The 115,343-nt window shown below is 47.4% G+C and carries 95 protein-coding genes and 2 riboswitches (2 of these 97 cut by a window edge); of the genes, 71 read left to right on the forward strand and 24 right to left on the reverse strand.

Annotation, left to right across the window (positions count from 1 at the left end):
• From DWX61_RS02100 to DWX61_RS02175, 16 genes are all read right to left on the reverse strand, one after another.
• Window positions 1-2,977, reverse strand: the 5' portion of a protein-coding gene (locus DWX61_RS02100) for a YodL domain-containing protein (protein WP_118623530.1). Its footprint begins 218 nt before the window's first position; 2,977 of the gene's 3,195 nt are visible here — the first part of the coding sequence; the start codon lies at window positions 2,975-2,977; the stop codon falls past the left edge of the window.
• 94 nt (window positions 2,978-3,071) lie between these two features.
• Complete coding sequence (locus tag DWX61_RS02105; RefSeq protein WP_118623532.1) at window positions 3,072-5,150, reverse strand: DNA topoisomerase 3; 2,079 nt, start codon at window positions 5,148-5,150, stop codon at window positions 3,072-3,074.
• Window positions 5,147-5,866 (reverse strand): DUF4366 domain-containing protein, encoded by a 720-nt coding sequence (locus DWX61_RS02110; RefSeq protein WP_118623534.1) that lies wholly within the window; start codon window positions 5,864-5,866, stop codon window positions 5,147-5,149. The genes DWX61_RS02105 and DWX61_RS02110 overlap by 4 nt, the downstream gene beginning before the upstream one ends.
• Window positions 5,856-6,107 (reverse strand): DUF4315 family protein, encoded by a 252-nt coding sequence (locus DWX61_RS02115; RefSeq protein WP_118623536.1) that lies wholly within the window; start codon window positions 6,105-6,107, stop codon window positions 5,856-5,858. The genes DWX61_RS02110 and DWX61_RS02115 overlap by 11 nt, the downstream gene beginning before the upstream one ends.
• An 18-nt stretch (window positions 6,108-6,125) precedes the next feature.
• On the reverse strand, window positions 6,126-8,111 hold the full coding sequence (locus tag DWX61_RS02120) for a C40 family peptidase (protein ID WP_118623538.1): 1,986 nt from the start codon (window positions 8,109-8,111) through the stop codon (window positions 6,126-6,128).
• Window positions 8,108-9,004, reverse strand: coding sequence for a DNA cytosine methyltransferase (locus DWX61_RS02125; RefSeq protein ID WP_118623540.1), 897 nt, complete (start codon window positions 9,002-9,004; stop codon window positions 8,108-8,110). Before DWX61_RS02125 ends, DWX61_RS02120 begins: the two co-directional genes overlap by 4 nt.
• Complete coding sequence (locus DWX61_RS02130; RefSeq protein ID WP_118623542.1) at window positions 9,001-11,403, reverse strand: VirB4-like conjugal transfer ATPase, CD1110 family; 2,403 nt, start codon at window positions 11,401-11,403, stop codon at window positions 9,001-9,003. The genes DWX61_RS02125 and DWX61_RS02130 overlap by 4 nt, the downstream gene beginning before the upstream one ends.
• Window positions 11,330-11,755 (reverse strand): PrgI family protein, encoded by a 426-nt coding sequence (locus DWX61_RS02135; RefSeq protein WP_078784923.1) that lies wholly within the window; start codon window positions 11,753-11,755, stop codon window positions 11,330-11,332. Before DWX61_RS02135 ends, DWX61_RS02130 begins: the two co-directional genes overlap by 74 nt.
• A 20-nt stretch (window positions 11,756-11,775) precedes the next feature.
• Window positions 11,776-12,639 (reverse strand): VirB6/TrbL-like conjugal transfer protein, CD1112 family, encoded by an 864-nt coding sequence (locus DWX61_RS02140; protein ID WP_005927770.1) that lies wholly within the window; start codon window positions 12,637-12,639, stop codon window positions 11,776-11,778.
• Window positions 12,640-12,725: 86 nt separating this feature from the next.
• Window positions 12,726-12,941, reverse strand: coding sequence for a Maff2 family mobile element protein (locus DWX61_RS02145; RefSeq protein WP_005922889.1), 216 nt, complete (start codon window positions 12,939-12,941; stop codon window positions 12,726-12,728).
• 64 nt (window positions 12,942-13,005) lie between these two features.
• Complete coding sequence (locus DWX61_RS02150) at window positions 13,006-14,814, reverse strand: VirD4-like conjugal transfer protein, CD1115 family (protein WP_118623544.1); 1,809 nt, start codon at window positions 14,812-14,814, stop codon at window positions 13,006-13,008.
• The gene (locus DWX61_RS02155; RefSeq protein ID WP_118623546.1) at window positions 14,811-15,281 is read right to left on the reverse strand and encodes a PcfB family protein; all 471 of its coding nucleotides are present in this window, start codon (window positions 15,279-15,281) and stop codon (window positions 14,811-14,813) included. The genes DWX61_RS02150 and DWX61_RS02155 overlap by 4 nt, the downstream gene beginning before the upstream one ends.
• A 100-nt stretch (window positions 15,282-15,381) precedes the next feature.
• Window positions 15,382-16,296, reverse strand: coding sequence for a DUF6017 domain-containing protein (locus DWX61_RS02160; RefSeq protein WP_118623548.1), 915 nt, complete (start codon window positions 16,294-16,296; stop codon window positions 15,382-15,384).
• Window positions 16,297-16,699: 403 nt separating this feature from the next.
• Window positions 16,700-17,692 carry a transglutaminase domain-containing protein gene (locus DWX61_RS02165; protein ID WP_330637544.1) on the reverse strand — a complete coding sequence of 331 codons (993 nt, stop codon included), beginning with the start codon at window positions 17,690-17,692 and terminating at the stop codon, window positions 16,700-16,702.
• A gap of 201 nt (window positions 17,693-17,893) precedes the next feature.
• Complete coding sequence (locus DWX61_RS02170; RefSeq protein WP_118623666.1) at window positions 17,894-19,780, reverse strand: ABC transporter ATP-binding protein; 1,887 nt, start codon at window positions 19,778-19,780, stop codon at window positions 17,894-17,896.
• A gap of 11 nt (window positions 19,781-19,791) precedes the next feature.
• Window positions 19,792-21,543 (reverse strand): ABC transporter ATP-binding protein, encoded by a 1,752-nt coding sequence (locus DWX61_RS02175; RefSeq protein ID WP_118623552.1) that lies wholly within the window; start codon window positions 21,541-21,543, stop codon window positions 19,792-19,794.
• Window positions 21,544-21,806: 263 nt separating this feature from the next.
• Here DWX61_RS02175 and DWX61_RS02180 point away from each other — a divergent pair, with 263 nt between their 5' ends.
• Complete coding sequence (locus DWX61_RS02180; protein ID WP_118513198.1) at window positions 21,807-22,196, forward strand: metal-dependent transcriptional regulator; 390 nt, start codon at window positions 21,807-21,809, stop codon at window positions 22,194-22,196.
• 58 nt (window positions 22,197-22,254) lie between these two features.
• On the opposite strand, the gene DWX61_RS02185 is transcribed toward DWX61_RS02180, so the two are convergent.
• Window positions 22,255-23,208, reverse strand: coding sequence for a DMT family transporter (locus tag DWX61_RS02185; protein ID WP_182433927.1), 954 nt, complete (start codon window positions 23,206-23,208; stop codon window positions 22,255-22,257).
• Between the two features lie 141 nt (window positions 23,209-23,349).
• Window positions 23,350-24,582, reverse strand: coding sequence for an argininosuccinate synthase (locus DWX61_RS02190; RefSeq protein ID WP_015526007.1), 1,233 nt, complete (start codon window positions 24,580-24,582; stop codon window positions 23,350-23,352).
• Window positions 24,583-25,110: 528 nt separating this feature from the next.
• Here DWX61_RS02190 and argC point away from each other — a divergent pair.
• From argC to DWX61_RS02410, 43 genes are all read left to right on the forward strand, one after another.
• A complete protein-coding gene (gene argC, locus DWX61_RS02200; protein WP_118513197.1) occupies window positions 25,111-26,151 on the forward strand; it encodes an N-acetyl-gamma-glutamyl-phosphate reductase in 1,041 nt (346 codons plus the stop codon).
• A 120-nt stretch (window positions 26,152-26,271) separates the two neighbouring features.
• Complete coding sequence (gene argJ / locus DWX61_RS02205; RefSeq protein ID WP_021650304.1) at window positions 26,272-27,495, forward strand: bifunctional glutamate N-acetyltransferase/amino-acid acetyltransferase ArgJ; 1,224 nt, start codon at window positions 26,272-26,274, stop codon at window positions 27,493-27,495.
• A 620-nt stretch (window positions 27,496-28,115) separates the two neighbouring features.
• Window positions 28,116-29,012 carry an acetylglutamate kinase gene (argB, locus tag DWX61_RS02210; protein WP_118513195.1) on the forward strand — a complete coding sequence of 299 codons (897 nt, stop codon included), beginning with the start codon at window positions 28,116-28,118 and terminating at the stop codon, window positions 29,010-29,012.
• Complete coding sequence (locus tag DWX61_RS02215) at window positions 28,999-30,189, forward strand: aspartate aminotransferase family protein (protein ID WP_118623556.1); 1,191 nt, start codon at window positions 28,999-29,001, stop codon at window positions 30,187-30,189. Before argB ends, DWX61_RS02215 begins: the two co-directional genes overlap by 14 nt.
• Before the next feature lie 301 nt (window positions 30,190-30,490).
• Window positions 30,491-31,930 carry a sodium:proton antiporter gene (locus tag DWX61_RS02220; protein ID WP_118513193.1) on the forward strand — a complete coding sequence of 480 codons (1,440 nt, stop codon included), beginning with the start codon at window positions 30,491-30,493 and terminating at the stop codon, window positions 31,928-31,930.
• A 15-nt stretch (window positions 31,931-31,945) separates the two neighbouring features.
• Window positions 31,946-32,950 carry a cytidylate kinase-like family protein gene (locus DWX61_RS02225; RefSeq protein WP_118513192.1) on the forward strand — a complete coding sequence of 335 codons (1,005 nt, stop codon included), beginning with the start codon at window positions 31,946-31,948 and terminating at the stop codon, window positions 32,948-32,950.
• Window positions 32,951-33,253: 303 nt separating this feature from the next.
• Window positions 33,254-33,466, forward strand: a complete 213-nt coding sequence (locus tag DWX61_RS02230; RefSeq protein WP_118513191.1) for a FeoA family protein — start codon at window positions 33,254-33,256, stop codon at window positions 33,464-33,466.
• Between the two features lie 103 nt (window positions 33,467-33,569).
• Window positions 33,570-33,788, forward strand: coding sequence for a FeoA family protein (locus DWX61_RS02235; protein WP_015525998.1), 219 nt, complete (start codon window positions 33,570-33,572; stop codon window positions 33,786-33,788).
• Window positions 33,789-33,847: 59 nt separating this feature from the next.
• Window positions 33,848-36,031: a ferrous iron transport protein B gene (feoB, locus tag DWX61_RS02240; RefSeq protein WP_118513190.1), complete on the forward strand. Its 2,184-nt coding sequence runs from the start codon at window positions 33,848-33,850 to the stop codon at window positions 36,029-36,031.
• Window positions 36,032-36,215: 184 nt separating this feature from the next.
• Entirely contained in the window at window positions 36,216-36,410 is a 195-nt protein-coding gene (locus tag DWX61_RS02245) for a FeoB-associated Cys-rich membrane protein (RefSeq protein WP_118513189.1), read from the forward strand.
• Between the two features lie 18 nt (window positions 36,411-36,428).
• Window positions 36,429-36,785 (forward strand): heavy-metal-associated domain-containing protein, encoded by a 357-nt coding sequence (locus DWX61_RS02250; RefSeq protein ID WP_118513188.1) that lies wholly within the window; start codon window positions 36,429-36,431, stop codon window positions 36,783-36,785.
• Window positions 36,786-37,255: 470 nt separating this feature from the next.
• Window positions 37,256-38,029, forward strand: a complete 774-nt coding sequence (locus tag DWX61_RS02255; protein ID WP_021651581.1) for a nucleotide-binding protein — start codon at window positions 37,256-37,258, stop codon at window positions 38,027-38,029.
• Window positions 38,026-39,330, forward strand: coding sequence for a nitrogenase component 1 (locus tag DWX61_RS02260; protein ID WP_118513187.1), 1,305 nt, complete (start codon window positions 38,026-38,028; stop codon window positions 39,328-39,330). Before DWX61_RS02255 ends, DWX61_RS02260 begins: the two co-directional genes overlap by 4 nt.
• Window positions 39,327-40,364 carry a nitrogenase component 1 gene (locus DWX61_RS02265; protein WP_118513186.1) on the forward strand — a complete coding sequence of 346 codons (1,038 nt, stop codon included), beginning with the start codon at window positions 39,327-39,329 and terminating at the stop codon, window positions 40,362-40,364. Before DWX61_RS02260 ends, DWX61_RS02265 begins: the two co-directional genes overlap by 4 nt.
• Window positions 40,365-40,442: 78 nt before the next feature.
• Window positions 40,443-42,815 (forward strand): carbamoyltransferase HypF, encoded by a 2,373-nt coding sequence (gene hypF, locus DWX61_RS02270; RefSeq protein WP_118623558.1) that lies wholly within the window; start codon window positions 40,443-40,445, stop codon window positions 42,813-42,815.
• 90 nt (window positions 42,816-42,905) lie between these two features.
• The gene (locus DWX61_RS02275; RefSeq protein ID WP_022426401.1) at window positions 42,906-43,115 is read left to right on the forward strand and encodes a HypC/HybG/HupF family hydrogenase formation chaperone; all 210 of its coding nucleotides are present in this window, start codon (window positions 42,906-42,908) and stop codon (window positions 43,113-43,115) included.
• The gene (gene hypD, locus DWX61_RS02280; RefSeq protein WP_118623560.1) at window positions 43,115-44,158 is read left to right on the forward strand and encodes a hydrogenase formation protein HypD; all 1,044 of its coding nucleotides are present in this window, start codon (window positions 43,115-43,117) and stop codon (window positions 44,156-44,158) included. Before DWX61_RS02275 ends, hypD begins: the two co-directional genes overlap by 1 nt.
• A gap of 130 nt (window positions 44,159-44,288) precedes the next feature.
• A complete protein-coding gene (gene hypE, locus DWX61_RS02285) occupies window positions 44,289-45,296 on the forward strand; it encodes a hydrogenase expression/formation protein HypE (RefSeq protein WP_118513183.1) in 1,008 nt (335 codons plus the stop codon).
• A gap of 27 nt (window positions 45,297-45,323) precedes the next feature.
• A complete protein-coding gene (locus tag DWX61_RS02290) occupies window positions 45,324-45,593 on the forward strand; it encodes a TM1266 family iron-only hydrogenase system putative regulator (RefSeq protein ID WP_015525986.1) in 270 nt (89 codons plus the stop codon).
• A complete protein-coding gene (locus DWX61_RS02295) occupies window positions 45,590-46,357 on the forward strand; it encodes a nucleotide-binding protein (protein WP_118623562.1) in 768 nt (255 codons plus the stop codon). Before DWX61_RS02290 ends, DWX61_RS02295 begins: the two co-directional genes overlap by 4 nt.
• Window positions 46,351-47,694 (forward strand): nitrogenase component 1, encoded by a 1,344-nt coding sequence (locus DWX61_RS02300; RefSeq protein ID WP_118623564.1) that lies wholly within the window; start codon window positions 46,351-46,353, stop codon window positions 47,692-47,694. Before DWX61_RS02295 ends, DWX61_RS02300 begins: the two co-directional genes overlap by 7 nt.
• Window positions 47,691-49,007 carry a nitrogenase component 1 gene (locus DWX61_RS02305; RefSeq protein ID WP_118623566.1) on the forward strand — a complete coding sequence of 439 codons (1,317 nt, stop codon included), beginning with the start codon at window positions 47,691-47,693 and terminating at the stop codon, window positions 49,005-49,007. The genes DWX61_RS02300 and DWX61_RS02305 overlap by 4 nt, the downstream gene beginning before the upstream one ends.
• A gap of 180 nt (window positions 49,008-49,187) precedes the next feature.
• The gene (locus tag DWX61_RS02310) at window positions 49,188-49,619 is read left to right on the forward strand and encodes a DMT family transporter (RefSeq protein ID WP_118513181.1); all 432 of its coding nucleotides are present in this window, start codon (window positions 49,188-49,190) and stop codon (window positions 49,617-49,619) included.
• Between the two features lie 110 nt (window positions 49,620-49,729).
• Window positions 49,730-50,536, forward strand: coding sequence for a helix-hairpin-helix domain-containing protein (locus DWX61_RS02315; protein WP_286188049.1), 807 nt, complete (start codon window positions 49,730-49,732; stop codon window positions 50,534-50,536).
• A 10-nt stretch (window positions 50,537-50,546) separates the two neighbouring features.
• Entirely contained in the window at window positions 50,547-51,236 is a 690-nt protein-coding gene (locus tag DWX61_RS02320; protein ID WP_118513180.1) for a response regulator transcription factor, read from the forward strand.
• A gap of 3 nt (window positions 51,237-51,239) precedes the next feature.
• Window positions 51,240-52,670, forward strand: coding sequence for a sensor histidine kinase (locus DWX61_RS02325; protein ID WP_118513179.1), 1,431 nt, complete (start codon window positions 51,240-51,242; stop codon window positions 52,668-52,670).
• A 10-nt stretch (window positions 52,671-52,680) separates the two neighbouring features.
• Complete coding sequence (locus DWX61_RS02330) at window positions 52,681-53,637, forward strand: GerMN domain-containing protein (RefSeq protein WP_118623568.1); 957 nt, start codon at window positions 52,681-52,683, stop codon at window positions 53,635-53,637.
• Between the two features lie 35 nt (window positions 53,638-53,672).
• Window positions 53,673-55,949, forward strand: coding sequence for a DNA internalization-related competence protein ComEC/Rec2 (locus DWX61_RS02335; RefSeq protein WP_118623570.1), 2,277 nt, complete (start codon window positions 53,673-53,675; stop codon window positions 55,947-55,949).
• Between the two features lie 122 nt (window positions 55,950-56,071).
• Window positions 56,072-57,451, forward strand: a complete 1,380-nt coding sequence (locus DWX61_RS02340; protein WP_118513177.1) for an NAD(P)/FAD-dependent oxidoreductase — start codon at window positions 56,072-56,074, stop codon at window positions 57,449-57,451.
• A 402-nt stretch (window positions 57,452-57,853) separates the two neighbouring features.
• Window positions 57,854-58,028: riboswitch (cobalamin riboswitch) on the forward strand.
• A gap of 161 nt (window positions 58,029-58,189) precedes the next feature.
• A complete protein-coding gene (locus tag DWX61_RS02345; RefSeq protein ID WP_118513176.1) occupies window positions 58,190-59,479 on the forward strand; it encodes a sirohydrochlorin cobaltochelatase in 1,290 nt (429 codons plus the stop codon).
• Window positions 59,480-59,600: 121 nt separating this feature from the next.
• The gene (locus tag DWX61_RS02350) at window positions 59,601-60,602 is read left to right on the forward strand and encodes a hypothetical protein (protein WP_118623572.1); all 1,002 of its coding nucleotides are present in this window, start codon (window positions 59,601-59,603) and stop codon (window positions 60,600-60,602) included.
• Window positions 60,599-61,744 (forward strand): ABC transporter substrate-binding protein, encoded by a 1,146-nt coding sequence (locus DWX61_RS02355; protein WP_118623574.1) that lies wholly within the window; start codon window positions 60,599-60,601, stop codon window positions 61,742-61,744. The genes DWX61_RS02350 and DWX61_RS02355 overlap by 4 nt, the downstream gene beginning before the upstream one ends.
• A gap of 97 nt (window positions 61,745-61,841) precedes the next feature.
• Window positions 61,842-62,861, forward strand: a complete 1,020-nt coding sequence (locus tag DWX61_RS02360; RefSeq protein ID WP_118623672.1) for a FecCD family ABC transporter permease — start codon at window positions 61,842-61,844, stop codon at window positions 62,859-62,861.
• Between the two features lie 3 nt (window positions 62,862-62,864).
• Window positions 62,865-63,968: an ABC transporter ATP-binding protein gene (locus DWX61_RS02365; protein ID WP_118623576.1), complete on the forward strand. Its 1,104-nt coding sequence runs from the start codon at window positions 62,865-62,867 to the stop codon at window positions 63,966-63,968.
• Between the two features lie 247 nt (window positions 63,969-64,215).
• Complete coding sequence (locus tag DWX61_RS02370) at window positions 64,216-65,904, forward strand: DUF1002 domain-containing protein (RefSeq protein ID WP_118623578.1); 1,689 nt, start codon at window positions 64,216-64,218, stop codon at window positions 65,902-65,904.
• A gap of 232 nt (window positions 65,905-66,136) precedes the next feature.
• Window positions 66,137-67,339 carry a class I SAM-dependent rRNA methyltransferase gene (locus DWX61_RS02375; RefSeq protein ID WP_015525970.1) on the forward strand — a complete coding sequence of 401 codons (1,203 nt, stop codon included), beginning with the start codon at window positions 66,137-66,139 and terminating at the stop codon, window positions 67,337-67,339.
• A 73-nt stretch (window positions 67,340-67,412) separates the two neighbouring features.
• Window positions 67,413-67,826 (forward strand): hypothetical protein, encoded by a 414-nt coding sequence (locus tag DWX61_RS02380; protein WP_118623580.1) that lies wholly within the window; start codon window positions 67,413-67,415, stop codon window positions 67,824-67,826.
• Between the two features lies 1 nt (window position 67,827).
• Window positions 67,828-68,676 carry a DUF5685 family protein gene (locus DWX61_RS02385; RefSeq protein WP_118623582.1) on the forward strand — a complete coding sequence of 283 codons (849 nt, stop codon included), beginning with the start codon at window positions 67,828-67,830 and terminating at the stop codon, window positions 68,674-68,676.
• Window positions 68,670-69,317: a J domain-containing protein gene (locus tag DWX61_RS02390; RefSeq protein ID WP_021651556.1), complete on the forward strand. Its 648-nt coding sequence runs from the start codon at window positions 68,670-68,672 to the stop codon at window positions 69,315-69,317. Before DWX61_RS02385 ends, DWX61_RS02390 begins: the two co-directional genes overlap by 7 nt.
• A 193-nt stretch (window positions 69,318-69,510) precedes the next feature.
• Window positions 69,511-70,497, forward strand: coding sequence for a diaminopimelate dehydrogenase (locus DWX61_RS02395; RefSeq protein WP_110104065.1), 987 nt, complete (start codon window positions 69,511-69,513; stop codon window positions 70,495-70,497).
• A 284-nt stretch (window positions 70,498-70,781) separates the two neighbouring features.
• Window positions 70,782-72,272: an N-acetylmuramoyl-L-alanine amidase family protein gene (locus tag DWX61_RS02400; RefSeq protein ID WP_118623584.1), complete on the forward strand. Its 1,491-nt coding sequence runs from the start codon at window positions 70,782-70,784 to the stop codon at window positions 72,270-72,272.
• Window positions 72,273-72,554: 282 nt separating this feature from the next.
• The gene (locus DWX61_RS02405; protein WP_118513167.1) at window positions 72,555-73,997 is read left to right on the forward strand and encodes a C40 family peptidase; all 1,443 of its coding nucleotides are present in this window, start codon (window positions 72,555-72,557) and stop codon (window positions 73,995-73,997) included.
• 231 nt (window positions 73,998-74,228) lie between these two features.
• Window positions 74,229-74,398: riboswitch (cobalamin riboswitch) on the forward strand.
• Between the two features lie 267 nt (window positions 74,399-74,665).
• Window positions 74,666-74,953: a cysteine-rich small domain-containing protein gene (locus DWX61_RS02410; RefSeq protein ID WP_173723397.1), complete on the forward strand. Its 288-nt coding sequence runs from the start codon at window positions 74,666-74,668 to the stop codon at window positions 74,951-74,953.
• A 108-nt stretch (window positions 74,954-75,061) separates the two neighbouring features.
• On the opposite strand, the gene DWX61_RS02415 is transcribed toward DWX61_RS02410, so the two are convergent.
• Entirely contained in the window at window positions 75,062-75,778 is a 717-nt protein-coding gene (locus tag DWX61_RS02415; protein WP_118623586.1) for a phosphatase, read from the reverse strand.
• Window positions 75,779-76,132: 354 nt separating this feature from the next.
• On the opposite strand from DWX61_RS02415, the gene DWX61_RS02420 reads away from it, so the two are divergent.
• The 16 genes from DWX61_RS02420 to DWX61_RS02495 all read left to right on the forward strand — a co-directional run bounded on the left by DWX61_RS02420 (window position 76,133) and on the right by DWX61_RS02495 (window position 91,455).
• Entirely contained in the window at window positions 76,133-78,658 is a 2,526-nt protein-coding gene (locus DWX61_RS02420; protein ID WP_118623588.1) for a glycyl radical protein, read from the forward strand.
• An 11-nt stretch (window positions 78,659-78,669) separates the two neighbouring features.
• Complete coding sequence (locus tag DWX61_RS02425; RefSeq protein WP_118513164.1) at window positions 78,670-79,461, forward strand: glycyl-radical enzyme activating protein; 792 nt, start codon at window positions 78,670-78,672, stop codon at window positions 79,459-79,461.
• 186 nt (window positions 79,462-79,647) lie between these two features.
• A complete protein-coding gene (locus tag DWX61_RS02430) occupies window positions 79,648-80,529 on the forward strand; it encodes a class II aldolase/adducin family protein (RefSeq protein WP_118368607.1) in 882 nt (293 codons plus the stop codon).
• Between the two features lie 33 nt (window positions 80,530-80,562).
• A complete protein-coding gene (locus DWX61_RS02435; protein ID WP_021651547.1) occupies window positions 80,563-81,951 on the forward strand; it encodes an aldehyde dehydrogenase family protein in 1,389 nt (462 codons plus the stop codon).
• Between the two features lie 18 nt (window positions 81,952-81,969).
• Window positions 81,970-83,199: a zinc-binding dehydrogenase gene (locus DWX61_RS02440; protein WP_118513162.1), complete on the forward strand. Its 1,230-nt coding sequence runs from the start codon at window positions 81,970-81,972 to the stop codon at window positions 83,197-83,199.
• 24 nt (window positions 83,200-83,223) lie between these two features.
• The gene (locus tag DWX61_RS02445) at window positions 83,224-83,538 is read left to right on the forward strand and encodes a BMC domain-containing protein (protein WP_015525953.1); all 315 of its coding nucleotides are present in this window, start codon (window positions 83,224-83,226) and stop codon (window positions 83,536-83,538) included.
• 84 nt (window positions 83,539-83,622) lie between these two features.
• A complete protein-coding gene (pduA, locus tag DWX61_RS02450) occupies window positions 83,623-83,898 on the forward strand; it encodes a propanediol utilization microcompartment protein PduA (RefSeq protein WP_015525952.1) in 276 nt (91 codons plus the stop codon).
• A gap of 43 nt (window positions 83,899-83,941) precedes the next feature.
• Window positions 83,942-84,283: a BMC domain-containing protein gene (locus DWX61_RS02455; RefSeq protein ID WP_118623590.1), complete on the forward strand. Its 342-nt coding sequence runs from the start codon at window positions 83,942-83,944 to the stop codon at window positions 84,281-84,283.
• A 72-nt stretch (window positions 84,284-84,355) separates the two neighbouring features.
• Entirely contained in the window at window positions 84,356-84,634 is a 279-nt protein-coding gene (locus tag DWX61_RS02460; protein ID WP_005427721.1) for a BMC domain-containing protein, read from the forward strand.
• 129 nt (window positions 84,635-84,763) lie between these two features.
• The gene (pduL, locus tag DWX61_RS02465; protein WP_021651542.1) at window positions 84,764-85,387 is read left to right on the forward strand and encodes a phosphate propanoyltransferase; all 624 of its coding nucleotides are present in this window, start codon (window positions 84,764-84,766) and stop codon (window positions 85,385-85,387) included.
• 67 nt (window positions 85,388-85,454) lie between these two features.
• Window positions 85,455-85,721 carry a EutN/CcmL family microcompartment protein gene (locus DWX61_RS02470; RefSeq protein WP_015525950.1) on the forward strand — a complete coding sequence of 89 codons (267 nt, stop codon included), beginning with the start codon at window positions 85,455-85,457 and terminating at the stop codon, window positions 85,719-85,721.
• Between the two features lie 4 nt (window positions 85,722-85,725).
• A complete protein-coding gene (locus tag DWX61_RS02475) occupies window positions 85,726-87,054 on the forward strand; it encodes a 4Fe-4S dicluster domain-containing protein (RefSeq protein WP_021977480.1) in 1,329 nt (442 codons plus the stop codon).
• A 16-nt stretch (window positions 87,055-87,070) separates the two neighbouring features.
• Complete coding sequence (locus tag DWX61_RS02480; RefSeq protein ID WP_015525948.1) at window positions 87,071-87,619, forward strand: BMC domain-containing protein; 549 nt, start codon at window positions 87,071-87,073, stop codon at window positions 87,617-87,619.
• 72 nt (window positions 87,620-87,691) lie between these two features.
• Window positions 87,692-88,456, forward strand: a complete 765-nt coding sequence (locus DWX61_RS02485; RefSeq protein WP_118513161.1) for a DeoR/GlpR family DNA-binding transcription regulator — start codon at window positions 87,692-87,694, stop codon at window positions 88,454-88,456.
• A gap of 136 nt (window positions 88,457-88,592) precedes the next feature.
• Window positions 88,593-89,744, forward strand: a complete 1,152-nt coding sequence (locus DWX61_RS02490) for a 1-propanol dehydrogenase PduQ (protein WP_118623592.1) — start codon at window positions 88,593-88,595, stop codon at window positions 89,742-89,744.
• A 487-nt stretch (window positions 89,745-90,231) separates the two neighbouring features.
• Window positions 90,232-91,455, forward strand: a complete 1,224-nt coding sequence (locus tag DWX61_RS02495) for a cob(I)yrinic acid a,c-diamide adenosyltransferase (RefSeq protein WP_118623594.1) — start codon at window positions 90,232-90,234, stop codon at window positions 91,453-91,455.
• A 111-nt stretch (window positions 91,456-91,566) separates the two neighbouring features.
• On the opposite strand, the gene DWX61_RS02500 is transcribed toward DWX61_RS02495, so the two are convergent.
• The gene (locus DWX61_RS02500; protein WP_118623596.1) at window positions 91,567-91,893 is read right to left on the reverse strand and encodes a hypothetical protein; all 327 of its coding nucleotides are present in this window, start codon (window positions 91,891-91,893) and stop codon (window positions 91,567-91,569) included.
• A gap of 435 nt (window positions 91,894-92,328) precedes the next feature.
• Between DWX61_RS02500 and recQ the strand changes: the two genes are divergently transcribed.
• Window positions 92,329-94,158 carry a DNA helicase RecQ gene (gene recQ, locus DWX61_RS02510; protein WP_118623600.1) on the forward strand — a complete coding sequence of 610 codons (1,830 nt, stop codon included), beginning with the start codon at window positions 92,329-92,331 and terminating at the stop codon, window positions 94,156-94,158.
• Window positions 94,159-94,770: 612 nt separating this feature from the next.
• Here recQ and DWX61_RS02515 read toward each other — a convergent pair.
• Window positions 94,771-95,619, reverse strand: coding sequence for an AraC family transcriptional regulator (locus DWX61_RS02515; RefSeq protein ID WP_118513156.1), 849 nt, complete (start codon window positions 95,617-95,619; stop codon window positions 94,771-94,773).
• 358 nt (window positions 95,620-95,977) lie between these two features.
• On the opposite strand from DWX61_RS02515, the gene DWX61_RS02520 reads away from it, so the two are divergent.
• The 4 genes from DWX61_RS02520 to DWX61_RS02535 all read left to right on the forward strand — a co-directional run bounded on the left by DWX61_RS02520 (window position 95,978) and on the right by DWX61_RS02535 (window position 103,432).
• The gene (locus tag DWX61_RS02520) at window positions 95,978-97,774 is read left to right on the forward strand and encodes an L-fucose isomerase (RefSeq protein ID WP_015525941.1); all 1,797 of its coding nucleotides are present in this window, start codon (window positions 95,978-95,980) and stop codon (window positions 97,772-97,774) included.
• A gap of 188 nt (window positions 97,775-97,962) precedes the next feature.
• Entirely contained in the window at window positions 97,963-99,006 is a 1,044-nt protein-coding gene (locus DWX61_RS02525) for an aldo/keto reductase (RefSeq protein ID WP_182433928.1), read from the forward strand.
• A complete protein-coding gene (locus DWX61_RS02530; RefSeq protein WP_118513154.1) occupies window positions 99,003-100,145 on the forward strand; it encodes an exonuclease SbcCD subunit D in 1,143 nt (380 codons plus the stop codon). Before DWX61_RS02525 ends, DWX61_RS02530 begins: the two co-directional genes overlap by 4 nt.
• A 2-nt stretch (window positions 100,146-100,147) precedes the next feature.
• Window positions 100,148-103,432 (forward strand): SbcC/MukB-like Walker B domain-containing protein, encoded by a 3,285-nt coding sequence (locus DWX61_RS02535; RefSeq protein WP_118513153.1) that lies wholly within the window; start codon window positions 100,148-100,150, stop codon window positions 103,430-103,432.
• Here DWX61_RS02535 and DWX61_RS02540 read toward each other — a convergent pair.
• Both DWX61_RS02540 and DWX61_RS02545 read right to left on the reverse strand, forming a co-directional pair.
• Window positions 103,426-104,997, reverse strand: a complete 1,572-nt coding sequence (locus DWX61_RS02540; protein WP_182433929.1) for a response regulator transcription factor — start codon at window positions 104,995-104,997, stop codon at window positions 103,426-103,428. The two genes, DWX61_RS02535 and DWX61_RS02540, sit on opposite strands and share 7 nt — an antisense overlap.
• Complete coding sequence (locus DWX61_RS02545; protein ID WP_118623604.1) at window positions 104,994-106,739, reverse strand: sensor histidine kinase; 1,746 nt, start codon at window positions 106,737-106,739, stop codon at window positions 104,994-104,996. The genes DWX61_RS02540 and DWX61_RS02545 overlap by 4 nt, the downstream gene beginning before the upstream one ends.
• A 156-nt stretch (window positions 106,740-106,895) precedes the next feature.
• Here DWX61_RS02545 and DWX61_RS02550 point away from each other — a divergent pair, with 156 nt between their 5' ends.
• The 4 genes from DWX61_RS02550 (at window position 106,896) to DWX61_RS02565 (ending at window position 110,813) form a co-directional block, all read left to right on the forward strand.
• Complete coding sequence (locus tag DWX61_RS02550; RefSeq protein WP_021651522.1) at window positions 106,896-108,185, forward strand: ABC transporter substrate-binding protein; 1,290 nt, start codon at window positions 106,896-106,898, stop codon at window positions 108,183-108,185.
• A gap of 60 nt (window positions 108,186-108,245) precedes the next feature.
• On the forward strand, window positions 108,246-109,133 hold the full coding sequence (locus tag DWX61_RS02555; protein WP_118513151.1) for a carbohydrate ABC transporter permease: 888 nt from the start codon (window positions 108,246-108,248) through the stop codon (window positions 109,131-109,133).
• 83 nt (window positions 109,134-109,216) lie between these two features.
• Window positions 109,217-109,951 (forward strand): carbohydrate ABC transporter permease, encoded by a 735-nt coding sequence (locus tag DWX61_RS02560; protein WP_243101071.1) that lies wholly within the window; start codon window positions 109,217-109,219, stop codon window positions 109,949-109,951.
• A gap of 13 nt (window positions 109,952-109,964) precedes the next feature.
• Window positions 109,965-110,813: an MBL fold metallo-hydrolase gene (locus tag DWX61_RS02565; RefSeq protein WP_182433930.1), complete on the forward strand. Its 849-nt coding sequence runs from the start codon at window positions 109,965-109,967 to the stop codon at window positions 110,811-110,813.
• A gap of 110 nt (window positions 110,814-110,923) precedes the next feature.
• Here DWX61_RS02565 and DWX61_RS02570 read toward each other — a convergent pair whose 3' ends face one another.
• A complete protein-coding gene (locus DWX61_RS02570; protein ID WP_118623606.1) occupies window positions 110,924-112,408 on the reverse strand; it encodes a DUF1846 domain-containing protein in 1,485 nt (494 codons plus the stop codon).
• Window positions 112,409-112,583: 175 nt separating this feature from the next.
• Here DWX61_RS02570 and ftsH point away from each other — a divergent pair, with 175 nt between their 5' ends.
• Together ftsH and uvrC are read left to right on the forward strand one after the other, a co-directional pair.
• On the forward strand, window positions 112,584-114,722 hold the full coding sequence (gene ftsH / locus DWX61_RS02575) for an ATP-dependent zinc metalloprotease FtsH (RefSeq protein WP_118513147.1): 2,139 nt from the start codon (window positions 112,584-112,586) through the stop codon (window positions 114,720-114,722).
• A 72-nt stretch (window positions 114,723-114,794) separates the two neighbouring features.
• Window positions 114,795-115,343: the 5' end (the start) of an excinuclease ABC subunit UvrC gene (gene uvrC, locus DWX61_RS02580; protein WP_118513146.1), read on the forward strand. 1,299 nt of this gene lie beyond the right edge of the window; the window shows 549 of its 1,848 coding nt (coding positions 1-549); its start codon is at window positions 114,795-114,797; its stop codon lies off the right edge, out of view.

Genomic DNA, 115,343 nt, shown 5'->3' on the forward strand with positions numbered 1-115,343 from the left:
AGGGCGCATTGTTCAGCACGCCATCAATCATATTTTCGTTTTGTTCGGTGGAAAGTTCTGCGGTGCGCAGCGGATTTTCCCGCAAGAACTCCGGCACCTGCTGGAAGCCCACACTGTCGCAGTAGTGGGCGGTGTCCTGCCCATTCTGGTGCAGCACCACCACATCCGAAACAGACAGCGAGTGTCCCTTGAAATCTGCCGGATAGTCCACATTGAATGTGCGGTAGATGTCCTCCAACGTGGTGCCAGCAGTCAGCGGCGCGGCGTATACTTCCGTATAGTTGGCCTTGTCCACGGTCAAACCGGCAGCCTGCAGGCGGTCGTAGGGCTCAAAACGGTAATCGCGGGTGGAATCTTCATTGCGCAGCTGGTAGATGGAAAAGCTGTCCTGCTGCGGTGCTTCAAAGCCTGCCGCTGCGTATTCCTCTACGGTCATTCCGGCAGCAGCCGCTTCCTGCGCGATCTCGGCCTGCACCTGTGCCTTGTAATCCTGCAAGCTCTGGTCAAAGTCAGCCAGCTTGGGCGGTTCCGGCAAGTTATACTGGCCTTGGTTGAGCAGCGGGCGGCAGTCCTGCACATAGGCCACAACAGCGTTGTAATAGGCCGCCTGTTCCGGCGAAATGTTCTGTCCCTCTCGCAAAGCGGCGGTAGCCGTCTGCTCCATAGCGGAAAGATTGCAATGCTGTTTGAGGTACGGGATAAACTCGGTCAGCACCATTTCCCGCTCTGCCTTGTCCTGCTCCCATGCTTTCGGGCCTTTGTTATGCAGAACAAAATTCTTCCAGTTTTCATCTTTGGCGTAGTATTCGTGGTAGTTCTGGATGTGTTGAACCAAAGAACCCTCTCCGTCACCAAAATCCTGCCGCCCCTCGTAGTTGTCTGGCTGGCCGTTCAGGGTAAAATCAATGCGGAATGCGGTCTTGTCGTACCAGCCACCTGTGTAGCCGTCCTTTTCCCGTTCCGTGTGCTGGGTGGTGTCCAGTTCTTCAAAGACGCGGTTTGCCACGGACAGTGGCATGGTTTCGCCGTCCTGCAGCTTGTCACTTTCACTCCACAGAATTGTGACCGTGGGCTCTGCGGCGGGGTCTGGAATTTTAACGGGTGCGGGAATTTCATTCGCTTTTTCTGCTGCCTCTTGGAACGCTGCCAGCTTGTCGCCCAACAAAACTTCCGACACCTTGACTGTCTGCCCCAGCAGAGCAAGAGCTTCCTCTCCGGCATCTGGCAGGGTCAGACCGGGCGCGTCCAGCTGGCCTCCGTCCAGAGCCTTATTATCCGGGCCATACAGGGTGTAGTCATAGCCGGAATCGCAGGTCTGGATGAACAGCGTATTGCCGTTGTCCAGCGCAAATGCAGTCTCCTGTGCAGCAGAAAGGTCTGCTTCCCGCTGCTGGCGCAGTTCTGCCAGATGTTCGTCCAGAGCGGAGATCAGTTCATGGGCCGTATTGCGGATAATTTCCAGAGAGGCTTTCAACTCGGCCAGTTCCCGGCCCGAACTCCACCCGGCCACATAACCAAAGGAATACTCGGATGTGTCCAGCCCGTAGTGCTGGCAGACTGCATAAGCTACGCTTTCGGCCTGCACCTCGCGGGTGCGGCTGTCCGGGCGGTTGGTCTGTTCCGGGTCGGTGGGGTCGATGGCGTGAAGTTTGGCGTGGGCAATTTCATGGATAGCCGTCTTGATGGTCTGTAACTGGCTCATGCCCTCTTGAATGGCAATGCGGTTGTCAAGCAGGTGGAAATAACCGTGCGCCCCGCCCTCGATGTCCTCAAACCCGATGGGCACCGGGGAAGCTTGCTCCAACGCTTTGAAAAAATCTTGATAGTCCTGCACGCTGCCGGACAGTTCATTCACTGCGATAGATGGCAGCGGTTCGCCCTCGGTCTGGCTGACATCGAACACGGAAACCACCTTAAAGGCCGGAATCTGCACCGTTTTTTCTTCCGTCAGCGGCTTGCCGTCCTTGTCCAGAATCGGCTTGCCCTGTTCGTCCAGCTTTTCCATCTTCTGCTTGACCTTGTACGGCGCAGGAGCAAGGATTTTGATGCCTTTTTCGCCTTTCTTTACGGTGCGGTGGAACGTGTCTTTCCACTTGTTGAAGCCCGCCACCAGTTGGCCGCCCTGCATGGCGATCAGCAAGGTGTTGTTGAAGCTATAATTGTGGAATTTCGCCATCGTGGTGAGATAGACTTTGTAACGGTCGCTGTCGAACAACTGCTGAATCCCTGTTTCCAGCCGGTCTGTTATCTCTTTCATGCGCTCTGCGCTGTCTTTGCCGTTCAGGATGATGGGGATAACTTTCTGCGGTTCCGTTTCAGGCTGAACAGGCGGCGGGATGTTGGCCGAATCTCGCAAAACTTCCGGCGCAGGAAAGGACAGTACCCGGTATTCCTCCGGCACAGGCTGGCCCTCGTGGACTTTCTGCCACGCATCCCCGCTTTTGACAAGGTAGCCATACTCGGTAAACACGCCCTGCTCCTGCTGGGCCACATACCGGCCGAACTGCGCCGTGTCGATGCCGCCTTTCCATTCTTCCGGCATATCCACCATGCCGGAACGGTTCAGATAGTAGTCGCCCAGCTGGGCAGGCCCGCGCACATCCGGCAGATGCACATAATAGTCCACGTTTTCGGGAAAGTCGGTGATTCTCCCGATGCTGAAAAGCTCACTCTGCGGGGCTTGCAGGGCGGCGTTCAGCTCTGCGCGTTCCCCGGCAGAGAGTGTTTCCAGTCGTGATGCAAGAAAGTTTAGTTCATCCACATTGGATGCCAGCACCATGTTGTAGGGGATGGCAAAACGCTTTTCTTCCTCGGCAAAATAGCCGGAAATGAAAAGGCCCTGCGGATTATCGGACGAAATGCCGATTTGCCGCAGGGCCGCTTGTACCTGTTCGGTTGTGGTAGGCAGGTCCAGCCAGACGCCATCCCTGCCTTGCTGCTGCCGATTTTGCAGCTGGATGGAAAATAATTCGCTCATTTGGTCACACTCCTTTTTTGCTATCCTACGGATAGAGAGAGCCGGTTATGGCAAAATGAATGCTTCACCTTACCATAACCGGCCCTCGTTTTCTTTATCCCTTACGCTCTACCCGGTAATTGACGTACTTGCCTCCCGTATCTGCCAGAAGCACCGTTGCATCATAGGTTTTGCCTGTTTTTTCAGAATAGAGGCCCTTGACCTTTGCCTTACCGTTTTTGAGCAGAGCAGCGGCGATCTTCGGTGTGAACGCCTTTTTGCGCTGCTCAAAGAAGCGGTCATTCTTCCACATCACGAACTGACAGCTACGATTCCCGCAGTAGAAGTTTTTCTTGCCCTCATAGACGTTTTCACTGCACCGGGGACACTTGCCGATAATAACCCGTTCCGACTGGAACAGGTTTTGCTTATCTGCACTGATACAAGAATAGGTCTTGACCAGCTGACGCACCTGCGCTTCAATTTCGGCCATGAACTCGTCCGGGTCTGCATTGCCCTTGGCAATCTCGGTCAGGCGGTTTTCCCATTCGGCGGTCAGGACGGGAGAGGTCAGGCTTTCCGGCAGAACCACCGCCAGATTGATGCCGTCCTTGGTGGGGACAAGCTGTTTGCCCTTGCGCTGCACAAAGCCCATTTGCACCAATTTTTCCAGAATCGCGGCGCGGGTGGCGGGCGTACCCAGCCCCTTGCGTTCTGCGTTTTCCGGCATATCCTCGGCTCCGGCCCGCTCCATTGCTGACAGGAGCGTATCTTCGGTGTAGGCTTTCGGCGGGGACGTGAAATGTTCCGAAACGTTAGCCGTCACGGAAAAACTCTGTCCCTCGGCCAGTTCCGGCAGGGTGTTCAGGGCTTCCGTTTCTTCATCACCGTCTGTTTTCAGGGTGGAGTGGAATCGCTGGTCGATCTCTTTCCATCCGGGGACAAGCACCGTTTTTCCCTTGGCGGTGAACTCGTTCCCGGCGCAGGAGAACACAGCAGTCACAGTTTCGTACTCATGGGGCGCGGCTATCGCGCAGAGCAGCTTGGAGCAGACAAGGTTCAGCAGCTTGCATTCACTCTCGGCAAGGCCGGTGAATCCCTGCTTTGCAAATTCTGCGGTAGGAATGATGGCGTGGTGGTCCGATACCTTTTTGCTGTTCAGCACCCGGCCCACTTCCGGGGTCAAGTCAAGCCCTTGGGCAAAGGGCAGCAGCCTCAGCAGGTCAGACACAAGATGTTGTACTGTCTGGCCCATGTCCTCGGTCAGATATTGGCTGTCCGTGCGGGGATAGGTCAGCAGTTTCTTTTCATAAAGCTGCTGGGCATAGTCAAGGGTCTGCTTTGCCGTGAAGCCGAACAGGCGGTTTGCCTCCCGCTGCAAGGTGGTCAGGTCATAGAGCTTGGGCGGCTGTACTGTCTTTTTCTCCCGTTTGACAGAAGTACAAACGGTAGTTGTGCCTGTGCATTTTTCTTTGAGAGAATTTGCGGTTTCTGCATCCGCAATGCGCCCACTGTCTGCTTTCAGGCTGCCGGACTGGATGCCGACTGTGTAATACCTTTCTTTCTGGAAGCGCAGGATTTTTGCATCCCGGTCCACCAGCATTTTCAATGTCGGTGTCTGTACGCGGCCCACGGTCAGAGTCTTGTGGTACAGCACCGAAAACAGCCGCGTTGCATTGATGCCCACCAGCCAATCTGCTTTTGCACGGCAGAGGGCCGATTGGTACAGCGCATCATAATCCGAATCCGGGCACAGGTTTGCAAAGCCCTCCCGGATGGCGGCATCCTCCATGCTGGAAATCCAGAGCCGCTTTACGGGTTTCGTGCAGCCGGCCATTTGGTAGACAAAGCGGAAGATCAGTTCTCCCTCCCGGCCTGCGTCGGTTGCGGCAGTCACACTGTCCACATCCGGGCGGTTGAGCAGGGCACGCAGAACTTCAAACTGCTGTTTCTTCTCGTCCGGGACAATGAACTGCCACGGCTGGGGCAGGATGGGCAAATCCTCATACCGCCATTTGCAGTATTTTTCGTCGTACTGGCCAGCCTCGGCAAAGGACACCAGATGCCCGATGCACCAGCTGACCAGATACCCGCCACCCTGCCAATAGCCGTTTTGCTTTTCAGCGGCCCCGATCACGGCGGCAATGCTGCGGGCTACGCTGGGCTTTTCGGCAATTACCAGCTGAACGCTCATGTTTCGTCCTCCTGTCCGTTCTCCGAATGAATCTCGATTTCAGCCGGTTCCTCGTCTGCATCTTCGTCCTCGCCAAAATCGTATTCGTCCAGATCATCGTGGCCGGTGGTATCGGTCTTGGGCTTGCGGAACTTGAAATAGTAGAGTGCTGCGCCGCCAGCCAGAGCCAGCACCAGCAGGATCATCAGACTGCCCATGCTGGATTTCGACTTTTCCTCTGGCGTTTCGGTGTCTGTTTTCACCGCTTCCGGGGCTGTGCAGTTGCGCAGGCTCTTTTCGCACAAGGAGCAGTTTTCGTTGACGTTCCCGGCCTCGCATTTCACCGTGCAGGTGCAGACCTCGGTGGTCTGCGGTTCTTCATCCAGCAGGGCCAGCAAGTCGGCATCGTCCACTTGGTTCAGAAAGTGGACAGAGGTTTCTTTGTCCTCGTTTGCACGGTCAATCAGGATGTAAAAATAGTTCCCGGCTTTGGTAGTCACGGTGATAAGTTGCTTGTCGCCGTAAAAATCATCCACCAGTGTTGCGTTGCCTTTGGGCGTGATAGGTACACCCTCCGGCTCCATGCCGCCAGTGGTAGTTTTCTCGTCCAGAATTTCCGGCAGAGGTTCCGGGGCAGGGTCAGAGCCGCTTGCAAAAGCGGGCATGGAAAAGGAGCAGAGGCAGAGCAGGATAGCCAGCAGCCCAGCTGCAAAACGGCGGTTCCAATCAGCTTTCATTGGCGGCATCCTCCTGTTTGTGGTACGGTGTGGCGGTAGGTGCAGCATTCAGCGCACCGCTGCGCAGGAAAGCCGCGAACTCGTCCGGCTTCATGTTCATGCTGCGCACCAGCTGAATGATCTGCAGGTTTTCCTGTTCAGTCTTTGCAGCTTCCAGTTCTTTCAACTGCTGCTGGTATTCAGAGATTTTTTCTTTGAGCCGTTCAATATCGCGCTCAATGCGGGAAAGTCTTTTTGCCATACAAAATCCTTTCTGGCGTCACGGTAAACGCCCATAGCTGTAAAAATGTTCCTGCCAATATTTTGAGTTGAGGTTTGTGTAAGAGATAGGGTCGCCGCAGTGCAACATGATGGAATTGCCTACATAGATACCGCAATGGCTCACGCCGGGGGTATCGTAGGTGCCCTTGAAAAACACAAGGTCACCCGGTTTGACCTGTGCGGCCGAAACAGGAGTACAGAAGTTGTAAAGGCCCTGCGCGGTCTGACGGCCCACGTTCCAGCCGGAGTGATTCAGCACCCACGAAATGTAGCCGTTGCAATCAAAGCTGGTGCTGGGCGAACTGCCGCCCCACACATACGGGTAGCCGATGTACTTTGTTGCTTCCTCCATCATAGCGGCAAACCTATCATCCTTTAGCGCTTCCGGGGGAATATCGTAATAGGTAGGCTGCTTGATGGTGGACGCATTGGGGTACTGGGCTTGCCCGAACAAATCCGGCCGATTGCCCAGCGTGCGCATATAGAGCGAATAGGCACTGAGCTGTTCTTCGGTCAGCACTTCCACGGGCAGATGGGACAAATCCTTGTTCTTCAGCTTGACGGTACAGATGTAGTATTCATACGGCTCTTGGTAGGTGATGAGCTGCGGCACGCCACCCGGCCCGATGATGAGCATGGTCTTGGTGCGGTAGCGTATCTGCATGGTTACGGTCTCGGTCAGGATGTATTGCTTTTCAAACAGCATTTCAAGTTCGCCCTGCACCTCGGCCAATGTAAAAACGCCATCATGCAGCGCGGACAGAATCGAGATCAGCACATAGGGGTCATGCTCGATTTCGTCCAGATAAAAGTGGTATTCGTCATAGTTGTGGGTGGCCTCGTAGGTGTCGAGATACCGTTGCAGCTTTTGTTCCAGCTTGGCATAAGCCTTCTCTGCACCCAGCATATCCTTGTCCTTGGAAAAATAAGAAGATGCCGTCACGCCGGTCCCAGCGGTGCCCGCCATCACCGTGCAGGACTGCAAGCCCGTTATCAAGAGCAGAGCCAGCAGACCGAACACCGCCACGATCAGAATAGTTTTCCAGTTCCGGGCCGCAAATTCGGCTACCCGTTCGCCGCCCTCGGCTGCCAGCTTTGTTACCCGGAAACCATTTTCTGCGGTAGTGGCTGCACCCTGTGCGGCGGCTTGTCCGGCCTGCCGTGCAGCTTTGGCATACTGCTGTTTGATACGCCGTTTCTGCCACATCCGGGAAATGGGGTTGCTGGCCGCCTGTGCAATTTGCGGATTGTCCCGCAAGGATTTCTGGTAAAAGTATTCTGCATTGGCAGACATGAGCTGACGCTCTGCCTTTTCCACGGCCTTGTAGGGTTTCATCTTGTGGTGCCGGATGCCGCTGCGGATGGCCTTGGCGGTCTGATGCTCCACCAGTTCTTCACCCTTGTGGCCGCCCTCCACGCCCACATTTTCGTGTTCGACTTCATGGATTTTTCCGTGAGCGAACAGCAACGCTTCCGATAGCGGGCGGCTGGCCGGGTTTGGTTTCAGGCTGGGCGGGCCTTTGTCCTGCTGCTCAAAACGCAGGGTGGATTTTGCCTTGCCGCTGGCGGCATCGTAGACTTTTTCCTTGACCGGGACACGCTTTTTGGGCAGAGCAGCACGGGCCGCATCCAGCTTGTCGGCTTTCGCTTCCGCCTTTTGGATAAACGGCTGCAACTCTGGGTCTGCCCGTTCTTCCTCGGTCAGTTCCAGATGCGCTGCCGAACCGTGCAGACCATCTTCACTTTCGGCGGTGGCTGCGGTTTCTGCGGCTTTTTTCGCTTTCTTTTTATTTCTATGACCGTCCTTAATGTCCTCAGCCCGTTCCAGAATTTTTTCGGCCTTGCCCTCGGCATCCGTGGAATAATCCTGTTCTGCCTCCCGACTGGAAACATTCTCTACAGTGCCGTCCGCTTGATTTTCCACCACCAGACCATCACGGGTCATGGTCTGGGTGACTTTGGCTTTCGCCTGCAATTCTTTCAAAGTTCTTCACCTCCCATCGGACAGCGGCCCGTTTCAATGTCCGCAATGTATTTGAGAATTGGGAATACCTGCGGCGGCGAAACTGCATTGCCCAGTGTTTTCATCCGCTTGCTTCGGTTCGGCACATCTTCGGTCAGACGCGGGATGTCGGCGGGTTCTTCGGCCCAAAGGGAATGTCCGTCCATTTGCGCGGGAAACCCATCAGCCACTCTACCCAGTCCGGGTTGAGATACGGCTTTTCCAGCGTGGTGGGGGTCATCCGGTAGACCACATGGGAAAGCCGCGCCGTCCACGCCTTGCCATCCTTGTTCATCTTGCGGTAGCTGCCATTCGCAGAGATTTGGATGTCCAACCCCTTGCCCACATCCCCGGTGTCGCTGGCAAGGGGTGTGGGAAGCAGCGGAGCCGATGATGAATACCCGTTTCCGTTCGTGCCATGCGCCAACGGCAGCAGCAGGTAATACGAAAACCCGAACATCGTAACCTGCCTGCTCCAAGTCAATGAGCGTTTTGTCGAGCCCCATACGGAGGAAGCCAGCAACATTTTCTCCAAGCACCCAATGGGGCTGCAATTCCCGGATGACCCGCAGCATTTCGGGCCACAAATAGCGTTCATCGTGGAAGCCGCGCTGCCGCCCTGCGGTGGAGAACGGCTGGCACGGGAAGCCGCCTGAAATGAGGGTGACGGTGCGAAGTCCTGTTTTTTCAAAGAAAGCCTCCTTTGTTACTGTGGTGATGTCCTGAAAACGGGGCACCTCCGGCCAGTGGCTTGCCAGAACAGCGGCGGGAAAGGCCGCCCACTCGCATTGACAGACAGAGGTAAACCCCGCTGCTTCCGCGGCAAGGTCGATGCCGCCGATGCCGGAAAACAAGCTGAAATGTGTTAAGCTCATAGCTCCACCACCTCGTTGAGCCGGGTGGTCATGATCTTATAGAGCTGGGTGTTTTTCGGGATGGGGTTTGAGAACGGCAGCACCACATTTTCAAAAATCAGCAGTCCTTCGCCCGGTTCGGAATTGTCGATGTACTTCTGCTGGTCTGCGGAGAGGTTCAGCCGTTCCGAAAGGATTTTGCGGTCGCCGGATGCCTGATTCAGCAGCGTGATGAAGTCGCTGTTTTCCAGAATGTTCTCAATCTCCGGGGAAGAAAGAAGGTCCTTCACATTTTGGGTGGCACCTGTGGGCACGCCGCCCCATTTGCGGAAGCGCTTCCAAATCTCGGCACTGTACGCGGCGGTCTGTTCCTCTTTCAGCAAAAGGTGGAACTCGTCTGCAAAATACCATGTGGCCCGGCCTTGGCTGCGGTTCTGGGTGACGCGGCCCCATATCTGGTCTTGGATAATGAGCATCCCCAATTTTTTTAACTGTTTTCCTAACTCTTTGATGTCAAAGGCCACAAGCCGGTTGTGGATGTCCACATTCGTTTTGTGGTTAAACACGTTCAGCGAGCCGGACACATACAGGTCCAATGCCTGCGCTACCCGGTCCGCTTCCGGCAAGTGCTGGTCGAGCAGGGCTTGGTGGAGGTCAGACAAAATCGGCATATTCTCCGGGCAGGGATTCGCCAGATAGGGGCGGTAGATGGCTTTCACGGCACGGTCTATCACGGTGCGTTCAATCGCTTCCAGACCTGTTTTGCCGCCCATGACCAGCTCACAGAACGACAGCACAAAATCCGACTTCAAGGCCAGCGGGCTGTCATCTTCGGAGTAGTTCAGGTTGATGTCCAAAGGATTCACATAGTCCTTGCTGGTGGGCGAAAGTTTGATGACCTGCCCATGCAGCCGCTTGACCAGCGGATAATACTCGGCTTCTGGGTCTGAAATAAAAATATCGTCAGCAGTCGTTAAAAACACACTGACGATTTCAGACTTGCAGCTCATGGATTTGCCGCTGCCGGGCGTACCCAGCTTTAGGCCGTTGGGACACCGGGCCTGCTTGCGGTCCAGCATGATCATGTTGTGGGATTTTGCGTTGATGCCGTAGTACATGGCCGCGCCGCTCTGGAAAAGCTCCTGCGTCACAAAGGGCACGAACACCGCCACGTTGGAGGTGGTAAGGCTGCGCTGAATCTTTATCTGGTTGATGCCCAGCGGCAGGCTGGACACAAGGCCCTGTTCCTGCTGGTAGTCCAGCCGGACAAGCGAGCAGTTATACTTCTGTGCCACACCTGCGGCTTGGAACACATCGTTGCCCAGCTTTTGCTTGGTGTCGGCCACATTCAGCACAAGAAAGGTCAGCATGAACAATCGCTCATTTCTTGTTTGCAGTTTGTTCAGCAGCTTTTTGGCATCCTCGCCGTAGGTGGCAAGATCGCTGGGGAGGATATCCATGTCGTACCCGGAACGGACAGCCTTTTTCTGTTCCTGAATCTTCATGGCGTCAAGGTCGGTAATCTTCCTTTTAATCGTCTTGATGGCCTCGGTCTGGTCAATGGCCTGCACATGGAGATTGACGAGAATCCCGCTTTCCGTTTTGAGGAAGTCGGCCAGCATTTCGTCCGAAAGTTCCGGCGCAAGGATTTGTAAAAAGCTCACAGCTCCATACTTGCCGCCCAAACCAAAGGTTTTGGCCGTACCGAAACAGAGGGAGGACGGGGCCACAAAATCCTTAGTGGACAGGCCGGAGGGCGCCAGCCAGTCCCAGTCAAAGCGGAACGGTTCGCCGTCCGGGTGAAAGATGCCGTGCAGAACTTCCAAACGCTCCTGCCCGTCCATAACGTGTGCCACACAGCCCATGGTCTTGAAATAGCCTAGTAGGTCAAGGCCAATGCGCGTCAGCCGCGCCCGTGCCGTTTTCAGGCTGTCGGCCTCGATGGTGAACGTCAGATATTTGGTTTTGACAATGCCGTTGTTGCCGCTGGCAAGCTGCTTTTGCAGGATGGCGGTGTACTCGGCGCGGATGTCGTCAAAATCATCCCCCTGCGGTGCGATCTCAAAACTTTTTGCGTACTGCACCGGGTCAACCTTGCGATTCAAAAAAGAAAGCTGCACATGGATGGAGGCATCCACATAGTTGTACAGGTCGCACAGGTGTTCAAAGATGGCAGTTCGGGCCTCCGGCTGGGCCAGCTGATAGCTGATGTCCTCAAAGGCAATGCACTTGGAGAACGTGCGGCGGTCAATGCGGCACACACCGTCCGGGTAGATGGCCTCATACGGGATGGTGGCCTGTGCCGTGCGGGGCTTGCCGTCACCCTTGTACTTGCGGATGACGGCATCAATTTCTTTTTTCTGGGCGCGGGTGAGCTTTTTGGGCTTTTCGGTTTCGCGGGGTATCGTTTTTCTGGACAATGGCCTTTACCTCCTGTTCCATTTGGTATTGCCGCACAAGGGCGGCGTAAGCATTGTTGGTCTGATAGGGCCTTTCCTTGGGACGGATAAAGCAGCACTGAATCATTTGCTGAATCACTACTTCAAGGGGCTGGCCGTGCCGCTCGAACAGAGCGAACAGCAGCCCCGGCAGCATGGCAAAAATCATCAGCAGGGCCGCCGCGCTGTTGGAAAGATAGTCCCGGGTCAAAAAATAAAGCGGCCCGCCCGTGAGGAGCGCGCCGCCGAAGCAGACCAGCTGCCGCTTGGTCAGCCCGAATAAGACTTTGGATTTTACATGGGTCAAATCTTTGGGAACGGTCACATACGCCATACGTTTTTCCTTTCTCGGCCTTAGTGGGCACCAAACACCGACTTGCTGATGCTGCCGGTCTTGAACAGACAGAAACAGAGTAGCACGGTGTAGCCCATGCAGCCCCAGATGGCCCCGGCAATGTCCGCTGCACCTGAAATGTTGCGTATCAGCACCGCATAGATGCCCACGACAATCATAATCAGGAACGCTTGGAAGCCTAACGCCAAAAGCGATTTCAAATAGTTCTGCCCGGTGCTGCGCCACTCGCTGCTGCCCATGGTCGCCAGCGGGATAGGCCCCAGTGCGGTCACAACGTAAATCTCAATCATGCGGCCGTAGGTCACAAGGAAGATGCAGATGGACAGGATGTTCATGGTCAGGCCCACCACAAGGGTCTGGAACCACAGGCTGAGCAGACTGCCGATGGTCATGCTTTCCAGCTGAAATTCCAGTCCGGGTATCAGGCGGTCAAAGTGGATGGATGTTTCGCCAATGATAACGCCGGAACTTTGGTTGACAACGCTCTGGGTGGCATCGAACACACCCATAACGATATTCCATGTGTTGCTGACTATGAGGATGGCAAAGGCAGACTTGAAAATCCAGCGGAAGAACATGGAAGTATCGAAGTCGTGCATATTGTTCTTTTCGGTAATCATCTGGATAAGCTCATGGCACATCACAAGGGCAAGGATGGCCGCTGCAATGGGCAGTACTACCGTTTCGGAAAGACTGCGCAGCATATTGAAAATGCCGCTGTTCCATGCCTGCGGGGTAGAACCAACGTCCGAAGCGATTTCGCCCACCTTGGCGTTCACGTTGTCGAACAGGCCGGAGAGGTTGCCCGTGATGCCATCTATCAAAATGCCTTTTATCCATTTCTCGATGATCTCACTAATCAAGCAAAGATACCTCCTTTCCCGCGCCCTCCCATGTGAGCGGGAGAGCGCGGTGGGGTCTCAAAGGTGGATGTACGGATAAGTTGAGGTTAGCCCAGCAGCCCGGACAGCAGCGGGACAAGGGTCACGCCGATCAGGGCAACGCCGCCGCCCGCGACCAGCTGCTTCACGCCCTGGCTCTTGCTGCCGGGGTTATCCTGTCCATAACCCTCCAACAGGTTGATGCCGCCCCAGACACACAGGGCACCGCCCAGACCAACCACGATCGTCTGCAAAGTATCGACTGCGCTGTTGAAAAATTCCATAAGGTCCTCACTTTCTGCCGCTTGTTCTGCGGCACTCAAAATTGTTTTTTCAAAAAATACCGTCTCATTCGGCGGCCGCATCCTCGTCCGACAGGTCAATTTCGTACAGGTCAAAACTTTCGTCCTGTGCGACTACCTGCTGCCGCTTCCGGCGCAGGGTGGATAAGAACCTGTCCACATCAAAGGTGTTTTTCTTGTCCGCGTCCGCAAGATATTTGTAGTGCGGGTGCTTGGTGATGTCGAACTTCTCCGAGAAGAACGGCCTCACACCCCGCAGCTGCAAAATACATCTGCCGCCGTCCATGATTGCGATTTCGTCCTCTGACATCAACGCCTTTCCTAATTTTTGATAGTTCAGGCCGTGGGAGGTTTGAGACCCCCGGTTCTCGCTGGCGTTGAAACTGTCGATGGTCTCTTTCCCCAGCGCATCGGAGATCTCTTTGGCATTCTTGCCCCGCCCACTCAAAAAGAGAACAGAATCGCAGTTGTCTGAAATGATTTCGGCCGCATCTTTGTAGATGGCTTTCAGCTGCGACTGGCTCTGCAAAATGATGGATGCCGAGATTTCCCGGCTGCGGATGGTGGCGATCAGCTTGTCGAAGTTGGGAATCTGCCCAATGTTGGCGAACTCGTCCAGAATCAGCCGTACATGGACAGGCAGTCGGCCACCGTATTTATCATCCGCACGGTCACACAGCAGGTTGATAAGCTGGCTTTGAAGCATGGCAAGAATGAAGTTGAAGGTGGTGTCCGTGTCGCTCATAATTAGGAACAATACCGTCTTTTCATCCCCGATGGTGTCCAGTTCCATTTCATCGTTCTCCATCAGTTCCCGCACTTCCCGGATGTCAAACGGGGCTAAACGGGCACCGCAGCTTATCAGGATGGAGGAACGGGTCTTGCCCGCCGACAGCAAAAACTTTTTGTACTGTCGGACAGCAAAGTGGTCCGGGTCTTTCTGTTCCAGCCGTTCAAACATGAGGTCCACCGGGCTTTGGAAGTCCGGGTCATCCTCGCGGGCTTCACTGGCATTTATCATTTCCAGCAGGGTGGTGAAGTTCATTTCCTCTGCCGGGGCCTCGTACCAGATGTAGCCGATCAGAGCGGTGTAGAACAGCCGTTCCGACTTCACCCAAAAATCTTCTGCTGATTTTTCACCCTCGCCTTTGGTGTTGGCAATAAGCGTATTTACCAGCTTCAGCACGTCTTTTTCCGAGTGGATGTAGACAAAGGGGTTGTACCTCATGGACTTGGAAAAGTTTATCGTGTTCAGGATTTTCACCCGGTAGCCTGCCCGCTGGAACATTTGGCCCGTTTCCAGAACCAGTGTGCCTTTTGGGTCTGTGACCACGAATGAGGTGGGATAGTCGGAAGTGGGGAAACATTGCATGAGGTTGGGCTTCACATAGAAGCGGGTCTTGCCGCTGCCGGAGCCGCCGATCACAAGCACATTTTTGTTCCGGGCCGTCTTGGGGTCTTTGGGCCGCCCGGTCATGGTCAGGCGTTCGGTCTGGGTCAGCAGGATGTTGTTTTCAAACTTGGGGTCGATGTACGGGGCAATGTCTTTGGCGGTGCCCCACCGGGCAGAGCCGTATTCCTCGCCCTTGCGGTACTTCTTGGCGTTCTTGCCCTTGCTGTACACAATGAGACGGACAGCCACCGCCCCAACAACGCCCACACACAGGTCAAACGGGTGCAGGCTGGGCAGCGGGTTTGCAAAGGCGGCGGAGATGCCGCTCGTTAGGTGCAGCAGCTTGGCCGAAGCATCCGCGCCCGCAGCCAGACGGTACGCCTGCCCGCATTTGGCGAACAGGTACACGAACAGCAGATACGGCAGATTCAGCAACAGCAGCTTTTTCAGTTCATGCTTCATCGTTCCAGCCCCCTTTGCTTGATTTTTTCTTTGGCGCGTTTCGGCTGCTGGGCCGCTTTCTGCTTGGCTGCGGTCAGCACTTTACGGATGGAGGGCCGCTGCTCCTTGGAGAGCGTTTTGGCTGTGAACTCCCGGAACGCCTGTTCCAGATTGTCCGTATCCTTGGCCTTGAAGATCACGATGTAGTGGGGCGGCTGGGTGGTCTTGTCCTTACGCAAGGTGAAGTCCACGCCGTACTTCTTGGCGCAGGGCTTGAACGCCCCGATGTTCGCTTCCGTGACTTCAATGTTGGTCAGGGCCGCGCCGTGGGCTTTCAGCTGTTTCAGGCTTTGCTTGCCGTGGTGCAGCTTTGGCCCCTTGGCCCGGTGCTGCAAATATTTTTTCAGGGCAGCTTGCAACGCTTGGGCGGTGAGCTTGCCCGTTTTCATGGACAGGGCAATAGTTTTCTGGGTGACTTCTTCCTGCAATATGAATCCCTCCTTGTTGCAGAAAATTCAGAGCGGCAGCTAGGGTGGAACCACCAGCCGCCGCAGGTAAAGTGTTCTCATGGATGGGTACTCCTTTCGGTCAGGTGTTGGGCGGGCGGCCCCAATCGGGCTGCGCCATATCGTGCGCCACAAGGGACGCATAGTAGCTGTTGATGGTGCTGGGGGCGTTGAACAGCATGGCCCGCAGGTATTGCTTGATGTTACGGACTTTGGTGGTGTTATCCCGCAGGCAGTCCATGACGAACTCGATGTGATGGCTGTCCAGTTTCAGGAACTTGGCCTTTACCAGCTCTGCCGGGTAATCGTCCCCGGCCACCCGGATGGACTTGCGGCTGGTGCAGACGGTTTCCAGCAGGATGTCCACGATCTCGTCCAGCTGTTCCCGGTCTATCCGGGGATTCTGGGTGAGGGTGTCATACTCGATGTTCTCCAAAATCAGGTCCCGGTAGATTTGATAGGCCGTTTCCTTTCGGCTTCCTGTCCGTTCCGGCGGCGGTGCCGCTGCCTCGTCCTCGTCCAAAGGCAAGGGGTTTGGGGAATGGATAGGAAGGGAATCGGTATTTAATCCCTCTTTCTTTTGTTTTTCTGTAATTAGTTTATCTTTATTTAATTGCATTGGATTTTCCAACGTAGGGTTTTCCTGCGTGGGATTCTCCAACGTTGGATTTTCCAATGTAGGTGAAACCGATGCAGGAACGGGCTGCGGCAGCTCGAAAATCACATAGTCTGCACCACGCAGCCGCCCTTTCTCGTCCCGTTCTCTGGAACGCTGGATGTAGCCCGCCTGTTCCAGTTCCCGGATGGCCTGCCGTATCGCGTCAATGCTTTCCCGGTTGATACGGGCCAGCCCTTGCAGGGTGTAGTCCCAATCTTCCGGCAGGGAGAGCATTTGGGAGAGTAAGCCTTTGGCTTTCAGGGACAAGGCCCGGTTCCGCAGGTGATGGTTCGACATGACCGTATAGCCGCTGTTCTTTTCTACCCGAAAAACTGCCATTTCACGGATGCCTCCTTTCGTTGTAAACAAAAAAAGCAGCGTTCATTTGCTCCCTGTGATGGGAGAAGTGAACGCTGCGCGTACTTGATAATTTTTAGGTTGTGTGGTATATAAAAGGCAACTGTATTTCAAACACGGCTGCCCATCGGGGTGCGATACAAGCAAATTGCTATCCGACGACCTCAAAAACAAATTGTACTACGATGGTTTTCAAAAAATGCTGTATCACTACTCGCACCATAGCGATCCGGGAAATTAGCGCATCGCTATAGCTGAGAGACTTTCTGTAAATTTGATTTTATAGAAGGTCTTTTGTATTTTCAGAATAATGTTCATAATAAAATGCCACAGATCATTACTGATGCATCTGTGGCATTTTGATGTGGAAATTTTATGAATGACTTTACAATTTTTCCCCTTCATTCACTTCCTCAATAAACACCTTTCCTTCCGCATGCTGTTCCACAAAATGAAACCGTAGTACAGCCTGGGGCCAGTTGAGGGTGATGATGGCTTTTTTGTCTCGGGTCTTTCCGGCGGCCTGGATCTGGTCTACAAGGTCGGACAGGATCTCGCGGGTGAGATAACCGCCTCTCCAGTGAAACGTGAATTCACGGCTCTTTTTGGCAGCCTGGAGGGCACGTTTGTATACGTCCTCCGGCTTTGTGAAGGACAGCTTTTTCTCGCGGTAGTAGAAGTGATTTCCGTCCGGGCAGGGAGGGGCCGGAGCAATCAGAGGCTCGTGGTCCCGGAAGATATTTTTGTCATCCAGGTTGAAATAATCATAGCGGATGCTGACGGAACCATCTTCGCTTTTGCCCAGAGTATTGTCGAAGGTGGCGTCCAGGTGATAGTACTGTCCGTTGATCCGGACAATGTTCCAGGTATGACGGTATTTGATCCCTTTTTCCGGATTGTTCCCACAGATGGCGATAATACACCACACACCGAGAGTATCACAGAGGACCTTTACAGATTTGGCAATTCCCTCGCAGACACCGACACCATGGCCCAGAGGCCCGATGATCTCGTGGGAATATGGCTTTTTCAGCTTGTCGTAGCGGATATTTTCGCAGATGAAGTCATGGACATATTTTTCCTTATCCCACTCGGAAAACTTCATGGCGGGGCGCACAAGCTTGTCTACGCGGGCGCCCATGGCTTTCTGGTGCTCCCGGATTTTATTTTTGTCGAAGATGTATTCAGGAATCAGTATCAGATTTGGCGAGTCCTTGTAATAACGGTATTTAAACCCCACAGCCCAGAAAATCTCCGGGTGATCAAGACGAAGCTGGAAAAATACATCATAGAGCCAGTTTCCATCGGTGGTTGGTACCTGCGGGATCAGGAACTCATCAGAAAGCTCCATAAGCCCATGAAGCATTGCACGGTACACGTTTTGTTTATCTTTCGGCATTCTGCCGTAGTAATATTCTTCAGTTTGTTTCATATATAAAAATACGGAGACTCCTTTCCGGAAAAATAGATTTCAATCAAAGATTATAGCATAAAAAAACATGCAGGACTATCGTGAAAGATACAACCTGCATGTTTTTTGTATTGAATATTTTAGATTGAAAATAACTGTGAGCCTGGATCAGCCGTTATACAGCTGATAATACCGGCCCTTCTGTGCAAGCAGTTCCTCGTGGGAACCACGCTCGATGATGCGTCCCTGCTCCAGGACCATGATGCAGTCACTGTTGCGTACTGTGGAAAGTCTGTGGGCGATCACAAAGGTCGTCCTGCCTTCCATCAGCTTATCCATACCATCCTGTACAAGCTTTTCGGTACGGGTATCAATGGAGCTGGTGGCCTCGTCCAGGATCAGGACGGGTGGGTCTGCAACGGCTGCACGGGCAATGGAGAGAAGCTGCCTCTGGCCCTGACTTAAGTTTGCACCGTTCCCGCGAAGAAGGGTATTATAACCCTGCGGAAGCCTGCGGATGAAACCGTCGGCGTTGGCAAGCTTTGCTGCTGCGATAACCTCCTCATCTGTGGCATCCAGCTTTCCGTAGCGGATATTTTCCATAACGGTTGCTGTGAACAGGTTGGTATCCTGAAGAACGATGCCCATGGAGCGTCTGAGATCATCTTTTTTGATCTTGGTGATGTTGATGCCGTCATAACGGATCTTACCCTTCTGAATGTCGTAAAAACGGTTCAGAAGATTGGTGATGGTGGTTTTTCCGGCGCCGGTAGAGCCTACAAAAGCGATCTTCTGGCCTGGCTGTGCATACATGTTGATGTCATGGAGAACGATCTTGTTGGAATTATAACCAAAGTCTACATCCTCCAGGACCATATCACCCTTCAGCTCGATATAATCAGTGGTACCCTCAGCTTTGTGGAAATGCTTCCATGCCCAGCGGCCGGTACGTTTGTCGGATTCGGTAAGAACACCATTTTCCTCTTTTGCATTGACGAGAGTAACGTAGCCTTCATCCACTTCTGGCTTTTCATCCAGAAGATCAAAGATACGTTTTGCACCTGCAAGAGCCATAACAATACTGTTGAACTGCTGGCTGACCTGGTTGATAGGCATGTTGAAACTCTTATTGAAGGTCAGGAAGCTGGCAAGCCCGCCAAGTGTGAAGCTGCCAATGCCGTTGATGGCAAGGATACCGCCCACCATGGCACAGATCACATAGCTGACATTTCCAAGCTGTGCGACCACAGGCATCAGGATGTTGGCGAAACGGTTGGCATTGTCTGCGCTGGTGAAAAGCTGGTCGTTCAGTTCATCGAATTTCCGGATGCTTTCGTCCTCATGGCAGAAGACCTTGACAACCTTCTGACCCTCCATCATCTCTTCGATATAACCATTGACAATACCAAGGTTGGTCTGCTGCTCCAGGAAATATTTTCCGCTTAAGCCTGCAAGCTTCCGGCTGGCAGTCATCATAATGGCAACCATAAGCAGGGTAACTACAGTAAGCGGAACATTCAGGATCAGCATACTTACAAGAACGCTGACGATGGTGATCACACTGGAAAGCAGCTGCGGAAAGCTCTGGCTGATCATCTGGCGCAGGGTATCAATGTCGTTGGTGTAGATGGACATGATATCACCGTGTGCGTGAGTGTCGAAATATTTGATGGGAAGCGTTTCCATCGTTGCAAACATATCGTTTCGGAGGTTACGTAAGGTTCCCTGGGAAACATTGATCATGATACGGTTATAAGTATAGGTGGCAATAACACCAATGGCGTAAAAGCATGCCACACGTGCGATGGCTGCAGCCAGAGGCCCGAAATCCGGTGTATCTGCTGAGAGAAGAGGTGTGATGTACTGGTCGATCAGGGTTTTCATGAACATGGTTCCCTGTACATTGGCAAGAACACTGACAAAAATGCAGATCACCACGATCACGATATGGATACTGTAGTTTTTAAAGATATAACGGGCAAGGCGTCCCAGAAGCTTTCCCGGCTGTTCCGGTGTTCCCATACCCTTTGGGCCAGGACCGCCCGGGCCTTTCATGTTCTGTTTTTTCAAGCCGGCTCACCTCCCTCGTCAAAATCACCGGCACCGCCGGTCTGTGAATGAAATACTTCCTGATAAATGGCGTTGGTCTTAAGAAGCTCCTCGTGGGTACCAAAACCGTTGATCTCCCCGTTATCCATAACGATGATCCGGTCCGCATTCTGGATGCTGGAAACACGCTGTGCGATGATCAGCTTGGTGGTATCCGGGATCTCTTCAGCAAAAGCACGGCGGATCCTTGCGTCTGTGGCAGTATCTACTGCACTGGTGGAGTCATCCAGGATCAGTATCTTTGGCTTCTTCAGAAGAGCACGGGCGATACAGAGACGCTGCTTCTGGCCTCCGGAAACATTGGAGCCGCCCTGTTCAATGAAGGTGTTGTATTTGTCCGGCATTTTTTCGATGAAATCATCGGCACAGGCAAGCTGGCATGCGCGGCGGCATTCCTCCTCTGTGGCATTTTTGTCACCCCAGCGGAGATTTTCCAGAATGGTTCCTGAGAAAAGTACATTTTTCTGAAGAACAACGGAAACCTGATTTCTGAGAGATTCCAGATGGTATTTACGGACGTCGATGCCTCCTACGGAAACAGAACCATCCGTTACGTCATAAAGACGGCTGATCAGGTTGACAAGGCTGGATTTTGCACTTCCGGTACCGCCGATGATCCCTATGGTCTCGCCGGAGCAGATCGAGATATTGATATCCTTCAGAACGGGTTCCTGACTGTCTTTCTTATAGCTGAAATTCACATGATCGAAGACGATACTTCCGTCAGGGACATCTGTTACCGGATCCTCCGGATCTGTGATGTCAGCAGTATCATTGATAACTTCCGTAACACGCTCTGCGCTGGCAATACTCATTGTCACCATAACAAAAACCATGGAAAGCATCATAAGGCTCATGAGAATGTTCATGCAGTAGGTGAGAAGGCTCATAAGCTCACCGGTAGTAAGGGAGCTGCCTACGATCATTTTGGCGCCGAGCCAGCTGATCCCCAGGATACAGGCATAAACGGTAAACTGCATCAGGGGCATGTTCATGACAACGATCTTCTCAGCACTTAAGAACATTTCGTATACTTTGTTGCAGGCTTTCTGGAATTTACTGATCTCGTAGTCTTCGCGGACATAGGCCTTGACCACACGCACAGCGCCGATGTTTTCCTGGACACTTGCGTTCAGATCGTCGTATTTACGGAATACGGCCTGGAAGTATACAGTGGCCTTCTGCATGATAAAGATCAGACAGCCTCCGAGGAAGATAACAGCGACAAGATAGATGCTTGCAAGCTTTGCATTGATAAGAAATGCCATGACCATGGCACAGATCAGACTGGCCGGTGCACGGGTACACATACGAAGGATCATCTGATAAGCGTTCTGCAGGTTGGTCACATCTGTGGTAAGACGGGTGATCAGGCCGGCAGTGCTGTATTTGTCGATGTTGGAAAAAGAAAAGGTCTGGATGTTGGTGTACATGGCTTTTCGGAGGTTTCTGGCAAAGCCTGTGGAGGCCAGTGCTCCGTATTTTCCTCCCATGACGCCGGACCAGAGTCCGCACAGGGCAAGAACTACCATAACTGCACCCATCCGATAGATATGGCCGATATTTCCGGCTTCCACACCTTTATCAATGATGGAAGCCATGGCCAGGGGGATCAGAGTCTCAAAGAGAACTTCCAGGATCATGAAAAAAGGCGTGAGAAACGATGCCTTTTTAAACTCCCTGACCTGGGCCAGAAGGGTTTTGAGCATAAAAAATCTCCTTTCTTTACTGTTCAAAAAGACAGCACCACTGGAAGGGATTCCGGGCTGCTATAGAACAGCTGTATTGTTCAGCTACTATTATCGGGGAAATTATTTTTAATGTCAAGATAAACATGTACGAAATGCTTGACACAACATCCTTTAAGCGGTATATTAAAAGTTAATATTCGCCTGTAGAACAGGGAAGGAATGGGATTCAGATCCCTTCAGAGGGTCTATATAGAGTTAAATTTTTGCAGGGAGGATTTTGTATGGAGATCAGACAGTCAGCAGAGGATTATCTTGAATCAATTCTGGTTTTATCCAAAAAAGGCGGAGGAGTCCGTTCTATTGATATTGCGACCAGACTTGGTGTTTCCAAGCCAAGCGTCAGTCACGCAATGAAGCTTCTTCGTGAAGACGGTTATATTGCTATGGACCGTTACGGTACCGTGACACTTCTGGAGAAGGGGGCAGAGATCGCCAATCAGATTTATGAGCGTCACATTGTTCTTGCCAGGATGCTGGAGGGACTTGGGGTTCCGGCCGAGATTGCAATGGAGGATGCCTGCAAGATGGAGCATGACATCAGCCAGGAGAGCTTTGATAAGATCAAGGCACATTATAATAACTTCATTAAGAAGGAAGAAGCAGCAGAATAAGAAACATGCATGCAGACAGGCAGCCGGAAGGTAAAATACCAAACCGGCTGCCTGTTTTTTATTTATTTTCTTTTTCCGGCAGCTGTGCCAGGATGATGGCTGCAAACATGATGACACATCCAAGGAGCTCTTTTATGGAAAGCTTCTGATCCAGGAGCACCCAGCCTGCAAGCACGGAGATGCAGGATTCAAGAGAAAGGATCAGAGAAGCAACTGTGGGATTCACATTTTTCTGGCCTACGACCTGCAGGGTGTAGGCAACACCGCAGGACATCACGCCGGCATACAGGATCGGCAGCCAGGCAGTGAGAATGGAAGAAATCTGCGGATGTTCCAGAATAAGTGCCGGGATCATGGACAGGATCCCGCAGACCAGAAACTGGATACAGGAAAGCTTTACACCGTCTGTCTTCGGAGAAAAATAGTCAATGACCAGAATGTGCAGGGAAAAGAGAAAAGCACATACCAGCATAAGAATATCTCCGAGGCCAATGGAAAATCCGTCTGTGATGCAGAGAAGATAAAGTCCGACCAGTGCCATGACAACGGCTGCCCATATAAAGGGACTGCATTTCTTTTTCAGGAAAATTCCGATGATCGGGACGATGACAATGTAGCAGGCGGTGATGAAGCCGGCTTTTCCTACAGTTGTGTACTGGATACCAAACTGCTGGAAGCTGCTCGCAGCAAAAAGAGCGGATCCGCAGGCAATGCCGCCCAGCCACAGGTCACGGCTGTTATATGGAGTGTCGGATACGGCTTTTTCTGAAAGTGTTGATGAGGATTCCGGTATTGCGGAATCTGTGGCAGCAGAGGATTTATTTCCGGAACGGTTCAGGATAAAGAGCACCGGAACCAGGACAGCGGCGCCGATCAGGGAACGGACGCCGTTGAAGGTGAAGGGGCCAACATATTCCATGCCTACACTCTGGGCAACGAAGGCGATTCCCCAGATCGTTGCGGCCAGAAGCAGGCAGAGAGAATTTTTCAGAGGCATTTTCTGTGAGTTCATGATAAAAAAACCTTTCGTTTATTAGATATTATGTGATCAAATCTATTATAAGATCAAAGCAGTATATAACAAAAGACCCCGGGGAACTTATATAGCTTCCCGGGGCATTTTTATGATCTGTCGGAGCAATATCCGGCAAGATCAGTTCTGATTCTGGTTATTCTTAACTTCTGCAAGCTTCATGGCACGAACCTTCAGCGGCAGACCGAACAGAGTGATGAATCCGTCTGCATCATGGTGATCATACATATCACCGGTTGTGAAGGAAGCGAGAGACTCATTGTAAAGGCTGTACGGAGAGGTTGTACCATTCTTGATGATGTTTCCTTTGTAAAGCTTGAATTTAACCTCGCCGGTAACATATTTCTGAGTAGACTCAACAAATGCCTGGATAGCCTCACGGAGAGGTGTGTACCATTTTCCTTCGTAAACAACCTGTGCAAACTGGCTGCCAAGTTTTTTCTTGGCTTCCATTGTCTCACGGTCAAGGATCAGTTCTTCAAGCTGGTCATGTGCTGCCATCAGGATCGTTCCGCCAGGAGTTTCATAAACGCCACGGGATTTCATACCAACAACACGGTTCTCAACAATATCAACGATACCGATGCCGTTCTCGCCGCCAAGCTTGTTCAGCTCTGTGATGATCTCGGAAACCTTCATTGCTTTTCCGTTGAGTGTTTTCGGAACACCCTGCTCGAATGTCATGGTGATCTCAGTTTCTTTATCCGGGGCTTTCTCAGGTGTTACGCTTAATACAAGCATGTCATCATAGTTCGGAGCCTGTGATGGATCCTCAAGCTCAAGTCCCTCATGGCTGATGTGCCAGAGGTTTCTGTCACGGCTGTAGCTGTGGCTTGCATCAAATGGAAGAGTGATGCCATGAGCCTTACAGAACTCAATCTCATCTTCACGGGACTGCATGGTCCACAGATCTGTCATACGCCATGGAGCAATGATCTTGATGTCCGGAGCAAGAGCCTTGATGCCAAGCTCGAAACGGATCTGGTCATTTCCTTTACCGGTAGCACCGTGGCAGATAGCAACGGCACCCTCTTTACGTGCGATCTCAACCAGTTTCTTGGCAATGACCGGACGAGCCATGGAAGTTCCGAGAAGATAGGAATGCTCGTATACAGCACCAGCCTCTACACATGGCATGATGAAGTCATCGCAGAATTCATCAACGATATCCTCGATATATAATTTGGAAGCACCGGACATTTTTGCTCTTTCCTCAAGACCGTCCAGCTCGTTTCCCTGTCCGCAGTTTACACAGCAGCAGACAACGTCGTAATCAAAGGTTTCTTTCAGCCACGGGATCAGGGCTGTGGTATCAAGACCACCGGAATACGCTAAAACAACTTTTTCTTTCATAATATATGTCCTCCTGGGATTTTTTTGATTTTGTATCGCTCCGGACATTTCCGGGACGGTGGATTTTTTTACGTTATCTGGAAAAAAATATACCGTTTTACAACTTTACCAGAGTGAATAAATATTCATGTACAACAAAACAAAATTTTCGGCTGTCCTGTCGACATGGCTTAATATACACCAGATTTTATAAATATGCAAGAGATAATTTGAAAAATATGAAAAAAATTTTGCATAAAAATGCATCTGAAAGTAGGCGTTATTATAAGAAAATACAGGAAAAACAGAAAAGGCCGTGAAAAATCAAAAAAAATGACTATTGCATAATATGCAGATAAGATGTATAATCTATCCATTGACAAGGCGGACATATGAACTGGCAGTACGGACAGGTTTAAGATGTCTGTCTGACCTTTGCAGAAGATTCAGATATCAGAATACATAAAAAAGAGGCATAAATAAGAATAGCAAACGCTTCTGCAGGGGGGATTAAGCCGTAGGAAAAACGGCAGAGGAGGAATGTGAAAGATGATTAAAGCAGGAATTATCGGTGCGACAGGATACGCAGGAAATGAGATTGTAAGACTTCTTCTTGGACACAGAGACGTTGAGATTAAATGGTTCGGCTCCCGAAGCTACATAGATCAGCAGTATGCAGATATTTATCAGAATTTTTTCAGGCTGGTGGATGCCAAATGTATGGATGACAACATGGCTGCACTTGCAGATGAGGTAGATGTGATCTTTACAGCAACACCACAGGGCCTTTGTGCATCCCTTATCAATGAAGAAATCCTTTCCAAATGTAAGGTGATCGACTTAAGTGCAGATTTCCGTATTAAAGATGTGAAAAAATATGAGAAGTGGTACGGGATCGAGCATAAGGCTCCGCAGTTTATCGAGGAAGCTGTTTATGGTCTCTGCGAGATCAACCGTGAGGATATTAAGAATGCAAGGCTGATCGCCAACCCGGGATGCTATCCGACATGCTCCACACTGTCTATTTATCCGTTGTTAAAGGAAGGCCTCATTGATCCGAACACCATTATCATTGATGCCAAGTCCGGAACCTCCGGAGCAGGAAGAGGAGCCAAGGTTCCGAATCTCTACTGTGAGGTAAACGAGAGCATCAAAGCTTACGGTGTTGCCACACACAGGCATACACCGGAGATTGAGGATCAGCTTGGATATGCATGCGGACAGGAAGTGATGATCAACTTTACCCCACATCTTGTTCCGATGAACCGTGGAATCCTGGTAACAGCATATGCCTCCCTGACCAGGGATGTTACCTACGAGGAAGTAAAAGCAGCCTATGACAAATATTATAAGGACGAGTTTTTTGTACGTGTCCTGAACAAGGATGTATGCCCGCAGACAAGAAATGTAGAAGGCAGCAATTTTGTGGACGTGAACTTCAAGATCGATCCGAGAACAAAGAGAGTCATCATGATGGGCGCTATCGACAACCTGGTAAAGGGTGCAGCAGGACAGGCTGTTCAGAACATGAACCTGATGTTTGGATTTGACGAGAACGAAGGACTGAAACAGATCCCGATGTGCCCGTAAAACAGGCGGATCACAAATAAAATATGGTGGATGCCGAAGGATTTTGACTGAATAGACTGAGATATTCGATCTGGTACAGCGGACAGGATCCGGCATAACCGTTGAGAGGAGATATATAATATGAAGATCATAGACGGCGGCGTTACAGCCGCAAAAGGTTTTAAGGCAGCGTCAACTGCAGCAGAGATCAAATATAAAGGCCGTACTGATATGGCTATGGTATTCAGTGAGGTTCCCTGTGTGGCTGCAGGAACCTTCACGACCAATGTGGTAAAAGCAGCTCCTGTAAGATGGGATCAGGACATTGTATATAATCACCCGGGTGCAAGAGCTGTGATCTGCAACAGCGGAATCGCCAACGCATGTACCGGCGAGGAAGGATTCGGCTATTGCAGGGAAACAGCCAAGGCAGCATCCGAAAGCCTTGGGATCCCGGAAGACAGCGTATTGGTAGCATCCACCGGTGTCATCGGAATGCAGCTTCCCATCGACCGTATCGCAAACGGAGTAAAAGCCATGGCACCGAAGCTTGAGGGAAGCCGCGAGGCAGGCCTTGAGGCAGCAAAAGCCATCATGACAACAGATACCGAGAAGAAAGAGGCAGCGGTAGAAATCGAGATCGGTGGAAAAACCGTAACGGTAGGCGGTATGTGCAAGGGCTCCGGAATGATCCACCCCAATATGTGCACGATGCTTGGATTTATCACCAGTGATGTGGATATCTCCAAGGAGCTTCTTCAGGAAGCACTCAGCGAGGATATCAAGGACACCTACAACATGGTATCCGTTGACGGAGATACCTCCACAAACGACACTGTCCTCCTCCTTGCAAACGGCCAGGCCGGCAATCCGAAGATCACAGAGAAAAACGCAGATTATGAAGAATTCAAAAAGGCTCTTAACTACGTAAACACAACCCTTGCCAAAAAGATCGCAGGTGACGGAGAAGGTGCAACTGCACTCTTCGAGGTCAAGGTCATCGGCGCAGCCACCAAGGCAGAAGCCGTAACCTTAAGTAAATCCGTAGTAACATCTTCCTTAACAAAGGCAGCCATTTACGGTCACGATGCAAACTGGGGAAGGATCCTCTGTGCCCTCGGCTACTCCGGCGTTCAGTTCGATCCGGAAAAGGTAGATCTTTACTTTGAGAGCAAAGCAGGAAAGATCAAGATCATTGAAAATGGAGTTTCTACAGGCTACAGCGAAGAGGAAGCTACTAAGATCCTCTCCGAAGAGGCAGTGACAGCCATCGCGGATATGAAGATGGGAGATGCATCCGCAACTGCATGGGGATGCGACCTCACCTATGATTACATAAAGATCAATGCGGATTATCGTTCTTGATGTAAGAACTCTGTAGAATGGTTTTTATGGTGGAGTTTGGTTGTAGTTTTGTTTCAGTTTGTAAGCTGAGAAAACCCTTAGGGGGAGCGAGCTCAAAGTTGCGAAGCCCGCACGCTCCCCCTAAGAACCCCCTCCGTTGGGCACGCTTGGCTGTGGTGTGTTGAACTTCAGTCGACGAAGACTGGGTGACGAGCGTGAGAAACCTCAGGGCGGGAACTCGGAAGTTGTGGTGTGTTGAACGTCAGTCGACGAAGACTGAGTGACGAATGTGAGGAACCTCAGGGCGGGAACTCGGAAGTTATGTCGTATTAAACGTCAGTTGCCGAAGACTGCCTGACGAGCTGTTCGCCTTCGGCGAAAGCGCGTCGGAAGCGGCTGTCTGCGACAGCCTGTCCGCAGCAGGCGCTTTGCCCGCAACGCGGGCAACAGCCCGTTCCCCGTGGCCGGAGGGGAGGAGCGCGAGGAGGGGAAACGGCCTTCGGAACTCCGAGTGCCTCCCCTCCTCGCAAATCCACAGCCGTCAGCTGAGACAAAATTATAATAAAAAAGAAATCCCTCCAACATACAACAACAAAACCTTTTTCAATCCATATCATTTTTCAAAAAAAGGAGACACCCACATGGTAAATCAGAAATATCTTGACAAAGCAGAGGTGCTCATAGAAGCCCTGCCATATATCCAGCGGTTCAACCGCAAGATCGTAGTCATCAAATACGGCGGAAGCGCCATGCTTGATGAAGAATTAAAGCGTAACGTCATCAAGGACGCAGTCCTTCTGAAATTAGTCGGTTTCAAACCGATCATTGTTCACGGCGGCGGCAAGGAAATCAGCCGCTGGGTCGGCAAAGTCGGCATGGAGCCGCATTTTGTAAACGGTCTCCGTGTAACGGATAAAGACACTATGGAGATCGCAGAGATGGTTCTTGCAAAAGTAAACAAGGAGCTTGTTACTCTGGTAGAATCTCTCGGCGTACAGGCTGTAGGTGTCAGCGGCAAGGACGGCGGTCTTCTCCAGTGCAAAAAAAAGCTTTCCAAAGGCGAAGACATCGGCTACGTAGGTGAGGTTACAAAGGTTAATCCGAAGATCCTCCAGGACCTTCTGGAAAGAGATTTCCTTCCGATCGTATTCCCGATCGGCTTTGACGAAAATTTTGATTCCTACAATATCAATGCGGATGATGCAGCCTGCGCCATTGCAGAGGCAGTTGAGGCAGAGAAGCTGGCCTTCCTGTCTGACATCGAGGGTGTTTACAGAGAGGCAGATGATCCCTCCACTCTGATCTCCGAGCTTCGTGTAGATGAGGCTGAGAACCTGATCTCAGATGGTACTGTGGGCGGCGGTATGATCCCGAAGCTGAAAAACTGTATTGACGCTATCGAGCATGGTGTAAACAGAGTTCATATCCTGGATGGAAGGATCCCGCACAGCTTACTGCTTGAGATATTTACAAACAAAGGTATTGGTACTGCAATTTTAAAAGATGATGGGGAGAAATATTACAATGAGCATGAATGAACAGATGGAAGAATCTGAAGCCAGTATTCTTCATACATATAACCGTTTTCCGGTAGTTTTTGAAAAAGGTGAGGGCTGTTACCTCTATGATTCCGAAGGAAAGGAATATCTGGATTTTGCGGCAGGTATCGCTGTAAATGCCCTGGGATATCATTATCCGGGCTATGACGAAGCATTGAAATCCCAGATCGACAAGCTGATGCATATTTCCAACCTGTACTACAATGAGCCGATCATTGATGCAGGAGCCAGACTTGTACAGGCAAGCCATATGGAAAAGGCTTTCTTTACAAACAGTGGTACAGAGGCCATTGAGGGTGCTCTGAAGGCTGCCAAGAAATATGCCTACGAAAGAGATGGCCATGCAGACCATGAGATCATTGCCATGAACCATTCCTTCCACGGCCGTAGCATCGGCGCTCTTTCCGTGACAGGCAATGCACATTACAGAGAACCCTTTGAGCCGCTGATGGGTGGGGTGAAATTTGCAGATTTCAATGATCTTGAGAGTGTAAAGGCTCAGATCACAGATAAGACCTGTGCCATCATCACCGAGACCGTACAGGGAGAAGGCGGTATTTATCCGGCTACAAAAGAGTTCCTGGAAGGCTTACGTAAGCTTTGTGATGAGCAGGATATCATCCTGATCCTGGACGAGATCCAGTGCGGTATGGGACGTACCGGACATTATTTTGCATGGCAGGCATATGGAGTACAGCCGGATATCATGACCTGTGCCAAAGCACTTGGCTGTGGTGTTCCGGTAGGGGCTTTTGTGCTGAACAAAAAAGCAGCTGCAGCTTCCCTGAAGCCAGGCGACCACGGAACCACTTACGGCGGAAATCCCTTCGTATGTGCAGCAGTCAGCAAGGTATTTGACATTTTTGAAAAAGATCAGATCCTTTCCCATGTGCAGGGACTTACTCCGTATTTTGAGGAGAAGCTGGACGAACTGGTTGCAAAGCATGACTGTGCAGAAACAAGAAGAGGCAAAGGCTTCATGCAGGGTATCGTGATCAAGGGACGTCCGGTAGGAGACGTGGTGAAAAAAGCTCTTGCAAAAGGCCTTCTGGTGATCTCAGCAGGAAGTGATGTTCTCCGCCTTGTTCCTCCTCTTGTGATCACAAAAGAGGATATCGACAAGATGGCAGAGATCCTTGACGAGTGTATGGAATAATAAAAAAATAACAGATACAAAAGCAGCAGTATTTTCCGGAAAGGGCAGTGTACCGATGGAGAATACGGCTGCTTTTTTGTCAGAGAGACAATATATATAAATTATATAACAGATATAGAAAACAATATCCGAAAATCTGGTCGTGTGTTTGAAAACAAACAAAAACTGCTATGACACACCGACAAAATGCACAAAAAAGCGAGAGGGCTCGAGTATAAATTGCACATCTACACAGTTGATTTTAGGACGCCATATGTTATAATTTCACTGGTAAAAAAATTTTATGTGAGGGGTGAAAATTTTGAAAAAATTATTAACCGTCATGTGTACTTTTCTGACAGTATTTCTGGCATGTCCTGTGGGTGTATGGGCAGCTGGAAACGGTGGGACAGGATCTGGTGTGCCGGTGTGGCTTTGTATCCCTTTTGCGGGCCTTCTTCTGTGTGTTGCAGTGATGCCGCTGGTAAAGGGTGAGTGGTGGGAGTCACATCAGCCCGTTGTGGTTGCATTCTGGATCGTTCTTATGATCATTCCGTTTGCAGTTGTTTACGGTGCCGGAAAAACTGCGGAAACAGTACTGGAGTGCGTGATCAATGACTATCTTACATTTATCATCCTGTTATTCGGACTGTTCTGTGTATCCGGTAACATTACAGTTGAGGGCGATTTTGCGGGTTCGCCAAGAGTAAATGTAGGACTTCTTGCACTGGGAACCCTGCTTTCCAGCTGTATCGGAACTACCGGAGCCAGCATGCTGATGGTCCGTCCGGTGATCAAAATGAATTCCTGGAGAAAGAGAAAGGGTCATATTATGATCTTTTTCATCTTTATGGTATCCAACATGGGTGGCTGCCTGACACCGATCGGTGATCCGCCGCTTCTGATGGGCTTCATGCGAGGAGTTCCGTTTTTCTGGAGCCTTCATCTTTTTCCGGTACTGATCTTTAATATGGTGATCCTTCTGTTTGTGTTCTATCATCTGGATATGCGCTCTTACAAGAAGGATATCGCAGAGGGACGTAAACCGGATATCAGCAAACCGGGTACCGAGTTTAAGATCGAGGGTCTTCATAATATCATCTTCCTTGTGATGATCGTTGTGGGTGTTATCTTAAGTGGAATGCTTCCCGGTATGCCTGCATTCCAGGATGCAGCCGGAAATGTAAAGGGGCTTCATATTTTCGGTGAGGTTACTTTAAGCTTCCCGTCAATCATTGAGATCGTCCTGATCCTGGCAGCTGCATTTCTGTCCTTTAAGACAACAGATAAAAGGATCCGTGTGCGGAACCATTTTACCTGGGGTGCGATCAAGGAGGTTGCAGTACTTTTCATCGGTATTTTTATCACCATGCAGCCAGCCCTGATGCTTCTGAAAGCAGTAGGACCGAATCTTGGTATCACCGAGCCGTACCAGATGTTCTGGGCGACCGGAGCTTTGTCCAGTTTCCTGGATAATACGCCGACCTATCTGGTATTTCTGACAACAGCAGGAACTCTTGGATTTACAAACGGAATCGCAACAACACTGGGAACAGTTCCTGTAAAGCTTCTTTCTGCGATTTCCTGCGGTGCTGTATTTATGGGCGCCAATACATATATCGGCAATGCTCCGAACTTTATGGTCAAGACACTTTCTGACGAAAATGGTATCAACATGCCGTCCTTCTTCGGATATATGGCATGGTCCATTTGTTTCCTGGTACCGATGTTCATCATCGATATGCTGGTATTCTTTTTATAAGGGAGGAGGATCAATATGCAGGATAATAACATTCGAGAGAAATGCAGAGAGCTTGCCACCAGACTTTATGAACTGGATGGCGAGGTTTATGAAAGCGTAGGATCTTCCCTTGGACGTACCTTCACCGGTGACAGAGAAGGCACTATCCGGAACTTAAGTGCTCTGATGTATACCAAACCGGACGGACATCTTCTTCGAAGCGAGATGGCACTGATCAGTAACATGGCCAGGACCATCAAGGATAAAGAAGAAAAAAGCCGTCTCATGAAGAAATATGATGAGATCTTTCAGGAGATCCTGACGCTGCCGGAGACTTTTGTTGCTACGGATATCATGGATAAGGAACGTGTGGCGCTGAATCATATGATCAAGCGCAGAGAAAAAATCTCTGAGAATGACCATCTGGTCATCTGCATCAGCCGTACACAGGGAAGTGCCGGTAATGATATCGGTTTCGGACTGGCAGACAAGCTTCGGATCAACTATTATGATGTGGAGATCTTTGATCAGGTATTAAGGCGTCTTGAGGCGGAAAAGGGCGCGGTCAACGATGCGGAATATTTTGCGGATTTCAATAAATATGAGAAGAAGCATAAATTTGATCTCAAGGGCTGGTTCCGGGAATTCAACCGTTACCATGGCCTTCCGAAACAGGATGCGGTATTCTTTAACATGAGTGACCTGATCTGCGATCTGGCCTCAAAAGAGGATTGCATCATTATGGGAAGGTGTGCGGATGCGATCCTCAAAAACAATCACATTCCACATATCAGTCTGTTTATCACAGCTCCTTTTGCTATCCGTGTGCAGCATGTTATGGATGTAAGGAAGATGAATATGAAGCAGGCAGTCCGTTTCCTGAAAAAGATGGACAGCCAGCACAGACAGTATTACAATTTTTACGGCGGAGCTCAGTGGGGCAAGCCGGATAATTACGATCTTTGTATCAACAGCGCAAGCTACGGAATCAATGAAACGGAGAATCTGATCCTGAAGCTGCTGGATGATCAGATCCACTAAGAGATAAAATATGAGCAGCACGGAAGAAAGAAAAAGTTCCGGAAGGGGTTTTTAGCTTAACAGGCTGCAAACAGAAAAAAAGAATCAGAACAGAGTTCCTGCAAAGGAGAGGCAACCTTCTGCCAGACAGAAGTACTTCAAAATGCAGGAACTTTTTTTATATTTTGTTTATAAAAACTTAATCTTGATTAACTTTTTTCATTTAGGGGATTGACATTCGAAAAAACTTAGTATAAACTAACCTATGAGTTAGAATTAACTAATTAGATTAAGCTAATTACTAGAAAGAAACGGAGGGATTCCATGCAGCCGATTTTATTTTTACAGTCAGGTGATACGGGCACGATCAAGCGTATTTCAGGAGCGGAGGATACAAGAAGATTTCTTGCAGGCCTTGGTTTTGTTGAGAATGCGGAAGTGACAGTTGTTTCCCAGTTTGACGGCAATCTGATCGTAAATGTCAAGGATTCCAGAGTAGCAGTCAATAAAGAAATGGCCAGACACATTATGGTGTGACCGGACTGAGAGGCAGTGACCGGTAGTGGATTTGCCCCAAACTGCGGAAGGCGCAGTTGAGGATAGATTAGGAATTGGAATATGAACAGGGAGGAAAAGAGAAATGACTTTACGTGATGCAGCAGTAGGTTCTACAGTAGTTGTTTCCAAGATAACCGGCGACCCGGCTTACAAGCGTCGTATCATGGATATGGGAATCACAAAAGGCAGCGAGGTTTATATCCGAAAGGTAGCTCCTCTTGGAGATCCGGTTGAGATCACCATCAGAGGCTATGAGCTTTCTCTGCGTAAGCATGACGCAGCATGTGTGGAAGTAAAGTAAAATAAGCTTCGAAAAATGACAGAACGTCAGGCTCTGACCTGAAAAAAGGAGGATGCAAAATGTCTGTAACAATAGCTCTTGCCGGAAACCCGAACTGTGGTAAGACTACAATGTTCAATGCTCTTACAGGCGCAAACCAGTACGTTGGTAACTGGCCAGGTGTTACTGTAGAGAAAAAAGAGGGAAAACTGAAAAACAAGAAGGACGTAACGGTAACAGACCTTCCGGGTATCTATTCACTTTCCCCGTATACACTTGAGGAGGTTGTCAGCCGTGATTACCTTCTGAAAGAGAAACCGGATGTGATCATCGATCTTGTGGATGCAACAAACATCGAGAGAAACCTGTATCTTGCAACCCAGCTTCTTGAAATCGGTATCCCGGTTGTTATCGCTCTTAATATGGTGGATCTTCTGAAGAAGAACAATATCCATATCAATGTAAAAGGCTTAAGCTCCGCACTTGGATGCCCGATCGTTGAGACATCTGCTCTTAAGGGAACAGGCCTTAAAGAGGTTGTTGATGAGGCAATCAAATGTGCAAACCAGCACAGAGTACCATCGAAGCAGATGGAATTTCCGAAAGCAGTTGAGAAGGCTGTAAACGAGATCGAGGGACTTGTTCCTGCAAATATCTCTGAAGAGAACAGAAGATGGTATGCAGTAAAGCTTCTTGAGAGAGACAGCAAGGTGAAAGAAGGACTGAACCTTCCGGTTTCTGCACAGTCCAGAATCGAGGAGATCGCTTCTGAGCTTGAGAAGGCAGAGGATGATGATACAGAGAGTATCGTAACGGATGGAAGATATCAGTACATCCAGAAGGTTGTTTCTGCAAACGTTAAGAGAAGCGGAAATAAGATGACAGTTTCCGATAAGATCGACCGTATTGTAACGAACCGTATTCTCGGCCTTCCGATCTTTATCCTTACCATGTTCATCGTTTATTATGTATCGGTAACAACAGTTGGTACCATGGTAACAGACTGGACAAATGACAGCTTTGTGGGAACCATCCAGAGTGTTGTATCGGATGGACTCGGCAATGCTGGTGTTGCTGACTGGCTGGTAAGCCTTGTATCTGACGGTATCATCGGTGGTCTTGGGGCAGTGCTTGGATTTGTTCCGCAGATGGCGATTCTGTTCCTGTTCCTTTCCATCCTTGAAGACTGCGGTTATATGGTTCGTATCGCATTCGTCATGGACCGTGTATTCCGTCATTTTGGACTTTCCGGAAAGAGCTTTATCCCGCTTCTTATCTCCTCCGGCTGTGGAATCCCTGGAATCATGGCTTCCAAAACGATCGAGGCAGATAATGACCGTCGTCTGACAATTATGACAGCGACATTTATCCCATGTGGTGCCAAGCTTCCTGTTATCGCTCTTATGGGTGGCATCATGACAGCTTATGCAACCGGTGACTACGTAGCTGCTGGTTTCATCACACCACTGATGTACTTTATCGGTGTTATAGCAGTTCTTGTATCTGCTATCATTCTGAAGAAAACCAAACCTTTCTCCGGTAAACCTGCTCCGTTTGTAATGGAGCTTCCACAGTATCATATTCCGTCTGTAAAGACAGTTCTGCTTCACGTTTGGGAGAGACTGAAAGGCTTCATCATCAAAGCCGGTACCATTCTTTTCCTTGCAACAGTTATCATGTGGATCCTTTCCAGCATCGGAAATACAGGAAGCGGAATCGGATTTGTTGAGGACAGCAACGACAGTATCATGGCTATCCTTGGTGGTATCCTTGCTCCGATCTTTGCCCCTCTTGGATTTGGTAAATGGCAGCCGGTTGCAGCCTCCATCTCCGGATTCTCCGCAAAAGAGTCCATCGTAAGTACAATGGGTGTTCTTGCAAACGTAGCTGGAGATGATGCAGAGGATACCATGATTGTTGGTGCAGCGATCAAAGCATGGTTCCCGACAGCAGTAGCAGCATTTTCTTTCCTGCTGTTCAATCTGCTTGACTCTCCGTGCCTTGCAGCTATTTCTACAATGGCACATGAGATGCAGTCCAGAAAATGGTTCTGGTTTGCAATTCTCTTCCAGAACATTTTTGCTTATGTTGTAACACTTTGTGTATATCAGATCGGTCTTGTTGTCACAGGTGCCGGTTCCTTCGGAATCGGAACGATCGTAGCGCTGATCCTTGTAGCGATCCTGCTCTTCCTTCTGTTCAGACCAGATCCGTACAAGAACCAGAACGATGTTACAAAGAGATCTGTACAGGCAGCAGATTAATTGAAAACCGGTCATACAGTAACGATCCGGTACATATGATAAGAAATGCAGGAGACCGGGGATGTAAATACCTGGTCTTCTGTGCTATAATAAGCCTGAAAAAATATAGAAGTTTTTTACAAAAGTATTCATCAGAGGCTGGCAGCAGTTTACCGGCTGTACAGCGAAAGAAAGGGTGACAGATATGAGTATGATAGCGGATATTATTGTACTGGCACTGGTGATCGCATATGGCGTATTTGTGATCAGTTATCTCTATTCAAGAAAGAAACAGGGGCTCAGCTGTGTCGGCTGTGCCGGTAATACACGTACAGGCGGTTGTGCCGGCCATTGCTCCGGCTGTTCCGGCTGCTCCGGGTGCAATGGAATGCATAAGTGATCAGGAGGGAAAGAAATCATGGCAAATGCAATTGTTGTCATTGCTGTTATCATCATTATGTTGTTTGCCGGAAAAGGTGCATATAAACATCTGAAGGGGGAAGGTGCCTGCTGCGGAGGCGGCAGCAAGCCGGAGATTCCGAAGAAGAAGCTGGATGGAACCAAGCTGGGCGAGAAAACCATGAAGATCACCGGTATGCATTGTGAGAACTGTGTGGCCAGTGTCACAAGAGCTATCAACCGCATTGACGGTGCGGCAGCAAAAGTAAGCCTGAAAAAAGGTGAGGCAGTGGTTTCCTACGACAGAGAGATATCCGACGAAGAGCTTAAGAAGGTAGTGGAAGACAGGGGATATCACGTAGTTTCTATCCAGTAAAGCTTTATCATAAGAATAACTTTGCCGCAGCTTCTGAGCCGGCAGATCAGAGAAGAGACTTCTCGGCGAAATGCTTAAAAATATTTCGCCTGGAGGTCTTTTTTTGTATAAAAAGTCAGAGTTGCAATTGACTCACTAATGTACACTATTGTATAATAAAAACAGAAAAATTCAGACGGAATGAAATATTTTCTTTCTATCCGGATGAGGCATTAAAACAAAATACAGCAGGAAACAGACTTTGACGGCAAGGAATATCCGAGCAGGAATCGTTGTTCATCCGGCACAGCTTAACCGAATCAACTGCGAAGCAGTTATTCGGTTATGAACAAGCAGCAAATGCGGATCGCGAATATCCGCCTGACTATGTTTTGTGAGCGGAATACGGGACTCTTTCACCTTGTGCGTGAAAGAGCTTTTTTTATGAAAAATACCTGCGGGAGCGGACAGAATGAATTAGGGAGGATTTTATGCTGAAGGTAGCAGTATACGGAAAGGGCGGTATCGGAAAGTCTACAGTGACGTCCAACCTGGCGGCGGCTTTTGCAGCCATGGGGAAGAGAGTGATCCAGATCGGTTGTGATCCCAAGGCGGATTCCACCATCAATCTTCTTGGGGGAGAACCTCTACGACCGGTAATGAATTATATGCGGGAAGAGGATGAGGAGCCGGAAAAGCTGGAGGATATTTCAAAGGAGGGCTTTGGTGGAGTCCTCTGCATTGAGACCGGCGGCCCCACACCGGGACTTGGCTGTGCAGGCAGAGGCATCATCGCAACCTTTCAGCTTCTGGAGGATCTGAAGCTTTTTGAGACCTGGAAGCCGGATGTAGTGCTTTACGATGTTCTTGGGGATGTAGTATGCGGCGGTTTTGCGGCACCGATCCGGGAGGGCTATGCGGAAAAAGTACTCATTGTTACATCCGGAGAGAAAATGGCGCTCTATGCAGCCAATAATATTTCCAGCGCTGTGCGGAATTTTGAGGATCGAAGCTATGCGAGGATCTTCGGGATCGTGCTGAATCACAGGAATGTGGAGAATGAAACGGAAAAAGTAAATGCTTTTGCAGAAAAAAACAATATCCCGATCGTGGGTGAGATCCCGAGAAGTGACGAGATCATCCGATGGGAGGATCAGGGCAAAACAGTGATCGAGGGAGACGAGAATTCTGAGATCAGTGAGAAATTTTTTGCACTGGCGAGGAAGCTACTGGAAAGTGAAGAAACGGAGAAGGAGGATATATGAAAAAGAAAGCATATTTTGCAACTGCAGAAGAACTGGCCCGGGGCGGGCTGGAAATGATCCCTCCGCAGATGATCTCCGGGAAGCATCTGATCTACAGCTCTCCGGCAACTCTGGCATTTAACTCTCCGGGAGCGGAGGGCTTTGGCGTAAAGCGGGCCGGGCTTGCAGTGCCGGACTCCATTATGCTGATCGTGGCACCGGGATGCTGCGGAAGAAATACTTCTCTTATCAGTTCCATGCCGGAGTACAATGATCGATTTTTTTATCTGATGATGGACGAGACGGATATTGTTACAGGCCGTCACCTGAAAAAGATCCCGAAAGCGGTAAAAGAGATCTGCGACTGCTGTGAGAAGAAGCCGTCTGTGGTGATGATCTGTATCACCTGTGTGGATGCACTTCTGGGAACGGATATGGAACGTGTCTGCCGGAAGGCAGAGGAAAAGGTGGATATTCCGGTACGCCCCTGTTACATGTACGCACTGACACGTGAGGGCAGAAAGCCGCCTATGGTCCATGTGCGCCAGTCCTTATACTCCCTCCTTGAGCCACAGAAGAAAAAGGGAAATGTGGTCAATCTTCTGGGATTTTTTTCGCCGCTGGTTGATGACTGCGAGATTTATGAGCTGCTGCAGCAGGCAGGCGTAAAGACCATCCATGAGATCTCAAGATGTAAGGATTATGAAGAATATCAGACTATGTCACAGGCCAATTTTAATCTGGTGCTTCATCCGGAAGCAAGGTTTGCAGCGGAGGATTTTCATGACCGGCTGAAGATTCCTTTTATTGAGCTTCGGAGGCTCTACCAGACAGATAAGATCGAAAATCAGTATCGTGCCTTGGGACAGGTTCTTGGAGTCTCTTTTGATCAGAGAGTGTATAAAAAAGCAGCAGAAGAGGCAGTGGAGAGATTCCGGGAAGTCTGTCCGGATGCGTCTTTTGCTGTAGGGGAGTGCATGAACGGAGATCCCTTTGAGCTGGCCCTGGCCCTGGTGCGGTATGGTTTCCGGGTGCCGGAGATCTACGGAACTATCACAGCCGAGAATTTTGTATATATACGGCATCTTGCGGAATTGAGTCCGGATACAAAGGTTTTTTCCAATATGGAACCCACCATGCTGTATTACGATCCGTCCGGGAGCGGAGTGAATCTTACCATAGGAAAGGATGCAGGATATTATCACCGGGATCAGCCAAATGCAGTGTGGAATCAGGACCGGCAGCCCTATGGCTATGCAGGGGTACGCAGGCTGTTTGAGACACTGACAGAGAAAGTTTTGCAGAAGGGAGAAAAGGTATGAGAGGACTTCGGAAATATCTGACACCCTTTGCACCAGATCAGTCCGGAGCCGTGTCAGTGCTGTATGAGCTTGGCGGGATCATCGTGATCTGTGATGCAGGAGGATGTGCGGGAAATGTCTGCGGCTTTGATGAACCAAGATGGTTTGAACAGAAAAGCGCGGTATTCAGTGCAGGACTTCGGGATATGGATGCCATCCTGGGACGGGATGACCGCCTGGTTGCTAAGCTTGTGGATGCGGCAGAAAAGGTGGAGGCAGGCTTTGCAGCCATTGTCGGAACACCGGTACCGGCTGTGATCGGAACGGATCATCAGGCACTGCGGCGGATGTGCGAGAAGAAAACAGATCTTCCGGTGCTTGCGGTAAATACCAACGGAATGGAGCTTTATGATGCGGGAGAGCGAAAGGCTTATCTGGAGCTTTTTAAAGCCTTTGCCCGGGAAAAGCTGCCTGTGGAGGCTGGTAAGACAGGAGTTCTCGGAATGACACCTCAGGATGTCAGTGACCTGAAAGCAGCAGATAAGATCCGTGAAAAGTTCCGTACCAGAGGACAGAGAGCCGTCTGCTATGGAATGGGAGACGGGCTTGCTGAAGTAAAAAAAGCCTCCTCTGCGGAAAAAAATATCGTAGTTTCTCCTGCGGCACTGGAATGTGCCAGATATCTGGAGAAAACCTTCGGAACACCTTATGAGGTGGGATATCCTCTGGCGGAAGAGCTGGTTCCTGATATGGACTATGCAGGAAAAAAGATTCTCATCGTGCAGCAGCAGGTGATAGCCGGTGCTATAAGAGATGAACTCCGGAAACGTGGCGCGGACGGAGAGATCACCGTGGCAAGCTGGTTTTCCATGGAAAAAGATCTCCTGGAGGAGGGTGATGTGTCATTAAGGGATGAGGAAGATTACATGGAGCTGGCAGAGAAGGGCGGATATTACGTGATCTTTGCAGATCCATGTATGAAGCGGATGACAAAGGCTTTTTCAGGAATGTTTGTAGATACAGTGCATTTTGCGGTATCCGGAAAATGCAGGTAGGCCATAAGGGCAGGACATAAAGTTACATGCAGGCTGCAGCCGGATCAGTGGAAACAGCTGCAGGGAATGGAGAAACATATGGAGCAGGAAATTACGAAAATGATTCGTGTTTACGGGATCGTACAGGGAGTGGGATTTCGCCCTACGGTGAGCCGTCATGCTATGGCAAGAGGAATCCGTGGCAGTGTGTCCAATAAAGGACCTTATGTGGAGATTTTTGCTCAGGGTAAGCAGCAGGATGTGGATGCCTTTATCGCAGATATCGGGAATAAGCCGCCGAAGCGTGCAGCTATCCTGAAGCTTCTTGAAGAACCGGTGGGGGAGCCGGAGAAATTTACACAGTTTGATATCATCGAAAGTGAGAAGACAAAGGGTGAGATCTTTGTCTCCCCGGATATCGCGATCTGTGATGAATGTAAGGCGGAGATGTTTGATCCGGAAAACAGGCGGTATCTTCATCCCTTTATCAACTGTACCTGCTGCGGTCCGAGACTGACGATCCTGGATTCGCTTCCTTATGACCGTGAACGGACCAGTATGAAGGAATTTCCCATGTGTCCCTCCTGTGCGGATGAGTACCATAACCCGGACACCAGACGCTATGATGCCCAGCCGGTGTGCTGCAATGACTGCGGCCCGGAGGTATACCTGGCGGGAAGAGAGGAAAGGGGACGGGAGGCCATCACTTATACGAGGAAGATCATTGCTTCCGGCGGGATCGTGGCTATCAAGGGAATCGGTGGTTTTCACCTTTGCTGTGATGCTACCAGCGAGGAGGCTGTACAGCGTCTGCGGCAGCGAAAACGGCGTTCGGTGAAGCCTTTTGCAGTGATGGCACAGGATATGGAAGCTGTGAAGGAAATCTGTCAGGTCAGTGAGGAGCAGGAGAAGATCCTTACCGGGCATCAGAAGCCGATCCTGCTATTGGATAAGCTGCCGGGAGAAACAGGGCTTTGTGAGAGCATTGCACCCGGGAATCCCAAGGTGGGTGTCATGCTTCCCTATGCACCGGTTCAGCTGCTTCTTTTTCATTATGATGATGGGATCCGGATGCCCGGGCTTCTGGTAATGACCAGTGGAAACACTTCCGGGGCGCCTATCTGCAGAGATGATGAGGAGGCGGCAGAGGAGCTTTCCCATCTCTGTGACTGCATTCTTTCCCACAACAGGAAGATACGTATCCGGGCCGACGATTCGGTGATGGATTTCTATAAGGGTGAACCCTATATGATCCGCCGTTCCCGCGGGTATGCGCCTCTGCCGTTTATGGTCTCCACACCCTGGAAGGGCCAGGTGATCGCAGCAGGTGGAGAACTTAAGAACACCTTCTGCATTGGTGTGGATAACCGTTTTTATCCTTCTCCTTATGTGGGAGATCTTGAGGATCTTCGAACGGTAAAAGCCCTGAAGGAGACGATCGGGCGGCTGGAAACACTTCTGGAGGTGCAGCCGGAGATAGTGGTCTGTGATCTTCACCCTAAATATAATTCCACAGTAGTGGCAGAGGAGCTTGGGCTTCCTGTTCTGAGGGTGCAGCATCATTATGCACACATTTTATCCTGCATGGCAGAAAATGACTGCAAAGAAAAGGTGATAGGGGTTTCCTTTGACGGAACAGGCTATGGAACCGATGGAACCATCTGGGGCGGGGAGATCCTGGCCGCAGACTGTCAGGGATTTACAAGGCTTGGAAGTATAGAACCCTTTGTCCAGGTTGGCGGAGATATTTCTGCAAAAGAAGGCTGGCGGATCGCCGTTTCCCTGATCTGGCAGAATACGGGAGATCTGGAAAGAACCCTGAACACTGTCCGTAAACTGGGACTTTGCACAGACCAGGAAGTAAAGGTGCTGGTGACTATGGCACAGCGGAAGATCAATGCCGTGACCTCCACCAGTGCGGGAAGACTTTTTGACGGAGTCAGTGCAATCCTGGGGATCCGGAGAGCATCCACCTTTGAGGGAGAAGCGTCCACAGCGCTGGAATTTGCGGCGGAAGCCTGGAGAAAGCAGCGGGAGATGCAGAAGAAAAATCCGGAAGAAAATCTGAAGATACGGATGTCAGAAAAGGAAGACATTCCGGAAAGCACAGGCATCTCAGAAGCGTCTGAAGATGAACGAAAATTTATTTTAAATACAGGTGAGATCGTTGCATATCTGGTCCGGGCAAGGCTTGCAGGAGAGGATCCCGGGAAGCTGGCTTATGGATTTCACCGGGCACTGGCAGATGAGATCCTTGCAGCCTGTGAGGAAGCAGAGCGGCAGACCGGAATCCGGAAAGTGGCATTAAGCGGCGGTGTCTTTCAGAACCGGCTGCTTCTGGAACTGGTAGATGATGGCCTCACAGAAATGGGGTTTGAAGTTCTGAAGCACAGCTTGATCCCGCCGAATGACGGAGGGATCGCACTGGGACAGGCGGTGTATGGGATGGCTTATGTGCAGCGGCACAGATAAATATAGACAATATCATGCAGATACGGATCATAAATGTTTTATGATAATGCATGGAGCATACAGCAGAAATGCAGGATGGGAGGCACAGATATGTGTGTAGGATTATCAGCAAAAGTAGTAAAGATCAGTGACGGAACAGCAGTGGTGGACGCAGGCGGCGCAAAGAGAGAGGTTTCCGCCCAGCTTCTGGGAGACCTGGAGCCGGGGGATTATGTGATGGTGCATGCTGGTGTTGCCATTGCAAAGATCACCGATGATGATGAGGAAGAGACAGACCAGCTGATGGAGGAACTGCTGTGATGGAAGAGAGGAAAAGAACAGCAAGAGAGATCATAGAAGGATATCAGGGGCCGCCGGTGCGGATCATGGAGGTCTGCGGAACACACACCCACGAGATCTTCCGTCTGGGAATCCGCAAGCTTCTGCCGTCTCAGGTGGAGCTGATCTCAGGACCGGGATGTCCGGTCTGTGTAACACCGGTAGGGTTTATTGACGAGGCCGTTTATCTTGCTCTGGAAAAACAGGTGACGATCTGCACGTTCGGTGATCTTGTCCGCGTACCGGGAACAAAGAAAAGCCTTGCAGATGCCAGGGCAGAAGGCGCCAGGATACGGATCGTCTATTCACCGGCAGATGCAGAAAAATATGCGAAAGAGCATCCGGAAGAGCAGGTGGTATTTCTTTCCGTTGGCTTTGAGACCACCACGCCTGCTGGCTGTCTTTCCGTGAAAAAGGCCGGAGAGGACAGACTTTCCAACTATTCGCTCCTTGTGGCAAACAAGACCATGCCCCAGGTTTATCAGGCATTAAAGGGCAGTGCGGATGTGTTCCTTTATCCCGGACATGTCAATGCAATCACAGGAACTGCGCTCTGCGAGCATCTGGCAGAGGAAGGCATCAGTGGTGTGGTGGCAGGCTTTACAGCGAAGGAGCTGCTTACGGCACTGGCTGTTGCACTGGTACGTTTTCAGGAAGGAAAACCGTTCTTTGTAAACTGCTATCCCCGTGTGGTAAAAAGTGAGGGAAGCCCGGAGGCGCAGAAACTGATCGGTGAACTGATGGAACCCTGCGATTCCGAATGGCGCGGCCTGGGTGTGATCCCGGGGTCCGGGCTGGTGCTCCGGAAGGAGTGGGAAGCCTTTGATGCCAGAAAAAAATATGCAGTGCCGCCGATCCAGGGCAGGCCAAATCCAGCCTGTCGTTGCGGGGATGTGCTTCAGGGAAAATGCAAACCATCAGATTGTAAGGTATTCGGAAAGGTCTGTACCCCGCAGCATCCGGTAGGTGCCTGTATGGTATCCAATGAAGGAGCATGTTCCGCATATTTTATGTACGGAAACTGATGTCCGCTTTAATGGACTGCAAAATATGATACATTACATATAGTACAAACGAAGGATCGTATCCGGAAAATCTGACAGGATGAAACCGATATGAAATTCCTTTGACCCAGCATAGAAAGAAGATAATATTATGGAAAATAAAACAGTGACCATGGCACACGGTGCCGGAGGCCGTCAGACCTCAGAACTGATCGATGAAGTATTCAAAGCACATTTTGCAAACCCGGATCTCACAGCCGATGATGCGGCAGTGCTGGTTCCGCCTGCAGGAAAAATGGCAGTATCCACCGATGGATTTATTGTTTCTCCGGCATTTTTTCCTGGGGGAAATATCGGCAAGCTTTCCATCTGCGGAACAGTTAATGACCTTGCCTGTATGGGAGCAAAACCGATGTATCTTACCTGCGCTTTTGTCATCGAGGAGGGTTTTCCCATGGAGAAGCTGGAGGAGATCGCCGCCGCCATGGAAAAAACAGCAAAAGAAGCCGGAGTGCGTATCGTTTCCGGAGATACTAAGGTGGCAGGAAAAGGCCAGGTTGACGGTGTGTTTATCACAACAACCGGAATGGGTGAGATCCAGGAAGGCGTTCAGGTAGGCGGTGAGCTGGCAAAACCGGGAGATGCCATTATTGTAACCGGTGATGTGGGAAGACATGGATGCACCATTCTTCTGGCAAGAGAGGATTTCGGCATTGACGCAGATGTGACAAGTGACTGCGCACCGCTGTGGGGAGCTGTAAAAGAGGTGCTGGATGCCACCCATAACATTCATGTGATCCGTGATGCCACAAGAGGTGGTGTCGGAACGGTTCTTTACGAGATCGCAGGACAGAGTAACGTAGGGATCCGCCTGGATGCAGCAGCTGTTCCGGTAGCTCCGGAGGTAAAGGGTGTCTGCGGCATGCTTGGCCTGGAGCCGCTTTATCTGGCATGTGAGGGACGAATGGTGATCATGGCACCAAAGGAAGAGGCAGGAAGGATCGTGGAAGCACTGCGTAAATGTCCTTATTCCAGGGACGCAGCCATTATCGGTGAAGTTACGGAAGACCAGCCGGGAAAGGTTGTCATGACTACGGAGATCGGAACGCAGGCACTTCTTCCGCAGCCGGGAGGAGAGCTTCTGCCGAGGATCTGCTGATAATATCGGAAAGGAGAGTCAGATCTTATGGAGACAAGAGTGGCATTGATCTCGATCATTGTGGAAAACAATGACGTGATCGATGATATCAACCGTTTTCTTCATGAAGCGGGAAAATATATTATCGGGAGAATGGGGATCCCTTACCGGGAAAAAGGCATCAATATCATCAGTATTGCCATTGACGCACCACAGGATGTGATCAGCTCCTTATCCGGAAAGATCGGCCGCCTCAGTGGAGTTTCCGCCAAAACGGCATATTCCAATGTGATCACAAAAGCGGAGGACAGAAAATGATAAAAGTTGCGGTATACGGAAAGGGCGGCATCGGAAAGTCTACTACGGTTTCCAATGTGGCAGCTGCCCTTGCGGAAAAAGGAATGAAAGTGATGCAGATCGGCTGCGATCCAAAAGCAGATTCCACGATCCTTCTCAGGCATGGAAAAAAAGTTCCCACTGTGCTGGAACTGTATAACGAAAAACGCCAGGAGCTGAAGCTTACGGATATGGTGCAGATCGGATATGGAGGTGTGGTCTGTGTGGAAGCCGGCGGTCCTGCACCGGGGCTTGGATGTGCGGGAAGAGGTATCATTACCGCTCTTGAGAAGCTTAAGGAAAACGGAGCTTATGAGACCTATAAACCGGACATTGTTTTTTATGATGTACTGGGAGATGTTGTCTGTGGTGGATTTTCCATGCCCATGCGAAAGGGGTATGCAGATAAGGTATTTATCATCACCTCCGGAGAAAATATGGCCATCCATGCAGGGGCAAATATTGCCATGGCAGTGGATAATTTCAGAAACAGAGGATATGCGTCCCTTGGTGGCGTGATCTTGAACCGGCGGAACGTGCCGGGAGAGGAAGAAAAAGTCCGGGCGCTGGCGGCGGACTTTCATACGCAGGTTGTGGGAACGCTTTCCAGAAGTGAGCTGGTCCTGGAAGCAGAGAACAGGGGAAAAACTCTTCTGGAAGCCTATCCGGACAGCGAGATGGCAGAAGAGTACCGGATGCTGGCAGAGCAGATCCTGAGTACATGCAGGGAGGAAAGCCCATGTTAAAAAGAGTTGGTAGCAGAGGGCTTTCGGGAAAAACAGAAATATTTATAAAGGAAGCCTCTTTTCCGGTTCCCTTTCAGCCGGGGCTGGAATTTAATTCACCGGCCCATGGAAACTGGAATATTGTACATACGGGAATGCTGGTTCCGGAAGCAAGACAGATCTACGTTTGTGCGGATAACTGCATGCGTGGCGTTGTGCTGACTGCCGCAGAGATGAATGCGGCAGACCGTTTTTCCTTTGTAATTGTGGAGGAAAAGGATCTTCTGGGCGGAAATCTGGAGGATGTGACCATTGAAGGAGTGACGGACATTCTGAACCGGCTGGATGAGAAGCCGAAGGCAGTATTGCTTTTTACCGTGTGTCTTCATCATTTTCTGGGAAGTGATCTGGATCGCATCTACGGAGAACTGGAAGAAAGATTTCCGGAGATTTTTTTTATGCGGTGTTTTATGGATCCTGTCATGCAGAAAACAGGCCCGACTCCGGATCAGAAGCTGCGCCGTGCCATGTATGATGCAGTACCGGAGAGAGAGGCAGATCCGGAATGTGTCACAGCCATGGGCAGTGATTTTGTATTGGATGAGAGTGCAGATATCTGCCGGATCCTGAAGAAAAACGGAATCCGTCTCCGGGAAGCACCGGCCTGTAAGACTTGGGAGGATTATCAGAGCCTGGGAGAGGGAAGCCTGATCCTTAACTGTTATCCGGCAGGAAAATTCGGAGTACAGCAGCAGGCGGAGAGACTTGGAAGGCCGTTTTTATACCTGCCCGGAAGCTTTGACTATGAGGAGATAGAGACGCAGGAAAAGTATTTGCTGGAGCTGCTGGATCAGCACAGTGGCGGTAAAAATGGCCTGGATATCGAAACGGAGATCCGAAAATGCGAGGAGACTCTTTCTTATGCACACCAGATCATCGGTGACACTCCCATAGTTGTGGATTATCTTTTTCATCCAAGGCCATTGGGACTTACAAAGCTTCTCCTTACTCATGGATTTCAGGTACAGTCCGTCTTTTTGGACAGTATCAGCCCGGAAGAAAAAGAAGTATTTTTCTGGCTGAAGGAGAATTATCCGAAGCTGAAGCTGATTTCTACTGTCCGCCCGGAGATGAGAGTGCGGCCACGGCAGCATTCCGGAAAAATCCTTGCTGTCGGACAAAAAGCAGCCTGGTTTACCGGAAGCCGGAATTTTGTTAATATGGTACAGGGTGGCGGGCTTTGGGGCTTTGACGGGATCAGACGTACTGCACAGCTGATGCTGGAGGCATTTAATGAGGAAAAAGCTCCGGAGGATCTGATCGTTCGAAAGGGATGGGGGTGCGAAAGCTGCATATGAGACAGGCATATCGGATCATACCGATCTACACGGCAGACGTGTCCGGCGTCTGCTCCGCATTGTATGAGCTTGGAGGAATGACAGTGATGCATGATCCCTCCGGCTGTAATTCTACCTATAATACCCATGACGAGATCCGGTGGTACGACCAGGACAGTCTGATCTTTATCTCAGGTCTTACGGATATCGATGCAATTATGGGAAATGATGAGAAATTTCTTCAGGATGTCGAAGAGGCGGCAAAGGAGCTGAAACCGAAATTTATTGCACTTGCAAGTTCACCGATCCCCTTTATGAACGGAACAGATTTTCCGGGACTGGCCCGTGCACTTACAGCAAGGACCGGAATCCCGGCATTTTCGGTTCCGACCAGCGGCATGCACGACTATGTATATGGAGCAGGGCTGGCGCTGGCAGAAATCGCAGGACATTTCACAGGAGCAGCAGAGAAAATCGGAAGGTGTTCAGAAGCACCGACGGGATCTGTGGAAAGATCTGCAGAGAAGAGAAGCCGGAAATTAAATCTTCTTGGAGCAACACCCCTTGATCTTGGCCCGCAGTCTGCAGTAGATGCCATGAAAAAACGTCTGGAAAACCATGGCTGGGAGATACTTTCCACCTGGGCTATGGGGGATACGCTGGAAGCTTTGTCCCATGCCGGTGAAGCAGCGGTAAACCTTGTGATATCCTCTGTGGGGATCCCGGCGGCCAATGTGCTGAGAGAAAAATTCGGTACGCCATTTCTTGTGGGGACTCCGGTGGAAGACTATGAGGGAGAGATTTCGGATGCACTTGAGCGGATAGCGGACAGCTCCTGTGGAGAGTGGACAAATAAGAATGATAATTCCGCAGAGGAAAGCGGAGGGCAGATTTTAGGGAAACAGGAGGAACTGTGGAAAGTAACTCCGGAGCAGGTGATCTATTTTCAGGGAAGGAACAGTCTGTCAGCAGTATCGGCCCCTTCAGGAGAAAGCAGGGAATTGTCCGATGGAGATGAGCTGTTTTTTTCCGCACCGGACATTACCATCATCGGAGAACCGGTTACCATGGGCTCCCTGGCAGCAGTCATAGAGCAGAAATACGGAAAAAAAGTTCAGATGCTCTGTCCGCTGGAGATCACGGAGGGACTTTTGCGCAAGGGAGATGAAGCCATCTGTGGCGAGGAAGCCATGGAAGAAAAGTTGAAAACAGCCAGGATCATTGTGGCAGACCCGCTCTATCGTCCGATCTGTCCGGAAACAGCCATTTTTTATGAGATGCCGCATATTGCGTTTTCCGGAAGGATATATCTCAGAAAATATTTTCAGGAATAAAGAGCGTTTTGTGATCATGCATATAAATATTATGCGGATGAGAAAACAGGGCGGCAGTGTGTATAATTGCTGGAAAATCACATAAACTAAACTATAAGAAACCGTAAAGGCGTTGCAGAAATATGCAGCGCCTTTTTCAGGCAGTAATACCGGAAACGGAGCATGTATGGAGGGATTTTTATGTGGGGATTTTTGTCAGCACTGATCTCAGGTGCACTGATGAGTATTCAAGGGGTATTTAACACAAATGTAACAAAGCAGACCAGTCTGTGGGTTTCAACCGGCTGGGTACAGTTTTCTGCATTTCTGGTCTGTGTGGCAGCATGGTTTTTCACAGGCAGAGAAAGTATCGGCATGCTGTGGCAGGTGGAGGATAAATATAATTTACTTGGAGGAGTGATCGGTGCATTTATCACTATCACAGTGATCCGGAGTATGGGAAGTCTGGGGCCTGCGCGGGCGGTTATGCTTATTGTCATTTCTCAGCTTGCGGTGGCGTATCTTATAGAATTGCTGGGGATTTTCGGTGTGGAAAGAGCAGATTTTCAGTGGAGAAAGCTGTTGGGAATGCTGATTTGTATTGCAGGTGTAGTTATTTTCAAATGGAAATAGAAATAAAAGTATTGTAATATTTGTAATACTTCGTTAAAATAAGGTATGGTTTTGCATGAGTAACGGGGCACCTGCCGCCATATCGGCGGAAAGGAGTGAACCGCCTACCTATGAAAATAAGATCACATATCAGAAGTGTTCGGCTTGTTTTTTCCATATTTTTGTTACTGATCCTGGCAGGGCTGACAGGCTGTAAGGATGACGGAACAGAATTTCTGGAGAAAGAACTGGTGCAGGAAGAAAGTACGGAAGCATCCGGAATAGATGCAGAGCAGGAAGAACCGAAGGATACGGAAAGTGAAGTATCCGGGAAGAAATCTGCAGAGGATGAGGCAGATATATCACAGAAGAAACAGAATGAGTCTGCAGAGGAACAGGCTCCGGAGGTCGAAAAACAGCTGCCGGAGATCTCAGACACTCCTCAGAACATTTATGTAGATATATGTGGAGCAGTGACCAGCCCGGGAGTCTATGAGTTTCCATATGGCAGCCGTGTTTTTCAGGCTATCGAGCAGGCCGGAGGATATCTTCCGGAAGCTGCGGCAAGCTATCTCAACCGTGCTAAGGAACTTTCTGACGGACAGCAGATCTATGTGCCAACGCAGGAAGAAGTAAACAGTCAGGTCCTTGCAGTCACTCAGGATGGAACAGAAGCTTCATCCGGAAATGACACGGACAACGGAACCGGACAGGAAGCTTCCGGAGAAGATACCGGTACAGAGCAGAAGATCGATCTGAACACCGCTGATGTATCCCAGCTTACTACTCTCACAGGTGTAGGGGAGTCCAAGGCCCTGGCGATCATCGCTTACAGGGAAGAGAACGGTCCCTTTACTTCAGCAGAGGATATCATGAATGTACCAGGCATCAAAGAAGGAACCTATGAGAAGATAAAGGATAAAATAGCAATAAAGTAAGGAGCGCTAAATGAGCAGGAAAGTATTGGTAGTAGATGATGAGAAACTGATTGTCAAGGGACTTCGCTTCAGTCTGGAGCAGGACGGAATGGAAGTGGACTGTGCCTATGACGGAGAGGAAGCACTGGAAAAAGCAAAAGCAGGAGAGTACGATATCATCCTTCTTGACCTGATGCTTCCCAAAATGGACGGTCTTGAGGTATGCCAGCAGATCCGTGAATTTTCCAATGTTCCGATCATCATGCTTACAGCAAAAGGAGAAGATATGGATAAGATCCTGGGTCTGGAATACGGAGCTGATGATTATGTCACCAAGCCTTTCAATATCCTGGAAGTCAAAGCCCGCATCAAGGCGATCATCCGCCGTGCAGGCAGCAAACAGGAGAAGCAGGAAAAGGCCAAGACTGTGGAAGTCGGAGAACTGAAGCTGGACTGCGAAGGACGCCGCGTATTTATCTCCGGAAAAGAGATCAATCTCACAGCCAAGGAATTTGATGTGCTGGAGCTTCTGGTATTCAATCCGAATAAGGTATACAGCAGGGAAAATCTTCTGAATATCGTATGGGGCTATGAATATCCGGGAGATGTCCGTACCGTAGATGTACATATCCGCCGCCTGAGAGAAAAGATCGAGGCCAATCCCAGTGAGCCGAAATATGTACACACCAAATGGGGTGTGGGATACTATTTCCAGGCATAACCTGTGAAGATCAAAAAGAACGGCAAATTTTTTAAAAGTCTCCGCTTTCGTATTCTGATCATCCTGATCATACTGGGAATCGTACCGAGTGTCATTGTAACGGAAATGGTCATTGCCAACTATGAAGACCGTGCCATTGCCAACCGTGTGCAGAGCATGGAGAATATCTGTGACATCATGTGCGACCTGCTGATCAAGGAGAATTATCTGAATGATACCAGCTCTCAGACGGTGAACAGCAAGCTGGAATTACTGTCCAACAGCTATGGTGGCAGGATTCTCATTGTAGACAGGGATTTCAGGATCATCAAGGATACCTATGGTGTGGATGAGGGCAGGACTCTGGTTTCTCAGAAAGTATTGAACTGTTTTAGAGGAGAAGATGCCTACCGATATGATTCTGACAGCCAGAAGCTGATTCTGGCAGTTCCGGTAAAAAGTCCGGATGTAAAACAGGTGCAGGGTGCCATGATGATCATGGCATCTTCCAGTGAGGTGACAGCCACCATCCATGAACTGGAGCAGAAAGGGATTCTGATCATCGGTATCATTGTAGTGCTGGCCATTTTTCTGGGCTATATTCTTTCCACGATCCTGGTGAAGCCATTTGCCAGGGTAACGAAAGCAATCGAGGATCTTACAGACGGATATCAGAATGAGGAGATTTCGGTACCGGATTATACAGAGACAGCTTTGATCACAGATGCATTTAACAAGATGCTTTCCAGAATGAAGACGTTGGATGAATCCAGACAGGAGTTTGTATCCAATGTGTCTCATGAGCTGAAGACACCTATGACTTCCATGAAGGTTCTGGCGGATTCGCTGGTAGGACAGCAGGGGGTTCCGGAGGAACTGTATCAGGAATTTCTTTCTGATATCACAGAAGAGATTGACAGAGAGAACAAGATCATCACCGATCTGCTCTCCCTGGTAAAAATGGACAAAAAAGCAGCAGATATGAATATCACAAATATGAATATCAATGAGCTGCTGGAGAATATCCTGAAGCGTCTCCGGCCCATTGCAGATCAGAGAAGGATCGACCTGATCCTGGATTCGTTCCGACCGGTAACTGCAGATGTGGATGAGGTGAAATTTACCCTTGCCATCAGTAACCTGGTCGAAAATGGTATCAAATACAATGTAGATGAGGGCTGGGTCCGCGTAACACTGGATGCGGATCATAAGGATTTCTATGTAACGGTTGCAGATTCCGGCCTGGGAATACCGGAAGATTCCATTGAAAGGATATTTGAGCGTTTTTATCGTGTGGATAAATCCCATTCCAGAGAGATCGGCGGAACCGGTCTTGGACTTGCCATTACAAGAAGTTCCATAGCCATGCATCATGGAATCATCAAGGTATCCAGCAAAGAGGGCGAGGGAACCACATTTACCGTGAAGATCCCACTGTCCTATATCCCGTCCTAGGAGGTACAGAATGAAAAAAACGATTTTGATCATCTGTGTGGCCGCTGCCTGCATCCTTCTTGGTCTGGTTGCTTTTATAGGTTTGTCGGGAAGAAATAAAAACGAAGAACAGCAGTATAGATTTTATTATATCAACAGCGATGAAACGAGACTGAAAGAAGAAAAATATACTCCGGAGAAGGAAACAACAGAAGTGATGCTGCGCAATTTTTCCGAGAGTCTGAATAACCGAGAGACCAGGGAAAACGGAATCTCACTTTTTCCGGAGGGGGTAAAGATTTCTTCTTATTCCATACAGGATGGAGTCCTGAACATAGAATTCAATGAGGCCTATGATAAAATGTCACGTACCAGGGAACTTCTGGTGCGGGCAGGTATAGTGAAGATCTTTTTGCAGGTTCCAGGAGTGGAGTCCGTTGAGATCTGTGTGGGTAAAAAGCCACTGACAGATACCAGGGGTGAAGAAGTGGGAGCCATGAATAACGACACCTTTGTGGAGTTTTCCGGCTCCGATGGGGATGTGTACAGTTATGACACCTTTACTCTGTATTTCACAAACAAAAACGGAGATAAACTGGTAGCGGAACAGAGAAGTGTCCGCTACAGACGAAATCTTCCGAAAGCTACGGTGGTTCTGGAGCAGCTTGCAAGAGGTCCGCTGGAAAAAGGACATTATCCTACAATACCGGAGAATTCAGAGGTACTTTCCCTGACGAGAGCAAACGGTATCTGCTATGTAGATTATAATTCTGTGTTTCAGGATTATGCGTTGGATGTTTCGGAACAGGTTGCCGTGTATTCGGTGGTAAATACATTGATCGCGGCAACAGATATGGACAAAGTTGAGATTTCCATCGAAGGAAACAAGGAAGTGACCTTTGGCCAGAACATGCAGCTTTATAAGTTCTATGAGTGGAACGACAGCCTGCTGGCACACACAAAGGCTAAAAAAGAACAGAAAAAATAAAACATTTCAAAATATCAGAAAACGGGAGAACATTTATGGTGAAAAGGCCGATGTGTCTTTTGTGTTTTCTTATGGTGCTGAGTCTTGGCACGCTGGAGCTTATGGGGATTCCTCTGATCAGGGGGAATCCCCTTCCGGTAAATGTGCAGGAGCAGATCGAAGCGCATCCTGGTTCCATGATCTGCGGGGAAGTGGAACAGTATGAAAACACAGAATTTTCCCAGTCTGTTTATCTGAAAAAAACATATCTTATCCATCAGTCAAAAAAATTTCCAATTGAAAATGTAAGAATATTTCTCAAAAAAGAAGAAGATCTGAAACCGGGAATGCGGATCCTGGTCAAGGGAACGCTGAAAAGAGTGGAAGGTCCTGCGAATCCGGGGGGCTTTGATAGCCAACACTTTTATGCCTGTCGTCATATTTATTATTTCATGAAGAACGCTGTGCTCCAAAAGAAAACAGCCGTGTATTCCGGCTACAGGCAGCTCCTTTTGGAGATAAAAGAAAGCTGCAGACAGATCCTGAAGGAAGCAGCAGGAAAAGATGCGCCTGTTTTTTGTGCCATGACGCTTGGAGACAAACAGGAACTGGATCCGGAAACACAGATGCGCTATCAGCTGGCCGGAATCATACATATCCTTGCCATCAGCGGACTTCATATCAGTATTCTGGGAATGGGGCTTTACAACCTTCTAAAGAAGATGGGACTGGGAATCTGGCCTGCCGGGATTTTTTCTCTGGGAGTGATGCTGCAGTATGGGATCATGACCGGAGGGAGTGTTTCCACCATGCGTGCAGTAACTATGTTTCTGATCGCCATGGGAGCCAGGATCACCGGACGGATCTATGATATGATGAGTGCTCTTTCCGTAACTGCCATGATGATCCTTGTGGAATCTCCGGCCTATCTCCTGGACAGCGGATTTCTTCTGTCCTTTGGCTGTGTTCTGGGAATGGGGCTCGCTGCGGAAAAGATCTGTGCCCTTGCAGGAGCGGAGAAAAAATGGACAAAGGCACTGGTAAGTCCTATAGCTCTTCAGCTTGTGACTTTGCCGGTGATGCTGAAGTTTTTCGGAGAAGTCTCTATTGCCGGATTTATCCTGAATCTGTTGGTGCTTCCAAGTGTGGGGGTAGTGCTGACTGGAGGAATGGCGGCGCTGCTGCTGGGGATTCTCAGTATTCCCGCAGCAAAACTGGTGCTCCTGCCGGCAAGGGTACTGCTGCTTTTTTATGAATATCTCTGCAGTCTGGCAGGAAGGTCGGGATGGAGTACCTGGATCGGAGGGGAGCCGGAAATATGGCAGATCCTGGTATATTATGGTTTTTTGATCACAGTTCTGTTTATGGGACAGTATATAAAAGAACAGCGCCGGAAGAAAAAAGCAGTCTGTGAGGAAACGGAGCTATCAGGGGAGCGGTCGGAAGCAGGTTGCCGGAAGCTATATGCTATCCGGATAACAGCCGGTATTTTTCTGGCAGTCGGAATCCTGATACTGGGATATCATCCGGCAGGAAGTCTGAAGGTGATCTGCCTGGATGTAGGACAAGGGGACGGTATTCTTGTGGAGACCCCGGAGGATCACCATTTTCTGATCGACGGAGGAAGCAGCAGCCAGTCGGACCTTGGAAGATACTGTCTTTTGCCGGCATTGAAAAGTCAGGGGATTTCCTGGCTGGATGGGATTTTTATTTCTCATACAGATCAGGATCACATCAACGGTGTGAAGGAACTTCTGGAATATATGGGAAAAGGTCTCACAACCATCCGGGCCGGATATCTGATCCTGCCTGCCTGGGTTGAAAGACCAGATGCGTGGAGGGAGCTTGCAGAGACAGCAAAAACTGCCGGAGTTAAGGTAGTGACAGCAGAAAAGGGAGATGAGCTGCTTTGCGGAAGGGTATCTTTTTCTGTTCTGTGGCCGGAAAAAAATGCTGCGGGAAAAGATGTGAATGAGGAAGCAATGGTGATGAAGTTGTCTTTTGGAGAATTCCGGATGCTTTTTACCGGAGATATCGGTGCAGATACGGAGAAAAAGCTTCTGGCAGCCGGGGTGCTTGAGGATGTTGACTGTCTGAAGGTGGGACATCACGGTTCCCGTTATTCTACCACAGAAGCATTTCTTGAGAAAATAAAGCCGGAAGTGGCGATCATTTCCTGTTCTTCCGCCAACACCTACGGACATCCGTCACCGGAAACCGTAGAGCGGCTTAAAGAGGCCGGAAGTCAGGTGGAATACACCATGAAAAACGGTGCTATCACTGTGGAAACAGATGGAAAAAAGCTTAAGATCGGAAGGTTCCGGAAGGATTGAGGATTTTTTTCCAAAACCGAAAAAAAACGGTGACTTTTGAACACGTTTGTTGTAGAATAGACAGGGTTTGTGCAAAAACAAAGCACTGAAAATGTGCAATACAAAATAAGGAGTTTTTATTTATGAAGTATGATGTACTGATCGTAGGGGCAGGTCCCGGTGGGATCTTTGCAGCCTATGAACTGATGAATAATGATCCGGAGAAAAAGATCGCAGTTTTTGAAGCAGGTCATCCTCTGGAAAAAAGAAAATGTCCCATCGACGGAAAGAAAGTAAAATCCTGTATCCACTGCAAAACCTGCGCGATCATGAAGGGATTTGGCGGTGCAGGTGCTTTTTCCGATGGAAAATATAATATCACCAATCAGTTTGGCGGAACTCTGTACCAGCATATCGGCAAGGATACAGCCACAGAGCTGATGGAATATGTAGATAAACTGAACCTGATGCATGGCGGTGAAGGAACCAGGCTTTATTCCACCACAAACAGTGAGATTCGTAAGCTCTGCCTTCAGAATGGCCTGCATCTTCTGGATGCATCAGTCCGTCATCTGGGAACAGATATCAACTATGTGGTGCTGCAGAACCTCTATGAAAAAATGAAAGACCATGTGGATTTCTATTTTGACGCATCTGTTGATAAAGTGGAGAAAACAGAAGATGGTTACGCAGTTGTTGTAGGCGATGAGCGTTACGAGGGAACTTACTGTATCATCTCCGCAGGACGAAGCGGAAGTAAATGGATGGAAACTGTATGTACAGAGCTTAAGATCCCGACTCTTTCCAACCGTGTGGACATCGGAGTCCGTGTGGAGCTTCCGGCAGAGGTTTTCAGCCGTCTGACAGATGAGCTTTATGAGAGCAAGATCGTTTACAGAACTGAGAAGTTTGAGGATATGGTCCGTACCTTCTGCATGAACCCGCGAGGTGTTGTCGTGAATGAAAATACCAACGGTATCATCACAGTAAACGGTCACAGCTACGAAGATCCGGCAAAGCATACCAACAATACAAACTTTGCCCTTCTGGTATCCAAGCATTTCTCAGAGCCGTTCCATGACAGCAACGGATACGGTGAGAGCATTGCAAGACTTTCCAATATGCTTGGCGGTGGTGTTATGGTACAGCGGTTCGGAGATCTGATCCGCGGAAGACGAAGCACAAAAGCCCGTATTGAGGAAAGCTTCGTAACACCTACACTTTCTGCGACACCGGGAGATTTAAGCCTTGTTATGCCGAAACGTATCCTGGATGGCATCATCGAGATGATCTATGCCCTGGACAAGATCGCACCGGGAACCGCGGATGACGATACTTTGCTTTATGGCGTGGAGGTTAAATTCTACAACATGGAGGTTGAGATCGACGAAAATCTGGAAACTTGCCACAAGGGTCTCTTTGTTATCGGAGACTGCAGCGGTGTGACACACTCTCTTTCCCATGCATCTGCCAGCGGAATCTACGTAGCCAGATACCTGGAGCAGAAGTATTTTAACAGATAAACTGCAGAGCAGTTTATCTGTTATGAGCAAGTAGCGAAGCGGATTGCGAATATCCGTTTAACCAGATAAACTGCGAAGCAGTTTATCGATTATGAGCAAAACAGTCCTTTTCTGATATCAGGGTGATGACAGAAAGGGGCTGTTTTTGTGAGTGAAGGTCGTTACTGTTCACTGGTAATGTCCCGCGAGGTGTTTTTTGTGAGCGAAGGTCACAGAAAAACCGAGACATACCGCGCGAATTTATGCGATCAGCATAAATTCTGTGCATCGCGAAGCGTGTTACTGAGAACGGAGTGAACAGTAACTGAAGGTCACAGAAAACCGTGAATCGTCCGACATCAATCTTGACAAATTTGTGAGTTTGTGGTAAAAATTAGATAACCAGATAAAAGAAAATATGTGCAAATGTTATAACGATAAGGTTGCATCCAGTCGGATGTGCAAAAGAGAATCCGGTGAGAATCCGGAACGATACCGTCACTGTGAAAGGGGAGCTGCTTTTATAACCACTGGGAGACCGGGAAGGGAAAGCAGCGTGGAACCAAGTCAGGAGAACTGCCTTATTGCGAGATTCAAGGGTTCGCGGTTTACGAATCTGTATTCTCCATAACAATACAGAACTTCTTTTTATGTATTTGTATTGCGCAGAGAATCATGTGTGAGCAGGCAGCCGCAGAGAGCTGCCGTTTTTTGTACATATCAGTATTCTGGAAATACATGAAAAGAGGACAATAAGAAATGAAAAGAAAAACAATGTTAGCTCTGATGCTCGCAGTTTCCATGACATGCTCTATGGGTGCAGCTACAACAGCAATGGCAGCAGAGGATTCTGCTACAGAAGAGAACGCTGAGGCAGCTGATACCACAGAGGCTTCCGATGCAGATCAGGAAGCAGCAGATAATGTAGCAGCTCTGATCGACAAGATCTATGTACAGGAAAGAAACGACACAACAGATGAGGACTGCAAGGCAGCCAAAGAAGCATGGGATGCTCTGACAGACGCTCAGAAAGAGCTGGTAGAGGGTGAGAATGCAGATCCGGATTACTTTGGACGTGACACAGGAGATGCTTCCAAGGACGATCCGCGTAACCAGGATGAGATCGGTGAGAATGAGCTTCTTGTTGTAAGCTTCGGTACTTCCTTCAATGACAGCCGTGCAGAGGATGTCAAGGGAATCGAGGATGCTCTTGCAGAAGCTTATCCGGACTGGTCTGTAAGAAGAGCATTTACAGCACAGATCATCATCAACCATGTAGAGGCAAGAGATGATGAAGTGATCGATAATATGCAGCAGGCTCTTGACCGTGCAGTAGAGAATGGTGTTAAGAACCTGGTTGTACAGCCTACTCACCTGATGCACGGTGCTGAGTACGATGAGATGACAGAAGCGATCAATGAATATAAAGATAAATTCGAGTCTGTAGCTATCGCAGAGCCAATGCTCGGCGAGGTTGGAGATGATGCAACAGTGATCAACGATGACAAGAAAGCAGTTGCTCAGGCGATCACAGATGAGGCTTGCAAAGAGGCAGGATTTGACAGTATGGATGCAGCAGCTGAGGCTGGTACAGCATTCGTATTTATGGGACATGGAACATCCCATACAGCTAATATTACATACGATCAGATGCAGACACAGATGGAAGACCTTGGATTCAAGAACGCATTCATCGGTACTGTAGAGGGTGAGCCGGAAGACACAGCCTGCGACAAGGTTATCGAGAAAGTAAAAGAAGCAGGATACAAGAACGTTGTTCTTCGTCCGCTGATGGTTGTTGCCGGAGACCATGCAAACAACGATATGGCCGGTGATGATGAGGATTCCTGGAAGAGCCAGTTTGTAGCATCCGGAAACTTCGATAAGGTTGACTGCCAGATCGAGGGTCTTGGAAGGATCGAAGCCGTTGAGAAGCTTTATGTAGAGCATACAAAGGCAGCAATCGATTCTCTGGGAAGCACTGATGAATCCGCAGATTCTGATGCAGCAGATACAGAGGCTGATTCTGCTGAGGAGTCCGCAGAATAATAAATACAAAAATATCTGAGTGAGTTCAGATACCTATAAGAAATCAATGTAACTGCCCGGAAAGATCAGGAAGACTGTTTTCCGGGCAGATTGCTGTATCTATGGAAGGGAGAAGATTATCATGAAAAAACGCTATGTAAACTTAATTCTTGCAATGGCAAGTGCATCAGTCCTGGTGCTGGGTTCTGTGCCTGCGATGGCAAAAACAGACGAAACAAAAACCGAGTCCGGTGAGGAAGCAGAAACTTCCGGAGAAAAGGATACGGATGCAGACAAAGCAGATACACTGGAAGATGGCGTTTATACAGCAGAGTTTGATACAGACAGCAGCATGTTTCATGTAAATGAGGCCAATGACAAAAAAGGAGAACTCACGGTCAAAGATGGTAAAATGACCATCCACGTAAGTCTGGTTTCCAAGAAGATCGTTAACCTGTTTGCGGGAACTGCCGAGGATGCCCAGAAGGACGGAGCAGAGATTATCGATCCGACCACAGATACAGTTAAGTACAGCGATGGTTATACAGAAGAGGTTTACGGATTTGATATCCCGGTATCGGCCATTGGTGAGGAATTTAACGTGGCGATCCTGGGAGAAAAAGGCAAATGGTACGACCATAAAGTCAGCGTAAAGGATCCTGTAAAAACAGAGGATACTGCTGAAAAAACAGCGGACGATACAGAAAAAGAAGGAGCTGCCTCTGACAAAAAGACAGCAGAAAAGTCAGATGAGTCCAAAGAAGGAGAAACCTCTGACGACAAGAAATCCGAAGGGAAAAAGCCGGAAGATCTGAAGCTGGAGGATGGAACCTATGAGACTGATGTAACCCTTACAGGCGGATCAGGAAGAGCATCTGTAGAATCTCCGGCCAAAGTAGAGATCAAGGACAAAGAAGCTACGGCAACCATCATCTGGAGCAGTCCGAATTATGATTATATGATCGTGGACGGCGAAAAATATGAGCCGGTGAACAAAGACGGAAACTCCACATTTGAGATCCCGGTCACTGTCTTTGATGCAGAAATGGAAGTGACTGCAGATACTGTAGCCATGAGTACGCCTCACGAGATTGAGTATACTCTGAATTTTGATTCTTCAAGTATGAAAAAGGAAGAAAAATGAAAAAAATAATTTCATACATATTTCTGACGCTGACCCTGATCCTGGGGTGTGCTTTTGCAGTGCAGGCAGCAGAGACAGAACATAAGCCTGCGGATATTCCAGGCCTTACCTTTGACCACAGTATGGATCTTTCCTACGCAAAGGAATTTAATGTGGATTACTACAACGATGGCTATGCGCTGCTCACCATTGATCAGGAAGGACAGTTTCTTGTAGTTCCCGAGGGCAGGAAAGCACCGGAGGGGCTGGATCCTGACATTGCGGTTCTGCAGCAGCCCATAAACAATATCTATCTGGTAGCAACCTCGGCCATGGATCTTTTCCGCGCTATCGACGGGATTGACAGCATCAAGCTTTCCGGAACCAAGGAAGACGGATGGTATATCCAGGAAGCAAAGGACGCCATGGAACAGAAAAAGATGATCTATGCCGGCAAGTACAGTGCTCCGGATTACGAGCTGATCCTGAACGAGGGCTGTGATCTTGCCATTGAATCCACCATGATCCATCACAATCCGGAGGTACAGGAGAAGCTGGAGCAGTTCGGGATCCCTGTAATGGTAGAGCGTTCCAGCTATGAGAGTCATCCTCTTGGAAGAACCGAGTGGATGAAACTTTACGCAGTTCTTCTGGGAAAAGAAGATGTGGCAGAAAAGGTATTCAAAGAGCAGACGGACAAGTTGGATAAGGTTCTCACCGCAGATAAAACAGACAAGACCGTGGCGTTCTTTTATATCAACTCCGTAGGTGCGGTAAATATAAGAAAAAGCGGCGACTATGTTTCGGAAATGATTTCCCTCGCAGGAGGAAATTATGTTCCGGAGGATACGGGAGTAAATGACAATGCTCTTTCTACCATGAATATGCAGATGGAAGAATTTTATGCCAAGGCGAAGGATGCAGACTATATCATCTACAACAGTACGATCGACGGGGAACTTAAGACCATTGATGAGCTTCTTTCCAAAAGTAAGCTTCTTGCAGATTTCAAGGCAGTGAAGAACGGAAATGTCTGGTGCACAGGCAAAAATCTTTTCCAGGAAACCACCGGACTTGGAACCATGATCGAGGATATCCACACCATGCTGACTACAGATGATGATTTTCTGGATGAGCTGACCTATATGCATAAACTGAAATAAATTCCAGTGTTCGCTTTAACTCCTTTGCCGGTTTCCACCTGTGAGCAGGAAACGAAAGGATATGATAACAAAACAGAAGAGGAGTGTACCAGAAAAAATGAATGACAGAAAACGCGCAGTCCGATACGGGGTCTCGTTTGTGATCCTTGCGGTACTTTTGATCTTTTTATTTATATGGAATGTAAATTCCGGAAGTATCCACCTCTCTGTGAAGGAGATCCTGAACATCATATTCCGGCATCAGGGAGATGAAACTTCTTATAATATCGTCTGGGAGATCCGTCTTCCCAGGATACTGGCAGTGATCATCCTTGGCGGAGCACTTTCTGTTTCCGGATTTTTGCTGCAGACCTTTTTTAACAACCCTATCGCGGGACCCTTTGTACTGGGAATCTCTTCCGGTGCCAAGCTGATCGTGGCGCTTCTGATGATCTTCTTTTTAAGCAGATCGGTGTCCATCGGTTCCGGTGCCATGATCCTGGCTGCTTTTGCGGGCTCAATGATCTCCATGGGCTTTGTGCTCCTTGTGGCAAAAAAAGTCCACAACATGTCCATGCTGGTCATCAGTGGTGTTATGATTGGCTATATCTGTTCGGCCATCACAGACTTTGTGGTGACCTTTGCAGATGATTCCAACATAGTCAATCTTCACAACTGGTCACTGGGAAGCTTTTCCGGTATGACCTGGGGGAATGTGCAGACTATGGCTGTTGTGGTACTTCTTACCATGGTGATCGTATTTTTTATGTCAAAACCGATCAGCGCCTATCAGCTGGGGGAGACTTACGCGCAGAATATGGGAGTTAATATCAAGGTTTTCAGGATACTTCTGATCCTGCTTTCCAGTATTCTTTCTGCCTGTGTGACTGCTTTTGCAGGGCCAATCTCTTTCGTGGGGATCGCTGTGCCTCACATTGCAAAAAGTCTCCTGAAGACTGCCAGACCGCTGCTTGTGATCCCGGCCTGTTTTCTGGGCGGTGCAGTGTTCTGCCTGTTCTGTGATCTGATCGCAAGAACTGTATTTGCACCGACGGAGCTGAGCATCAGTTCTGTGACGGCAGTTTTCGGGGCACCGGTAGTTATCTATATCATGATTCGCAGACAGCAGAGGATATAAACGATGAAATCATATTTTTTTTATACAGATCAGCTGACCGTAGGCTATGATGGAAAACCACTGATCAAAGAGATCAATATTCAGCTGAATAAAGGAGAGATCCTGACACTGATCGGTCCCAACGGTGCCGGAAAATCTACTATTTTGAAGAGTATCACAAGACAGCTTTCTCTGATCAGTGGAACGATATATCTGGAACATGAACAGATGAGCCGGATGACCAACAGGGAAGTGTCAAAAAAACTGGCTGTAGTACTTACCGAGCGCATGCGCCCGGAGCTTATGACCTGTGAGGATGTGGTATCCACCGGACGATATCCCTATACCGGAACTCTTGGGATACTTTCCGCAGAGGACAAGGAAAAAGTTAAAAGCGCTATGGAGATGGTTCACGCCTGGGATCTGAAGGACCGGGATTTTACAGCCATCAGTGACGGACAGAGACAGCGTATCCTTCTGGCACGCGCCATCTGCCAGGAACCGGAGATCATTATCCTGGATGAGCCGACCTCCTTCCTGGATATCCGGCATAAGCTGGAGCTTCTTGCCATTTTGAAGAAGATGGTATTGGAAAAACAGATGACGGTGATCATGTCCCTTCATGAGCTGGATCTTGCCCAGAAGATTTCTGACCAGGTGATCTGTGTTCATGGAGATCACATTGAGAAATATGGTGCACCGGAGGAAATCTTTACCTCAGATTATATTCGGAAACTTTATGGCATCACCCGTGGGAGCTATAATGCAGAATTCGGCTGCGTGGAAATGGAACCTCCGGCCGGAAAACCGGAGGTATTTGTGATCGGAGGAAATGGAAGTGGGATTCCGGTATACCGGAAACTGCAGCGACAGGGGATTCCTTTTGTGACCGGAGTTCTCCATACCAATGATGCAGATTATCAGGTGGCAAAAGAACTGGCTGCAAAAGTGATCACGGAGAAGCCTTTTGAATGCATTTCAGAGTCAGCCTTTGAAGAAGCGCTGGAGTTCATGGGAAAATGTGAAAAAGTGTACTGTCCGCTGAAGGATTTTGGTATCATGAATGAAAAAAACCGGGAATTGTTGAAAAAAGCAAAAGAAACCGGAAAATTAAACAGGATCAGATAAGTTCGCTGGGAAAAAGTGAAAAGCGATAAAACGTTGTCAGAAATGTGAGATATAATTTCCGGCAGCGTTTTTTTTATATAATATAAATTACAAATATTTCTGCAGCTGTGTTATAATACAACAAGAATGACAGATCGTGAAGCGCTCACATTCGTGGAGATGTAAGTAATGGAGATGAATGTCCGCTTTACACCGCAAAAGTTAAGCAGATACAATCAATTCGAAAAAATATATGGAGGGAAGATCAATGAAAAAAAGAAACATGATCGCAGCTCTGCTCTGCAGTGCATGCCTTGTGGCAGGAAGTGTAAATCCCGTATTTGCAGATGCATCGAAGGTAGTAACACTTGGAGCAGATCTTACGGATGCTCAGAAGCAGACAATGATGAAATATTTTAATGTAAGTTCCGATCAGGTGCAGGTGATGACCATTACAAATGAGGATGAGCATAAACACCTGGATAATATCGCGCCACAGTCCCAGATCGGTTCCAGAACTTTGAGCTGTGCTTATGTGAAGCCTACACAGTCCGGCGGGATCAAGGTCCGCACAGCAAATCTGAACTGGGTGACAGGTAATATGATCGCAACCACACTTTCCACATCCGGTGTGAAGAATTGTGAAGTAGTTGCTGCCTGCCCGATGGAAGTATCCGGAACAGGTGCACTTACCGGTATTCAGATGGCATATGAGAAGGCCAGTGGAGAGAAGCTGGATGAGACCAAGACGAAGCTTGCCAACCAGGAGATCGTAACCACCGGTGAACTTGCAGATAAGGTTGGTAAAAATGAGGCGACAACAGTTGTAAATCAGTCTAAGATGGATGTGATCCAGAACGGAGTACAGAATGCAGATGAAATCCAGAATATTGTCATCAATGTGGCTGAGCAGAACAATATTTCCATAAGCCAGGACGATATTGACAGGATCGTGTCTCTTCTGGGACAGATCGCACAGCAGGATTACAATTATGATGATGTGAAGGAAACACTGGAGCAGGTAGATGCCAATACCACAGGCCAGGCCTCTTCCTCTGATGATACACTGGATGGAGAGAGCAGTGATGACACCGTAGATGTGGATGAAGATTCTTCAGATGATATCGTCAACAATGTAAATGACAGCATTCTTGGGGACGATGTGATCCAGAGCTCCACAGAAGACCCGGGTCTTGAGAAAGAAACAGGAGCAGATTCTCAGGATACAAGCAATGAGACCGGAATTCCGGATGCTACCGACGACGGAACCTATGGCAATGAGGAAAACTCGGACGAAAGCAGCACAGACGAAAGTACCTCTGATGAGAGCAGCACAGATGATAGTGCATCGGACGAGAGCAGCACAGACGAAAGTGCTTCTGACGAGAACAGCACAGATGATAGTGCATCCGATGAAACCGGAATCCCGGAAGCAACAGAAGACACAGAATCTTCAGAAAGTACAGACAGCTCAGACCAGGCAGACAGTGCAGAAAACGATACTTCTGTGCTCAGCGAAGAAGCAAAGAACAATTATGACAAATTTGTCCTCTTTGTAAAAGGCGAGTATGAGGGCGATGCAGAATCCCTTCTTGCTGCAACGGAAGATACAGAGGCAGTGGCAACTGTAATACTGGATGAGCAGACAGCGAAGAGTGTGGCAGAAACTGTTGAGAAGGATTATTATGACATTCTGAAGGATGGTACAGAATCCTATGAGGCAGATGGTACAGAGAAATATCAGAGTACAGAGCTGAATATGATGGATCAGAAGCTGAAGAAGCTGTTCGGTATTGACAGTTCCCAGGATGACACAGATGCCACAGACGTGGCAGCTGCTATTCTTGCAGATGTTCCCCAGGAAGATAAGCAGACACTTTATAAAGAAACCATGAAATATCTGGCAGGTCTTTACGGCGAGAACACGGACGCTTCCGAGGAATCCGCAGCAGAATAAAAGATCAGCAGAAAAAGAGATGAATACGCCGCAGCAGAGAAAACAACCTCTGCTGCGGTATTTTTTTGTCGTGCCGGAAAGATATCATGAAAATTTTGTGATTTACGACAAGGATTTGTGTAAGCACTGGAAAAATGGATTTTTCTGTGATAAAATTGACCGTAAATCGGTTTTGTGGACTCATACATCGCAAACCGTGACAGGGAAACGAGAAAGGGAAAAGGTAGAATTTATGAGCCTGGCAGTAGTAACATTAAAAAAAGGCGAAGGCAGATTCCTGAAATCAGGAGGCCTCTGGGTATATGACAATGAGATCGCAAGCATCATGGGAAGTTTTGTGAACGGAGATATCGTTCTGGTCCGGGACTTTGACGGATATCCGATGGGAAGAGGATTTATCAACACCAATTCCAAGATTACAGTCCGTATGCTTACCAGAGATGAGCGTACAGAGATCAGTCCGGAATTTTTGAAACAACGTGTCCGCGACGCATGGGAGTATCGTAAGAAGGTAGTAGATACCGGAAGCTGCCGTGTGATCTTCGGAGAAGCAGACTTTCTTCCGGGTCTTGTTGTGGATAAGTTTTCAGATGTGCTTGTTGTACAGTCTCTTGCACTGGGAATCGACCGTCTTAAAGAAACGATCATAGATGCACTGAAGGAAGTTCTTGCTGAGGATGGGATCCGGATCCGTGGAGTCTATGAGCGAAGTGATGCAAAGGTACGCCGCCAGGAAGGAATGGAACTTACCAAGGGATTTATCGGAGAAGAATTTCCGACACTTGTTCAGATTGAAGAGAACGGTGTGAAATATGAAGTAGATATCAGGGACGGGCAGAAGACCGGATTTTTCCTGGATCAGAAATATAACCGTCTTGCTATCCAGAAGCTCTGCAAGGGGGCGAAGGTTCTGGACTGCTTTACACATACCGGCTCTTTTGCCCTGAATGCGGGAATTGCAGGGGCACAGAGTGTTCTCGGTGTGGATGCGTCGGAAACTGCAGTTCTGCAGGCAAGACGAAACGCCAGTCTGAACGGCCTGGACGGAACAGTGAAATTCCTCTGTGAGGATGTTTTTGAGCTTCTTCCCGAGCTTGAGGAGAAGGGAGAGAAATTTGATGTTGTGGTACTGGATCCTCCGGCATTTACGAAATCCAGAAGCTCTGTAAAAAATGCCATCAAGGGATACCGTGAGATCAATCTCCGTGCAATGCGTCTTGTAAAGGACGGCGGATTTCTGGCAACCTGTTCCTGCTCTCATTTTATGACATATGAGCTGTTTACACAGACCATCGGTCAGGCAGCGAAGAATGTCCATAAGAGACTGCGCCAGGTAGAGTACCGTACACAGGCACCGGATCATCCGATCCTCTGGTCAGCTGACGAATCCTATTATCTGAAATTCTACATTTTCCAGGTATGCAATGACCGTTAGGAACTGCCTCCGGATTTTTTTACGGAAATTTTTTGGCAGTGCCGTATGGCAGTGAAAAGGAGATGCAGATCATATGAGAGACAAATTCAATAAATTTATGCAGGGACGTTATGGAGTGGATGATCTTTCCAGGTTTACCATGGGAGCTGCACTGGTTCTGATCATTCTGGCAATGTTTGCCAATATATTCAGCAGAACTGCCGGCAGCACTCTTGACATTCTCGGGGTCGCAGCGATCGTATATGCATATATACGTATTTTTTCCAGAAATATCCAGCAGCGTTATGCCGAAAATCAGAAATTCCTTCAGATGACGTCGAAGTTCCGTTTTCGCTTCAATAAAGAAAAGAATCTGATGAAGCAGAGAAAGACCCATCACATCTACAGCTGTCCGGGCTGTGGACAGAAGATACGTATTCCAAAGGGAAAGGGCAAGATCGAGATTGAATGTCCGAAATGCCACACAAAATTCGTAAAAAGGAGCTGACATGTTCGGATATGTGACCGTTAATAAACCGGAAATAAAATTCAAGGATTTTGATGTGTACCGTTCTTTTTACTGCGGCCTTTGCAGAGAACTTCGGGAGAGATACGGGATACCGGGACAGATTTCACTGACTTATGATATGACATTTGCGGTCCTTCTTTTAAGTGCCCTTTATGAACCGCCAACGAAGAAGGGAACTTCCAGGTGTGTGGTCCATCCGCTGAAGCCCCAGCCGGTACGTAAAAATACAGTAACTGAGTACTGTGCGGATATGAATGTGATCCTTACTTATTACAAATGTATGGATGACTGGCAGGATGAACACAAACCATTGCACTATGCATATGCAAGAATTCTGAAGAATTGCGGAAATATGCATATGTCTGATTATCCGGAGAAGATCCAAAGGATCCGAGGCGCACTGGAGGAGCTTTCTTCCCTGGAAAAACAGAGGGAAACCGATGTGGACCGTGTAGCCGGGTGTTCCGGACGTATCATGGAAGAGATTCTGGCCTTCCGTAAGGATGTCTGGGAATCGTCCCTGCGCCGTCTGGGATTTTATCTCGGAAAATTTATCTACATCCTGGATGCTTATGATGATGTGGAAAAAGATGCAGAAAACGGAAATTACAATCCTTTCCTTGAAAAATATAAGATAGAAGGGTTCGAGGAAGAGGTACGCCGGCTTCTTATGATGATGCTTGCAGAATGCTGCAGAGAATTTGAAAAGCTGCCGATCATCCGATACGGAGATATCCTTCGAAATATTTTATATTCCGGCGTCTGGTGCCGCTTTGCGGCAATCGGACAGAAGCGCAGGGAAGAACGGGAGAAAGAGAAAAGATGTTAGATCCATACAGCGTGCTGGGAGTTCCCAGAAACGCATCTGATGATGAAATAAAAAAGGCATACCGGAAGCTGAGCCGAAAGTATCACCCGGATGCCAATATCAATAATCCAAATAAGGATCAGGCCGAAGAAAAATTCAAAGAAGTGCAGCAGGCTTACGAACAGATCATGAAAGAGCGTGAGTACGGAAGCAGTTCCCAGAATGGTTATGGTGGCTACGGAAATTACGGTGGTTTTGGAAATTACGGAAATGCCGGTTCCAGTGCCTATCAGGATGAGGAAAGTATGCGCAGAAGGGCGGCCGCCAATTATGTGCAGAGCGGTCATTTTCAGGAAGCTATGAATGTACTGGATTCTCTTGGTCAGAAAAATGGAGAATGGTATTACCTGGCTGCTATGGCAAATATGGGAATGGGAAATAATGTAACAGCTCTGGATCAGATCCGTGAGGCAGTCCGTCAGGAACCGGATAATATGCAGTACCGTATGTTGCTCCAGAGAATGGAAGGCGGTGGCGGCTGGTATCAGCAGCGACAGGATCCCTTTGGGGGAATGCCGACCGCAGGAGGAGATATGTGTGATGCCTGCTGTAGGACCATGGCTTGTTTCATGTGCTGGCCGGGCGGCTTTTTCTGCTGCTGATGCAGAAACAAAGCGGTCATCGATATCCCGGAACTGAGAATCGGAATATCCTGAGGCAGCATGTCCATATGATTGTAAGGCGGATCAGGCAGATCCGTTTTGCGATATAGATCGCAGAGGAATTTTTCTGACAGAAATTCACAGTGCTGTCCGGAAAATGACATACTGCAGAGAAAAAGAGGAGGAAATCATTATGAGTATAAGAATTGGTATTTTAGGTTACGGAAACCTGGGACGCGGCGTGGAGTGCGCCATCAAGCATAATCCGGATACAGAGCTGGTTGCAGTATTTACCAGACGTGATCCGGAGACTGTAAAGATCCTTACAGAGACCGCAAAGGTTTATTCTGTAAAAGACGCAGAGAAGCTGAAAGATGAGATCGATGTCCTGATCATCTGTGGAGGAAGTGCGACAGATCTTCCTGTTCAGACACCGGAGTATGTAAAATATTTCAATGTTGTGGACAGCTTTGATACACATAAGAAAATCCCGGAGCATTTTGCAAATGTTGACAAGGCAGCAACAGAGAGTGGACATGTAGGAATCATTTCCGTAGGCTGGGATCCCGGAATGTTTTCTCTGAACCGTATGTATGCAAATGCGATCCTTACAAATGGAAACGACTACACATTCTGGGGCAAGGGTGTCAGCCAGGGACATTCTGATGCAGTCCGCCGCATCAAAGGCGTAAAGGATGCAAAGCAGTACACCATTCCGGTAGAAGCTGCACTTGAGGCAGTAAGAAACGGAGAAAATCCGGAGCTTACCACACGTCAGAAACATACAAGAGAGTGCTTCGTAGTTGCTGAGGAGGGTGCTGATCTTGCACGTATCGAGGAAGAGATCAAGACCATGCCGAATTACTTTGACGAGTATGATACAACGGTACATTTCATTTCTCAGGAAGAGCTGGATCGTGACCACAGCGGTATTCCACACGGCGGTTTTGTGATCCGCAGTGGAAAAACAGGCTGGAACAATGAGAATAGCCATGTGATCGAGTACAGCCTGAAGCTGGATTCCAATCCTGAGTTCACATCTTCTGTGATCGTTGCCTATGCAAGAGCTGCATACCGTATGAATCAGGAAGGACAGAAGGGCTGCAAGACAGTATTTGATGTTGCACCTGCATATTTAAGTGCCCTTGACGGAGCAGAGCTTCGCAAAAAATTTCTGTAAGGATCTGTAACAGATCTGTAACAGACAGGAGTAAAACTGCATAAAGGATCATATCCCCGGAGCATCAGTGAATATTTCTGATGTTTCGGGGATTTTTTCTGCATAAAATCAACATTGGTAATACCGGAATGACATTTTTTCTGAAAGAAAAGGAAAGAGTTGACGGACTGTAAAGAATGTTATATAATATGGACGTAAAATTGTAACAAAATTGTAATGTTTACGATCAGCCGGACTTAAGAAATAGTAAATATCAATGATCTATCTATCAAAGGAAGGTATGTATGCGAAAATTAAGCAGAAAATGGAAACTCTGGGGACTTTTTTTTGTTCTGATGTTCTTTGCAGCCGGAGCAACTGTACATACAACGGCAACCGATGTACAAGCTGCGGCCAAGAACGGCTTTAAGACCGAAAAAGGAAAATCCTATTATTATCAGAATGGCCAGAAGGTAAAAGGCTGGCTTACACTGAACGGGAAGAAATATTTTTTTAATAAATCCACAGGCGTGCAGATGAAGCGCTGGGCTAAGGATTCCAAGGGCAAACGATATTTTTATAATGTTAACGGTGTCAAGGGCTATATGGCAACAGGCTGGCTTACAGACAGAGAGAACAATACCCGCTATTTTAATCCCACCAGCGGATATATGACAACGAGATGGGCCACGATCAGTAATAAGAAATATTATTTCTACAGCGGCAGTGGTGTTGCTGCAAGAAGCGTATTCCTTACAGACAAGAAGAATGTGACCAGATATTTTACCAGCAAATGCTTTATGGCAAAGGGCTGGGCAACGAATAAGAAAAAGCAGAAGCGTTATTTTGATCCAAACACGGGAGCTATGTATAAGGGCTTTAAGAAGATCGGCAGCAATACCTATTATTTTTACAGCAAGAGCGGCGTGATGGCTACCGGATGGGTCACAAATTCCAAAAAAGGATATAAATATTATTTTGATCCGTCAACCGGTGTCATGGCTACGGGAACGAAGACGATCGATGGCAAGAAGTATACATTTGGCAGCAATGGTGTCCTGGATACCAACCCGGGTACTGCTACAGTTACAAGCTCCAGGACCATCAAGAATTTCCTCGCCAATGCATTACTTCCGGTAGGAAAGACTCTTTACGTATGGGGCGGCGGCCACAACTGGTCAGATGCGACCAGAAAGGGCATCAGTCCAAAATGGAAACAGTGGTATGACAGCAATTCCAGCTCCTATAATTACAGATATTATATGGATCTCAGTGAAGCTACAGAACAGAAGGGCCTTGACTGCTCCGGCTTTGTAGGATGGTCTGTATATCAGATCATGCAGAGCAGATCCGGCGGACCCCAGTATACTACTGTTTCCGGAGATATTGGATCTTTATATTCCGGTAAGGGAATGGGAACCATCGTTTCCCAGTCTCAGCTGGCAAGCTCAAACTGGAAGCTTTATCCGGGAGATATCGGATACAACAGCGGACATACCTGGATCGTTCTCGGACAGTGTTCTGATAAGAGTGTTGTGATTCTCCACTGTACACCTAATGCCGGCGTACAGATTTCCGGAACACCGACACCAAGCGGAACTTACGGAAGCCAGGCGATCAAGCTGGCAGAAACTTACATGTCCAGGTATCCTGGAGTCAGCAAATATGATTATCATGAATCCAGCGGTAATTATATCCGAAACGGTGCATACTTCAGATGGAACAGAAGCACACTTTCCGATCCCAACGGATATCTGAAGAAAACAGCCAACCAGATCCTTGCAGATCTTTTCTGATCGGAAATACGCGGAAAGAAATTTATATGTAATAAATGACTATAAGAAACATGCGAGGAGAACCTGAGATATCACAGGTTCTCCTTTTTGATGTCAAAATCATTAATAAATGTTACAAAGTTTTAAACTAATTAATAGAAAATCCTTGCAATCCAAATAACACTGTGTTAATATATAAAAAGATTGAAACAAGATATTTCAAAAGTATTACAAAAAAACCAACGAAGCGGATGGTCAGATCCGCTGTATTAAATTAGAATCAGATTGCGAGGGTGAACAGTCATGAAGAAAAGGATATTATGTCTGACACTGGCGCTCATCATCAGCGGAGCACAGGTAGTCAGCGTAAGCGCAACAAGAGAAGATGAGGCAGCACTTCAGCAGGAGATGGATGCGACCAATGAACAGCTGAATGCGACTTATTCCAGATTGGATGAGCTTTCCTCACAGAAGTCACAGATTGAAGGCGAGATTTCAACTCTTGATGCCAATCTTGTAAACGTGATGGTTTCGATCCAGACACTGGAAGGAGATATCTCCAATAAGGAAGCCGACATTGCATCTACACAGACCAACCTTGAGAAGGCCAAAAATGCCAAGCAGAAACAGTATGAGGCAATGAAGAAACGTATCCAGTATCTCTATGAGAAGGGTGGAGACGATGCATGGTTCCAGATGATGCTGAATGCAGAGAACCTGTCTGACCTTCTTACAAGAGCAGAGTACACACAGAAGACTTATGAGCAGGACCGTAAGAGCCTTGAAAAATATTCCAATACGATCCAGCAGGTGGCAAACCTGGAAGCACAGTACACACAGGAGAAGGCAGAGCTGGAGGGGATGAAGCAGGAATATGAAGCAGAGTCCCAGAACCTGCAGGCACAGCTGGATGAGAAGCGTGCCACATCCGCAGATTATGATAATGAGATCGCCTACGCACAGCAGCAGGCTACAGATTATGCAAACCTTCTTGCAGAGCAGACTGCAGAGCTTCAGAGATTAGAGGCTGAGCGTATTGCAGCAGAGGAAGAGGCAAGACGTCAGGCCGAGGCTGAAGCAGCAGCGAGAGCACAGGCTGAGGCAGAAGAGGAAGCAAGACGCCAGGCAGAGCAGGAAGCACAGCAGGATGAGGCGGACGAGAGCGAAGATGTACAGTACGATGAGGACGGCAACGTGATCGAGAATACAGATGAGGATACTGCAGAGGATGACACCGAGCATGTGGATGAAGATGCAGACAATGGTGAAAATGATGATGCGTCCGGGGATACTGAGAATACAGAGGATAATGCAGACGCAGATTACGATAACAGCACAGATGCATCCGAAGAAAGTGCAGAGGACACATCCTCAGACAGTGACAGTTCTTCTTACAGCAGCGGTTCAGGATCTTCTGTTGTGAATTATGCCACACAGTTTGTAGGAAATCCTTACGTATGGGGCGGAACAAGCCTTACCAATGGTGCAGACTGCTCCGGATTTGTACAGAGTGTCTATGCGAACTTCGGAGTCAGCCTTCCGAGAACATCCTATGAGCAGCAGAATGCAGGTACAGAAGTATCCTACGCAGATGCACAGCCGGGAGATTTGATCTGCTATGGCGGACACGTGGCTATTTACATGGGTAATGGCCAGATCGTTCATGCATCGAACTCTCAGGACGGGATCAAGATCAGCAATGATGCTACATACAGAACAATTGTATCTGTAAGACGTCTTGTATAATAAGAACGTACAACAGAAAATAAAAACACAGCAGCCCGACAGCAGTTTGTCGGGCTGTTTTTTATGTCGTAAAAAACACTGAAAACCCATGGAACGGAGTAAACAGCAACAAAATATGCTCATAAATATATAAATATTGAAAATAGTATTGACATATAATTAACAGGATGTTATTATGATGTCAGTATAATTCCATATTGAACATAGCAAGTGCTGAGGATGGCTGACAGTTATGTATTGATTATCAGAGGTCCGCAGAAAAGGGAATCAGGTGTGAAACCTGAGCGATCCGGTCACTGTAACGGAGGAGCAAATCTCATAGTCCATTGTACGTATGTATGAGAAGGAGAGAGGAGCCATGATCCCGGAGCCAGGAAACCTGCTTGTTATGGCGAGGTTAAACTTCCGTGTAAAGTGTAACAACCATTTCAGGGACTCCGCACCCCTGGGACGTTGTCTACTTTTTTACGAGAGTAGGCATTTTTTTATGGAATGCGCCTGTTCATATGAATTATACATGATTAAATGGCAGGCGATACTACTCCGGATACATTCGTTCCCTCCGCGCACTCATGAACGGATTATATTTCTACCCCGGGGTGGCATCGCTACCTCTTTTTTTATAGGAAAATTTATGCGTGGTTATGTCAGGAGAGGAGAAAAGAGCCATGGAGAAGCCATACTGGGAAGGCAAAGAATACTCTTACTTCAGCCACAAAAATTGTGAGTACTTTCCATGCCATAAAGGAGCAGATCCGGAGAACTTCAACTGTCTGTTCTGCTATTGTCCTTTATATGCACTGGGAGATAAATGTGGTGGTAATTTTCGCTTTACGGAAAGCGGCATCAAAGACTGCACCGAATGCAAGCTTCCTCACAGAAGAGAGAACTTCGGATATGTTACAGGTAAATATAGCGAGCTTGCGGAAATTGTACGGAAGCAGCGGGAAAAATAAAAAACAGGTCAGTTCAGATACAGGAAAATGTATATTCCTGTGTTTGAACTGGCCTGTTTTGTTTTGGGGTGGACAATAGCTGTTATCTGTCGGAAAAAATACAGAAGATCATTCTCTGGTTTGGAGAAAAACCTTGAGTCTGGGAAGCTGGTTGTTGAGGATCAGCTGTTCTGGAAACATGGCCTGATGAACAAACTCAGCAGCATAGGTAAAATCTCCGATATGCTCCGGGCCATGGCTGTCACTGGAAAGAAGCAGCGGCAGATCATATTTGCGGCAGCATCGAAGGATCTCGAAACAGTTTTCTCTTGTGTCGCCACGATAGCCATAAGGTGCAAGAGAAGCTTCGTTGATCTCAAAGATCGTGCCGGTTTCCCTGGCAGCCCTTGCAAGCGCATCATAATTAACCGGGTAATGAGTGTTATCACTATGTCCGAGGATCTTCACACAGGGGTTTTTCATTACATTGATAAAAGCTTCTGTGTTTTCGGCTCTGGTACCGCAGCGGTAATTCCAGGCATGCATGCTGGCAATGGCGTAATCAAGTTTACATAATAATTCCTGGTCTAAATCTACCGTTCCGCTGCGGTCAAGGATATTCAGTTCAATTCCGTAGAGTAATTCCACACCGAAATGTTTTTTAGGAGAATAGGTAAGGCTGCGGAAATAGGAGGAAGTTCCGGCTGCAAGAGTGCCGGGACCGTGATCAGTGATCCCGAGAAGCCGGAGACCTTTCTCAGCAGCTGCACGTGCCATGTTGGTGATGGTACATTCCGTGCCGTGACCACTGGCGATGGAGTGGGTATGCATATCAGAAAGATACATAAAAATACACCTCTTTTACTGTTTGAGAACATGTAACAGAGCGGAATGCGAATGTCCGCTTTACATAAATTTTTTTTGAAAAACAAAGGAATTTCTATATAAATCCAAGTATGGCAGAGCAGAAAAGCAAAGTCAATAGAGAAAAACATAAAAATACAAAAAACAAATAAAATCAACAGGGTGCAACCAATAAAAACCACAAAAACAGCTAGAAACACATGTTGGATTTCGTTGACATCGAAGTAGGGGTAAGGTATAATAAAACTACATGAGCACATAGCCGGACAGGAGCGGTTCTGGAAGCGCAGAGGCAGACAGATCACCAGAAACAACCGGTTATGAGAAAGGAGAATCATGGAGAAATTTCATATAGCAGATGTTCCGAAAACAGACAGGATCACACATCTTGTAGATAATCTTTATGCAAAGATGCCGGTGATCGAATCTGCCAGAGCAAAACTGATCACAGAGTCTTACAAAGCAACAGAAGACGAGCCGATCATCACCCGCAGGGCCAAGGCATTTGCCCACATCCTGCACAACATTCCAATCATCATCCGTGATGAGGAGCTGATCGTCGGAAGCAGCACTTTGGCGCCGAGAGGATGTCAGACGTTTCCGGAGTATTCTTTCCAGTGGCTGGAGGATGAGCTGGATACAGTGGCTACCAGAACAGCCGATCCATTTTATATTGCGGAGGAAACCAAGGCGGAGCTCCGTGAGGTACATAAATACTGGAAAGGTAAGACTACCAGTGAGCTTGCAACCTCCTACATGGCACCGGAAGCGATTCTTGCCATTGACCACAATATTTTTACACCCGGAAACTATTTCTACAATGGTGTAGGACACGTAACCGTTAAATATGAAGAAGTTCTGGCAATCGGTTATGAAGGAATCATTGCCAAAGCTCAGAAGGAACTGGATGAGTGTAATGTAGGAGATGGTGATTACGCAAAGAAATCCCGTTTCCTGGAAGCAGTTATCATGAGCTGTCAGGCAGTTATTGACTATGCACATCGCTATGCCGAGCTCGCAGAACAGATGGCATATCAGTGTCAGGATCCGACCAGAAAACAGGAACTCCTTCAGATCGCATCCAATTGTACACACGTACCGGCAAAGGGCGCCCGTAACTTCTATGAGGCGTGCCAGTCCTTCTGGTTTGTACAGCAGCTGATCCAGATGGAAAGCAGCGGACATTCTATTTCTCCGGGACGTTTTGACCAGTATATGTATCCGTATTACAAGAGTGATATGGAAGCAGGCAATCTTACCAGAGAATTTGCCCAGGAACTGATGGACTGTATATGGGTAAAATTAAACGACCTGAATAAATGTCGTGATGCTGCATCTGCAGAGGGTTTTGCAGGCTACAGCCTTTTCCAGAACTTGATCGCAGGTGGTCAGAACAAGGATGGCGAGGATGTGACCAATGATCTCTCCTTTATGTGCATCCAGGCGTCTATGCATGTGCATCTTCCGGCACCGTCTCTTTCTGTAAGAGTATGGAACGGATCTCCGCATGAATTCCTGATCAAGGCTGCAGAGCTTACAAGAACAGGAATCGGACTCCCGGCTTATTACAATGATGAGGTTATCATTCCTGCACTGCAGAACCGTGGCCTTTCTCTTGCAGATGCCAGAGAATATAACATCATCGGTTGTGTAGAACCGCAGAAGGCAGGTAAGACAGAGGGCTGGCATGACGCTGCATTCTTTAACATGTGTCGTCCGCTGGAGATGGTTTTCTCCAATGGTATGGACAAAGGGGTACAGATCAGTGTCCAGACCGGCGATGTCACAGAGATGAAGAGCTTCGATGAGTTCTATGATGCATATAAGAAACAGATGGAATATTTCATTTCCCTGCTTGTAAATGCTGATAATGCCATTGATGTGGCACATGCGGAGAGATGTCCGCTTCCATTCCTTTCCTGTATGGTGGATGACTGTCTGAAACGAGGCAAATCCGTTCAGGAAGGCGGAGCTGTTTATAACTTTACAGGTCCTCAGGGATTTGGTATTGCAAACATGGCAGATTCTCTGTATGCGATCCGCAAGCTTGTATATGAAGAAAAGAAGATGACCATGGAGGAGTTGAAGGAGGCTCTGGCATGGAACTACGGCAAGGGTATCGATGCACAGGCTGCAGCAGATATCACCACCATCGTTATGCAGAAGCTCCAGGAGAATGGCATCAGTGTAAATGAGCAGACCGCAACAGCTGTTATGACAGCAGCTCTCGGAACAGAGCCATCTCCGGAGAAGAAGGCAAGATTCGAAGAGATCCACAAGATGATTGATGAGGTTCCGAAATTTGGAAATGATATCCCGGATGTGGACTACTTTGCAAGAGATGTGGCTTATACTTACACAAGACCGCTTCAGAAATATATGAACCCAAGAGGCGGACATTATCAGGCGGGACTTTATCCTGTATCTGCAAATGTTCCGCTTGGCGGACAGACCGGTGCAACACCGGATGGCCGTTACGCACATACTCCGGTAGCAGATGGTGTTTCCCCGTCAGCCGGCAAGGATGTGAAGGGACCGACAGCTGCGGCAACTTCTGTATCACGTCTGGATCATTTTATCGTATCCAACGGAACACTGTTTAATCAGAAATTCCATCCGTCAGCACTTGCAGGAAGAGAAGGACTGGAGAAATTCGTGGCATTGATCCGAGGATACTTTGATCAGAAGGGCATGCATATGCAGTTTAATGTTGTTGACAGAGAAACACTTCTGGATGCACAGAAACATCCTGAGAAGTACAAACATCTGGTTGTACGTGTTGCAGGCTACAGCGCATTGTTCACTACACTTTCCAGATCTCTGCAGGATGATATCATCAGAAGAACAGAGCAGGGCTTCTAAAGGAGTAACGTATGGACTATTTGGATACAAAGGGCAGGATCTTTGATATTCAGAAATATTCAGTACACGATGGACCGGGTATCCGTACCATCGTGTTCCTGAAGGGCTGCGTTCTCCGCTGCCGCTGGTGCTGTAATCCGGAATCACAGGAATACCGGATCCAGAACATGAAGGTTCTGGGAGAAGATAAAGTGATCGGCCGCGACGTGACAGTTCGTGAAATGATCGAAGAGGTGGAAAAGGACCGTGCCTATTATTACCGTTCCGGAGGCGGGATCACCCTTTCCGGAGGGGAATGTATGTGTCAGGCGGACTTTTCCAGAGATCTTCTCCGCGCGGCAAAGGAGAGAGGGATCAACACAGCGGTAGAAAGTATGGCCTGTGCCCCATGGGAAAAGATCGAACAGGTACTTCCCTATCTGGATGTATATCTGATGGATATCAAGCATATGAATCAGGAAAAACATAAAGAATTCACAGGACGGGCCAACGGACTGATGCTGGAGAATGCAAGAAGGGTTGCGCTCTACGGAAAAACCAGGCTGGTGATCCGCGTTCCGGTGATCCCCACATTTAATGATTCTGTGGAAGAAATCCAGGCGATCGCAAGATTTGCAGCATCCCTTCCGGGCGTAAACAAGATCCATCTTCTTCCGTATCACAGGCTGGGACAGGATAAATATGAAGGACTTGGCAGACCCTATTTAATGGAAGGAATCCTTCCGCCCACAGCAGAACATATGCAGATGCTGAAGAATGCAGTGCATGCGGTATGCGGCCTGGACTGCCAGATCGGCGGCTGAGAGATACGGGATTACAGAAAAAAGATCCTTTGCAAACAGAAAATATAAAAAACAATAAAAACAACATAAAAAACAACAAGAAACCAACACAAAACAACGGATTGTCCTTGACTTATTTTGTGGTATGGGGTAAAATGTTCTCAGAAACAAAATAGTGCAATCCAATGCTCAAGGAGGAAATTAAGCATGGTAAACGAGTTTGAAATCAAAAAACAGCTTTGTGACATCGGTAAGAGAATTTACAACCGTAACATGGTTGCAGCTAACGACGGAAACTTTTCTGTTAAAGTAGCTGAGAATGAATATCTTTGCACACCAACTGGTGTATCCAAAGGATTCATGACACCAGAGTTCATCTGTAAAGTAGATGGCAAGGGTAATGTAATCCAGGCTAACCCGGGATTCAAACCATCATCTGAGATCAAGATGCACATGAGAGTATATGAGAAGAGACCGGACGTGGGATCTGTTGTACATGCTCATCCGATCTATGCAACATCTTTCGCAATCGCAGGTATTCCGCTTACACAGCCGATCATGCCGGAGGCAGTTATCGCCCTTGGATGTGTTCCGATCGCTGAGTATGGTACACCTTCCACAATGGAGATTCCGGACAACCTTGAGAAATACCTTCCATACTTTGATGCAGTACTTCTTGAGAACCACGGAGCACTTACATGGAGCACAGACCTTAACGCTGCATACATGAAGATGGAGTCTGTAGAGTTCTACGCACAGCTTCTGTATCAGACCAAGCTCCTTGGCGGACCGAAGGAATTCGACAAAGAGAACATCGAGAAACTCTATGCGATCCGTCGTAAATTTGGTATGCCTGGTAAACATCCGGCAAGCCTCTGCCTGAACAAAGACGGCAAGAACTGCCACAACTGCGGTGGTGCATGCCACAGTGAGGACTACAAACAGTTCCCAGGATATCAGTATGATTTCGTTGGAAAAGACTGTGATTGTGATAAAGATGCAGCTCCTGCAGCAGATGCAGCAAAGAATGATGCAGAGCTTGTTGCTCAGATCACAAAACAGGTTATGGCTCAGCTTGGCCTGAAATAATCTTTTGACGGAATAATTAAGGAGGACAATCTCATGCCAATAAGTGAGAATATGGTACAGGAAATTGTACAGGAAGTTATGGCAAAGATGCAGATTGCAGATGCTCCGGCCGGAAAACATGGCGTTTTCAAGGATATGAATGATGCTATCGAAGCAGCCAAGAAGGCTCAGCTGGTAGTTAAGACAATGTCTATGGACCAGAGAGAAAAGATCATCACCTGCATCCGCAAGAAGATCAAAGAAAATGCGGAAGTACTGGCACGTATGGGTGTTGAGGAAACTGGTATGGGTAATGTGGGAGATAAGATCCTGAAGCATCACCTGGTAGCAGACAAGACACCTGGAACAGAAGACATTACAACAACTGCATGGTCCGGAGACAGAGGACTGACTCTGATCGAGATGGGACCGTTTGGTGTTATCGGTGCGATCACACCATGCACTAACCCAAGTGAAACAGTTCTCTGCAACACAATGGGTATGCTGGCAGGCGGAAATACAGTAGTATTCAACCCACACCCGGCAGCAGTTAAAACTTCTATTTACGCAATCAATCTTTTAAATGAGGCTTCCCTGGAATCAGGCGGCCCGGATAATATCGCTGTCACAGTTGAGAAACCAACCCTTGAGACAAGCAATATTATGATGAAACATAAAGATATCCATCTGATCGCAGCAACAGGAGGTCCTGGCGTTGTAACAGCAGTTCTTTCCTCCGGTAAGAGAGGAATCGGTGCAGGAGCAGGAAACCCGCCGGCACTGGTTGATGCTACTGCTGATATCCGTAAGGCAGCTCAGGATATCGTAAACGGATGTACATTCGATAACAACCTTCCATGTATCGCAGAGAAGGAAGTTGTTGCAGTATCTTCCGTAGTTGATGAGTTAATGCACTACATGCTTACAGAAAATGACTGCTACCTTGCATCCAAGGAAGAGCAGGATAAGCTTGTTGAAACTGTACTTGCAGGCGGCAAGCTGAACCGTAAATGTGTAGGACGTGATGCGAAGACACTTCTTTCCATGATCGGAGTTCAGGCACCGGCAAACACCCGCTGCATTATCTTCGAGGGACCGAAGGAGCATCCGCTTATCACAACAGAGCTTATGATGCCGATCCTCGGAATCGTAAGAGCAAAGGATTTTGATGACGCTGTAGAGCAGGCTGTATGGCTTGAGCATGGCAACCGTCATTCCGCACATATTCATTCCAAGAATATTGATAACATTACAAAATATGCGAAAGCAATCGACACAGCAATCCTTGTAAAGAACGGCCCGTCCTATTCCGCACTTGGATTCGGTGGAGAAGGCTTCTGTACATTTACCATTGCAAGCCGTACCGGTGAGGGACTTACAAGCGCAAGCACATTCACAAAGAGAAGACGCTGCGTAATGACAGACAGCCTTTGCATTCGTTGATCAGGAGGAACATAAATCATGGATATGAACAATGTAAATATCGAAGAAATCGTTAAACAGGTTCTCTCCGGCATGACAGGAAACGCTCCTGCAGCAGCTGCTGCAAGCGCTCCGGCTGCTCCGGCAGGAAATACAATTCCTAAAAAAGCAAGAGTGGCAATGATGACAGAGAAGAAACATTTTGAGCTTCAGGAGTATGACCTTCCGGAAGTTGGAGATGACGACATCCTTGTAAAAGTTGAGGGATGCGGTGTCTGCGGAACAGATGCTCATGAGTACAAAAATGATCCATTTGGTCTTATTCCGGTAGTTCTCGGACATGAGGGAACCGGCGAGATCGTAAAAATGGGTAAAAACGTTAAGGTTGATACAGCTGGCAAACCGGTTAAAGTCGGAGATAAGATCGTTACATGTATGATCTTCAAAGATGATCCGGAAATCACAATGTTCGACCTCAACAAGAAAAACGTAGGCGGCGCTGACGTATACGGACTTCTTCCGGACGATGATGTTAAATTCAACGGATGGTTCGCTGATTACATCTTCATCAGAGGCGGAAGCTTCGGTTCCACATTCTTCAATGTAAGTGATCTGGATCTTGATTCCCGTATCCTCATCGAGCCATGTGCAGTACTTGTACATGCAGTAGAGAGAGCAAAAACAACAGGAATCCTGAAATTCAACAGCAGAGTTGTTGTTCAGGGCTGCGGACCGATTGGTCTGATCTGTATCGCCGTTCTTCATACAATGGGTGTTCACAACATCTGTGCAGTAGACGGAAACGAGCAGCGTCTTGAATTCGCCAAGAGAATGGGCGCAACTACAACTGTAAACTTTATGAACTTCAAGGGTGTTGAGGCACTTACTGAGGCTGTGAAAGAGGCTCAGGGCGGACATCTTGCAGATTTCGCTTTCCAGTGTACTGGAAATCCTCATGCTCATTCCAATATCTACAAATTCATCCGCAATGGCGGCGGCCTCTGCGAGCTTGGATTCTTCATCAACGGTGGAGATGCAACCATCAACCCGCATTTCGACCTCTGCTCCAAAGAGATCAACCTTGTTGGTTCTTGGGTATACAACCTCAGAGATTATGCAACAACATTTGATTTCCTTAAGAGAGCAAAAGCAATCGGACTTCCAATGTCTGAGCTGATCACTGACAAGTATCCGCTGGAAGAGATCAACGAGGCACTTGAGAAGAACCTGTCAATGACAGGTCTTAAGATCGCGGTTGTTAACAAATAACCTTAACGGGAAAGGAGAAGCAACATGGCAGAAGCTGTAGGAATTCTGGAGGTCTTCGGACTTGCGACAGCCTTTGTGGCAGCTGACGCCGGGTGCAAGGCTGCAAATGTCCACCTGGAGGTATTCGATAAGAATAAACCGGCGAATGCGGACAGCCTGCCAGTACCGCTTCTTGTCTGCATCAAGTACCGCGGAAGCGTGTCAGATGTCACAGCAGCGGTAGAAGCCGGCATGAAGGTCGCAGAGAGCATGACAGGTGTGGTACAGCATTACATAATCCCCAACCCGGAACCAGGTACACAGAAAATGCTGAAGATCAGCGCCCTGGATAAAGATTGAGAGGATTCCGCAACTTAACTTTACAAAAGTGTCGGAATCATATATGATAAAAAAGTAACGAATAGGATTCAGGAGGATAGAATCATGGCACAGGAAGCATTAGGAATGGTTGAGACAAGAGGCCTCACAGCTGCAATCGAAGCAGCAGATGCAATGACAAAAGCAGCAGAGGTTGCTCTGGTAGGAACAGAGAAGATCGGTTCCGGTCTTGTAACTGTTATGGTTCGTGGAGACGTAGGCGCTGTAAAAGCAGCAGTAGAGAGCGGAAGCGCAGCAGCATCCAGACTTGGAGAGCTTGTAGCTACACACGTGATCCCGAGACCTCATACAGACGTAGAGAAAATCCTTCCAAAGCTCTGATTCAGGCTTTGAGAGGAATAGAAATTAGTTAAGGAGTTCGCTCATGGGAAAATCATATGGATTTATAGAAATCACTGGTGTAGTTGCGGCAATCAATGCCCTGGACATCATGTGCAAAACGGCAGACGTTGAGCTGGCGTCATGGGAGCGTAAGCTGGGCGGACGACTGGTGACCCTGATCGTACAAGGCGATGTATCAGCAGTTACAGCAGCTGTCAATGCAGCAGTAGAACAGGCTATCAAGAAGCCTGCCAGCTATGCGGTAATTGCCAATCCCCACGAGGAAATCGTCAAACTGGTTGAGCTGAGTGCAAGCCGATGGAAAAAGAAACAGCAGGAAAATCCGGAAACAGCACTGGAAAGCAAAAACAGCAGCAAAAAATAAGCTGCTGCACCAAAATAGTCAGAAGTAAACAGAACAAATAAAGCATTTATAATCCACAAGGAGGATATGATCATGACACAGGAAGCATTAGGAATGGTTGAGACAAGAGGACTTACAGCAGCTATCGAGGCAGCTGACCAGATGTGTAAAGCAGCTAACGTTGCTCTGGTAGGAACAGAGAAGATCGGTTCCGGTCTTGTAACAGTTATGGTTCGTGGAGATGTAGGAGCAGTTAAATCTGCAGTAGAGAGCGGAAGTGCAGCAGCATCCAGACTTGGAGAGCTTGTAGCTACACACGTAATTCCGAGACCTCATACAGACGTAGAGAAAATCCTTCCGGTTCTTAAATAATCTAACTGATCAGTTCCAAAACGCACCGGCCTGAGGGCCATTAAGGCTTCCGGCCGGTGTGTTTTGAGTTAAGTTCAGTCATGAAACCGAAAGAAAGCAGGTGTACTCTTGGAAACGAATAATATTGAAATGATCACAAAAATGGTGATCGATGCGATCAACAAAAACGAAGACAAGGGCAATGGTTTCGTTGTTCCTATCGGAGTTTCCGCAAGACATATTCACCTGACACAGGAGCATGTGGAGGCACTGTTCGGAGAAGGCTATCAGCTCACAAAGAAAAAGGATCTGATGGGCGGACAGTTTGCATCCAATGAAACAGTTACCATTGTGGGATTGAAGCTCCGTGCGATCGAGAATGTAAGGATCCTCGGACCTGTCCGCAGTAAATCACAGGTTGAGGTTTCCGCAACAGATGCGATCAAGTTGGGAATGAAGGTTCCGGTACGTATGTCCGGTGATCTTGCAGGAAGTGCACCGATCGCCATCGTCGGACCGAAAGGTGCCATTTATCTGAAAGAGGGATGTATTGTGGCTATGCGTCACATTCACATGGCTCCGAAGGATGCCCAGGCTGCGGGTGTACATGATGGTGATGTTGTTTCCGTCAAAGCTGACAATGAGCGCGGAACGATCTTTAATCAGGTTAAGATCCGTGTTGATGACAGCTTTACACTGGAAATGCATATTGATACAGATGAAGCAAATGCAGCAAGAATTGCCACAGGCAATACAGTTACCATAATCAAATAATATTCCTCCTTCGGGGATGCCGTTTCTGGCATCCCCAGTGGAGGATATAGAGAAAACGGAGGCTCATATGATCGTAGGCAAAGTAGTTGGAAGTATTGTTTCCACACGAAAAAGTGAAAAACTGATAGGAAATAAATTCATGATCGTGGAGCCGGTGCATCATATGAAAGCCGAGCACAGCCAGATTGTTGCCATCGATATCATCGGTGCGGGAATCGGCGAGTATGTATTGGTGGCACAAGGAAGCGCAGCAAGAATAGGCTGCGGCGTAGAAACAGCACCGGTAGATGCCGCAATCGTCGGAATCGTAGATGACGGTGCAGGATTGGAGTAACGCCATGGATATCAAAGAATTACAGAAAATTATGCAGGAGAATGGTGTTGTCGGAGCAGGTGGTGCAGGTTTCCCTACATACATGAAACTGACAGACAAAGCGGATACCATTCTTATGAACTGTGCAGAGTGCGAACCATTACTGAAACTTCACAGACAGTTGTTGGAAAAGCACGCATATGAGATCATGAAAACATTCGATATGGTTGCGGAGACGGTAGGAGCTTCCCAGGCCATCATCGGAATCAAAAAATCTTATGTACAGACAATCAATGCCTTAAATCAGCATATCGAAGAATTCCCAAGGGTTAAGATCCATCTTCTGGATGAGGTTTATCCGATGGGTGATGAGGTTGTTCTTATTTATGAGGCAACCGGACGCGTGGTACGGCCAGGAGGACTGCCTATTGAGCAGGGAGTAGCCGTATTCAATGTAGAGACACTTTACAATGTATATCGCGCGGTAGAAGAACACAAACCGGTCACAAGCAAATATGTTTCCGTTGTTGCAGAGGTTGAGAACCCTGTTACAGTGAAAGTTCCGTTAGGATGTACACTGGAAGAGGTTGTTGCCCAGGCAGGCGGAACAACTGTGAAAGATCCAGTATATTTCGTAGGCGGCCCGATGATGGGACGTATCGGAAATGGTTCTGATCCGGTTACCAAAACAACGAACGCAATCCTGGTTCTTCCAAAGGACCATGTTATTGTCATGAAGAAGCAGCGGACTTCTTCCATAGATTTAAAGAGAGCAGCATCCATCTGCTGCCACTGCCACACATGTACAGATCTTTGCCCGAGACATAATCTGGGACATCCGATCGATCCGGCAATGTTCATGATGGCAGCATCAAACCAGGATTTCAGAAATGTAAATCCTTATATCAATTCTGCATTCTGCAGCTCCTGTGGTGTCTGCGAGATGTATGCGTGTCCGCAGAGCCTGGCTCCGAGAACACTGCTTGCAGATATGAAAGGCGGACTTCGTAAAGCCGGAATCAGACCACCTCAGGGTGTTCAGCCGAAACCGGTACAGGAGTCAAGAGAATACCGCAAGGTTCCTGAGGAGCGCCTGATGGCACGTCTGGGACTTACCAGATATGACAAGGATGCACCGCTTCAGGAAGAGCTTGTAAATGTATCCAAGGTAAAAGTTCTCTTAAGCCAGCATATTGGTGCACCGGCACAGGCAATCGTAAATGTAGGCGATATGGTAACAGAAGGTCAGATGATCGCACAGCCTGCACAGGGATTAAGTGTCGGAATCCATGCAACGATCAGCGGAAAAGTTACAGAAGTAACAGACCGCCATGTTGTAATTGCAAGAAATTAGAAAGGACGTGCACAAAATGAGTAGAGCAATCGGAATGATTGAGTTTAAAACCACACCAGCTGGTATCACTGCAGCAGATGCCATGGTTAAGACATCTGAAGTAGAGATCGTGGAGGCGCAGACAGTATGTCCGGGAAAATATATTGCAATTATCACCGGAGATTTAAGCGCAGTGAAAGCTGCTGTAGACACAGCTGTAACAACATACGAGGACAAATGTATTGACAGTTTTGTACTGGGCAATCCACATGAGTCCATCTTCCCGGCAATCTACGGAACCACACAGGTTGAGGAGATCAGTGCCCTGGGAATTCTTGAGACCTATGATGCAGCATCTATCATCGAGGCAGCAGATCAGGCAGCTAAGACAGCTATCGTTGATCTGATCGAGCTTCGTATCGCCAAGGGTATGTGCGGTAAATCCTACATGCTTCTTACCGGTGAGGTTTCTGCAGTAGAGGCTTCCATTGAAAGAGCAAAAGAGCTGGTAGCTGAAAAAGGAATGTATATGGATTCCTCAGTGATCGCTCATCCGGACAAGAGAATGATCGATACGATCCTTTAATATTGTCTTTATATCTGAGGGATATCCTTTTGAAGGATATCCCTGCAATGACATCTGAAAAGGAGGCATCTTATGCTAGCGTTAGAGAGAAGAAATCTGATTCTCGAGAAATTACAGGAAGAGAAAAGGGTTGTTGTAAGTGAACTAAGCCAGCTTTACAATGTCTCAGAAGAAACTATCCGTCGTGATCTGGACAAGCTGGAAAAAGAGGGACTTGCCACAAAGAGTTATGGCGGTGCGGTGATCAATGAAGATGTCGGTATTGATTTACCATTTAATATTCGTAAAAACCAGAATGTACAGGGAAAGCAGAAAATGGCGGAGATTGCTGCTTCCATGGTGAATGATGGAGATCACATTTTTCTGGATGCCAGCACAACGGCAGTTTTTGTGGCCAAGGCGCTGAAAGAAAAGGAACGTCTTACCGTTGTTACCAATTCTATGGAGATCCTTCTGGAGCTCTCGGATGTATCCGGCTGGAATATTATTTCCACCGGCGGAGTGATGAAGGAGGGATATCTTGCATTTCTTGGTGCCAGAACCGAGGAAGTGATCCGCTCTTATTATGTGGACAAGGTTATTTTTTCCTGTAAGGCACTAAACGAGGATATGGGGATCATGGAATCCAAAGAAGCCTTTGGAACAACAAAAAAAGCCATGATCAATTCCGGAAAAATGCGTATTCTGGTGGTAGACAGCACGAAATTTGATCAGACTGCTTTTTCCGTGGCAGGACAGCTGCGGGATATCGAGACGATCATCACAGAAAAAAAACCGTCTGAAAAGTGGCTGAAGCATTTCAGCGAGCATAAGATCGAATGCATCTACCCGAAATAGACGGAACATATATTGTGAAACGATTATGTTCATGAGCATGCAGTGTATGCGGAATGCGGAGATCCGCTTTACTTTATCCGAACACAGGCAGACAAAAGAGAACTGTGTTTCGGTTTGACGAGAGGGAGCAGTTTCTATGAATACATTTGAAATGAAAACAGCCATCCATTTTGGAGCTGATGCCCTGGGAAGACTGAGAGATATTCCATACAAAAGAGTCCTTGTTATCACAGATCCGTTTGTTGTAAAAAGCGGAATGATCGACATGATCACAAAACCGCTTCAGGCAGGTGGAAAAGAATTTGATATTTTCTGTGATGTTGTTCCGGATGCACCGGTTGGAAAAATTGCCGAAGGAGTCAAAAAATTCCTTCAGTATCAGCCGGAAGCAATCGTTGCAGTAGGTGGTGGTTCTGCCATCGACTCCTCCAAGGCAATCCGTGAGTTTGCCCTGAAGATCAACAATTACGGAAAGGTTGGACTGGTTGCCATTCCTACAACAAGTGGTACTGGTTCCGAGGTTACCTCTTTTGCAGTTGTAAATGATACAGAAGCACATGTGAAATATCCGTTGATCTCAGACAGCCTGACGGCCGATGAGGCGATCCTGGATGCTGAACTTGTACGCAGTGTTCCACCCGCGATCACAGCAGATACAGGTATGGATGTTCTGACTCATGCAATTGAGTCTTATGTCAGCATCAATCACAATGAATTTACTTCTGCACTTGCAGAGAAATCCATTGAGATCTGTGGTGTATATCTTTACCGTGCATATGTTGATGGTAGTGATATGCATGCAAGACAGAAAATGCATGTAGCATCCTGTCTGGCAGGACTTTCCTTTAATGCCGCAGGACTTGGTATCACACACAGTATGGCTCATCAGCTGGGAGCTATTTTCCATATTCCTCACGGAAGAGCTAATGCGATGCTGTTGCCGCATATTGTTGAATATAATGCAAATATCAACAAACGCAGCAGAAGCCAGAAGGAATATCTTCCGGCAGTAAAGAGATATTCCAATATTGCACATCTTCTTGGACTGAGTAATTATAACGAAGTTATGAGCGTAAGATCTCTTGTAAACTGGATCCAGTTTATGCAGAAAGAGATGAATATCCCACTTACCATCGAAGAGATGAAGACAATCACACCGGATGCTTATTTTGCGGCGGTTGATAAGATGGCGGATATGGCACTTGCGGATGCCTGCACAGCGGCAAATCCGCGTGTACCTAAGAAAGAGGATATTATTAAGATTTATACTAAACTTTGGTCTTTTTGATAAAAGATGAAAACCGCAAAGGGGCCGCAAAGCCGCGGCCCCTCTGCACACCCCTCGGGCTTTTTTTAGAGTGCTTGACTATGACGGGCGGAAGGGTATTGACTTGTGCCTGTATGCTGCGGTTGTTCCGGGTTGAACGTTGTGCCGATGGGGCGCCGTGGGCGCCTTGAATGTGTGACGTTTTGACGGAGACTGGCGCGTTTGTGAACGCCGCGCTTGGTTTGCCGGGATGGTTGTGGTGTGTTACGTTTGCGTGGAATACGTGGACGCGTTTGTGGACACTGCGCCTGGTTTGCTGGGATGGTTGTGGTGTGTGTTACGTTTGCGTGGAATACGTGGACGCGTTTGTGGACACTGCGCCTGGTTTGCCGGGATGATTGTGGTGTGTGTTTACGTATGTGTGGTATGCGTAGCATTTTGAGGATTGTAAAATTGGTCTGATATGGGTGGGATTATTTATCAGGAGTTGCTGGGAGGTTGAGCTGGGATGGAGGTTTATACCGGGTATGGTGATAAGGGGATGACGGATCTTTCCCATACGAAGAATGTTTCAAAGTCGGATGATCGGATTTGTCTGATGGGGTCAGTTGAGGAGCTGATGAGTCATATTGGGCTTGTGCGGGTTCTGGTTGATGATGTGGATGTTGTCCGGATGCTGGAGAAGATCTCGGAGACTTTGAAGAAGATTATAGATGGGGTTTCTGATCCTTATAATCGGGAGTTTAAGGTCAGTGAAGACCGGACGGAGCTTCTGGAGGAGGAGATTGGCCGGATGAAAGAGATTTTTTCCGGAGAGAGGCTTCCGATTCTTCCGGGGGATTCCCGGGTTGCGGCTGAGGTTGATGTGACAAGAGCTGTGGCCAGAAGAGCTGAGAGAGAGCTTGCGCTGGTCAGTGTGAAGTTTGGATCGGATACCGGAGCCAAGAAATATATGAACCGACTGTCAGATTATTTTTATGTACTGGCAAGGTATGTGGATGCAGCGAAGATCAAAGAGAAGAATGAAGCTTCTGAAGGTGTTCAGGGAGCTGCGAAATCAGAAACTACCGGGACTGAAGCGAATGTTGTGACAGAAGCTGCAGGAACTGTTGGGAATAGTGCAGATGTTGTAGCGGGTACATCGGCGGTGGATGTAGGAGCACAGGAGCCACAGATGGTGCAGAAAAGTGCTGTACAGGCTTTTAATGCGCAGAATGGGACTGTGACAACAACAGCGGGAGGAAATACGGCAATGGCACAGAATGACAGTATGGCAGCAAACACGGCGATGATCCAGGAAGTGCTGAAGCGTATGGGTATCCAGGGGCGTATCACACTGGATTCTGCCAAGCGACTCATTGAGAGGATCGAGCAGGAAGCTTTGAGAAGAAACAAGCCTTCTGTAATTGCGGTATGCAGTCCGGATGGAAATCCGGTTGCGGTTCATGTGATGGATGGATCTTTTCTTGTAAGTTTTGATATGGCCGTAAAAAAGGCCTATACATCTGTGGCAGTGAAGATGTCCACCATGGAGCTTTCCAGACTGACACAGCCGGGCCAGACATTTTATGGTCTTGGAAAAATGAGTGACAACATTGTGATATTCGGAGGCGGCGTGCCCCTGAAGGTTGGAGACACCATCATCGGCGGTCTCGGTATCAGCGGCGGCACCGGCGAAGAGGATAACAGCCTCGCGGAGTATGGACTGCAGGTGCTGAATGAGGTACTGTAGGATACAGGATAAAAACAAAACGTATAGACAGCTCAGAGAGCATAAATAAAAAGGGACGTGTCACAGTAATGATTTTTGAATCAATACTGCTGCACGTCCCTTTTAAACGGATTATTTCCAGTTAAGCTTCAGGCATTTAACGGAGATATCCCTTTTTTCTGGTGCCTGGACCATGTTCTGGATGAAATGGGTTTTTGTCATGGTTTTTCCGGGCTTTAGGTTCAGTGTCAGATTTTTGACGGTAGGTTTGGCGGCCGGTGTGGTTACGGTAATAGTGATCTTACGATTGACACCGTTTAAGTTTGCGGTAACTGTGGCTGCCCCTTTTTTCTTTGGGACAAGATAGTTTTCGGAAATGGCGAGTACAGAAGGCTTGCTGGATTTTGCATTTTTGATGTTGATCGGGAAATTAATGTCTGAAAACTCATCTTCGATCACACCGTCGGTATCACGGATGGTGGAAGTGGTTCCTTAGGTCACGACCCGGACTCTGGCGTGGGCATCCTGGGGAAGCAGGAGCACAATAACGGAAAAAAGTATCAGGAAAAAAATTGCTTCGATGGTTTTTATTTTTCTTTTACACATAACAAACCCCCTTTTTTTATGAGCATTCCGGCTGTTACTGAACAGAGAACCGGGTACTCCGTGAATTTATGGTCCTCTGCTGTGGGACAGTATAAACAGATTCTTTCTCTTATAGCATTATAACAGGAAAAACAGGGAGAGCGTGCTTTGTGATTTTTTTGTATCAATTGGCAATTTATCTGTAAATATGTTAAAATAATATATTCGGAAAACAGCAGCGATTCGACAATGAAAAAGAGAAGCGTTACAGTTCCGGTGGGAACGTAACAGAAAGGATCATGTCGATTTATGACGAAACAGGAACTTTTAAAGACCCACTTCGGGTATGATACTTTCAGAGAAGGGCAGGAAGCAGTGATCGATGCGCTTCTTGAAGGAAAAGATGTTCTGGCAGTGATGCCAACCGGCGCAGGAAAATCGATCTGCTATCAGGTACCGGCACTGATGATGAAGGGGATCACGCTGGTGATATCACCATTGATATCCCTTATGAAGGATCAGGTGAGAAGCCTGAACCAGGCCGGTATCTCAGCAGCATACCTCAACAGCTCTCTGACGCAGGGGCAGTATTTCACAGCCTTACGCTATGCAAAGGCAGGACGATATCCGATCATCTATGTAGCACCGGAGAGGCTTACCACAGAGGCGTTTCTGGATTTTGCGCTGAGTGCGGATATTTCCATGATCGCAGTGGATGAGTCACATTGTGTATCACAGTGGGGACAGGATTTTCGGCCAAGCTATCTGAAGATTGCAGAGTTTGTGGCACAGCTTCCAAAAAGACCGGTAATCAGTGCATTTACAGCTACAGCCACGAAGGAGGTCAGGGAGGATATTGCAAGACTTCTGGGACTTCAGGATCCCTTTTGCACAACCACAGGATTTGACCGGGAAAACCTTTATTTTGCAGTGAAAACACCGAAAGACAAATATAAGGAAGTACACGATTACATACTGGAGCATCCGGACGACAGTGGAATCATCTACTGTCTCACCAGAAAACTGGTGGAGGAGGTCTGCGGAAAGCTGATCCGTGACGGCATTATGGCCACCAGATATCATGCAGGACTTTCTGATGAGGAACGCCGGAACAATCAGGATGATTTTATTTATGACCGCTGTCGTGTGATGGTAGCCACCAATGCATTTGGAATGGGGATTGACAAGTCTGATGTGCGCTATGTCATTCATTATAATATGCCGAAGAACATGGAAGGCTATTATCAGGAAGCAGGTCGTGCGGGCCGTGACGGCGATCCTGCGGAATGTATCCTGCTTTACAGCGGGAAGGATGTGGTTACCAATCAGTATCTTATCGAGAGAGGACAGGATAACCAGGAAATGGATGCGGCAGCCTGGCGCCTTGTCCGGGAACGTGATCAGGAGAGACTGAAGAAGATGACCTTTTACTGCTTTACCCATGATTGTCTGCGTGAGTACATCCTGAAATATTTTGGGGAATACGGAAAAAGCTACTGCGGAAACTGCCTGAACTGCCAGACCGAGTTTGAAGAGCAGGATGTGAGCCGGGAGGCCAGGGCAATGATCCGGTGCGTGGAAAGCAGTGGTCAGAGATACGGGGTGAATGTGATCCTGGATACTCTGCGTGGTGCATCTACGGCGAAGATCCGGCAGTATGAGATGGATGGAAATCCGGAATATGGAGTCTGTGCAAAGATCCCGGCACACCGGCTGCGGCAGATCTTTAATTATCTGGTACTGAAGGAATATCTGCATCTGACGGATGACGGATATATTATTGTGAAGCTGACCGCCGCTTCCAGGTCATTTCTGGAGGAGGGGCATATCCTCACAATGAAAATGCCAAAAGAGCAGGAGCCGAAGAAAAAAGAGAAACGGAGCAGACTTCCGAAATCTGCAGTCGGTGAGCTGGGAGAACAGGATGAGCCCCTTTTTCAGAAGCTCCGTGCTCTTCGCCTGGAGATCGCCAGAGAGGAAAAAATTCCCCCTTATATGGTCTTTTCCGACAAAACCCTTATCCATATGTGTATTCTGAAGCCTGGAAACGAGGAGGAAATGCTGAATGTGACAGGAGTTGGCAGACACAAGTACGAAAAATACGGAAAAAGGTTTATATACGCGGTGAAAAATCTGTAGGAAAGAGACTTTTGCCGTCGAAAAATGAAGAGCGAAATGTTCTGAAATTTCTTGCATTTTAAATAGGCATTTGTTAGAATAAGACAAGCAGGAAACATCCGGCGGCTATAGTGCGGCCGGATCGTTTTTAACTGTATCATATTTCTGCTGCACGTTCCGGTGCAGCGTACAGGCATTTCGCAAGCAGAGTTCTATGCAGCAGTGGAATCCCTTCGAGTAGATGGACCGACTGTGTGAGATATCCGTCGGTCAGAAGCAAGCAGTGAGGTGGGTGATCGTATCCGCTTTCAATTAAGACATAATCAGGTGCTGGTCACTGAGTGAACAGAGATCAGACTTCTTCACGATCTGCGTCGGCTTTTTCATGCAGAAAATCTGCCCTGCCGGCTTTTTTTCTTATACAGAAGAGTAGCATGTATTCATAAAGACATGAACATAGCCCGTCTGCAAAACGGGAATCCGTTCCGGCATGACTGTTCTCCGCCAGGCCGAAAAAACTGTATTTACATACAACAGCCCATCCTCAAAAAGCAGGATATCCGCAATATGTGCGAGATCCTGCTTTTTGTCATGTAATGCTCAGGTATGTACCATTAGGACGTGAAAAATATTTCAGCGTCTTTTATATTTTCCGGGGGTGATTCCCTTGTACTTTTTGAAGGTACGGATAAAGTAGCTCAGATCATTAAAGCCATTCCGGTAGGCGATCTCCGTGATGGAATCATCGGTGGTAGCCAGCTGGCAGCAGGCCTGTTCGATCCTCTGGCGGTTGAGGTAATCCATTGGTGTCTGATGAGTCATCTCGGAAAAGAACCGGCAGAAATATTTGGGAGACATGGAAACCGAAGCGGAAAGCTCCTGCAGGGTAATGGGGCTGGCATAGTTCTTTTCAATAAATTCTACGACCTGCTTCAGCTGGACAATGCGCTTGTAATCTCGTCTGGTTTTCCGCAGGCTTTCCAGGTAGTAATGATTACCAAAAACCAATCCGAAAAAGTGGTAAAATTGTCCAAATACAACCAGTTCATATCCTGGCTTCCTCTGCCAGAAAGAATCAAAAAGAGAGTTCACTGCTCTCCGGATATCAGGCTGCTTTTCAGTGAAATGGTGATAGATCAGCAGCTCCTGGTGGCTGATCTTCTGCATATATTCTGTGCAGACGGAATTAAATTTCAGAAACATGTTCATATCAAAAACAATGCACTGATAGATACAATCCTGAGGAATTCCGGAATGCAGAACTCCACTATTGACAAAAATTACATCTCCGGCTTTGGCTGTAAAACTTTTTTCGTCTAAAGTGACGGTGAGAGTGCCCTGTAATACACGCATGATTTCACATTCCACATGCCAGTGGTAGGACATGACATAGCGTGGATGGCTGCTGTCAATGTGGTGGAATTCAAAAGGAAATTCATAGGTACCTCGAAGTCTGTCCTCATTTCTTCCAAGATCGTGCAAAATACAACCCTTCTTTCTTAAATTTTATAGATTTTTTAGGAACTCATACGAAAAAGTGAATATTGTACTGTTTTTTGCTATTATAACACAAGTAATTTAAAAGATGCAATCGTATAATAAAAGCATAGTTCGGACAGGGGGTGTCGGGTTACTGTTCATTGGTAATATTCTGCGAGGTGTTTTTTGTGAGCGAAGGCCACAGAAAACCTGAGACATACCGTGCGGATTTATGCGATCAGCATAGATTCGGTGCATCGCGAAGCGTGTTGCTGAGAACGGAGTGAACAGTAATGTTGTCAGAACCTGAAAAACCTGTAAGTTATAATAGTGAATATAAATTTAGGAGGTAATTGTTACTATGGCAAAGAGCAGATTAGTAGGCAGCTATCCGGTTATCGGTATCAGACCAACCATCGACGGACGTAGAGGAGCCCTCGATGTAAGAGGATCTCTGGAAGACCAGACTATGAACATGGCCAAATCCGCAGCAAAGCTTTTCGAGGAGAACCTGAAATATTCAAATGGTGAGCCTGTAAAAGTTGTCATTGCTGATACCACCATCGGACGTGTTGGTGAGAGCGCTGCATGTGCGGATAAATTCCGTAAAGAGGGTGTAGATATCACTCTTACAGTTACACCATGCTGGTGCTACGGAGCTGAGACAATGGATATGGATCCACAGACTATCAAGGCCGTATGGGGATTCAACGGAACAGAGAGACCTGGTGCTGTATATCTGGCATCCGTTCTTGCTACACATGCACAGAAGGGTCTTCCGGCATTCGGTATCTACGGACATGACGTTCAGGAAGCTGACGACACATCCATTCCGGAAGATGTTAAAGAGAAACTGTTAAGATTCGGCCGCGCAGCAGTTGCAGCTGCATCCATGAGAGGTAAATCCTACCTGCAGATCGGTTCTGTAACAATGGGTATCGGCGGATCCATCATCGATTCTGATTTCATCGAGTCCTATCTCGGAATGAGAGTTGAGTCTGTTGATGAGGTAGAGATCATCCGTCGTATGACAGAGGGTATCTACGATCACGAAGAGTTTGAGAAAGCTCTCAAATGGGCAAAAGAGACCTGCAAGATCGGCTGGGACAAGAACCCGGAAGAGCTTCAGTTCTCACCAGAGAAGAAAGAGGAGCAGTTCGAGTTTGTTGTTAAGATGGCAGTTATCATCAAAGAGCTGATGAACGGCTGTGATAATCTTGCTCCGGAATTCTCCGAGGAAGCAATCGGACACAATGCTCTTGCAGCTGGATTCCAGGGCCAGAGACAGTGGACAGACTTCTATCCGAACGGTGACTTCGCAGAGGCTATGCTGAACACATCCTTCGACTGGAATGGCGCTCGTGAGCCGTACATTCTTGCTACAGAGAACGATGTTCTTAACGGACTTGGAATGCTGTTCATGAAACTCCTTACAGGACGTGCTCAGATCTTCGCTGATGTTCGTACATACTGGAGCCCGGAGGCAGTTAAGAAAGCTACAGGATATGACCTTGAGGGTGTTGCCAAAGAAGCTGGCGGATTCCTTCATCTGATCAACTCCGGTGCTGCTTGCCTGGATGCTAACGGACAGGCTAAAGAGGCTGACGGAACACCAGTTATGAAACAGTGGTGGGATGTTACAGAGGCAGACCAGAAAGCAATCATGGACAACACAGAGTGGTGTATGGCCGACAACGGATACTTCCGTGGAGGCGGATACTCCAGCCGTTATGAGACTCGTGCTCAGATGCCTGCAACTATGATCCGTCTGAACCTTGTAAAAGGTCTTGGACCGGTTCTTCAGATCGCAGAGGGATGGACAGTAGCCCTTCCGGAAGAGGTATCTGACAAGCTCTGGAAACGTACAGACTACACATGGCCATGTACATGGTTCGCTCCAAGATGTGATGGCAAAGAGGGACCGTTCAAAACAGCTTATGATGTAATGAACAACTGGGGTGCTAACCACGGTGCGATCTCTTACGGACACATCGGTGCAGACCTGATCACAATGTGCTCTATGCTGAGAATCCCGGTATCCATGCACAACGTTCCTGAGAAGGATATCTATCGTCCGGCAGCTTGGAACGCATTCGGTATGGAAAAAGAGGGTGCAGACTTCCGCGCTTGCAAGAATTATGGACCACTTTACAAATAATAAATGATCATACTGTTGAAAAAACAGGATATTTCCCCCGGCAGTTATCTGCCGGGGGATTTTTTTCTATATAATCATAAAGAAACAGACTATTCCAGGCTTTAGAAAAAAGTTATAATAGAAGATAAAGGTGTGACAGACCAGGGAATGTTTTACAGACTATATTTAGGGGTATGGAGGTACAGGAAATGAAATATGTGGATCTGAATAATACGGAGCTGAATGTCAGCAGGATATGTCTGGGTACAGCTGGTTTCGGAGAAAAGTTAAATGAGGAAGAATGTTTTCGGATCCTGGATGCGTTTGTTCAGGCCGGAGGAAATTTTATTGATACGGCAAATGTGTATTGTAAATGGGTGGAAGGTCTTGGGAACTGCAGCGAACAGATCATTGGAAAATGGCTGAGACAGAGGAAGACAGATGGAAAAGTGATCGTAGCTACGAAGGGCGCGCATTATTCTTTTGAAGATCCGTCAAAGAGCAGAGTAAATCGGGAGGCGATCCGCGCAGATCTGGAAGAAAGCTGCAGGACTCTTGGAAAAGATGTCATAGATTTTTACTGGCTTCACAGAGATGATCCGGAGAAACCGGTGGAAGAGATCCTGGATATTCTGGAAGAACTGAAAAAAGAAGGAAAGCTCCGCTATTATGGATTTTCCAATTATGGTACAGAGCGTCTCAAAGAAATAGAAAAATGTCTCAGGGAAAGGAAATTGCCGGGAATCACGGCAGTATCCAATCAGTGGAGTCTTGCAGGAATCAATCCGGGCGGCAACACCAATCCGGATCCGACTCTCGTAGAGTTTTCGGAAGAAGAGTATCAGTGGCACTGTAAGACAAAAACAGCATCTGTGCCGTTTTCTTCCACTGCCATGGGATTTTTTTCCAAGCTTGAAAAGGCAGGAATTCCAGTTGCAGCAGAAAAAGAAGTGGATGAGATCTGGATGCAGACAATGGAAAAACAATTAACAGGAATTTCCCAAGAGCAGAAAAGAGCATATTGGAATCTTACAAATCTTCGCACATATGAAAAACTCCGGAAGCTGCAGAAAGAGACAGAATCCAGCCTGCAGGTTTTATCCCTGGCATATTTTTTCCATCAGCCATTTCAGACGATTCCTGTAACCGGTGTGCGTGACCTGAGTCAGTTAAAAGATGCCCTCACTGCCTGTGAGATTGAAATGGAACCGGAGTTATTTGGAGGGTGGATAAAACAAGGAGAAAATATATGAAACTGATTCATTTATCCGATCTTCACCTTGGAAAACGCGTAAATGAGTTTTCCATGGTGGAAGATCAGAAATATATTTTGTGGGAGATCCTGGGAATCATAGATGAGGAAAAACCGGACGGGATCCTTCTTGCGGGAGATCTTTATGACCGTCCGATTCCCTCTGCGGAAGCGGTACAGCTTTTTGACAGCTTTCTCACAAGTCTGGCTGAAAAAAAGATTCCGGTCTATGCCATCAGTGGAAACCATGACAGCGCGGAAAGAATCGCTTTTGGGGCAAATATTATGAGCAGCAGTGGAATCTGTATGTCACCGGTTTATAACGGAAAAACAGCAAAGTACTGTTTAACGGACAGATACGGAGAAGTGTGGATCCATCTTCTGCCCTTTATTCGGCCGTCAGTGGTGCGACATGGGCTGGAAGGAGAAGAAGATTCAGAGAATATCCGTACGTATCAGGAGGCAGTGCAGGCAGCGGTAGCACATATGGAGATCGACCCGGAGAAAAGGAATGTTCTTTTGGCCCATCAGTTTGTGGTGGGAGCCATGCGCTGCGACTCGGAGGAGATATCTGTGGGAGGGATCGATCAGATTGAGGCGGGAGTTTTTGAAGATTTTGATTACGTGGCATTGGGACATATCCACAGTCCGCAGAATGTGGGAAGCCGGAAGATCCGGTATTGTGGGACACCTTTAAAATATTCTTTTTCGGAAGCAGGGCAGCAGAAATCCGTAACCGTCGTGCAGCTGGAAGAAAAGGGAACCCTCACTGTAAGGGAAATTCCTCTGAAACCGCTGAGAGATATGCGAAAATTAAAAGGGTCGTATATGGAACTGACGGCACTGTCCAATTATCAGGATACAAATACAGAAGATTATCTGCAGATCACTTTGACAGATGAGGAAGATATTGTGGATGGCATGCAAAAACTTCGCACCATCTATCCCAATCTTATGCGTTTGGAATATGATAACCGCCGAACAAGAGAAAACCAACAGATTGATGGAACAGAACCAGCAGAGAGAAAGTCGGAACTGGAATATTTTGAAGAATTTTTTGAACTGCAGAATAATCAGCCCATGAATGAGGAACAGCGAAAATTTTCGGAAGAACTGATCCGTAAGCTTTTGGAGGTGTAAAAATGAGACCGGAAAAACTGATCATCAGTGCCTTTGGGCCCTATGCAGATAAAACAGAAATTGATTTTTCAAAACTTGGAGAAGGTGGTCTTTATCTGATCACCGGGGACACCGGAGCAGGAAAAACCACGATCTTTGATGCCATCACATATGCTTTATACGGAAGAGCCAGCGGAGAAGTAAGAGATCCGGCCATGTTTCGGAGTAAATATGCAGAGCCTTCCACAGAGACCTTTGTGGAACTGATTTTTTCTTATCAGGGAAAAACCTATCAGATTCTCAGAAAACCGGAATATATGGCACCGAAAAAGAGGGGAAAAGGCCTGACTCTGCGAAAAGCGGAGGCGCAGCTGATCTATCCGGATGAACGTCAGCCGGTGACAAAAGCGAAAGAAGTAACTCTCGCAGTAGAACAGCTTTTGGGATTAAGCTATGAGCAGTTTACACAGATCGCTATGATCGCTCAGGGGGATTTCCAGAAATTACTCCTGGCAGGAACGGCGCAGAGAGGCGAAATCTTCCGGCAGATTTTTCACACAGGGCTTTATCAGCAGATCCAGATGAAACTTAAGGATGCGTCAATAGCACAATATAAGGAATATGATGAAATGCGCCGCAGCATTGCCCAGTATCTGGACGGTGTGAAAACGGAGACAGCTTCCAGTCAGGAAGCTGAAGAATTTAAGGACCTGAAAAAGGCAAAGTTTGAAGGTGCATTGGAACGGAGCCTGGAACTTCTGAAACAGTTTCTGGAATCCGGGAAAATACAGGAGAAAGAACTGCAGGAAGAAGAGGACGTGCTTGAGCGGAAGATGCGAAAAGCAGAAGAGATACAAAATCTTGCAGCACAGAAGCGAAATCTGGAACTGAAAAAGAAGAAGGCAGAGAAACAGCTGGAAGAATTATTCCCACAACTGCAGCTGGCTGCGGAGGAACTGGAAAAATATAAAGATGCAGATCACAGATGTGAAAAACTGGGGATTCAGATCCGTGAAAAAGAAGAAAAACTGAAAAAATATCAGGAACTGGAGAAAACAGAGAAGGAACTGAAAATAACAAAAGGAAAACTGGAAGAGAGCAGAGGGAAAAAAGAGGAGAATATTCTTAAGGAGCAGCTTTTACAGAAAAAAGCGGAGGAAGAAAAGAGATATCTTGAAACTCTGGCAGATGCAGGAGAACAATTACAGAAATATAAATTTGAGTACGATAAACTGGACAGTAAAAAACAAAGCTATGACAGCTGCCTGTTGACAGAAAAAAAGATCAAAAAAGAACAGGAACAGGTGGAAGGATGGCTGGAAGAGATCAGCTGTAAGGAAACGAAGCAGAAGGAAGAGCTGGAGCAGCGAAAAAAAGAGAAGGCACAGTTGGACAGCGCGGAACTGGAACTTCAGAAAGCACAGACGAAAAGGGATACATGGAATCGGAAACAGAAAGAATTAGAGGAGCTGCTTGCTCTGGTCAAGGTTTTTCAAGGGGCTTATAATGCCACGAAAGAGCAGCAGGAAAAATATAAGATTTCCATTGAAAAAGTACAAAAGCAGAGAGAAGTTTACCAGAAATTGTTTCAGAGTTTTCTGGACGCGCAGGCAGGGCTCCTGGCGCAGGAACTGAAAGAGGGCTGCCCGTGCCCGGTATGTGGTTCTTTCGAGCATCCGCGTCCGGGAATACTTCCCAAAGGACAGGTTGTGGATCAGGAAATCCTGGACAGAGAGAAACAAAAGCTGGACAGACTGGAGAATGACGCAAATACGCAGAGTGTGGAAGCAGGAAAACGAAAAGAACGCCAGAAAACATTATGGCATCAGATCCAGAGAGAGGCACAAGAGCTTTTACATGAGACGGAATGGAAAAAGCTGATCCCTTTGCTGAAAGAAAAACAGGACCAATGTGAAAAGCAGCTGGCAGACAGCGAGGAAGAGATTCGCATAGCAATAGAACGTAAAAAAAAGAAGAACGAAACAGAAACGTGGATCGAAAAGCTGGAAACAGAGATCGTTCAGTTACAGGAAGAGAAAAATCAATGTGACAGAAAACAGGCCGGTCTTCAGACAAGAGACGTGGAAAACAAAAAGCAGCAGCAGATAACAGCAGAAGAGATCCGAAAACTGATTCAGAAAAGTCTGGTGGCAGGAAAAGGAGAAGTGACGGACAACACAGCTGCAGGATTTGAAAGACAGATACAGGATATGCTCAGCTGCCTGTCAGAAAAAGTTCAGGGAAAGGAAAAAGAAGCAAAACAGAAACAGGATCTGGAGAAGCTGATTATAGAAAGAGAAAAGACTCTGAAAGAACTGGGAAGAGTTATCAATGAAGCTGCACAGGACATCGTACGTCTGGAAACAGAGAGGAAGAACAAAGCACAGAAAGTGGATGAGCTGAACGAAGAGCTCGGAGAAGGTGGAAAAGAATCTCTGGAACAGGAAATAAAAACACAGAGGAAGCAGTATGAAGAGCTGAAAGAAAGCAGCAGAAGAGCTCAACAGAAATTGCAGGAGATCCGGGCGGAAAAGGAAAGAATAACAGCGGTTGTAAAAAACTTTGAGGAGCAGAAAAAAGAAATCGGAGAAGTAGATGAGGATGCGCTCAGAGAGCAGTACAGCCGTTTTAGGGAAGAGAAAACACAGCTTTCGGAAAAACGAAAAGCACTTTTTTCTGTTCAGAAGGGAAATGAGGAAATATATCATAAAGTGCAGGTACGTCAGACGGAAATGACTGCGGCGGAAAAAGAATATGTCTGGATGAAAAATCTTTCGGATACCGCAAACGGAAAACTGAACAGAAAGGCAAAGATCGAGCTGGAAACTTATATCCAGATGGCATATTTTGACCGGATCTTAAGAAGGGCTAATCTCCGTCTTCTGACCATGAGCAGCGGGCAGTATGAACTGAAGCGGCAGGAACAAAGTGAAAACAGGAAAGAGAAAGCCGGATTGGACCTGAATGTAATCGATCACTACAACGGCACGGAACGAAGTGTGAAAACGCTGTCTGGCGGGGAATCCTTCCAGGCATCTCTGTCCCTTGCACTGGGCCTGTCTGATGAGATCCAGGCCTGCGCAGGGGGAATCCGGCTGGATTCCATGTTTGTAGATGAAGGATTCGGATCCTTGGATGAGGAATCCCTGGAACAGGCCCTGAAAGCCCTGACAAGTCTGGCCGACGGAAAACGTCTGGTAGGAATTATCTCACATGTGTCAGAATTGAAAGAGCGGATCGAAAATAAGATCATCGTTACCAAAAAATGCGGTGGGGATAGTGTGGGAAGTAGTATAAAAATTCAGTGAAAACGGCAGGAAATCTTCCGGTAATCATTGGGAGTCATACCGGTCTGCTGCTTGAAAATACGGCTGAAGTAACGAAAATTGGGATATCCTACCATGTGGGATATCTCATTTACGTGATAGGAAGAAGTTTTCAGCAATTCTTTCGCTTTCTGAATACGCAGATCGGTAAGAAGATCCGTGAAATTTTTGCCGGTTGTTTGTTTGATCAATCTGCTGATATAAGGAGTACTTCGGTTAAATTCATCGGCGATACTGTATAGGCTCAGAGGTTTTTCATAATTTGCACGGATATATTCGATCAGCTGACTGGTCAGGTAGTTGTTTTTATTAATTTTATCAGTATTCAGAAGACCTGCAATCTGAAACATCCAGTCCCGAAATATTTCAGTCTTTTTTTCCGGAAGTAAGGAGGTTGAAAAAAGCTCTTTCTGTGTTTTTGTGATCTGACGTACCGAATCTGACAGTTCCGTGGAAGTTGACTGAAAAAAAGAAAGAAAAAGAGTCATAAAACTATACATGAAACTGTTGAACTCATCAGGAGTTTGCCGGGTGAAAAACTGGGAGATCTCATCAAAATGCTTTTGAATCATTGTTTTGTCACCGGAAGACAGGGAATTGAGAAGAACCTGAAAATAGTTGGATTTTTCATACATGACAGCAACGGGGTTGGTTTCCAGATCACGGTAGAGCATGACAAAATGACTGGAATTTTTCAGGGTGTTAAAAATTTCTACAGTCTGGCTTCGAAGCAGGGGAATTTCAGACAGATTCTCAGAGTGACTGCTGATGGCTGCGGACATGATAACGTGATTCTTTTTCAGTTCCCCGTGTATGAAATTAGTTATTTTTGTAAGTTGTTTTTCATCAATGTCCGGACATAAGGAATACAAAGCGTTTCCATAAGAAAAAATAAGAGCTCCCGGAATCTGTTCCTGAAGATAATGTTCGGCGATATGCGTAAAGTAATATTCTTTTTCCAGATCTTTTGAAATTGTTGTAGAACATTTGCAGTATAAAAGGTAATAGCTTTTAATATGATCCAGGCGGAGCATGGTGACTTCTTCATGAAAAGAAGAAGAAAGGGAAGTGGTGTTCCTGAAAAGCAATCGTTCAAAAAAATCTTTTTGAAGATTTCTGATATTTTCTTTTAGATAGGATTCATATTTTTTGCGCATGATCGCCTGATTTTTCCGTTCTGTGATAGTATGTATAGCTTTCAATACGGATTCTTTCAGGACGTTTTCGTCTACTGGTTTTAGGATATAATCGAAAACATGGTTTTTAATCGCTGTCTGTGCATACTTGAAATCAGAAAAACCGGTAATCAGTATTACGATCTTATCTGGAAAATTATTATGCACGAAAGAAGAAATATACAGGCCGTCTTTTCCAGGCATACGGATATCCGTAAGAATGATATCTGGTTGCCGGGAGGATATGATCTCCAGTGCTTTTGCTGCATTGTCAGAAGTAAAAATATTCTCTTTTTCTGTAAAAATCTGTGAAATATACATTTTAAGTTTTTCCAGGATGATCTTTTCATCATCAACGATCAGAATTTTCATTTTGTCAGGTCCTCCCTTTGATGTATTTGTGGAATACGGATCGTAACACATACAGAAGTACGGTCTTCCATATTTTCAAGAAGCAGTCCATAGGAATTTCCGAATTGGGACCGTAGCCGCATCTGAATATTTATAAGGCCAATGCTTTTCTGGTCAGAAAAAGAAGTTTGTGACACAGAGTGAATCTTTTCAATTACCTGGTGAGAAAACAGGGGGCCGGTGTTATAGACTTTGATCAGCACATCGTCTTTAAAAGTAAATAACTGAATAGAAAGAAAACCATTTTCCACAGATTCACTGATACCATGTATGATAGCGTTTTCAACGACCGGCTGTATGATCAGTTTTGGGATATACAGATCTTCCATGGAATCGTTGCATTCGATCAGAAAAAGAAGCCGATCCTGGAAACGCATTTTCTGAATATCCAAATATTCTCTTACGTAATTTAGATCTTCTGAAATAGGAAGAAGATCAGGGCCTTTGATGCTCATTCGCATGATATCAGCCAGTTTTGGAACGATATCTGTAATCTGCGCTGTTTTTTCAAGAGATGCCAGGCTTGAGATACAGTCCAGGGTATTGTAAAGAAAATGTGGGTTGATCTGTGCCTGAAGCGTTTTCAGCTCTGCGTTTTTCAGAAGAATCTGCTGTTCTGTGATTTTCTTTCCGGATTCCTGAAGGCGCAGGAGCATATGGTTGTATTCCTTTGTCAGCTCAGAAAATTCGTTGCTGGAAACTGTGTGGATCAGTGCGGTTTCATCGGCAACAGAAGTTTGTTTTAATTTGGTGATAAAAACCTGAAATTCCTGGGATATGGTTCTTGAAATCTGAATAACGGCGAAAACCAGTATCAAGAGAAAAAATATGGAAATAACCAGTAGCTGACGCCATACACGATTGATCGAATGAAATGCGCCGGTTGTGTTGAGAAGCCCTCCGATTTGCAGGAAATCGTTTACAGAATAGCGGATGGCATAAAAATTATTGTTCCCCCTGTGGGAGTGATAATTCATATTCATGCTGGCTGTGACGGATGGGGCGTAGGGGGAAGTTGTATATACCAGGTCACTATTTTGAAAAAGGGAATAATAACTATATTCGGAATCCTGATGTTCCGTGATCATATCCACCATAAACCGGATATTGATCTCAGTCAGTAAAATACCGATCTTTTTTTCCGGCTTCTGGATATCAAAAATATTTTTGGCAGCAGTGATGGTATAAGGTTCCTTTGGAGAATAGTAATAACAGAGGGTTCCCTTTGGTTGTTTTAGATACTCACTGAGCTGCTCCAGTTTTTGTTCCTGTTGTTCCAGGGTGGAATTATAAATAGTCTGATTGGAAATAATCCCATTATCGGTCAGAACAATATAAACCCGTTGAATTTTAGACTGAGCACCTAAAAGATATGTGGAGAAAAGGGTGTTACACTGGGACTGAACTTCTTCCGGACTGAGCTTTTTGTCTGAATAGGAATGGATCAGAGACTGAATTTCTGTTCCGTAAAGCAGCAGATCAATGTTGGAGTTCAGTGAGGAAAAATAACTGGCTGTATTTTTGGCGATAGACAGAGTATTCTTTTCATGTTCCAGAAGAATATTGTTACGGGATTCTTTTACATAAATCATATAAAAAGAAGATAACAAAATGATATAACTGAGGATCACAACTGGAAGAACGATGACAAGAATTCGAAATTTTATAGAGTGTTCTTTAAATTTTGCAGTAATAGAAAACAATTCTTACCCCTCCTTTTGGCATTATTATATAATGATGAGCAAAAAAAACCAATACATATTATGAAAAGTGACACATAATGTCAAGAAGTGTGCACTGTTTTGATATTAAAAATTATAATATAATGAGTTCATCAAAAAAGAACGGAGGGTTTACAAATGAAGAGAAGAAAGGTGACAGCGTGCGCAATGGCAGCGCTCATGGCAATGGGGCTTGTTGGAACAGTGATGCCGGTTTACGCAAAAAGTAATCTGAAAAATGCAGACGATGTAGTTGAGATCAAGATGGCAGTGTGGACTTCCGGAGCTGCGGATATTTACAATAAGGCAGCGGAAGGGTTTAATCAGACTCATGATAATATAAAATTATCTGTGGAGATGCAGTCCGGAGATTATAACCAGTATCTTGGAGCAAAGACAGCGGCAAAAGATCTGCCGGATCTTTTTGAAGTAAGTTCTTATTCCCAGGTATATGATTTTGCACAGAACGGGCTGCTGGCAGACGTAAGCGATCATGAGTTTGTGGACAAACTTTATGACAATGCAAAAGAAGCAGTTACTTATGATGGCAAAGTGTGGGGATTTCCACAGATGTATGAATGGTGGGGTGTACTTTATAATAAAGATCTTTTTAAAAAAGCAGGAATTGAAAAAGTGCCGGAAACTTTTGATGAGATGAAAGCAGTCTGTGAAAAACTTCAGGCTGCGAATATTACACCATTTACCGCTATTTATAAAGATAACTGGACAGTAAGTCAGGAATTCTGCTCCTTATTCGGAGGAGTACTTGGTGGAAAAGATAAGATCGACAGCTGGCTGGATTCCATGAATAAGGGAGAAGGAAGCTTTAAGGTGGATGGCGTAGACAGAGTCTTTGATTTTATGGATCTTATGAAAGAAAATTCCGGACAGAATTATATGGATTCGGATGCGGCCACAGGATTTTATGCATTTGCAAACCAGGAAGCAGCAATGATCTTTCTTTCAGATGCGGCAACGATTTCTGTAGGAAGTGTAACACAGGATCTTCCCATCGGATTTTTTGCAGTTCCAGTAAGTGACAACGCAGATGATGCAGAAGTTGTGGCATGTGCAACAGATGCGATCGTGGCCAACGCAAACGGGGAACACTTGGATGAAGCCCTGGAGGTGCTTGATTATATCGGAGATGGTGGGGACTGGCTGAAAACAGTGACCAACAGCTACGGCGGCTTTATGGCTTGCATGGACATTGAAGCAGATGATGAAATTGCAAGTAAGGATTATTATAAAGATCTGAAAGCGTATATGGATGCAGGAAAGGTTAGAAGTACTTTGTGGAATCAGCTTCCAAGCGGAGCAAGCGATGTTCTGGGCGATGATGTCCAGGGGTATTTTGCAGGAATAACCGATGAAGATCAGACACTGGATGCGCTTGATGAAGGATTTAAAAAGCTTGCAGAAGAATAAACACACAGGAAAACAGGCGGACTTTTAAAAGTCCGCCTGCTATATACGGGGGTAGGAAACATGTCGGACATTTTATACAGAAAACAGAAAAAATATTATTTCCTTCTTGTGCTGCCGGCACTGTGTATTTATACCTTTGCGCTGGCAGGACCGTTAATTTTTGGAACGATCCCGAATTCATTTTTCAGTTGGAATCTGATCAAAGGAACGCATAACTGGATCGGAATAAAAAACTTTGTCGATTTGGTTCATGATAGAGATTTTATACAATCCATGTTTTTGACGTTTAAACTTGCAGTGGTTACGATTGTTCTGACCAATGTACTGGCTTTTTTTATAGCTCTGGCGTTGAATACACATATTTTCGGTAAGCCAGTGATCCGGGCGTTCTTTTTTATTCCGAATATTATCAGTGGAGTTATGATCGCCTTGGCGTGGACATTTATTTTTCAGAAAGTAACACCAATAATTGGAGAACTCTTACATTCGGAAGCAGTAAAAAGTTTCAGCTGGTTCGGGAGTTCGACAGCAGCATTTGCGGCGGTATCAGTAGTTACCGTGTGGCAGGGTCTGGGATTTTTGATGATCCTTTACATCACAGGTTTGCAGTCGATTCCTCTTGATGTGATGGAAGCGGCATGCATTGACGGATGTGTGGGCCTGAATCGTATTATAAAAATCCAGCTTCCGCTTCTGATGCCAACGATTACGATCAATCTGTTTGTATCTATTGCAAATGCATTTAAAGCATTTGATATTAACTACGCTTTAACAGGCGGCGGACCTTCAAAAACAACACAGACGATTGCCATGAATATTTATGATGATGCATTTGGAACTTTTAATATGGGGTATGGCTGTGCGAAATCGGTGATCCTGTTTTTGATCATAGCAGCAATTTCCTTGATTCAGCTTAATATTACTAGAAAAAGAGAGGTGCAGTCATAATGACATGGAAAAAGAAAATTGCAGGTACCGCAGCAATGTTTATATTGGGCTTTATTTTTATTTTACCGGTATTGTGGATAGTTATGAATTCAATTAAAACAAGTCCGGAAATTGCGGCTGATTTTCTGGCATTACCAAAATTCTTATATCTTGATAATTTTAAAAATGCCATGGAAAGCATGAATTTTTTAGTTGCATTAAAAAATTCTGTTGTGATTACTTTGGGAGCCATGTTGGGCGGGCTGTTTGTATCGTTTGCCGGCGCTTTCGGAATCTCACATCTTCGTGGGAAAATCTCACAGAATCTGTATCTGTATTTTGTTTTCGGACAGATCGTGCCGTTTCATGCAGTTATGATTCCCATTTCTGTACTTGCTACAAATACCAATCTTACCAATTCTCTTGGAGGAATTATCATTCTTGATATTGGATTTTTCTGTGCGTTTGGAATTCTGACATTTACGGGATTTTTGAAAAATGTACCTCGGGAGCTGGAAGAAGCAGCCGCGATAGATGGATGTGGAGTTTTTCGAATTATGACGCAGATAGTATTTCCACTTGTTAAACCAGCAACGGTCACGATTGGTGTATTGTTTTTTATGTGGTCCTGGAATGACTTTCTGCTTCCAAGTATTCTCATTGGAGACAGTGAACTGAGACCGTTGACGGTAAATCTTTTCATGTTCAGAAGTGCTACCAGCACACAGTGGAATCTGTTTATTGCAGGACTTACCTTGTGTATTATTCCCACAATTATCCTTTATATCTGTGCACAAAAATATATTACAAGCGGACTGACAATGGGAGCTGTAAAATAAAGGAGGAATGAAGATGCAGTTATTCAGGATCATTCCGTTGGAAAAAGATCTGTGGGCGATCAATGAAATAGATAAGACGGTTATGTATGTGATAAATGGAACAGAAAGAGCTCTTCTTCTGGATACGGGACTGGGACTTACCGATTTAAAAGAAGAAGTTTTGAAACTTTGTGGAGAAAAATCTCTGATTGTTGTAAATACTCATGCTCATGTGGATCATAATTCAGGAAATCATCAATTTGAAGAAGTATGTGTGGGAAGGTATGACGAACCTTTTTCCCATCAGATCGTAGACCAGGAGCTGAGAGAAATGTCTGAGCTCATGTTCTTTGAAATTCCTGAAAAAGAAGGATTCTCGTTTGAAATGTGGAATCCCGGACCGGCAAGAAAAATCTGTACAGTTAGGGATGGGGATATCTTTGATCTGGGAGATAAAAAGCTTAGAGTTCTGGAAGTTCCCAGTCATACCCTGGGTTGTATTGCATTGTTTGAGGAGAAGAAAGGATGGCTTTTTACAGGAGATATCATGCTCACCTGGGAAGTGTGGGGACATTTGAATCCTGGAAAAAGTCCGCTTGCCCCATCTGCTTCTTTGCGTGTGTACTATGAAAGCCTTTTAAAATTGAAGAAAATCAGAAAAAAAGTAAGCAGCGTTTTTCCTGCCCATGTCTGCGAAAAAGAAAAAGACTGTTATAAAAAGTATGCGTTATCTCCGGAAATTATAAATATATATTGTGACGGAATTGAGAAAATATTTTCAGGAGAACAGAAAGACGAACCTTATTTTCATATGGTCGAAAACGGAAGTGTTGTGAAATTTACAACAGGTGGTATTGTCTATCAGAAAGATAGGATGAATTAAATAGGAAAATATCGGCAAGTTGATTGATTATAGATTCCCTCAAAAAAATCCCCTGTACGGTTCGGCGTTTGTACGTAGATCCGGCACAGGGGATTTTGGTGTTTATAAGATCAGACTTTCTGATATTCTTTCTTTTTCTCAGCCTTAGCCTCGCAGGTAAGCTCAATACCAAGCTTACGGAAGCTGATCACATCCACATCGGAAAGCATTACGGAAGTATGAGCCTGGCATCCACGGAGATTCGGGATCTGTTCCAGGGCAAGGCGTGCGGCATCGCTGGTTGTAGCACTCATGGAAAGGGCGATCAGAATCTCATCAATGTGAAGACGTGGATTTTTGCTTCCAAGATATTTGGTCTTCAGCTGCTGGATCGGATGGATGGCATCAGGGGAGATCACATGGAGATCGTGATCAACACCTGCCAGCTCTTTTAGGGCGTTGAGAAGAAGAGCAGCGGATGCGCCGAGAAGATCGGAGGTTTTTCCGCATACGATCTTTCCGTCGGGAAGTTCCAGAGCGGCAGCAGGGCCATTGGTTGCTTTTTCCTTTTCGAGGGCAGCCGGAACAACCTTACGGTCAGTGATCTCTGCATGAGCCTGCTGGAGAAGAAGCTCGATCTTACGTACCTCATTCTCTGTGCCGGAGCCGGAAACCAGAGCGTTCATGCTCTTATAATAACGACGGATGATCTCCTGGCGGGAAGCCTCCTGGCATACTTCATCGTCAACGATGCAGTTACCTGCCATGTTGACACCCATATCTGTCGGAGATTTATAAGGGCAGCTGCCCATGATCTTCTCAAACATGGCCTGTACAACAGGGAAAACTTCTACGTCACGGTTATAGTTGACGGTAGTTTTGCCGTAAGCCTCCAGATGGAACGGGTCGATCATGTTGACATCGTTCAGATCTGCAGTGGCAGCCTCGTAGGCAAGGTTTACCGGATGTTTCAGAGGAATGTTCCAGATCGGGAAGGTCTCGAATTTTGCATAGCCGGCTTTTACTCCACGTTTGTATTCGTGGTAAAGCTGGGAAAGGCAGGTTGCCATCTTTCCACTTCCTGGTCCCGGGGCCGTGATCACGACCAGCGGTCTGGTAGTTTCAATATAATCATTCTTTCCATAACCTTCGTCACTTACAATGAAGGAAGTGTTGCTTGGATAGCCGGGGATCAGGTAAAGCTTGTAGACACGGATTCCCAGCTTCTCCAGACGTTTTTTGAAGAGATCGGCACTTTCCTGGCCGGAGTACTGTGTGATGCATACGCTTCCCACATACAGGCCACGGCTTGTAAACGCATCCATAAGGCGGAGAACGTCTTCGTCATAGGTGATCCCAAGATCGCCACGTACTTTATTCTTGTCAATGTCATTGGCGCTGATAACAATAACGATCTCCGCCTGATCAGAAATCTGCATCAGCATGCGGAGCTTGCTGTCCGGTTCAAAACCCGGAAGAACACGGGATGCATGGTAGTCGTCAAACAGTTTGCCGCCGAATTCAAGATAAAGCTTGTTGCCGAACTGACCGATTCTTTCACGGATGTGTTCTGACTGCATTTTCAGATATTTGTCATTATCAAAACCTATTTTCATTTGTCTGATTTCCTCTCCTATTTAATTTTCCAATTCACTGGGAACAGTATACTACAACTTTACGTTCACTGGCAATATCCAGTGCGGTGTTTTTTTGATGGTATTTTTGTAATCTCGCAGTTGATTTATATGGTTTTTCTCTTTATAATAAAGAAATGACAAGAGGAGGAAAAAAATGAATAATCAATTGAATAATGATCAGGACGGGAAGCGACCTGACAATAAAGATCCCAGGCAGGGATCAGGTAAAAATCATCAGTCGATCCTGGCTTTTCTGATATGCCTCCTGGTCACACTGGTGTGCTTCGCGTTGTTTACCAATATGCTGAAGGATAACAGCAGTGAGATATCCTATGATAAATTTATCGATATGGTGGATAAGGACCAGGTTAAAGAAGTAACGATCCAGTCCAGTACATTGACGATCGTACCCAAGAAAAAGAATTCCAAGTACGAGGATATGAGCTATTACACCACGAAGACCGAAGACAGCACAGCACTTACCAAGAGACTGGAAGGAAAGGGAATCAAGTTTGAGACCGATCCGCCGGATGTTTTTGGTGAGTTTGTTGCGATGATCCTGAGCGTGGTTCTGCCGACACTGCTTCTGTTCGGACTTCTGATGTTCTCCATGCGCCGCATGAACAAAGGCGGCGGGATCATGGGCATGGGCGTAGGCAAGAGCAAAGCCAAGGCCTATGTGCAGCAGGAAACGGGAGTTTCCTTTAAGGATGTGGCAGGTCAGGATGAAGCCAAGGAATCACTCCAGGAAGTTGTGGATTTTCTTCACAACCCCGGAAAATACACAGCCATCGGAGCCAAGCTGCCTAAGGGCGCACTTCTTGTAGGCCCTCCGGGAACCGGTAAGACATTACTTGCCAAGGCAGTTGCAGGTGAAGCGCAGGTGCCGTTCTTCTCTCTTTCCGGATCAGAATTTGTGGAGATGTTTGTGGGCGTGGGTGCCTCACGTGTCCGTGACCTTTTCGAGGAAGCCAAGAAGAATGCTCCGTGTATCGTATTTATCGATGAGATCGATGCCATTGGTAAAAGCCGTGATTCCCGCTATGGCGGCGGAAATGATGAGCGTGAGCAGACATTAAACCAGCTGCTTGCGGAGATGGATGGCTTTGATACATCCAAGGGACTTCTGATCCTTGCTGCAACCAACAGACCGGAGGTTCTTGATCCGGCTCTTCTCCGTCCGGGACGTTTTGACAGACGTGTGATCGTTGACAGACCGGATCTTAAAGGAAGGGTGGATATCCTGAAGGTACATGCCAAGAACGTGCTTCTGGATGACACCGTTGATTTTGAAGCTATTGCACTTGCAACTTCCGGTGCGGTAGGTTCTGATCTTGCTAATATGATCAATGAGGCTGCGATCCTTGCAGTCAAGAAGGGACGTAAAGCTGTATCACAGAAGGACCTGGAGGAATCCGTAGAGGTAGTCCTGGTGGGAAAAGAGAAGAAGGACCGTATCTTAAGCAAACAGGAACGTCGGATCGTATCCTACCATGAAGTCGGACACGCACTGGTAAATGCACTCCAGAAGGATGCGGAGCCTGTACAGAAGATCACCATTGTACCCCGTACCATGGGAGCCCTGGGTTACGTTATGCAGGTACCTGAGGAAGAAAAATATCTTAACACCAAGAAAGAACTGGAAGCTATGCTGGTAGGCTATCTTGGCGGACGTGCTGCAGAGGAGATCGTTTTTGACACAGTCACTACAGGTGCTGCCAATGATATCGAGCAGGCTACCAAGGTGGCCAGAGCCATGATCACACAGTATGGTATGTCTGAGAAGTTCGGACTGATGGGACTTGCTACACAGGAGAACCAGTATCTCAGCGGAAGAGCAGTTTTGAACTGTGGTGATGATACCGCAACAGAGATCGATCATGAGGTGATGAAGCTTCTCCACCATTCCTATGAGGAAGCCAAGAGGATCCTTGGAAGTCACAGAACAGAGATGGATAAGATCGCGGAATATCTGATCCGCAAGGAAACCATTACAGGTAAAGAGTTCATGAAGATCCTCCGTGCAGTTCAGCAGGGCCTGGATATCCCGGAGAATCTGGATGATCTGGTACTTTCCGAGGATGAAAAAGAAGTATCCGATAAACGGGGCATTGAACTGATTGCAGAAAATAACGAGGCAGCAAAAAATACAGAATCGGTTCCGCGCAGAACTGAGATATCCGGGCAGGAACTGACAGAGAATATGCAGGCACCGGAGAAAACAGAAGAATCTGTTCAGAAAACAGATAGCGATCATGCAGAAACAGAAGAAAAGCCGGGATCACAGGCATAAAACAGATCATCATAAAACCGGGAGAAATCCCGGTTTTATTGTTACTGCAATGGTAAAACAGGAGAATAAATTATGTTCATAATCGAGGAAGAATTAAAGAAACTGCCGGCAAAACCGGGAGTTTATATCATGCATGGCGAGAAAGACGAGATCATCTATGTGGGAAAAGCCATCAGTCTGAAGAATCGTGTGCGCCAGTATTTCCAGAGCAGTCGTAATAAAGGTGCCAAGATTGAACGGATGGTTACACATATTACCAGATTTGAGTACATTATTACGGACTCTGAGCTGGAAGCCCTTGTGCTGGAGTGTAATCTTATCAAGGAGCATCGTCCAAAATATAATACCATGCTCAAAGATGACAAGAGCTATCCGTTTATTAAGGTGACAGTTCATGAGCCATACCCGAGAGTGCTTTTTGCCAGGAGAATGAAAAAGGACAAGGCAAGATATTTTGGTCCCTATACAAGCGGCGGAGCAGTAAAGGACGTGATCGAACTGGTGCGGAAACTGTATCAGGTACGCTCCTGCAACCGCAGTCTTCCGAGAGATACCGGAAAGGACCGGCCCTGTCTGTACTATCATATGAAACAGTGCAAGGCACCCTGCCAGGGGTATATC

It is taken from the genome of Ruminococcus sp. AF20-12LB (assembly GCF_003478985.1).
GTDB lineage: Bacteria > Bacillota > Clostridia > Lachnospirales > Lachnospiraceae > Blautia_A.

What these genes read in the sequence shown, in the direction of transcription:
- DWX61_RS02105 (WP_118623532.1), bottom strand. Translation starts at nt 5,150, where the DNA reads ATGAGCGTTCAGCTGGTAATTGCCGAAAAGCCCAGCGTAGCCCGCAGC.
- DWX61_RS02110 (WP_118623534.1), bottom strand. Translation starts at nt 5,866, where the DNA reads ATGAAAGCTGATTGGAACCGCCGTTTTGCAGCTGGGCTGCTGGCTATC.
- DWX61_RS02115 (WP_118623536.1), bottom strand. Translation starts at nt 6,107, where the DNA reads ATGGCAAAAAGACTTTCCCGCATTGAGCGCGATATTGAACGGCTCAAA.
- DWX61_RS02125 (WP_118623540.1), bottom strand. Translation starts at nt 9,004, where the DNA reads ATGAGCTTAACACATTTCAGCTTGTTTTCCGGCATCGGCGGCATCGAC.
- DWX61_RS02135 (WP_078784923.1), bottom strand. Translation starts at nt 11,755, where the DNA reads ATGGCGTATGTGACCGTTCCCAAAGATTTGACCCATGTAAAATCCAAA.
- DWX61_RS02145 (WP_005922889.1), bottom strand. Translation starts at nt 12,941, where the DNA reads ATGGAATTTTTCAACAGCGCAGTCGATACTTTGCAGACGATCGTGGTT.
- DWX61_RS02150 (WP_118623544.1), bottom strand. Translation starts at nt 14,814, where the DNA reads ATGAAGCATGAACTGAAAAAGCTGCTGTTGCTGAATCTGCCGTATCTG.
- DWX61_RS02160 (WP_118623548.1), bottom strand. Translation starts at nt 16,296, where the DNA reads ATGGCAGTTTTTCGGGTAGAAAAGAACAGCGGCTATACGGTCATGTCG.
- DWX61_RS02170 (WP_118623666.1), bottom strand. Translation starts at nt 19,780, where the DNA reads ATGAAAGGCCCGGGCGGTCCTGGCCCAAAGGGTATGGGAACACCGGAA.
- DWX61_RS02175 (WP_118623552.1), bottom strand. Translation starts at nt 21,543, where the DNA reads ATGCTCAAAACCCTTCTGGCCCAGGTCAGGGAGTTTAAAAAGGCATCG.
- DWX61_RS02180 (WP_118513198.1), top strand. Translation starts at nt 21,807, where the DNA reads ATGGAGATCAGACAGTCAGCAGAGGATTATCTTGAATCAATTCTGGTT.
- DWX61_RS02185 (WP_182433927.1), bottom strand. Translation starts at nt 23,208, where the DNA reads ATGAACTCACAGAAAATGCCTCTGAAAAATTCTCTCTGCCTGCTTCTG.
- DWX61_RS02190 (WP_015526007.1), bottom strand. Translation starts at nt 24,582, where the DNA reads ATGAAAGAAAAAGTTGTTTTAGCGTATTCCGGTGGTCTTGATACCACA.
- argC (WP_118513197.1), top strand. Translation starts at nt 25,111, where the DNA reads ATGATTAAAGCAGGAATTATCGGTGCGACAGGATACGCAGGAAATGAG.
- argJ (WP_021650304.1), top strand. Translation starts at nt 26,272, where the DNA reads ATGAAGATCATAGACGGCGGCGTTACAGCCGCAAAAGGTTTTAAGGCA.
- argB (WP_118513195.1), top strand. Translation starts at nt 28,116, where the DNA reads ATGGTAAATCAGAAATATCTTGACAAAGCAGAGGTGCTCATAGAAGCC.
- DWX61_RS02215 (WP_118623556.1), top strand. Translation starts at nt 28,999, where the DNA reads ATGAGCATGAATGAACAGATGGAAGAATCTGAAGCCAGTATTCTTCAT.
- DWX61_RS02225 (WP_118513192.1), top strand. Translation starts at nt 31,946, where the DNA reads ATGCAGGATAATAACATTCGAGAGAAATGCAGAGAGCTTGCCACCAGA.
- DWX61_RS02230 (WP_118513191.1), top strand. Translation starts at nt 33,254, where the DNA reads ATGCAGCCGATTTTATTTTTACAGTCAGGTGATACGGGCACGATCAAG.
- DWX61_RS02235 (WP_015525998.1), top strand. Translation starts at nt 33,570, where the DNA reads ATGACTTTACGTGATGCAGCAGTAGGTTCTACAGTAGTTGTTTCCAAG.
- feoB (WP_118513190.1), top strand. Translation starts at nt 33,848, where the DNA reads ATGTCTGTAACAATAGCTCTTGCCGGAAACCCGAACTGTGGTAAGACT.
- DWX61_RS02245 (WP_118513189.1), top strand. Translation starts at nt 36,216, where the DNA reads ATGAGTATGATAGCGGATATTATTGTACTGGCACTGGTGATCGCATAT.
- DWX61_RS02250 (WP_118513188.1), top strand. Translation starts at nt 36,429, where the DNA reads ATGGCAAATGCAATTGTTGTCATTGCTGTTATCATCATTATGTTGTTT.
- DWX61_RS02255 (WP_021651581.1), top strand. Translation starts at nt 37,256, where the DNA reads ATGCTGAAGGTAGCAGTATACGGAAAGGGCGGTATCGGAAAGTCTACA.
- DWX61_RS02260 (WP_118513187.1), top strand. Translation starts at nt 38,026, where the DNA reads ATGAAAAAGAAAGCATATTTTGCAACTGCAGAAGAACTGGCCCGGGGC.
- DWX61_RS02265 (WP_118513186.1), top strand. Translation starts at nt 39,327, where the DNA reads ATGAGAGGACTTCGGAAATATCTGACACCCTTTGCACCAGATCAGTCC.
- hypF (WP_118623558.1), top strand. Translation starts at nt 40,443, where the DNA reads ATGGAGCAGGAAATTACGAAAATGATTCGTGTTTACGGGATCGTACAG.
- DWX61_RS02275 (WP_022426401.1), top strand. Translation starts at nt 42,906, where the DNA reads ATGTGTGTAGGATTATCAGCAAAAGTAGTAAAGATCAGTGACGGAACA.
- hypD (WP_118623560.1), top strand. Translation starts at nt 43,115, where the DNA reads ATGGAAGAGAGGAAAAGAACAGCAAGAGAGATCATAGAAGGATATCAG.
- hypE (WP_118513183.1), top strand. Translation starts at nt 44,289, where the DNA reads ATGGAAAATAAAACAGTGACCATGGCACACGGTGCCGGAGGCCGTCAG.
- DWX61_RS02290 (WP_015525986.1), top strand. Translation starts at nt 45,324, where the DNA reads ATGGAGACAAGAGTGGCATTGATCTCGATCATTGTGGAAAACAATGAC.
- DWX61_RS02295 (WP_118623562.1), top strand. Translation starts at nt 45,590, where the DNA reads ATGATAAAAGTTGCGGTATACGGAAAGGGCGGCATCGGAAAGTCTACT.
- DWX61_RS02300 (WP_118623564.1), top strand. Translation starts at nt 46,351, where the DNA reads ATGTTAAAAAGAGTTGGTAGCAGAGGGCTTTCGGGAAAAACAGAAATA.
- DWX61_RS02305 (WP_118623566.1), top strand. Translation starts at nt 47,691, where the DNA reads ATGAGACAGGCATATCGGATCATACCGATCTACACGGCAGACGTGTCC.
- DWX61_RS02310 (WP_118513181.1), top strand. Translation starts at nt 49,188, where the DNA reads ATGTGGGGATTTTTGTCAGCACTGATCTCAGGTGCACTGATGAGTATT.
- DWX61_RS02315 (WP_286188049.1), top strand. Translation starts at nt 49,730, where the DNA reads ATGAAAATAAGATCACATATCAGAAGTGTTCGGCTTGTTTTTTCCATA.
- DWX61_RS02320 (WP_118513180.1), top strand. Translation starts at nt 50,547, where the DNA reads ATGAGCAGGAAAGTATTGGTAGTAGATGATGAGAAACTGATTGTCAAG.
- DWX61_RS02330 (WP_118623568.1), top strand. Translation starts at nt 52,681, where the DNA reads ATGAAAAAAACGATTTTGATCATCTGTGTGGCCGCTGCCTGCATCCTT.
- DWX61_RS02335 (WP_118623570.1), top strand. Translation starts at nt 53,673, where the DNA reads ATGGTGAAAAGGCCGATGTGTCTTTTGTGTTTTCTTATGGTGCTGAGT.
- DWX61_RS02340 (WP_118513177.1), top strand. Translation starts at nt 56,072, where the DNA reads ATGAAGTATGATGTACTGATCGTAGGGGCAGGTCCCGGTGGGATCTTT.
- DWX61_RS02345 (WP_118513176.1), top strand. Translation starts at nt 58,190, where the DNA reads ATGAAAAGAAAAACAATGTTAGCTCTGATGCTCGCAGTTTCCATGACA.
- DWX61_RS02350 (WP_118623572.1), top strand. Translation starts at nt 59,601, where the DNA reads ATGAAAAAACGCTATGTAAACTTAATTCTTGCAATGGCAAGTGCATCA.
- DWX61_RS02355 (WP_118623574.1), top strand. Translation starts at nt 60,599, where the DNA reads ATGAAAAAAATAATTTCATACATATTTCTGACGCTGACCCTGATCCTG.
- DWX61_RS02360 (WP_118623672.1), top strand. Translation starts at nt 61,842, where the DNA reads ATGAATGACAGAAAACGCGCAGTCCGATACGGGGTCTCGTTTGTGATC.
- DWX61_RS02365 (WP_118623576.1), top strand. Translation starts at nt 62,865, where the DNA reads ATGAAATCATATTTTTTTTATACAGATCAGCTGACCGTAGGCTATGAT.
- DWX61_RS02370 (WP_118623578.1), top strand. Translation starts at nt 64,216, where the DNA reads ATGAAAAAAAGAAACATGATCGCAGCTCTGCTCTGCAGTGCATGCCTT.
- DWX61_RS02375 (WP_015525970.1), top strand. Translation starts at nt 66,137, where the DNA reads ATGAGCCTGGCAGTAGTAACATTAAAAAAAGGCGAAGGCAGATTCCTG.
- DWX61_RS02380 (WP_118623580.1), top strand. Translation starts at nt 67,413, where the DNA reads ATGAGAGACAAATTCAATAAATTTATGCAGGGACGTTATGGAGTGGAT.
- DWX61_RS02385 (WP_118623582.1), top strand. Translation starts at nt 67,828, where the DNA reads ATGTTCGGATATGTGACCGTTAATAAACCGGAAATAAAATTCAAGGAT.
- DWX61_RS02390 (WP_021651556.1), top strand. Translation starts at nt 68,670, where the DNA reads ATGTTAGATCCATACAGCGTGCTGGGAGTTCCCAGAAACGCATCTGAT.
- DWX61_RS02395 (WP_110104065.1), top strand. Translation starts at nt 69,511, where the DNA reads ATGAGTATAAGAATTGGTATTTTAGGTTACGGAAACCTGGGACGCGGC.
- DWX61_RS02400 (WP_118623584.1), top strand. Translation starts at nt 70,782, where the DNA reads ATGCGAAAATTAAGCAGAAAATGGAAACTCTGGGGACTTTTTTTTGTT.
- DWX61_RS02405 (WP_118513167.1), top strand. Translation starts at nt 72,555, where the DNA reads ATGAAGAAAAGGATATTATGTCTGACACTGGCGCTCATCATCAGCGGA.
- DWX61_RS02410 (WP_173723397.1), top strand. Translation starts at nt 74,666, where the DNA reads ATGGAGAAGCCATACTGGGAAGGCAAAGAATACTCTTACTTCAGCCAC.
- DWX61_RS02415 (WP_118623586.1), bottom strand. Translation starts at nt 75,778, where the DNA reads ATGTATCTTTCTGATATGCATACCCACTCCATCGCCAGTGGTCACGGC.
- DWX61_RS02420 (WP_118623588.1), top strand. Translation starts at nt 76,133, where the DNA reads ATGGAGAAATTTCATATAGCAGATGTTCCGAAAACAGACAGGATCACA.
- DWX61_RS02425 (WP_118513164.1), top strand. Translation starts at nt 78,670, where the DNA reads ATGGACTATTTGGATACAAAGGGCAGGATCTTTGATATTCAGAAATAT.
- DWX61_RS02430 (WP_118368607.1), top strand. Translation starts at nt 79,648, where the DNA reads ATGGTAAACGAGTTTGAAATCAAAAAACAGCTTTGTGACATCGGTAAG.
- DWX61_RS02435 (WP_021651547.1), top strand. Translation starts at nt 80,563, where the DNA reads ATGCCAATAAGTGAGAATATGGTACAGGAAATTGTACAGGAAGTTATG.
- DWX61_RS02440 (WP_118513162.1), top strand. Translation starts at nt 81,970, where the DNA reads ATGGATATGAACAATGTAAATATCGAAGAAATCGTTAAACAGGTTCTC.
- DWX61_RS02445 (WP_015525953.1), top strand. Translation starts at nt 83,224, where the DNA reads ATGGCAGAAGCTGTAGGAATTCTGGAGGTCTTCGGACTTGCGACAGCC.
- pduA (WP_015525952.1), top strand. Translation starts at nt 83,623, where the DNA reads ATGGCACAGGAAGCATTAGGAATGGTTGAGACAAGAGGCCTCACAGCT.
- DWX61_RS02455 (WP_118623590.1), top strand. Translation starts at nt 83,942, where the DNA reads ATGGGAAAATCATATGGATTTATAGAAATCACTGGTGTAGTTGCGGCA.
- DWX61_RS02460 (WP_005427721.1), top strand. Translation starts at nt 84,356, where the DNA reads ATGACACAGGAAGCATTAGGAATGGTTGAGACAAGAGGACTTACAGCA.
- pduL (WP_021651542.1), top strand. Translation starts at nt 84,764, where the DNA reads ATGATCACAAAAATGGTGATCGATGCGATCAACAAAAACGAAGACAAG.
- DWX61_RS02470 (WP_015525950.1), top strand. Translation starts at nt 85,455, where the DNA reads ATGATCGTAGGCAAAGTAGTTGGAAGTATTGTTTCCACACGAAAAAGT.
- DWX61_RS02475 (WP_021977480.1), top strand. Translation starts at nt 85,726, where the DNA reads ATGGATATCAAAGAATTACAGAAAATTATGCAGGAGAATGGTGTTGTC.
- DWX61_RS02480 (WP_015525948.1), top strand. Translation starts at nt 87,071, where the DNA reads ATGAGTAGAGCAATCGGAATGATTGAGTTTAAAACCACACCAGCTGGT.
- DWX61_RS02485 (WP_118513161.1), top strand. Translation starts at nt 87,692, where the DNA reads ATGCTAGCGTTAGAGAGAAGAAATCTGATTCTCGAGAAATTACAGGAA.
- DWX61_RS02490 (WP_118623592.1), top strand. Translation starts at nt 88,593, where the DNA reads ATGAATACATTTGAAATGAAAACAGCCATCCATTTTGGAGCTGATGCC.
- DWX61_RS02495 (WP_118623594.1), top strand. Translation starts at nt 90,232, where the DNA reads ATGGAGGTTTATACCGGGTATGGTGATAAGGGGATGACGGATCTTTCC.
- recQ (WP_118623600.1), top strand. Translation starts at nt 92,329, where the DNA reads ATGACGAAACAGGAACTTTTAAAGACCCACTTCGGGTATGATACTTTC.
- DWX61_RS02520 (WP_015525941.1), top strand. Translation starts at nt 95,978, where the DNA reads ATGGCAAAGAGCAGATTAGTAGGCAGCTATCCGGTTATCGGTATCAGA.
- DWX61_RS02525 (WP_182433928.1), top strand. Translation starts at nt 97,963, where the DNA reads ATGAAATATGTGGATCTGAATAATACGGAGCTGAATGTCAGCAGGATA.
- DWX61_RS02530 (WP_118513154.1), top strand. Translation starts at nt 99,003, where the DNA reads ATGAAACTGATTCATTTATCCGATCTTCACCTTGGAAAACGCGTAAAT.
- DWX61_RS02535 (WP_118513153.1), top strand. Translation starts at nt 100,148, where the DNA reads ATGAGACCGGAAAAACTGATCATCAGTGCCTTTGGGCCCTATGCAGAT.
- DWX61_RS02540 (WP_182433929.1), bottom strand. Translation starts at nt 104,997, where the DNA reads ATGAAAATTCTGATCGTTGATGATGAAAAGATCATCCTGGAAAAACTT.
- DWX61_RS02550 (WP_021651522.1), top strand. Translation starts at nt 106,896, where the DNA reads ATGAAGAGAAGAAAGGTGACAGCGTGCGCAATGGCAGCGCTCATGGCA.
- DWX61_RS02555 (WP_118513151.1), top strand. Translation starts at nt 108,246, where the DNA reads ATGTCGGACATTTTATACAGAAAACAGAAAAAATATTATTTCCTTCTT.
- DWX61_RS02560 (WP_243101071.1), top strand. Translation starts at nt 109,217, where the DNA reads ATGAATTCAATTAAAACAAGTCCGGAAATTGCGGCTGATTTTCTGGCA.
- DWX61_RS02565 (WP_182433930.1), top strand. Translation starts at nt 109,965, where the DNA reads ATGCAGTTATTCAGGATCATTCCGTTGGAAAAAGATCTGTGGGCGATC.
- DWX61_RS02570 (WP_118623606.1), bottom strand. Translation starts at nt 112,408, where the DNA reads ATGAAAATAGGTTTTGATAATGACAAATATCTGAAAATGCAGTCAGAA.
- ftsH (WP_118513147.1), top strand. Translation starts at nt 112,584, where the DNA reads ATGAATAATCAATTGAATAATGATCAGGACGGGAAGCGACCTGACAAT.